Source organism: Phyllobacterium calauticae (genome assembly GCF_019991125.1).
Lineage (GTDB): Bacteria > Pseudomonadota > Alphaproteobacteria > Rhizobiales > Rhizobiaceae > Phyllobacterium > Phyllobacterium calauticae.
In genome coordinates, this window is the sequence record NZ_JAGENB010000002.1 from 1 (window position 1) to 113,166 (window position 113,166).

108 protein-coding genes, 1 tRNA gene and 1 riboswitch are annotated in these 113,166 nt (G+C 60.5%); of the genes, 63 read left to right on the forward strand and 46 right to left on the reverse strand.

All coding sequences use genetic code 11. The annotated features are described in order from the left end of the window. Positions 1-11: 11 nt before the first annotated feature. Positions 12-1,847 carry a M3 family oligoendopeptidase gene (locus J1W56_RS05990; RefSeq protein ID WP_223613437.1) on the reverse strand — a complete coding sequence of 612 codons (1,836 nt, stop codon included), beginning with the start codon at positions 1,845-1,847 and terminating at the stop codon, positions 12-14. A gap of 457 nt (positions 1,848-2,304) precedes the next feature. Between J1W56_RS05990 and J1W56_RS05995 the strand changes: the two genes are divergently transcribed. After that, positions 2,305-4,200, forward strand: coding sequence for a DUF882 domain-containing protein (locus J1W56_RS05995; RefSeq protein WP_450091436.1), 1,896 nt, complete (start codon positions 2,305-2,307; stop codon positions 4,198-4,200). Between the two features lie 74 nt (positions 4,201-4,274). Here the strand turns inward: J1W56_RS05995 and J1W56_RS06000 are convergent, their stop codons facing one another. Then, a complete protein-coding gene (locus J1W56_RS06000) occupies positions 4,275-4,916 on the reverse strand; it encodes a 2-dehydro-3-deoxy-phosphogluconate aldolase (RefSeq protein ID WP_223612432.1) in 642 nt (213 codons plus the stop codon). A gap of 38 nt (positions 4,917-4,954) precedes the next feature. Continuing rightward, a complete protein-coding gene (locus J1W56_RS06005) occupies positions 4,955-5,587 on the reverse strand; it encodes an N-acetylmuramidase family protein (protein ID WP_223612433.1) in 633 nt (210 codons plus the stop codon). Between the two features lie 125 nt (positions 5,588-5,712). Here J1W56_RS06005 and trhO point away from each other — a divergent pair, with 125 nt between their 5' ends. The 5 genes from trhO to modC all read left to right on the forward strand — a co-directional run bounded on the left by trhO (position 5,713) and on the right by modC (position 10,235). After that, complete coding sequence (trhO, locus tag J1W56_RS06010; RefSeq protein WP_223612434.1) at positions 5,713-6,642, forward strand: oxygen-dependent tRNA uridine(34) hydroxylase TrhO; 930 nt, start codon at positions 5,713-5,715, stop codon at positions 6,640-6,642. An 87-nt stretch (positions 6,643-6,729) separates the two neighbouring features. Then, positions 6,730-7,446, forward strand: coding sequence for a tellurite resistance TerB family protein (locus J1W56_RS06015; protein ID WP_223612435.1), 717 nt, complete (start codon positions 6,730-6,732; stop codon positions 7,444-7,446). Between the two features lie 277 nt (positions 7,447-7,723). After that, positions 7,724-8,476, forward strand: a complete 753-nt coding sequence (gene modA / locus J1W56_RS06020) for a molybdate ABC transporter substrate-binding protein (RefSeq protein ID WP_223612436.1) — start codon at positions 7,724-7,726, stop codon at positions 8,474-8,476. Continuing rightward, on the forward strand, positions 8,473-9,162 hold the full coding sequence (gene modB / locus J1W56_RS06025; protein ID WP_404928119.1) for a molybdate ABC transporter permease subunit: 690 nt from the start codon (positions 8,473-8,475) through the stop codon (positions 9,160-9,162). The genes modA and modB overlap by 4 nt, the downstream gene beginning before the upstream one ends. Further along, entirely contained in the window at positions 9,159-10,235 is a 1,077-nt protein-coding gene (gene modC / locus J1W56_RS06030) for a molybdenum ABC transporter ATP-binding protein (RefSeq protein ID WP_223612437.1), read from the forward strand. Before modB ends, modC begins: the two co-directional genes overlap by 4 nt. 4 nt (positions 10,236-10,239) lie before the next feature. Here modC and J1W56_RS06035 read toward each other — a convergent pair whose 3' ends face one another. Further along, on the reverse strand, positions 10,240-11,409 hold the full coding sequence (locus J1W56_RS06035) for a pyridoxal phosphate-dependent aminotransferase (protein ID WP_223612438.1): 1,170 nt from the start codon (positions 11,407-11,409) through the stop codon (positions 10,240-10,242). An 89-nt stretch (positions 11,410-11,498) separates the two neighbouring features. Between J1W56_RS06035 and J1W56_RS06040 the strand changes: the two genes are divergently transcribed. Continuing rightward, a complete protein-coding gene (locus J1W56_RS06040) occupies positions 11,499-12,173 on the forward strand; it encodes a GNAT family N-acetyltransferase (protein ID WP_223612439.1) in 675 nt (224 codons plus the stop codon). Positions 12,174-12,234: 61 nt separating this feature from the next. Next, a complete protein-coding gene (locus J1W56_RS06045) occupies positions 12,235-12,447 on the forward strand; it encodes a hypothetical protein (RefSeq protein WP_223612440.1) in 213 nt (70 codons plus the stop codon). A gap of 10 nt (positions 12,448-12,457) precedes the next feature. On the opposite strand, the gene J1W56_RS06050 is transcribed toward J1W56_RS06045, so the two are convergent. From J1W56_RS06050 to J1W56_RS06065, 4 genes are all read right to left on the reverse strand, one after another. After that, on the reverse strand, positions 12,458-13,579 hold the full coding sequence (locus J1W56_RS06050) for a nickel/cobalt transporter (RefSeq protein ID WP_223612441.1): 1,122 nt from the start codon (positions 13,577-13,579) through the stop codon (positions 12,458-12,460). A gap of 4 nt (positions 13,580-13,583) precedes the next feature. Continuing rightward, a complete protein-coding gene (locus tag J1W56_RS06055) occupies positions 13,584-14,198 on the reverse strand; it encodes a DUF1007 family protein (RefSeq protein ID WP_223613439.1) in 615 nt (204 codons plus the stop codon). 112 nt (positions 14,199-14,310) lie between these two features. Next, complete coding sequence (locus J1W56_RS06060) at positions 14,311-15,210, reverse strand: LysR family transcriptional regulator (protein WP_223612442.1); 900 nt, start codon at positions 15,208-15,210, stop codon at positions 14,311-14,313. A gap of 1 nt (position 15,211) precedes the next feature. Further along, positions 15,212-16,402, reverse strand: coding sequence for an amidase (locus J1W56_RS06065; RefSeq protein ID WP_223612443.1), 1,191 nt, complete (start codon positions 16,400-16,402; stop codon positions 15,212-15,214). A 541-nt stretch (positions 16,403-16,943) separates the two neighbouring features. Here J1W56_RS06065 and odc2 point away from each other — a divergent pair. Continuing rightward, complete coding sequence (odc2, locus tag J1W56_RS06070) at positions 16,944-18,077, forward strand: ornithine/lysine decarboxylase (protein WP_105731891.1); 1,134 nt, start codon at positions 16,944-16,946, stop codon at positions 18,075-18,077. Between the two features lie 84 nt (positions 18,078-18,161). Beyond that, the gene (locus J1W56_RS06075; RefSeq protein ID WP_223613440.1) at positions 18,162-18,791 is read left to right on the forward strand and encodes a GNAT family N-acetyltransferase; all 630 of its coding nucleotides are present in this window, start codon (positions 18,162-18,164) and stop codon (positions 18,789-18,791) included. A 33-nt stretch (positions 18,792-18,824) separates the two neighbouring features. On the opposite strand, the gene J1W56_RS06080 is transcribed toward J1W56_RS06075, so the two are convergent. After that, positions 18,825-19,433, reverse strand: coding sequence for an alpha/beta hydrolase (locus tag J1W56_RS06080; RefSeq protein ID WP_223612444.1), 609 nt, complete (start codon positions 19,431-19,433; stop codon positions 18,825-18,827). Positions 19,434-19,858: 425 nt separating this feature from the next. Here J1W56_RS06080 and J1W56_RS06085 point away from each other — a divergent pair, with 425 nt between their 5' ends. Together J1W56_RS06085 and J1W56_RS06090 are read left to right on the forward strand one after the other, a co-directional pair. Further along, complete coding sequence (locus J1W56_RS06085; RefSeq protein WP_223612445.1) at positions 19,859-20,422, forward strand: isochorismatase family protein; 564 nt, start codon at positions 19,859-19,861, stop codon at positions 20,420-20,422. Beyond that, positions 20,419-21,417 (forward strand): GlxA family transcriptional regulator, encoded by a 999-nt coding sequence (locus J1W56_RS06090; protein WP_223612446.1) that lies wholly within the window; start codon positions 20,419-20,421, stop codon positions 21,415-21,417. Before J1W56_RS06085 ends, J1W56_RS06090 begins: the two co-directional genes overlap by 4 nt. A gap of 69 nt (positions 21,418-21,486) precedes the next feature. Here J1W56_RS06090 and gndA read toward each other — a convergent pair whose 3' ends face one another. Together gndA and J1W56_RS06100 are read right to left on the reverse strand one after the other, a co-directional pair. Continuing rightward, positions 21,487-22,905 carry an NADP-dependent phosphogluconate dehydrogenase gene (gndA, locus tag J1W56_RS06095; protein ID WP_223612447.1) on the reverse strand — a complete coding sequence of 473 codons (1,419 nt, stop codon included), beginning with the start codon at positions 22,903-22,905 and terminating at the stop codon, positions 21,487-21,489. A gap of 90 nt (positions 22,906-22,995) precedes the next feature. Further along, entirely contained in the window at positions 22,996-23,829 is an 834-nt protein-coding gene (locus tag J1W56_RS06100; RefSeq protein WP_223612448.1) for a MurR/RpiR family transcriptional regulator, read from the reverse strand. Between the two features lie 135 nt (positions 23,830-23,964). Here J1W56_RS06100 and J1W56_RS06105 point away from each other — a divergent pair, with 135 nt between their 5' ends. From J1W56_RS06105 to J1W56_RS06125, 5 genes are all read left to right on the forward strand, one after another. Next, a complete protein-coding gene (locus J1W56_RS06105) occupies positions 23,965-24,768 on the forward strand; it encodes an N-formylglutamate amidohydrolase (RefSeq protein WP_223612449.1) in 804 nt (267 codons plus the stop codon). Positions 24,769-24,822: 54 nt separating this feature from the next. Continuing rightward, positions 24,823-26,403: an amino acid permease gene (locus J1W56_RS06110; protein WP_223612450.1), complete on the forward strand. Its 1,581-nt coding sequence runs from the start codon at positions 24,823-24,825 to the stop codon at positions 26,401-26,403. 81 nt (positions 26,404-26,484) lie between these two features. Next, positions 26,485-27,855: a glutamine synthetase family protein gene (locus J1W56_RS06115; protein WP_223612451.1), complete on the forward strand. Its 1,371-nt coding sequence runs from the start codon at positions 26,485-26,487 to the stop codon at positions 27,853-27,855. 82 nt (positions 27,856-27,937) lie between these two features. After that, a complete protein-coding gene (locus tag J1W56_RS06120; protein ID WP_223612452.1) occupies positions 27,938-29,323 on the forward strand; it encodes an aldehyde dehydrogenase family protein in 1,386 nt (461 codons plus the stop codon). A gap of 20 nt (positions 29,324-29,343) precedes the next feature. Then, on the forward strand, positions 29,344-30,510 hold the full coding sequence (locus J1W56_RS06125) for an iron-containing alcohol dehydrogenase (RefSeq protein WP_223612453.1): 1,167 nt from the start codon (positions 29,344-29,346) through the stop codon (positions 30,508-30,510). 65 nt (positions 30,511-30,575) lie between these two features. Here J1W56_RS06125 and J1W56_RS06130 read toward each other — a convergent pair whose 3' ends face one another. From J1W56_RS06130 to J1W56_RS06165, 8 genes are all read right to left on the reverse strand, one after another. Beyond that, entirely contained in the window at positions 30,576-30,965 is a 390-nt protein-coding gene (locus J1W56_RS06130; protein ID WP_223612454.1) for a type II toxin-antitoxin system VapC family toxin, read from the reverse strand. After that, positions 30,962-31,231, reverse strand: a complete 270-nt coding sequence (locus J1W56_RS06135) for a type II toxin-antitoxin system Phd/YefM family antitoxin (protein ID WP_223612455.1) — start codon at positions 31,229-31,231, stop codon at positions 30,962-30,964. The genes J1W56_RS06130 and J1W56_RS06135 overlap by 4 nt, the downstream gene beginning before the upstream one ends. Positions 31,232-31,300: 69 nt before the next feature. Continuing rightward, positions 31,301-32,368 (reverse strand): ABC transporter ATP-binding protein, encoded by a 1,068-nt coding sequence (locus J1W56_RS06140; protein WP_223612456.1) that lies wholly within the window; start codon positions 32,366-32,368, stop codon positions 31,301-31,303. 15 nt (positions 32,369-32,383) lie between these two features. After that, entirely contained in the window at positions 32,384-33,175 is a 792-nt protein-coding gene (locus J1W56_RS06145) for an ABC transporter permease (RefSeq protein WP_226904610.1), read from the reverse strand. Beyond that, positions 33,172-33,987, reverse strand: coding sequence for an ABC transporter permease (locus J1W56_RS06150; RefSeq protein ID WP_404928120.1), 816 nt, complete (start codon positions 33,985-33,987; stop codon positions 33,172-33,174). Before J1W56_RS06150 ends, J1W56_RS06145 begins: the two co-directional genes overlap by 4 nt. A 242-nt stretch (positions 33,988-34,229) precedes the next feature. Beyond that, on the reverse strand, positions 34,230-35,333 hold the full coding sequence (locus J1W56_RS06155; protein ID WP_223612458.1) for an ABC transporter substrate-binding protein: 1,104 nt from the start codon (positions 35,331-35,333) through the stop codon (positions 34,230-34,232). Positions 35,334-35,862: 529 nt separating this feature from the next. Next, positions 35,863-37,455, reverse strand: a complete 1,593-nt coding sequence (locus J1W56_RS06160; RefSeq protein WP_223612459.1) for a DHA2 family efflux MFS transporter permease subunit — start codon at positions 37,453-37,455, stop codon at positions 35,863-35,865. Positions 37,456-37,481: 26 nt separating this feature from the next. Further along, entirely contained in the window at positions 37,482-38,660 is a 1,179-nt protein-coding gene (locus tag J1W56_RS06165; RefSeq protein ID WP_223612460.1) for an HlyD family secretion protein, read from the reverse strand. Positions 38,661-38,841: 181 nt separating this feature from the next. Here J1W56_RS06165 and J1W56_RS06170 point away from each other — a divergent pair, with 181 nt between their 5' ends. Further along, positions 38,842-39,480 carry a TetR/AcrR family transcriptional regulator gene (locus J1W56_RS06170; protein WP_223612461.1) on the forward strand — a complete coding sequence of 213 codons (639 nt, stop codon included), beginning with the start codon at positions 38,842-38,844 and terminating at the stop codon, positions 39,478-39,480. Here J1W56_RS06170 and J1W56_RS06175 read toward each other — a convergent pair whose 3' ends face one another. Further along, a complete protein-coding gene (locus J1W56_RS06175) occupies positions 39,481-39,885 on the reverse strand; it encodes a Fur family transcriptional regulator (RefSeq protein WP_223612462.1) in 405 nt (134 codons plus the stop codon). It lies immediately after the preceding gene. Positions 39,886-40,141: 256 nt separating this feature from the next. Here J1W56_RS06175 and aztA point away from each other — a divergent pair, with 256 nt between their 5' ends. The 5 genes from aztA (at position 40,142) to zigA (ending at position 45,390) form a co-directional block, all read left to right on the forward strand. Continuing rightward, a complete protein-coding gene (gene aztA, locus J1W56_RS06180) occupies positions 40,142-40,969 on the forward strand; it encodes a zinc ABC transporter ATP-binding protein AztA (protein WP_223612463.1) in 828 nt (275 codons plus the stop codon). 5 nt (positions 40,970-40,974) lie between these two features. Continuing rightward, on the forward strand, positions 40,975-41,841 hold the full coding sequence (gene aztB / locus J1W56_RS06185; protein ID WP_223612464.1) for a zinc ABC transporter permease AztB: 867 nt from the start codon (positions 40,975-40,977) through the stop codon (positions 41,839-41,841). Positions 41,842-41,863: 22 nt separating this feature from the next. Next, entirely contained in the window at positions 41,864-42,802 is a 939-nt protein-coding gene (aztC, locus tag J1W56_RS06190) for a zinc ABC transporter substrate-binding protein AztC (RefSeq protein ID WP_223612465.1), read from the forward strand. Between the two features lie 106 nt (positions 42,803-42,908). Continuing rightward, positions 42,909-44,114 (forward strand): zinc metallochaperone AztD, encoded by a 1,206-nt coding sequence (gene aztD / locus J1W56_RS06195; RefSeq protein ID WP_223612466.1) that lies wholly within the window; start codon positions 42,909-42,911, stop codon positions 44,112-44,114. A gap of 70 nt (positions 44,115-44,184) precedes the next feature. Continuing rightward, the gene (zigA, locus tag J1W56_RS06200) at positions 44,185-45,390 is read left to right on the forward strand and encodes a zinc metallochaperone GTPase ZigA (RefSeq protein ID WP_223613442.1); all 1,206 of its coding nucleotides are present in this window, start codon (positions 44,185-44,187) and stop codon (positions 45,388-45,390) included. 156 nt (positions 45,391-45,546) lie between these two features. On the opposite strand, the gene J1W56_RS06205 is transcribed toward zigA, so the two are convergent. The 5 genes from J1W56_RS06205 to J1W56_RS06225 form a co-directional block, all read right to left on the reverse strand. Next, a complete protein-coding gene (locus tag J1W56_RS06205) occupies positions 45,547-47,112 on the reverse strand; it encodes a TerC family protein (protein WP_223612467.1) in 1,566 nt (521 codons plus the stop codon). 343 nt (positions 47,113-47,455) lie between these two features. Continuing rightward, positions 47,456-48,007 carry a DUF924 family protein gene (locus J1W56_RS06210; protein WP_223612468.1) on the reverse strand — a complete coding sequence of 184 codons (552 nt, stop codon included), beginning with the start codon at positions 48,005-48,007 and terminating at the stop codon, positions 47,456-47,458. A 26-nt stretch (positions 48,008-48,033) separates the two neighbouring features. After that, a complete protein-coding gene (locus J1W56_RS06215) occupies positions 48,034-49,878 on the reverse strand; it encodes a monovalent cation:proton antiporter-2 (CPA2) family protein (RefSeq protein ID WP_223612469.1) in 1,845 nt (614 codons plus the stop codon). Between the two features lie 247 nt (positions 49,879-50,125). Further along, complete coding sequence (locus tag J1W56_RS06220) at positions 50,126-50,959, reverse strand: amidohydrolase family protein (protein WP_223612470.1); 834 nt, start codon at positions 50,957-50,959, stop codon at positions 50,126-50,128. A gap of 17 nt (positions 50,960-50,976) precedes the next feature. Beyond that, a complete protein-coding gene (locus J1W56_RS06225; RefSeq protein WP_223613443.1) occupies positions 50,977-51,777 on the reverse strand; it encodes an IclR family transcriptional regulator in 801 nt (266 codons plus the stop codon). 170 nt (positions 51,778-51,947) lie between these two features. On the opposite strand from J1W56_RS06225, the gene J1W56_RS06230 reads away from it, so the two are divergent. The 14 genes from J1W56_RS06230 (at position 51,948) to J1W56_RS06295 (ending at position 65,953) form a co-directional block, all read left to right on the forward strand. Further along, on the forward strand, positions 51,948-53,264 hold the full coding sequence (locus J1W56_RS06230) for an ABC transporter substrate-binding protein (RefSeq protein WP_223612471.1): 1,317 nt from the start codon (positions 51,948-51,950) through the stop codon (positions 53,262-53,264). A 108-nt stretch (positions 53,265-53,372) separates the two neighbouring features. Then, positions 53,373-54,269, forward strand: a complete 897-nt coding sequence (locus J1W56_RS06235) for a carbohydrate ABC transporter permease (RefSeq protein ID WP_223612472.1) — start codon at positions 53,373-53,375, stop codon at positions 54,267-54,269. A 1-nt stretch (position 54,270) separates the two neighbouring features. After that, positions 54,271-55,137: a carbohydrate ABC transporter permease gene (locus tag J1W56_RS06240; RefSeq protein ID WP_223612473.1), complete on the forward strand. Its 867-nt coding sequence runs from the start codon at positions 54,271-54,273 to the stop codon at positions 55,135-55,137. An 11-nt stretch (positions 55,138-55,148) separates the two neighbouring features. Further along, positions 55,149-56,246: an ABC transporter ATP-binding protein gene (locus J1W56_RS06245; RefSeq protein WP_223612474.1), complete on the forward strand. Its 1,098-nt coding sequence runs from the start codon at positions 55,149-55,151 to the stop codon at positions 56,244-56,246. Between the two features lie 2 nt (positions 56,247-56,248). Beyond that, entirely contained in the window at positions 56,249-57,361 is a 1,113-nt protein-coding gene (locus J1W56_RS06250) for a mandelate racemase/muconate lactonizing enzyme family protein (RefSeq protein ID WP_223612475.1), read from the forward strand. Between the two features lie 4 nt (positions 57,362-57,365). After that, positions 57,366-57,695, forward strand: a complete 330-nt coding sequence (locus tag J1W56_RS06255) for an L-rhamnose mutarotase (protein ID WP_223612476.1) — start codon at positions 57,366-57,368, stop codon at positions 57,693-57,695. Between the two features lie 195 nt (positions 57,696-57,890). Further along, positions 57,891-58,979, forward strand: coding sequence for a Gfo/Idh/MocA family protein (locus tag J1W56_RS06260; RefSeq protein ID WP_223612477.1), 1,089 nt, complete (start codon positions 57,891-57,893; stop codon positions 58,977-58,979). Then, positions 58,980-59,429, forward strand: a complete 450-nt coding sequence (locus tag J1W56_RS06265) for a MaoC family dehydratase (protein WP_223612478.1) — start codon at positions 58,980-58,982, stop codon at positions 59,427-59,429. Positions 59,430-59,467: 38 nt separating this feature from the next. Further along, positions 59,468-60,202 carry an SDR family oxidoreductase gene (locus tag J1W56_RS06270; protein WP_105731930.1) on the forward strand — a complete coding sequence of 245 codons (735 nt, stop codon included), beginning with the start codon at positions 59,468-59,470 and terminating at the stop codon, positions 60,200-60,202. Between the two features lie 19 nt (positions 60,203-60,221). Then, the gene (locus tag J1W56_RS06275) at positions 60,222-61,067 is read left to right on the forward strand and encodes a fumarylacetoacetate hydrolase family protein (protein WP_223612479.1); all 846 of its coding nucleotides are present in this window, start codon (positions 60,222-60,224) and stop codon (positions 61,065-61,067) included. A 37-nt stretch (positions 61,068-61,104) separates the two neighbouring features. After that, complete coding sequence (locus tag J1W56_RS06280) at positions 61,105-62,382, forward strand: L-fuconate dehydratase (protein ID WP_223612480.1); 1,278 nt, start codon at positions 61,105-61,107, stop codon at positions 62,380-62,382. A gap of 80 nt (positions 62,383-62,462) precedes the next feature. Further along, positions 62,463-63,173: a DUF1868 domain-containing protein gene (locus tag J1W56_RS06285; RefSeq protein WP_223612481.1), complete on the forward strand. Its 711-nt coding sequence runs from the start codon at positions 62,463-62,465 to the stop codon at positions 63,171-63,173. Positions 63,174-63,284: 111 nt separating this feature from the next. Further along, positions 63,285-63,484, forward strand: a riboswitch (cobalamin riboswitch). A 125-nt stretch (positions 63,485-63,609) separates the two neighbouring features. Further along, on the forward strand, positions 63,610-64,854 hold the full coding sequence (locus J1W56_RS06290; RefSeq protein WP_223612482.1) for an aromatic ring-hydroxylating oxygenase subunit alpha: 1,245 nt from the start codon (positions 63,610-63,612) through the stop codon (positions 64,852-64,854). 7 nt (positions 64,855-64,861) lie between these two features. Beyond that, positions 64,862-65,953 (forward strand): hybrid-cluster NAD(P)-dependent oxidoreductase, encoded by a 1,092-nt coding sequence (locus tag J1W56_RS06295; protein WP_223612483.1) that lies wholly within the window; start codon positions 64,862-64,864, stop codon positions 65,951-65,953. A gap of 224 nt (positions 65,954-66,177) precedes the next feature. Here J1W56_RS06295 and purU read toward each other — a convergent pair whose 3' ends face one another. The 5 genes from purU to J1W56_RS06320 all read right to left on the reverse strand — a co-directional run bounded on the left by purU (position 66,178) and on the right by J1W56_RS06320 (position 70,615). After that, positions 66,178-67,074 (reverse strand): formyltetrahydrofolate deformylase, encoded by an 897-nt coding sequence (gene purU / locus J1W56_RS06300; protein ID WP_223613444.1) that lies wholly within the window; start codon positions 67,072-67,074, stop codon positions 66,178-66,180. Between the two features lie 4 nt (positions 67,075-67,078). Beyond that, positions 67,079-67,876: a 3-methyl-2-oxobutanoate hydroxymethyltransferase gene (locus tag J1W56_RS06305; protein ID WP_223612484.1), complete on the reverse strand. Its 798-nt coding sequence runs from the start codon at positions 67,874-67,876 to the stop codon at positions 67,079-67,081. Between the two features lie 16 nt (positions 67,877-67,892). Beyond that, positions 67,893-69,125 carry an NAD(P)/FAD-dependent oxidoreductase gene (locus J1W56_RS06310; protein WP_223612485.1) on the reverse strand — a complete coding sequence of 411 codons (1,233 nt, stop codon included), beginning with the start codon at positions 69,123-69,125 and terminating at the stop codon, positions 67,893-67,895. Between the two features lie 2 nt (positions 69,126-69,127). Next, positions 69,128-69,445, reverse strand: a complete 318-nt coding sequence (locus tag J1W56_RS06315; RefSeq protein WP_223612486.1) for a MocE family 2Fe-2S type ferredoxin — start codon at positions 69,443-69,445, stop codon at positions 69,128-69,130. Positions 69,446-69,520: 75 nt separating this feature from the next. Continuing rightward, positions 69,521-70,615 (reverse strand): fatty acid desaturase family protein, encoded by a 1,095-nt coding sequence (locus tag J1W56_RS06320; RefSeq protein WP_223612487.1) that lies wholly within the window; start codon positions 70,613-70,615, stop codon positions 69,521-69,523. A 161-nt stretch (positions 70,616-70,776) separates the two neighbouring features. Here J1W56_RS06320 and J1W56_RS06325 point away from each other — a divergent pair, with 161 nt between their 5' ends. Beyond that, a complete protein-coding gene (locus J1W56_RS06325) occupies positions 70,777-71,808 on the forward strand; it encodes a LacI family DNA-binding transcriptional regulator (protein WP_223612488.1) in 1,032 nt (343 codons plus the stop codon). 126 nt (positions 71,809-71,934) lie between these two features. Continuing rightward, complete coding sequence (locus J1W56_RS06330; RefSeq protein WP_223612489.1) at positions 71,935-72,768, forward strand: TIM barrel protein; 834 nt, start codon at positions 71,935-71,937, stop codon at positions 72,766-72,768. A 73-nt stretch (positions 72,769-72,841) separates the two neighbouring features. Here J1W56_RS06330 and J1W56_RS06335 read toward each other — a convergent pair whose 3' ends face one another. Beyond that, positions 72,842-76,021, reverse strand: coding sequence for a GH92 family glycosyl hydrolase (locus J1W56_RS06335; protein ID WP_223612490.1), 3,180 nt, complete (start codon positions 76,019-76,021; stop codon positions 72,842-72,844). A 487-nt stretch (positions 76,022-76,508) separates the two neighbouring features. Between J1W56_RS06335 and J1W56_RS06340 the strand changes: the two genes are divergently transcribed. The 4 genes from J1W56_RS06340 to iolG all read left to right on the forward strand — a co-directional run bounded on the left by J1W56_RS06340 (position 76,509) and on the right by iolG (position 81,153). Further along, complete coding sequence (locus tag J1W56_RS06340) at positions 76,509-77,438, forward strand: sugar ABC transporter substrate-binding protein (protein WP_223612491.1); 930 nt, start codon at positions 76,509-76,511, stop codon at positions 77,436-77,438. Positions 77,439-77,513: 75 nt separating this feature from the next. Beyond that, positions 77,514-79,055 (forward strand): sugar ABC transporter ATP-binding protein, encoded by a 1,542-nt coding sequence (locus J1W56_RS06345; RefSeq protein WP_223612492.1) that lies wholly within the window; start codon positions 77,514-77,516, stop codon positions 79,053-79,055. A 28-nt stretch (positions 79,056-79,083) separates the two neighbouring features. After that, positions 79,084-80,109: an ABC transporter permease gene (locus J1W56_RS06350; protein WP_223612493.1), complete on the forward strand. Its 1,026-nt coding sequence runs from the start codon at positions 79,084-79,086 to the stop codon at positions 80,107-80,109. Between the two features lie 54 nt (positions 80,110-80,163). Then, the gene (gene iolG, locus J1W56_RS06355) at positions 80,164-81,153 is read left to right on the forward strand and encodes an inositol 2-dehydrogenase (protein ID WP_223612494.1); all 990 of its coding nucleotides are present in this window, start codon (positions 80,164-80,166) and stop codon (positions 81,151-81,153) included. A gap of 80 nt (positions 81,154-81,233) precedes the next feature. On the opposite strand, the gene J1W56_RS06360 is transcribed toward iolG, so the two are convergent. Further along, positions 81,234-82,367 (reverse strand): Gfo/Idh/MocA family protein, encoded by a 1,134-nt coding sequence (locus J1W56_RS06360; protein WP_223612495.1) that lies wholly within the window; start codon positions 82,365-82,367, stop codon positions 81,234-81,236. Between the two features lie 160 nt (positions 82,368-82,527). Between J1W56_RS06360 and J1W56_RS06365 the strand changes: the two genes are divergently transcribed. The 6 genes from J1W56_RS06365 to iolB all read left to right on the forward strand — a co-directional run bounded on the left by J1W56_RS06365 (position 82,528) and on the right by iolB (position 89,387). Then, on the forward strand, positions 82,528-83,370 hold the full coding sequence (locus tag J1W56_RS06365; protein WP_223612496.1) for a MurR/RpiR family transcriptional regulator: 843 nt from the start codon (positions 82,528-82,530) through the stop codon (positions 83,368-83,370). A 135-nt stretch (positions 83,371-83,505) separates the two neighbouring features. After that, the gene (locus J1W56_RS06370) at positions 83,506-85,437 is read left to right on the forward strand and encodes a bifunctional 5-dehydro-2-deoxygluconokinase/5-dehydro-2-deoxyphosphogluconate aldolase (RefSeq protein WP_223612497.1); all 1,932 of its coding nucleotides are present in this window, start codon (positions 83,506-83,508) and stop codon (positions 85,435-85,437) included. 23 nt (positions 85,438-85,460) lie between these two features. Then, positions 85,461-87,311 (forward strand): 3D-(3,5/4)-trihydroxycyclohexane-1,2-dione acylhydrolase (decyclizing), encoded by a 1,851-nt coding sequence (iolD, locus tag J1W56_RS06375; protein ID WP_223612498.1) that lies wholly within the window; start codon positions 85,461-85,463, stop codon positions 87,309-87,311. Between the two features lie 174 nt (positions 87,312-87,485). Next, positions 87,486-88,370 carry a myo-inosose-2 dehydratase gene (gene iolE, locus J1W56_RS06380; RefSeq protein WP_223612499.1) on the forward strand — a complete coding sequence of 295 codons (885 nt, stop codon included), beginning with the start codon at positions 87,486-87,488 and terminating at the stop codon, positions 88,368-88,370. Next, a complete protein-coding gene (locus J1W56_RS06385) occupies positions 88,367-88,588 on the forward strand; it encodes a DUF3329 domain-containing protein (protein ID WP_223612500.1) in 222 nt (73 codons plus the stop codon). The genes iolE and J1W56_RS06385 overlap by 4 nt, the downstream gene beginning before the upstream one ends. Positions 88,589-88,592: 4 nt before the next feature. Continuing rightward, on the forward strand, positions 88,593-89,387 hold the full coding sequence (gene iolB / locus J1W56_RS06390; RefSeq protein WP_223612501.1) for a 5-deoxy-glucuronate isomerase: 795 nt from the start codon (positions 88,593-88,595) through the stop codon (positions 89,385-89,387). Positions 89,388-89,402: 15 nt separating this feature from the next. Here the strand turns inward: iolB and J1W56_RS06395 are convergent, their stop codons facing one another. Continuing rightward, a complete protein-coding gene (locus J1W56_RS06395) occupies positions 89,403-90,044 on the reverse strand; it encodes an NrsF family protein (RefSeq protein ID WP_223612502.1) in 642 nt (213 codons plus the stop codon). Beyond that, a complete protein-coding gene (locus tag J1W56_RS06400) occupies positions 90,031-90,588 on the reverse strand; it encodes a sigma-70 family RNA polymerase sigma factor (protein ID WP_223612503.1) in 558 nt (185 codons plus the stop codon). Before J1W56_RS06400 ends, J1W56_RS06395 begins: the two co-directional genes overlap by 14 nt. 208 nt (positions 90,589-90,796) lie before the next feature. On the opposite strand from J1W56_RS06400, the gene J1W56_RS06405 reads away from it, so the two are divergent. From J1W56_RS06405 to J1W56_RS06420, 4 genes are all read left to right on the forward strand, one after another. Further along, complete coding sequence (locus J1W56_RS06405; RefSeq protein ID WP_223612504.1) at positions 90,797-91,510, forward strand: DUF1223 domain-containing protein; 714 nt, start codon at positions 90,797-90,799, stop codon at positions 91,508-91,510. Positions 91,511-91,653: 143 nt separating this feature from the next. After that, positions 91,654-91,941: a pentapeptide MXKDX repeat protein gene (locus J1W56_RS06410; protein WP_223612505.1), complete on the forward strand. Its 288-nt coding sequence runs from the start codon at positions 91,654-91,656 to the stop codon at positions 91,939-91,941. A 69-nt stretch (positions 91,942-92,010) separates the two neighbouring features. Continuing rightward, positions 92,011-92,871 (forward strand): cytochrome b/b6 domain-containing protein, encoded by an 861-nt coding sequence (locus J1W56_RS06415; RefSeq protein ID WP_223612506.1) that lies wholly within the window; start codon positions 92,011-92,013, stop codon positions 92,869-92,871. After that, a complete protein-coding gene (locus tag J1W56_RS06420) occupies positions 92,868-93,641 on the forward strand; it encodes a molybdopterin-binding protein (protein ID WP_223612507.1) in 774 nt (257 codons plus the stop codon). The genes J1W56_RS06415 and J1W56_RS06420 overlap by 4 nt, the downstream gene beginning before the upstream one ends. Before the next feature lie 15 nt (positions 93,642-93,656). On the opposite strand, the gene J1W56_RS06425 is transcribed toward J1W56_RS06420, so the two are convergent. Beyond that, positions 93,657-94,043, reverse strand: coding sequence for a RidA family protein (locus J1W56_RS06425; RefSeq protein WP_223612508.1), 387 nt, complete (start codon positions 94,041-94,043; stop codon positions 93,657-93,659). A gap of 246 nt (positions 94,044-94,289) precedes the next feature. Here J1W56_RS06425 and J1W56_RS06430 point away from each other — a divergent pair, with 246 nt between their 5' ends. After that, a complete protein-coding gene (locus J1W56_RS06430) occupies positions 94,290-95,711 on the forward strand; it encodes a coniferyl aldehyde dehydrogenase (protein ID WP_404928045.1) in 1,422 nt (473 codons plus the stop codon). Positions 95,712-95,759: 48 nt separating this feature from the next. Here J1W56_RS06430 and J1W56_RS06435 read toward each other — a convergent pair whose 3' ends face one another. Next, positions 95,760-97,307 (reverse strand): MFS transporter, encoded by a 1,548-nt coding sequence (locus J1W56_RS06435; RefSeq protein ID WP_223612510.1) that lies wholly within the window; start codon positions 97,305-97,307, stop codon positions 95,760-95,762. Between the two features lie 228 nt (positions 97,308-97,535). Between J1W56_RS06435 and J1W56_RS06440 the strand changes: the two genes are divergently transcribed. Beyond that, entirely contained in the window at positions 97,536-98,414 is an 879-nt protein-coding gene (locus J1W56_RS06440; RefSeq protein ID WP_223612511.1) for a LysR family transcriptional regulator, read from the forward strand. Positions 98,415-98,432: 18 nt separating this feature from the next. Here J1W56_RS06440 and J1W56_RS06445 read toward each other — a convergent pair whose 3' ends face one another. Beyond that, positions 98,433-99,044, reverse strand: coding sequence for a LysE family translocator (locus J1W56_RS06445; RefSeq protein WP_223612512.1), 612 nt, complete (start codon positions 99,042-99,044; stop codon positions 98,433-98,435). A 111-nt stretch (positions 99,045-99,155) separates the two neighbouring features. On the opposite strand from J1W56_RS06445, the gene J1W56_RS06450 reads away from it, so the two are divergent. Further along, positions 99,156-99,617 carry an Lrp/AsnC family transcriptional regulator gene (locus J1W56_RS06450; protein WP_223612513.1) on the forward strand — a complete coding sequence of 154 codons (462 nt, stop codon included), beginning with the start codon at positions 99,156-99,158 and terminating at the stop codon, positions 99,615-99,617. 78 nt (positions 99,618-99,695) lie between these two features. On the opposite strand, the gene J1W56_RS06455 is transcribed toward J1W56_RS06450, so the two are convergent. Further along, positions 99,696-99,772, reverse strand: a tRNA-Met gene (locus tag J1W56_RS06455). A gap of 187 nt (positions 99,773-99,959) precedes the next feature. Here J1W56_RS06455 and J1W56_RS06460 point away from each other — a divergent pair. Together J1W56_RS06460 and J1W56_RS06465 are read left to right on the forward strand one after the other, a co-directional pair. Further along, on the forward strand, positions 99,960-100,922 hold the full coding sequence (locus tag J1W56_RS06460) for a Gfo/Idh/MocA family protein (protein WP_223613445.1): 963 nt from the start codon (positions 99,960-99,962) through the stop codon (positions 100,920-100,922). A 172-nt stretch (positions 100,923-101,094) separates the two neighbouring features. Then, positions 101,095-102,222 carry a DegT/DnrJ/EryC1/StrS family aminotransferase gene (locus J1W56_RS06465; protein WP_223612514.1) on the forward strand — a complete coding sequence of 376 codons (1,128 nt, stop codon included), beginning with the start codon at positions 101,095-101,097 and terminating at the stop codon, positions 102,220-102,222. A 39-nt stretch (positions 102,223-102,261) separates the two neighbouring features. Here the strand turns inward: J1W56_RS06465 and mnmA are convergent, their stop codons facing one another. Then, positions 102,262-103,452, reverse strand: a complete 1,191-nt coding sequence (gene mnmA, locus J1W56_RS06470) for a tRNA 2-thiouridine(34) synthase MnmA (protein WP_223612515.1) — start codon at positions 103,450-103,452, stop codon at positions 102,262-102,264. Between the two features lie 304 nt (positions 103,453-103,756). Between mnmA and sciP the strand changes: the two genes are divergently transcribed. Next, the gene (sciP, locus tag J1W56_RS06475; protein ID WP_091878079.1) at positions 103,757-104,032 is read left to right on the forward strand and encodes a CtrA inhibitor SciP; all 276 of its coding nucleotides are present in this window, start codon (positions 103,757-103,759) and stop codon (positions 104,030-104,032) included. A 166-nt stretch (positions 104,033-104,198) separates the two neighbouring features. Continuing rightward, positions 104,199-104,495, forward strand: a complete 297-nt coding sequence (locus J1W56_RS06480; protein ID WP_223612516.1) for a GNAT family N-acetyltransferase — start codon at positions 104,199-104,201, stop codon at positions 104,493-104,495. 24 nt (positions 104,496-104,519) lie between these two features. On the opposite strand, the gene J1W56_RS06485 is transcribed toward J1W56_RS06480, so the two are convergent. Further along, entirely contained in the window at positions 104,520-104,906 is a 387-nt protein-coding gene (locus J1W56_RS06485; RefSeq protein ID WP_105731965.1) for a flagellar export protein FliJ, read from the reverse strand. A 454-nt stretch (positions 104,907-105,360) separates the two neighbouring features. Between J1W56_RS06485 and ctrA the strand changes: the two genes are divergently transcribed. After that, positions 105,361-106,062 carry a response regulator transcription factor CtrA gene (gene ctrA / locus J1W56_RS06490; RefSeq protein ID WP_223612517.1) on the forward strand — a complete coding sequence of 234 codons (702 nt, stop codon included), beginning with the start codon at positions 105,361-105,363 and terminating at the stop codon, positions 106,060-106,062. 76 nt (positions 106,063-106,138) lie between these two features. Here the strand turns inward: ctrA and J1W56_RS06495 are convergent, their stop codons facing one another. The 3 genes from J1W56_RS06495 to J1W56_RS06505 form a co-directional block, all read right to left on the reverse strand. After that, the gene (locus tag J1W56_RS06495; RefSeq protein ID WP_223612518.1) at positions 106,139-106,717 is read right to left on the reverse strand and encodes a tyrosine phosphatase family protein; all 579 of its coding nucleotides are present in this window, start codon (positions 106,715-106,717) and stop codon (positions 106,139-106,141) included. Between the two features lie 121 nt (positions 106,718-106,838). Next, on the reverse strand, positions 106,839-107,201 hold the full coding sequence (locus J1W56_RS06500) for a VOC family protein (RefSeq protein ID WP_223612519.1): 363 nt from the start codon (positions 107,199-107,201) through the stop codon (positions 106,839-106,841). A gap of 16 nt (positions 107,202-107,217) precedes the next feature. After that, positions 107,218-108,633, reverse strand: a complete 1,416-nt coding sequence (locus J1W56_RS06505; protein WP_223612520.1) for an aminotransferase-like domain-containing protein — start codon at positions 108,631-108,633, stop codon at positions 107,218-107,220. Here J1W56_RS06505 and J1W56_RS06510 point away from each other — a divergent pair. Then, positions 108,614-109,894, forward strand: a complete 1,281-nt coding sequence (locus J1W56_RS06510; protein ID WP_223612521.1) for an MFS transporter — start codon at positions 108,614-108,616, stop codon at positions 109,892-109,894. The two genes, J1W56_RS06505 and J1W56_RS06510, sit on opposite strands and share 20 nt — an antisense overlap. A 25-nt stretch (positions 109,895-109,919) precedes the next feature. On the opposite strand, the gene J1W56_RS06515 is transcribed toward J1W56_RS06510, so the two are convergent. Next, positions 109,920-110,885: a quinone oxidoreductase family protein gene (locus tag J1W56_RS06515; RefSeq protein WP_223612522.1), complete on the reverse strand. Its 966-nt coding sequence runs from the start codon at positions 110,883-110,885 to the stop codon at positions 109,920-109,922. Positions 110,886-110,977: 92 nt separating this feature from the next. On the opposite strand from J1W56_RS06515, the gene J1W56_RS06520 reads away from it, so the two are divergent. Next, a complete protein-coding gene (locus J1W56_RS06520; RefSeq protein ID WP_223612523.1) occupies positions 110,978-111,844 on the forward strand; it encodes a LysR family transcriptional regulator in 867 nt (288 codons plus the stop codon). Between the two features lie 10 nt (positions 111,845-111,854). Here J1W56_RS06520 and J1W56_RS06525 read toward each other — a convergent pair whose 3' ends face one another. Further along, positions 111,855-112,208: a response regulator gene (locus tag J1W56_RS06525; protein WP_226904627.1), complete on the reverse strand. Its 354-nt coding sequence runs from the start codon at positions 112,206-112,208 to the stop codon at positions 111,855-111,857. A 117-nt stretch (positions 112,209-112,325) separates the two neighbouring features. Then, complete coding sequence (chpT, locus tag J1W56_RS06530; RefSeq protein WP_223612525.1) at positions 112,326-112,955, reverse strand: histidine phosphotransferase ChpT; 630 nt, start codon at positions 112,953-112,955, stop codon at positions 112,326-112,328. Positions 112,956-113,166 lie beyond the last annotated feature (211 nt).

Sequence of the window (113,166 nt, forward strand, 5' to 3'; positions counted from 1 at the left end):
GGCAGGCGCACTCATTCGGCGTTGTCCATCGCCTCCAGCTCATCGATGATGCCTTCAATGACGGAAAGCCCCTTCTGCCAGAAGGCCGGGTCCGTGGCGTCGAGGCCGAACGGCGCGAGCAGTTCGGAATGATGTTTCGTGCCACCGGCTTTCAGCATGTCGAAATATTTTTCCTGAAAGCCCGCATCGGCATTCTGGTAGACCGCGTACAGCGAATTCACCAGGCAATCGCCGAAGGCATAGGCGTAGACATAGAACGGTGAATGGATGAAATGCGGAATATAGGTCCAGAAGGTCTCGTAGCCGGAGCCGAAGCGGATTGCCGGTCCAAGGCTTTCCTTCTGCACATCCAGCCAGATCTCGCCGATGCGGTCGGAGGTCAGTTCGCCATTGGCGCGCTCGGTGTGCACCCGGCGCTCGAACAGGTAGAAGGCGATCTGGCGCACGACCGTGTTGATCATGTCCTCGGCCTTCTGCGCCAGCATGGCCTTGCGCTCGCGCTTGTCGCGGGTTTTTTCCAGCAGCGAGCGGAAGGTCAGCATTTCACCGAAGACGGAGGCGGTTTCGGCGAGCGTCAGCGGTGTTGAGGCCATCAGCGCACCCTGATCACCGGCCAGAACCTGATGCACGCCATGCCCGAGTTCGTGGGCAAGGGTCATCACGTCACGCGGCTTGCCCATGTAGTTGAGCAGCACATAGGGATGGACCGAAGGCACGGTCGGATGGGCGAAGGCGCCCGGCGACTTGCCGGGGCGCGTGGGCGCATCGATCCAGTTCTTATCGAAGAAAGCGCGGGCGATATCGGCCATTTCCGGGGCAAAGCCGTTATAGGCCGACAGCACGGTGTCCCTGGCCTCGGTCCACGGGATCACCGCCTGCGGCGTCTCCGGCAAGGGCGCGTTGCGGTCCCAGTTGTTGAGGTAATCGAGGCCGAGCCACTTGGCCTTCAGCGCGTAATAGCGGTGCGACAGGCGCGGATAGGCCGCCTGCACGGCCTCGGCCAGCGCGTCCACCACCTCCCGCTCGACGCGGTTGGCCAGGTGGCGGCTGTCGGCAATATCCTGAAAACCGCGCCAGCGATCGGAGATTTCCTTGTCCTTGGCCAGGGTATTGGTGATCAGCGTGAAGGTGCGCAGATTTTCCTTGAATGTCTTTGCCAGGGCGTCGGATGCCTTCTTGCGCACGGTTCCGTCGGCGTCCTGCAGCATGTTGAGCGTCGGTTCGAGCGCAAGGTCCTCGCCGTCGACATCAAAGCGCAGTGCCGTCATGGTTTCGTCGAACAGGCGGTTCCAGGCGCCGCGCCCGGTGATCGACTTCTCATGGAACAGCTGTTCGATCTTGTCATCGAGCTGGTAGGGCTTGTCCTTGCGCAGGTCGACCAGCCAGGGCCGGTAATGGCCGATGGCGGGATTGCCGTCCATCGCCCTTTCGATCACTGCATCGTCGATGCGGTTGAGTTCGAGGCTGAAGAAGATCAGGTGCGCGCTGGCATTGGTCATCTTTTCCTGGATGTCGCCATACAGCTTGGCGCGCTTCGGATCGGAGGTATCGCCCGCATAGACCAGCCCGGCATAGGAGACGATCTTGCCGATCAGTTCTTCCAGCGCTTCGAATTCGCGGATCGCTTCGGCAAAGGTGCCGCCCATCGGTTTGGCGGCTTCGGCGGCCAGATTGCCCTTCCAGCGATTGGCGAAGAGCATTGCCAGCGCATCGGCCTTTTGCAGGTCCGTCTTGAGTTCGGTGCTGTCCGCCGAGGGATAGAGATCGGCAAGGTTCCACTCGGGCAGGACGCCGAGAGCGGTCTGTTCCGCCTTGGCGGCGGCAGCGCCGGACTTTCCGGAAGGCATGTGGTTCGTGATTTCGAATTTCATTTTGGCACCGTTTTTTGGCAATCAAGCGCTTGTTCAAACGCGAATCATGAGGGATAGTTTCGGCGAGCGAAAGCTTAAAAGTCCATTGGCGATTGTTCCAGTTGCGTATTCCGCGTTTACAAAACGTGCGTGCGTAAGACCTAAGAAGGGTGGATTCTCACGCCAAAAGGTCTTAATGGTGCTGTTAACCACCCGTTGACCATGTCTTGAATCAGCTTTTCGCGTCTGGGTTTTTGCCATGCTCTCAACGTATTTGTTCTTCAATAAGTGACCATTAACCATTAAATCGGATAATCCAGATATTCGGGGACTGGAAAAAACGGTCAAGGTTGGGACGACATTGTCAAACATGATTCATGCACAGAACGGCAAATCGACGGCAGGTTCTTTTGTACGCGCCAGCTGGTTTGTGTTCCTCATGGTCTTCGGCTCGATGCTGTTTGCATCGGCACAGGCTTCCGCTGAGACACGCACGCTCAAGCTCTATTTCATCCATACGAAGGAACGTGCGGAAATCACGTTCAAGAAAAATGGACGCTATCAGCAGGACGGCCTGAACAAGCTCAACCGCTTCCTGCGCGACTGGCGCCGCAACGAACCGACGAACATGGACCCCCGCCTGTTCGATCTGGTCTGGCAGGTCTATCAGGCTGTCGGCGGCTCCGATTATATCCACGTGGTTTCCGCCTACCGCTCTCCGGCCACCAATTCCATGCTGCGCTCGCGCAGCCGCGGCGTCGCCCAGAAAAGCCAGCACATGCTCGGCAAGGCGATGGACTGGTATCTTCCCGGCGTGAAACTCTCGACCCTGCGCGTGACCGCGCTGAAATTCCAGGCTGGCGGCGTCGGCTATTACCCGACATCCGGCTCGCCTTTCGTCCACACGGACGTGGGCAATGTCCGCATGTGGCCGCGCATGAGCCGCCGCGAACTGCTGGCCGTGTTCCCCGATGGCAAGACGATGCACATCCCTGCGGATGGCAAGCCGCTGCCCGGCTATGAACAGGCCGTTGCCGCCTATGAATCGCGCAAGCGCAGCGGCGGTTCCGTTCAGGTTGCCAGCAATTCCTCCAGCTCCGGCCGTCGCGGCAAGACCCTGTTCGGCATGCTCTTTGGCGGCGGCGGTGCCGACGACGAGGAGGATTCCAGCGAAGGCAGCGTTGCCGTGGCCTCTGCGCCGACCCCGTCGCGCAGCGTAGCCCGTGTCGCACGGCCGGCTGCATCGGATGATGACGAGGGCGGCGGTGCAACATCGTTGCCGGGCGTGGCGGTCGGACAATCCGCCCCTGCAGCAGCGCCGGCTGCGGCCGCTGCACCGGCTCTGCCGACCCGCAATGCGCCTGCGCCTTTGACAGCGCCGCGGCCTGAAACACCGGTCGAAGCCTCGCCGGAAGACAATGCCGCGCTCGCCTTTGTCGTTCCCGTGCCGCTGCGCCGTCCGGATTATGCGCCGACGCCTGAAGCGGGCGCTCCGGCCACACTGAACGCGCTCGCCGAGGATCAGTCGACCGTTGTCGCAGCCCTGCCGACGCCGCGTCCGACCGACAGCGCCGGTGCGATCCGTGACATGATCGCCGCCAATGTGAACACCCCGGCCAATGAGCCCGCACCGGCCCAGCCGGAAATGGTCAACGCTCTGGTTCCCGTTCCCTTCGACAAGCCGCAGTCCGGTCCCAAGCGCACCGACATGATGGTGGCCTCGGTCGTGCCGAACCCGCGGCCGGCCATGCCGCCCGCGCAGGCACAGGTCGCCGCTGCGTCGGAACATGATGTCATTCCGGTTCCGAATGAAGATCTGGAGACGATCATCAAGCGGTCCGATGCCGCCCATGCCAAGGCACCGGCCGTTGCCGTGGCCCAGCCGGCCCAGGCCATGCCGACAGCGCCGGCAACCACGGGCGGCCGCGTCGTCCGCAACAAGCCTGCGCCGACACAGAACACGCAGCTGGCATCGGCTGAGCCTCAGCCGTCGCTGCGCCGCACCATGCTGGATGCGGGCGGTTCGGCCGATCCGGTTGCCATGCTCGACAGCGGTGTGATCACCACGGGCAAGACCTCGAAGCCGCGCCGCCAGACGGCCAAGAACCAGGGCGCCAAGGCTATTCAGGTTGCCTCGGAAGTGCCGGACCGGGCGCTGTCCAGCCAGCAGGTCGCCGAGACATCGCCGAACGTCGAACCGGCTGTCCTGCGCAACGAAGCCATGCGCACTGCGCCGACGACGGTGTATACGGCAGGCTTCCAGCAGGCGCTGCCGGTGGCCGACACCAACAAGTTCACGGGCAAGGCTGTGACTTTCCTGTCGATTGCGAAGTTCACCGCAACCAACTGATCGCCCGTTCACGGGTCAAACAAAAGGGCGGCCCTTGCGGAGCCGCCCTTTTTCATATGCCGGTGAACGATGCTTTAGGCTTTCGCCAGTTTGGCGGCCTCGGCGGCGAGCTTGGTGATGTCGTCCCACTTCCCGGCCTGAACCAGATTTTCCGGGGCAACCCAGGAGCCGCCGACGCAGACGACGTTCGGCAGATCGAGATAGGTCTTGGCGTTGCCAGCACCGATGCCGCCGGTCGGGCAGAACTGGATACCGGCAAAGGGTGACGACAGGGATTTGAGGAAGGACGCCCCGCCTGCCTGCTCGGCCGGGAAGAATTTCAGCATGGTGTAGCCTTCTTCGCGCAGGGCCATGATTTCCGCCGGTGTGATCGCACCGGGGAGCAGAGGCACCTTGCCGGCGCTGGCGGCCTTCAGCAGCTGCGGCGTGGCGCCGGGGCTGACGATGAAACGCGATCCCGCGGCGCTGGCCTCTTCATACTGGCGCGCATTGAGAATGGTCCCGGCGCCGACGATGGCCTCGGGCACGTCATTGGCGACGGCGCGGATGGCGTCGAGCGCGGCGGGCGTGCGCAGGGTGATCTCGATCGCCGGAAGGCCACCGGCGGCCAGCGCACGGGCCAGAGGCACCGCATGGGCGACGTCGTGGACGAGAATGACCGGGATAACCGGCTGGCCCTTCAGAACGGGTAATAGCAAATCGGTCTTCTGGGCCATGTCAAACTCTCCGCTGTTGATGGGTTCAATCGATTTAGTCATACCGGGCCGCTTTGTCCACCGGTTGCTGTGGTGCCGCGAGATTCCGCCGCGGCAAAACGGCGCCAGGCGAGGGCCAGTTTGGCATCATAGCGGTTCTGTGTGAACTTTGGACCATTATAGGCACGGGCAAAGCTCTTCCAGTCGTGCCGTACCAGGGCGGGCATGAGGTTGTTGTGCGCGATGAAGCGGATCATCAGACGAAGCTGCCCCTTGAGGGAAGCGCGCGCCTCGGCGGCGAGCGCCTCGACGCTGTCATGGCCAAGGCATTTCCAGTGCGCGCCCATGACCTGGCCGATCCCCCAGGATACGGATTCAAGCGCCGCCTGCCGGTCAATGGCGATGGCTGCCTCCAGCAGCTGCCAGCGCGCCGCCTGGGATGCGGGATTGCGGACCGCACCGGCGGCAGGGTTGGCAAGACCCCTGCTGCGGGCGACCTGCCGCTGCGCGCCAGAGAGACGCTGGTCGAAATAGTGCCCCTCGAAGCGGATGGGCGGTTCGCTGCGCCCATCGATCCGGTAAAGGCAGACGCCGCCGCTTTCCACCTCGGCGACCGCAAGCAGCACCGCCGGTTCGATCCCGGCCTGCTGCGCCTCGTCGCGGATGTCACGTATATCCTGTTGTGAAAACATATTCTCAGTCCCTCGGGAATTGTACCTGTTCACCAGGGATTATCCGGGGCCTTGGGGCGCAATGGATAAGTAAACGCTGCAAATCTCTTGAAATCATCGCTCAGGAGCAGTAGTTGCAGTGGATCATGACCGATCACACAGCAAACTTGCCCTTCAAAGTGGCAGCACTCTACCGTTTTGCCCGGCTGGAACATTACCAGGCGTTGCAGGAGCCGTTGGCGCAACTGTGCTGCGGGTCGGGCATCAAGGGCACGCTGCTGCTGGCGGCCGAAGGCATCAACGGCACCGTGGCCGGCACGCCCGAAGCCATTGACAGGCTGGTCGCGTTCCTTGAGGCGGAGCCGGCCATTGCCGGCATGGAACTGAAATTTTCCCACGCGAGCGAAATGCCGTTCAAGCGCATGAAGGTGCGGCTGAAAAAGGAAATCGTCACCATGGGCGTCGAGGATATCGACCCGCTCCAGAGCGTCGGCACCTATGTCCCGGCGCAGGAGTGGAACGCCCTGATTTCCGATCCGGGTACGATCGTCATCGATACGCGTAACGATTATGAAACGGCGATCGGCACCTTTGCCAATGCGGTCGATCCGCAGACAAAGACGTTCCGCGAGTTCCCGCAATGGGTGGAAAACCACCGGGACGAACTGGAAGGCAAGAAGATCGCCATGTTCTGCACCGGCGGCATCCGCTGCGAGAAGGCGACAGCCTTCGTCAAGGGGCTGGGCTTCGACGATGTGGTCCACCTGAAGGGCGGCATCCTCAAATATCTCGAGGACGTGCCCGCCGCTGAAAGCCGCTGGGAAGGCGAATGTTTTGTTTTCGACGAGCGCGTCTCGGTCGGTCATGGCCTGGTGGAAGGGGCGGCGGAGCTGTGCCACGCCTGCCGCAATCCGATTGCGCCGGAGAACAAATTGTCTCCGCTGTTCGCGGAAGGCATTTCGTGCCCGAAATGCTATCACGAGCGGACGGACGCCGACCGTGCCCGCTTTGCCGAACGGCAAAAACAGGTGAAACTCGCCAAACTGCGCGGCGAAAAGCACCATATCGGCTCCTGATCACAAAAAATCCATCTGTCATTGCAATGACGCCATGCCGACCCTAACTAGGTCGGGACGCATCCGTGCAGCCATGAGGAGATTTGCATGTTCGACCCGAAGAAGATTCTTGATGATTTTCTGGGAAGCAGTATTCCCGGAACTGGAACCTCCGTTCGAGATACGGCCGGCAAGGCAACACAGATGGCCAAGGACAATCCGCTGGCTGCCGGCGCTCTGGCCGCTGTGCTGCTGGGCACAGGCACGGGCCGCGACATCGCCGGCGGTGCGCTGAAGCTGGGCGGCCTCGCTGCCGTGGCCGGGCTCGCCTACAAGGCCTATCAGAATTACCAGTCGGGCAATGCACCGGCCGAAACGGCAAAGGCCGGGGAGCCGGACCTGCTGCCGCCGCCCGACGATTCAAGCTTCCATCCGGCAACGGCGCCACAGGGCGAGCATGAGTTCGCGCTGGTGCTGGTGCGCGCCATGATAGCCGCTGCCCGCGCCGATGGCCATGTGGACGAGGCGGAACGGGCACGCATTGCCGAAAAGCTCTCGCTTTCCGGCATGAACAGCGACACGCAGGAATTCCTGGCCACGGAGCTGAACGCCCCCGTCAATGTCGACGCGCTGGTTGCCGCCGCCGCCACCGATGCGCAGAAGGTCGAACTCTACACGGCATCGCGCCTTGCCATCGAGGCCAAGACCCGCGCGGAACGCGGCTATCTCGATCTCCTGGCCGGACGCCTGAAACTGCCTGACAATCTCATCGATCATATCGAGGCCACTGTGGCCAATGTGAAAACGCCCGCGCCGCAGGCGTAACCGCGATCGAACCGGCATGGAAGACACCCGCCCCGACAGGCGGGTGTTTTGCTCTCGACAAGACAAACGACTCCAGTCTAGTTTGACGCGTTCTGACTCGGGGCCGAGGGTTCGTCAGGACGTCCGGGCAGTGTCGATGGCTGCCATTGCGTCAAGGGTTTTGAGAGCGTCCGGGTCGCGCGCGCTTTGTTCGGACCCACCATCATGTCTCTATGTATGCAACTGGATGCATGGCCGGTGTGAGACCGCCGTGGATTCGTGGACAGGGGTGGACCTCATGAAAAAAATTCTCATTCTGGGCTTTATGGTTCTGGCGGCGATGGCGGGTGCCAACGGTGCCTCTGCCGCCGAAAAGGTAACGGTGTTTGCTGCGGCGAGCATGAAGGAAGTGGTCGAAACGGCGGCTGCGAAGTTCGAAGCAAAGACCGGCACGAAAGTGACCTCCTCCTTTGCCGCATCGTCGGTGCTGGCCAAGCAGATCGAGCAGGGCGCGCCCGCGAACATCTTCATTTCCGCCGATCTCGACTGGATGGACTATCTCGAGCAGCGCAATCTCATCGACAAGCCGTCGCGCAAGATCGTTGCGGGCAATGCATTGGTGATCCTCACCAAGGCGGACAAGGGCGATGCGGCAACCATCCTGAAGGCCGGACGCTTTGCCATGGGCGATCCCAGCAACGTGCCCGCCGGCAAATATGGCAAGAGCGCACTGGAAACATTGAAAGTCTGGGACGATGTCGCCAAGAACGCCGTTTTTACCGAGAACGTGCGCGCGGCGCTGGAATTCGTGCGCCGCGGCGAGGCGAATTCCGCCATTGTCTATGCCTCGGACCATACGGCTGCGCCCGAACTGATCGAAGCCTATCGTTTCGCCGGTTCGACGCACAAGCCCATCCTCTATCCGGCCGCGCTGGTCGGCAAGGTGCCTTCGGCCGAAGGCAAGGCATTCCTCGATTTCCTCGCCAGCGATGAAGGCCAGGACATCATCAAGTCGAAAGGCTTCGTCGGCGCATCTGACAAGGCAGGCTGACAGTGCTGGGTGAGACAGAATGGGCCATCGTTCTTCTGTCGCTGAGGGTCGCGCTGGTCGCGATCCTCGTCGCTCTGCCCTTTGCCTTCGTTTTCGCCTGGATTCTGGCGCGCTTTTCCTTCTGGGGCAAAAGCCTGTTGCAGGCGCTGATCACCATGCCGCTGGTCATTCCGCCCGTGGTCACCGGCTATCTCCTGCTGGTGTGGTTCGGCGCGCGCGGCATGCTGGGCGGCTTTTTAAATGACGTGTTCGGGCTGACCTTTTCCTTCCGCTGGACCGGTGCGGCGCTGGCGGCGGGCGTCATGGCCTTTCCCCTGCTGGTGCGGCCGATGCGCCTTTCCATTGAAAGCCTCGATCGCGGCCTCGAGGAGGCGGCGCGCTCGCTCGGCGCCGGGCGTATCGTGGTGTTCCTGACGGTGACGCTGCCGCTCCTGCTGCCGGGCATTCTCGCTGGGGCGGTGCTGGGCTTTGCCAAGGCGCTGGGTGAATTCGGGGCGACGATCACTTTTGTGTCCAATATTCCGGGTGAAACACAGACCCTGTCGCTTGCCATCTATTCGTTGCTGCAGAGCCCGAATGGCGATGTGGCCGCGCTGCGGCTGATCCTGGTTTCCGTGGTGATTTCAATTGTCGCGGTGGTTGCATCCGAATGGCTGCAGCGGCGGCTCAGCGGAGGGCGGGCATGAGCGAGACGCTGATTGTTTCCGTTGAAGGGCAGGTCGGGACATTCCCCGTCGCTGCCGCGTTTACGGCAGGCGGCGGCGTTACCGCGCTGTTTGGTGAATCCGGTGCCGGCAAGACGACGCTGCTGAAAATGATCGCCGGGGTGACGCGTCCGGCCAAGGGCCGGATCGCCATCCGCGATCATGTACTGTTCGACAGCGCCAGGGGCATCCATCTGCCGCCGGAACAGCGCCGGATCGGCTATGTCTTCCAGGATGCGCGGCTTTTTCCGCATCTTTCGGTCAAGAACAACCTGACCTATGCGCGCTGGGCGGGGCGGCGCAGCGCGGGCCTGTCCTATGACCGGGTGGTGGCGCTTCTCGGCCTTGAACATCTGCAGCCGCGCGCACCGGCACTGCTGTCCGGCGGCGAGCGCCAGCGCGTGGCGATCGGGCGGGCCCTGTTGTCCAATCCGGCGCTGCTGCTGATGGACGAGCCGCTGTCGTCTCTCGATCATTCCCGCCGCCAGGAAATCCTGCCTTTCCTTGAAACCCTGCGCGATGAAACCGGATTGCCGATCCTCTATGTCAGCCACGAGATCGACGAGGTGGCGCGGCTCGCCGACGAGATCGTGCTTCTGCAGGCCGGCCGGGTCACGGCGAGCGGACCGGCCGAGGCGATCTTTTCGCGACTCGGCAGCCATGACGATGCCGGGGCTCTGGTGACGGGCGTGGTCACGGCAAGCGACGAGGCTTTCGGGCTGACATCCCTCGACATCGGCGGCCAGCGGTTCCAGATCGCCAAACTCGGCTTTGCCGCCGGAACAAAGCTGCGGCTGCGGATAAGGGCGCGGGACGTTTCCATTGCCCGTGCACTGCCGCAGGCGATCAGCGTGCGCAACATCCTGCCGGCAAAAATTTCCGCCATCTCCGGCAATGACGGGCCGGACTGCGACCTGACGCTCGACATTGGCGGCCAGACCATCGTTGCGCGGCTGACGCGCAAATCGGCGAGCGAACTTGCACTCAAGCAGGGCGAGGCGGTGTTCGCCCTGGTCAAAGCCGCATCGGTGGATCGCGGCGTGCTGCGCGGCTGATCCGTTACTTCGCGAGGAACCGTTCGATGCGTTCGATGGCGCGCAGGATGTTTTCCTCCGAATTGGCGTAGGAGAGGCGGATATAGCCCTCGCCGAGAATGCCGAAATCGGGGCCACCGATCAGCGCCACACCGGCTTCATCCAGCAAGGCCGCAGCCAACTGCTTGGCCGGCCATCCCGTCTGCTTGATGTTGGGAAAAGCATAGAACGCGCCCTTCGGCGTGGCACAGCTGATGCCGGGCAGGCTGTTGAGACCATCGACGACAATCCTGCGGCGGCTGTCGAAGGCCCGGCACATCTTTTCGACATCGTCCTGCGGCCCGTCAATGGCGGCGATGCCGGCATATTGGCTGGGGGCGTTGACGCAGGACCAGCAATTGACGGCGAGCTTGCGCACCTTGTCATAAAGGCTGTCCGGCCAGATCGACCAGCCCATGCGCCAGCCGGTCATCGCCCAGGTCTTGGACCAGCCGTTGAGCACGATCAGCCGGTCGCGGATCGACGGGAAGGTCAGGAGCGAGAAATGTTCCTCGCCGTCATAGGTCATCACGTCGTAGATCTCATCGGACATGATGGCGACATGCGGATGCGCCTCCAGTCCCTTGACCAGTTTTTCAATTTCGGCCTTCGGGGTGACACCGCCTGTCGGGTTGGCGGGTGAATTGAGGATCAGCAGCCGCGTCTTGGGCGTGATCAGCGCAAGCGTCTCCTCAGCCGAGAAGGCAAATGCATTCTCCTCGCGGATCGGCACGGGAACCGGGGTGGCGCCGGTGAATTCAATCATCGAGCGATAGATCGGGAAGCCGGGATCGGGGTAGAGAATTTCCGCGCCGGGTTCACCGAAAATCAGGATGGCGGCGAACATGGTCACCTTGCCGCCGGGGACAATAATGACATTCTCCGGCGAGACCTCGACGCCTGTTGTGGTCAGCGTGCGGCGCACCACGGCCTCGCGGGCGGCAAGCAGCCCCGTTGCCGGCGTATAGCCATGGTGGCCGTCCCTGAGCGCCTTGATGGCGGCTTCGACGATATGGGCGGGTGTTTTGAAATCCGGCTGGCCGATGCCGAGATTGATGATGTCCTTGCCCTGTGCGGCGAGGGCGGTGGCGCGGGCGAGAACAGCGAAGGCATTTTCTTCACCGATACGGTCGAAACCGGAGATGGTACGCAGCATTATCTTGTCTCACATACAATTTATGTCTTCTGCTTTGTGCGGTTCCGATTGTATGGAGTCAAATACTCATATGCAAAACAGGCTCTAGCATGACTGATCTCAAAGACTGGACACCGCGCCCTCTACCCGCCCGCGAAACCATCGAGGGGCGCTATGTCACCCTTGAGCCGCTGGACGCCGCCAGGCATGGCGACGGGCTCTACGAGGCATCGAGCGTTGCGGATGCGGCCGACCGTTTCCGCTATCTGTTCGAAACGCCGGCGGGCGACCGCCCGGCATTCGACGCGTGGCTGGAAAAGGTTTCGGCCAGCAAGGATCCGCTGTTCTTTGCCGTCATCGACAAGGCATCCGGTGAGGTGGCGGGTCGGCAGACCCTGATGCGGATCGACCCGACGTTCGGCGTCATCGAGATCGGCAACATCTACTGGGGACCGCTGATCTCGCGCAAACCGGCGGCCACCGAGGCGCAGTATCTCTTCGCTTCCTATATCTTCGATACGCTCGGCTATCGCCGCTACGAATGGAAATGCAACAATGCCAATGAGCCGTCCAAGCGGGCGGCGGAGCGTTTCGGCTTCACCTTCGAGGGTGTTTTCCGCCAGCACATGGTGCAGAAGGGTGAGAATCGCGACACCGCGTGGTATTCGATCATCGACAGCGAATGGCCGGCGCTGAAAGCCGCCTATCAGGCATGGCTGTCGCCGGACAATTTCGATGCGGACGGGTTGCAGATCAGGCGGCTTGAGGATTTCCGCGCGGGTTAGAGCTTGCGTTCGGGCGCAACGGGGCTAAAAAGGCTGCGACAGTTGTGCCCCAGGAAAGACAATGACCGTGAGTGATCCCAAAAGCCGCAATGCTGCCATCGCCGCAGCCTGTATCATGCTTGGTTTCGGGTTTGCCGCGTTCTACATGCCCAACATGATGATCGCGCTGGGTGCCCGCTCGCCGGTGCTGGCAGGCATTTTTGCCGCTGTCTTTGTGGTCGGTTTTTTTCTGGTGTTCTGGTTGCGTGGCAGGAGCCAGCGCCGCAAGGACTAGAGCCTTTCCTTTAAAAACGCAGCGCCGCCGTCAGCAGCAGCACGCCGACCAGCACGATGAACAGCGCACCGCCGACTTCGATGGTGTTCTGAACGCGGGTTGAAAGCGCGCCGCCGCCGGAAATCCTCAGGGCAACATTCTTGGCCGTCACCGCCAGCGTCGCCAGCACCGCCACGGTGATGAAGGTGCCGAAGGCCATGGCGAAGACCGAGAGCACGCCGCCGAGCATCAGCCCGTTCAGCAGCGAGAATGTCAGCACGATCAGCGCGCCGGAACAGGGGCGCAGGCCCACCGCAACGATGGCCGACCATGCGGTCTTCCAGTTGAACTCGCCGCCGAGCATCGCCGGATCAGGCGCATGGGAATGCCCGCAGGTGGCGCAGACTTCTCCCGCCGCATGATGGTGATCGTGATGATCATGCATGTGGTGGGTGTGATCATGCGCATGCGCCGCGTGGCTGTGATCGTGGTGGCCATGATCGTGATGGTCATGCCCGCAGCCGCAGTCGTCGTCATGGCTGTGATGATGATCGTGGTGGTGGTCGGTCAGGACCGAACCGTGATCGTGCTTTTCCGGCATGAGATGGGCGACGCGCGGGCCGAACAGGAGCGGCAGCTTGCGCCAGAGCAGCGACAGGCCGAAGGCGATGATCAGGACAAAACTGGCGATCTCCATGTAACGGGCTGCGTCGTTCATCGACACGGTGGTGCCGCGCAGCACGAGCCAGGCCAGGCCGACGATGAACAGCGCGGTGATGGCCTGCAGCATGGACGAGGCGAAGGACAACAGGATGCCGCGCTTCAGCGTGGTCTCGTTGGCGAGCATGTAGGAGGAGATCACCGCCTTGCCGTGTCCGGGGCCGACCGCATGCAGGATGCCGTAGAGGAAGGAGAGGCCAACAAGCACCGAGGCCTGCCAGGGGTCCTCGCGCATGGCTTTGAGCGCATGGGTCATGGCGAGGTAGAAATTGCGCTGCTGGATGTTGATCCAGAGGATGATTTCAGCGAAAGGCCCGGTCGGCTGCATCGCCACCTCGTTCGAACCGATACCGAGCGACGAGGTCTGCGCCCATGCGTGGCCGCCAAACAGCGCTGCGAGAATCAGGGCACAAACGAGGGTTGTTTTCCGCATCATCTTATCCTTTTGCCGGGCAGTCGATTTCCAGCTTGGTCGCAAAGATTTTCGACATGTTGGTCCCGGATGGGTCGTTGAAGAAAGAATCGGTCAGCGTCGCCTGGTTGGCGGCAATCGCCTCGTCCGGATTGGGCCGTACCACTTTGGATTTGCAGTTGGCGGGCAGGCCGGTGACATGAATATCGCTGTCATTGACGTAGTCGATCGCGGTGTAGAACGTCGGATCATAGACGCCGAAACTGGTGACCTTGCCGAGCTTCAGCGGCTGCTTCGGCTTGCTCTCGAAGATGATCAACAGCTGGTTGTTCTGGAAATCCGCGATCAGATGCTCCGGCGGCGCCATGACGACCTTCTTGTTGTCGAGCGTCACGGTCTGGAAATAGTCGAATTCGGAAATCGACGCGTTGATCGTGTTTGCGAGGTCGGTCAGTTCCTTCTCGTCCAGCTTCAGGTCGCCATTCTTATCGAATTCGACGAGGACGGTGCTGGAAAAGAGATCGTCGAAACGCCAGACATGGCCGAGTTTCTGCACGGTTCCGTCGGGATTGATGGTGACATCGAGACGCGCTTCGGCGAAGACATGCGGGTGCACATACGCCGGTGAGGCGATCATCATGCCTGCTGCGAGGGTTGCGATGAAAATCGCGAATCTTTGGTGCATTATTCCGCCTGTAACATGAGCGCAAAGGACATTCCGAACGTGTCGAAATTGGGACGATATAACATATTCACGCCCTGCGGTTGTCCTTGAACCATTTTGCCAGATAGTCAACAAGCACGCGCACTTTCGCCGGGAGATAGCGGCGGTGCGGGTAAACCGCATAAATTCCGCCATCGCGCAGCGAAAATTCCTCGAGCACACTGACCAGCCTGCCGCTTTCGATATCCGGCCTGGCGATGAAATCCGGCATGGAGCCGAACCCCAGCCCGGCAAGCACGGCGCGGCGGGTGGACAGCGGGCTGTTGATTTCCATCTGCCCGGATACCTGAACCGAAATCGTCGGGCCGCTGTCGTTGAGAAACTGCCAATTGTTGCGCGAGCGGTTGTTGGTATCGATGATGCAGGGCAGGGACGCCAGCTGTTCGGGGCGGGTCGGACGCCCGACCCGCTCGATCAGATCGGGAGAGGCGCACAGCAGCGTGCCGAAGGGGGCGATGCGCTTGGCGATGAGCGAGGAATCCTGCAGCCGGGTGATGCGGATGGCAAGATCGAAACCCTCCTCGACCAGGTCGACGAACCGGTCATCGAGGCGCACGTCGAGAATGATATCCGGCTGCGCGATGCAGAAGTCGATCAGGCATTGGCCGATATCCGCATCGGCGAAGGTGCGCGGCGCCGATATCTTGATGCGGCCCTTGATGTCGCTGCTCGATTCACGCACCGTTTCCTGCAGGCTTTCCACCTCGCGCAGGATTTCGCTGGCGCGCTGGTAATAGGTGTGTCCGGCTTCGGTCAGCGAGAATTGCCGGGTGGTGCGGTTGAGCAGCAGCGCGCCGAGCTCGTCCTCCAGCTCCCGCACATATTTGGACAACAGCGCCTTGGAGCGGCCGATCTTCCGGGCTGCGGCCGAAAACCCTTCCGCCTCCACCACATCGATATAGGCCCGCATCCGGGTGAGTGTGTCCATGTCAGTGGTTTCCTTCCGCGGCGGACAGGATGGCGCTGCCAAGCCGGATGAGGGCGCTGTCGCTGCCCTTGGGGCCAAGCAAGGAAATGCCGAAGGGTGCGCCATGCACCGCGCCGAGCGGCAAGGTGATCTGCGGAAAGCCCGAAAGGACGGACAGGCAGAGCAGGTGCAGGGCGCGTTCCCGGTAGGTCTGCAGTTCGTCGAAGGGCGAGCTGACCATGGGCGCGGCACCCGGAACGGTCGGCAGGACCATGACGCCGTCATCCCCAAGCACATCGGCAAGTTCGCGGCGGAAGAGATCGCGCCGCCGGGTCTGTGCTTCATAGGTCTGCGCATCGATGGTCGCGCCATAGTCGAAGCGGTCCTTGACGCCGGGGCCAAGCTGGCGATCCCCTGCCGATATCCAGGCGCCATGGCTTGCCCAGGCCTCGAACCCCTGGATCTGCCGGAAGCACAGATAGAGATCGTCCATGGAGGCTGTGGACTGGCGGGCGGACTTGGCGTGGCCGAGATGGGCGGCGACATGCCGGTACATGGCGCGGAAGGCCGCATCCTCCGCCTCGCCGAGCAGGTAGTGTTCGAGCAGCGGGATGAACAGGGGGCGGTTGAGCTTGAAATTTTCCGCGTCCGGTCCGAGCAGGACCGCGCCGACTTTGCCGTAGAGGTCCCTGTCGCGGGCGAACCAGCCGAACGTGTCGAGCGAGGGAGCAAGCGGCATGGTGCCGGCAAGCGATATGCGGCCGTGGGTCGTGCGCAGGCCGATCAGTCCGCAGAAGCTCGCTGGGGCGCGGATCGAGCCGCCGGTATCCGATCCGGTGGCGATGTCGGCCAGCCCGCCGGCCACGGCCGAGGCGGAACCGGACGACGATCCGCCGGTTACCCGGTCCGGCGCCCTCGGGTTGACCGGAAAGGGGTAGTGGCTGTTCTGCCCCATCAGCGAAAACGCCAGCTCGTCAGTCTGCGTCTTGCCGATGAAACGGGCGCCGGAATCCAGCAGTTTCTGCACCGACGGCGCGGTAATACTTGCGGCTGATTCGTGATTTTTCGCCGGATTGCCGCATTGCGTCGGCAAACCGGCCACATCGAAGATATCCTTGACGGCGAGCGTACAGCCGCTCAGCGGGCCCTCCACGGATGGAAAGGCCTGAAAAGGCAGATTCAGCAGGGCATTCAGGGGCGAAATCGTGCTCATCGTTCAATGATTCTATGTGATTTGGCCCCCTTTGTTCAATGAATAAAAAAAATTCGCAGATGCGAGATTTGTCATTGATTGGACACAAGTTTGGACTTATATCGCCCTTGCCCAAAGTCGCACGTGCCCCATGGGTGTCCGCCGATCTTCATTATGGTGAAGAAACGGTATGGTACCTGGAACTAACCCCTCCAGTCAGTTTGACGGCCTACTGCCAGACTGAGGACATCTTGAAGCAACGACGGTGCGGGCCTTTCTGGTGTCTTTCGGCTGTCCATAAGCCGGAATTACTGAAGAGGCACACCTTCATTGCCGGTAGTGCGGATGGCATCATCCAAACCAAGGCAGACAAAGCGGATCAACGCTGGCTTAGCGTAGATCCATCGCCGCATGAACTTGTCCGTGTTTCCAGCATCTCCAAAGGCTGGCTTCGCGCGAGATGGATTCACGCACTTTGTCCTGGCGGTCATACGGGGGAGAAACCCCTGCGATCGCGACTTGTTGAGGCGGCCGGAAGTGCCGCCACGATTGGAGACCCAAGATGGCTACACAGCGCATTCTCGATTTCATCAATACCCGACGCCCGAATGGCCCTTGCATGGTGCTCGACCTCGAAGTCGTGCGCGAAAATTTCCATAATTTCGAGATGGCCTTGCCGGACTCGAAGATTTTCTATGCCGTGAAAGCCAACCCTGCGCCGGAAATCCTGCGCCTGCTGGCTTCGCTTGGCTCGAACTTCGACACCGCGTCGGTTGCCGAAGTCGAAATGGCGCTCGATGCCGGTGCATCGGCTGACCGCATTTCCTTCGGCAACACCATCAAGAAGGAGCGAGACATTGCCCGCGCCTTCGAACTCGGCATCCGCCTGTTCGCCGTCGACTGCGTCGAAGAAGTCGAAAAGGTCGCCCGTGCCGCTCCCGGCGCCCGGGTGTTCTGCCGTGTCCTGACCGATGGTGCCGGCGCCGAATGGCCGCTGTCGCGCAAGTTCGGCTGCGTGCCGGCCATGGCTGTCGACGTGCTGCGCGCGGCGCAGAAGCTCGGCCTCGAATCCTACGGTGTGTCGTTCCATGTCGGTTCGCAGCAGACGGACTTGGCTGCCTGGGACCGTGCCCTGGGCGATGCCAAGCAGGTTTTCGACGCGCTGGCCAAGGAAGGCATCACGCTGAAGATGGTCAATATGGGCGGCGGTTTCCCGACCCGTTACCTCAAGGATGTGCCGACCGCACAGGCCTATGGCCAGGCGATCTTCCAGTCGCTGAGCAAGCATTTCGGCAACCGCCTGCCCGAGACCATCATTGAACCCGGCCGCGGCATGGTCGGCAATGCCGGTGTCATCAAGGCGGAAGTCGTGCTGGTTTCCAAGAAGGCCGATAACGACAATGTCCGCTGGGTCTATCTCGACATCGGCAAGTTCGGCGGCCTGGCAGAGACCATGGACGAAGCCATTCGCTACCAGATCACCACCCCGCGGGATGGCGATCGCAGCGAACCCTGCGTGCTGGCCGGTCCGACCTGCGATTCCGCCGACGTGATGTACGAAAAGAACCCCTATCCGCTCCCCATTTCGCTGACCATCGGCGATGAGGTGCTGATCGAGGGAACAGGCGCCTACACCACGACCTATTCCGCGGTGGCCTTCAACGGCTTCGAACCACTCCGATCATACGTCATCTAAACCGGCTTCAAGCCCGGTTGAAACGTTCTGCCCGGCAACGCGCCGGGCAGCGGTGACACGCACATGACACGATTGGTCGAGACAATGGACGCAGCAGAAAACATCGAACAGAACCTGGTACCCGACGGCCTGTATTTCGCCGGCGCGGGTGCCTATGCCATCGTCAACGAACTGCCGCAGGACGAGAAGGCCCGCGAAGATTTGCTCGACCGCGCCATGGGCGAGGGCCGCCGCCGCAAGTCGTCGGAAAAGCTGCGCCGCGGCCGCCTGCCGTCGGAAGGCCTTGCCTTTTCCGCACGCGGCGCGGGCGGTGCGCTGCTCGGCACGGTCCGGCTCTGGGACATCCAGGCCGGCCATGACGCGGCGGGCAAGGGCGTGCGCGCGCTGCTGCTCGGACCGCTTGCCGTGGATCCCGCATCGAAGGATCTCGGCATCGGTTCGGCGCTGATGCGCCATGCGATCAAGGAAGCCACCCGGCTCGGCCACGGCGCCATCATCCTGGTCGGCGATCCCGAATATTACGAACGCTTCGGTTTCACCGGCGCGAAGACGGCAGGGCTTGCCATGCCGGGTCCGGTCGAACGCCGCCGCTTCCTCGCGCTTGAATTGAAGCCGGGGCATCTGGATGGCGCCAAGGGCCTGCTGACGCCGAAAGGCCGCCGCTCGTCGCGGGCGATGCGGATCATTCCCGTGTCGCTGCGGTTCTCCGCCTGAATGGAAAAGCCGGCCCTTTGGCCGGCTTTTTGTTTAGCGGGCGAGGAATTCCTGGATCGCGCCAATCTCGCTCTGCTGGATTTCATGTCCGCCGGGATGCCAGGCGATGGTCACGTCGGTTCCCTGTGCGGCGAGATAATCCGCCAGCGCCTGCGTGCGGTCGGGCGGGCAGATCGGGTCACGCTGCCCGGCGGTAACAAGCACGCGCTTTCCCGCCAGTTTCGGCTGCGGCGCCGGTGTCCACGGAATCAGCGGATGCATCAGGACGGCCGCGTCAAACAGCTCTGGTTGCTCCAGCATGACCGAGGCAAGAATGTTGGCGCCGTTCGAATAGCCAAGACCGACAACGTCGGATGGATTGGCAGCGTCCTTATGGGCTTTGACAAAATCCGCCATGGTCCGTGTCCGCACGGCGAGATCGTCCATGTCGTAGACGCCCTCGGCGGTGCGGCGGAAAAAGCGCGCGGCACCATGTTCCGAGACATCGCCGCGCGGCGAGACGATACCGGCTGACGGGATCAGGCGGCGGGCGAAATCGAAGAACTGGTTCTCGTCGCCGCCCGTTCCATGAAAGACGAAGAACAGGGGGCTGTTCGAGGTTTGCGCCGCATGGATGCGGTGCTGATAGGAATGCGTCGACATATCCGTCCCTTCCGCCCGGTGCTTTTGCACTGGGCCATGGATTGCACTGTGTTGCCTCACATATGGAATGCCGGATGCCATCGCGGAAGCTGCCCGCCGCTTGATGGATTGTCTCCGTGGCGGAGACAGTGAGCGCGCATGGTTCTTTAATCTTTGACAACGCTCGCAATGGAGTTGGTGCGTGGTTCGACAAGCTCACCATGAGGGAGGGAGTTGGCTGCAAGGCCAATTCTGCAATGTTGCAGAATACAGTTCCCTGCAATCCTCCACTTCCCTCATGGTGAGCTTGTCGAACCACGCACCATATGGAAGTGCAAGGAATGCGATCGATGTCCTTTTTTGTCCGCTTCTCGTCCGCTGCATGCGTATCTGCCGATTGCATCGCGTTGTACTGTTGGGATATCAACACACAGGAGATGCCAGAAATGTCCGCAGATACCGCTCTTATCGTCATCGACGTGCAGGAATCGTTCCGCCAGCGCGCCTACTGGAACGAAGCCGAAGCACAGGCTTTCATTGCCAATATCCAGCGGCTGATCGATGGCGCCAAGGCTGCCGGCCTTCCGGTCATCCAGATTTTCCATGTCGACGGCGATGGCCCGTTTGCACTGGACTCCGGCTTCATCAAGCCGCTGGCGCCGGTTTCGCTCGAAGCCGATGTCGTGTTCCACAAGGCCCGGCACAGTGCGCTTGTCGGCAGCGGGCTCGATATCTGGCTGACCGAGAACGGTATCCGCAAGCTGCTGGTGTCGGGTATCCGCACCGAACAGTGCTGCGAGACCACCACGCGCCATGCCTCGGATCTCGGCTATACCGTCGATTACGTCTCCGAGGCGACGCTGACCTTCGCCATGACCAATGCCGCCGGGCGCACCTTCAGTGCCGACGAGATCCGTGCCCGCACCGATCTGGTGCTGGCCGGGCGCTTTGCCCGGATCGTGACGGTCGACGAGGCGTTGAACGGGGCGGGGCAGGCGCTGGCTGCATGAAGCCCGAGCAATCCCGTCATATCGATGTTCTGGTGGTGGTGCCCGCAAGGGCGCTGCTGCTGGACATTGCCGGACCGGTGGAGGTGCTGCGCAAGGCCAATCTGGAACAGAGCGCGGTGCATTTCGACGTGCGCTATGTCGGCCCGCTGGCCAATGTCACCACGTCCATCGGCTTGACCATCAGCGGCATCGAGCCGTTGCCCGACCATGTGCCGGATGATGCGATGATCATGCTGGCGGGCGATACCACGACGCTGCTGGACACGGCGGCGAGCAGCGGGGCGGAGGCGCATGGACACCGCGATGGGGACATTGTCGCCTGGCTGAACGCGCATGTGGGGGAAACCCAGACGCTGGTGACGATCTGCTCCGGCGCCTTGCTGGCGGCGCGTGCCGGCCTGTTCGATGACCGCATCTGTACCACGCACTTTGCTTCGGTTGACGAGCTGCGCGCGCTGGTGCCGACGGCGCGGGTGCTGGACAACCGGCTCTATGTCGAGGACGGCAACCGTTACTCGAGTGCGGGGATCACGGCGGGTATCGACCTGATGCTGCATCTGGTCAGCGAGATGGCCGGTCCGGCCTGCGCGGTGGCTGTCGCGCGCTATCTGGTGGTCTATCTCCGGCGCAGCGGCAGCGATCCGCAATGGTCGCCATGGCTGGACGGACGCAACCACATCCACCCGGCGATCCACCGGGTGCAGGACCGGCTCGCCGCCGACCCGGCGCAACACTGGACGCTGGAAAGCCTGGCGGATATCGCCGCAACCAGCCCGCGGCACCTGTCGCGGCTGTTCAACGAACATGCCGGCATGAGCATTCCCGATTATCTCAACCGCCTGCGGGTGGCGCTGGCGCAGGAAATCCTCAGCCATACGCGGCTGGATATGGAGGGGGTGGCGGAGCGCACGGGTTTTGCCTCGGCGCGGCAGTTGCGCCGGGCCTGGGGCCGCATTCACGCCACCCCGCCGAGCGGAGCGCGGGGAACGCCGTGATCAACCCAAAAAAGAAACCGCCCCGTTGGCGGAGGCGGTTTCAGGCAATCATTTTAGCGCTTGATATTGTCAGCCGACATCCGACCACGGGCCGTGGAAATCGCCTTCTTTGTCCACGCGCTTGAAGCCGTGCGCGCCGAAGAAGTCCCGCTGCGCCTGGATGAGATTGGCCGTGCCGCGCGCCTGCCGGTAGCCATCGAAATAGCCGAGAGCGGCAGCAAGCGCCGGGGTCGGCAGACCGGCCACGGCCGCCTTGGCAACCACATCGCGCAACGCCGTCGATGCTGTCTTCATGCGTTCGACGAAGGATGGCGCCAGCAGCAGATTGTCCTGGCCGCCACCGGCGAAAGCCGAGGCGATCTCGTCGAGAAATTGCGAACGGATGATGCAGCCGGCGCGCCAGATTTTCGCCGTGGTGTCGAGCGGGATGTTCCAGCCATGCTCGGCCGAAGCACCTGACATGACGGCAAAGCCTTGCGCATAGGCGGCAATCTTGCCGGCCAGCAGGCCCTGTTCGAGTGCGTCGATGAAGGACTGGTCCGTGCCCGCAAGCTTGGGCGTACCGAGCGAGGCATAGGCCTTGGCCGCCTTGGCGCGTTCGCCGCGCAGCGCGGATATCGAGCGCGCGGCAACCGCCGCTTCAATGCCGGTTGCGGGGATGCCGAGCATCTGCGCCTCGATGGCAGCCCAGCGGCCGGTGCCCTTCTGGCCCGCGCTGTCGACGATGATCTCGACGGCCGGCTTGCCGGTTTCCGTGTCGGTGGCGGCGAGCACCTTGGCGGTGATTTCGATCAGGTAGGAATTCAGCGGGCCCTTGTTCCACTTGTCGAAAATTTTGCCGATTTCAACCGGCGACAGCCCGAGACCATCGCGCAGGATGCCGTAGATTTCGGCGATCATCTGCATGTCGGCATATTCGATGCCGTTGTGAATCGTCTTGACGAAGTGACCGGCGCCATCGGGGCCGAGCAGCGCGGCGCAGGATTCGCCCTCATACTTCGCCGAAATGGCTGTCAGGACCGGTTCGATGCGCGCATAGGATTCGGGCGTGCCGCCGACCATGATCGACGGGCCATGCCGTGCGCCTTCTTCACCACCGGAAACGCCCATGCCGACGAAGGTCGGATCGTTGGCGCCGAGTTCCTTCAGGCGGCGGACCGTATCGTGGAAGTTGGCATTGCCCGCATCGATGATGATGTCTTCCTTGGCAAGGAAGGGCTTCAGCGCCGCAATCTGCTCATCGACGGCGTCGCCTGCCTTCACCATCAGGATGATCGGGCGGGGTGCGCGGATGTTTTTGGCCAGGTCTTCCAGCGTTTCGCAGGGAATGATCTTGTCTTTGAGGGTGCCCGCTTCCTGATGGAAGGCGTGGGTCTTCTCCACCGTCCTGTTGTACACCGCGACGCGATAACCGTTTTCGGCAATATTGAGCGCGAGATTGGCACCCATGACGCCAAGGCCGATCAATCCAATGTCAGCTTGCTGCATGATTATGTCCTTGCTTTATTCGATTCGAACGCAGGCCCAGAGCCCGGGTGAGCATTTGTATATCAATGTGCCTGCCGGGCAATGACAATCTCAGCCATCGCGCAACTGTTCCATGTCGCGGATGCGTTCGGCGCTGCTGTTCTGCAGCTTGTGCGTCACCCCGGCGATCAGGGTTTCCGCCATCAGGAAAAGCGTGGTGGAGGAGTCCCAGGGCGAGGGGACGGCCGTGCGCCCGGCGATGACATGGCGGGCGAAGCGGGCGATGGGGGACAGCCACTGGTCGGTGATCAGCACGATCTCGACACCGCGCGCCTGCGCCTTCTCGGCGAAGCGGATGAGGCTGTCCTGATAACGGCGGATATCGAAGATGACGAGGACATCCTTCCTGCCCATGTCGATCAGCTGGTCGCGCCAGTTGCTTTCCTGGCCGGTGAGATGGGTGACGCCGGAACGGATGATCTTCAGGTGCGCCGCCATGTAGATGGCGATCGGATCGGTGAAGCGGCCGCCGAGCAGATAGACATGGGTGCGGGTGCGGCTGAGCGCCTCCGTCGCATCGTCCAGCTGCTGCGTCGAGAGATGGTGAAACGTTTCACGGATGTTCTCGATGGCCGCTTCCATCAGGGGGTAAGCGGCGCTGCCCTTGGATGACTGAATGATTGTCGCGCGGTTGAGCGGCGACTGGATCTGGGCTGCCAGCTCCTGCTGCAGGGCCTGCTGGAACTCCGGATAGCCCTGAAAGCCGAGACGCGAGACGAAACGCAGGATCGTCGGCGAACTGACCCCCGCCTGCGCCGAAAACTCCGCCACCGTACGCAGGCCGATCAGCGGGTAGTTGGCGATGAGGGTCTGCGCGGCCTTGCGTTCTGACGTCGACATGGCATCGATTTTTTCGCTGATCAGTTCGGAAATGCTTGTTCCCATCAAACTTCTTTCGGTCAAAGTCAAGAAACGCAATTTTCGCATTTGACAATTTTGTGACTTGTGTATCAAATCATACGTGAGTGGAAATAAAAATACAAAATGTAATACAAAGTACAAATTGCCGAAGAGGGCAAAATGGGATTATCGCAGGCCACGCACAGTGTCTGGGAGCCGGTCCGGGTATCCAACCCCGATGGTGGCTCGCCGTTTGTCATTCTCTGCGATCACGCTTCCAACCACATTCCCGCGCCCTATGGCCGTCTCGGCCTCGAGCCGGACGATCTGCAAAAGCATATCGCCTGGGACCCAGGCGCGCTGGGGGTCAGCCAGGGGATGGCAGCGCTGCTGGATGCGCCGCTGGTTGAATCCTGTGTCTCGCGGCTGATCATCGATTGCAACCGGCCGCTCGATGCGCCCGATCTCATCCCGGCCACGAGCGAATTGACCACGGTGCCCGCCAATACGGCGCTCGATGCTGCGGAAAGGCAGCGGCGCATCGCGCTGTCGCATCAGCCCTATCATGCGGCCATCGAAGAACTGGCACGGGACCGCGCGCGCAAGGGCTTTCCGGCACCGGTCTATGTGGCGGTGCATTCGTTCACGCCGGTCTATCGCGGGGTCGAGCGGCCCTGGCACATCGGCATCATCCATGATGATTACGATCAGGTTGCCGCACCGCTGATTGCGGGCCTGCAGGCGCTCGATCAATACTGCGTCGGCATCAATGAGCCCTATTCGCCCGCCGACCGGGTCTATTACACGCTTGAACGCCATGCGTCGGCGCAAGGGCTTGCCGCGGTGATGATCGAGATCCGCAACGATCTCATCACCACACCCAAAGAAGAAAAAGCATGGGCCGGGACCCTCTCGGCCATTTTGAAGGAAATTGCCCAGGGGCCGCTTTCCACAACCAGGAAGGCTGCAAACAGGATCGCATAAGGATTGGTATCTGACGTTAGAAATTTCTCAAAAATAACGGGGAACGTGAGTACGATGACACACCAAGATTATACCGACGTGGATAAATCGGAGGACATCAAAGTTCTCCACGGCATGGGCTATGCCCAGGAACTGGAACGGCGCATGAGCCGTTTCTCCAACTTCGCCATCTCGTTTTCGATCATCTGCATCCTGTCCGGCGGCATCAATTCGCTGGGGCAGGCGACGGCGGGTGCCGGCGGGGCCGCCATCGGCATCGGCTGGCCGCTCGGCTGCCTGGTCTCGGCGGTCTTCGCCATCGCCATGGCGCAGATCAGCTCGGCTTACCCGACCGCAGGCGGCCTCTATCACTGGGGTTCGATCCTCGGCAATCGCGGCACCGGCTGGCTGACAGCCTGGTTCAACCTGCTCGGGCTGATCACCGTGCTCGGCGCGATCAATGTCGGCACCTATTATTTCTTCATCGGCGCCTTCGGCACCTATCTCGGGATCACGGATTCCATCACGGTGCAGATCATCTTCCTGATCGTCCTGACCGGCATCCAGGCCCTGGTCAACCATATGGGCATCGGCCTCACCGCCAAGCTGACCGACTTTTCCGGCTATCTGATTTTCGCCACGGCGATTGCCCTGTCGGTGGTCTGCCTCGCTTCGGCCAAGTCGTTCGAATTCAGCCGCCTGTTCACCTTCGCCAACTATTCCGGCATGCCGACGCCGGCAGCGGATGGATCGATGACCGGCAGCCCCGTCTGGCCCACGAGCTCGAGCCTGTGGGTGTTCCTGCTCGGCCTGCTGCTGCCGATCTACACGATCACCGGTTATGACGCATCCGCCCATACATCCGAAGAAACCGTCAAGGCGGCGCATTCCGTGCCGCGCGGCATGGTTTCGTCGGTGCTCTGGTCGGCCGTCTTCGGCTATATCATGCTGTGCTCGTTCGTGCTGATGCTGCCAAGCATGGATGCGGCGGCGGCACAGGGCTGGAACGTGTTCTTCTGGGCGATGGGCGAACAGGTCAATCCTGTCGTCAAGAACATTCTCTACTTCCTGATCTTCATCAGCCAGTTCCTCTGCGGCCTGGCGACGGTAACCTCGGTCTCGCGCATGATTTTCGCCTTCGCCCGCGACAAGGGCCTGCCGGGATCGAGCCTGTTGTCGAAGGTCAGCCCGCAATACCGCACGCCTGTCGCCGCCATCTGGACCGGCGCCACGCTGGCGGTGCTGTTCGTCTGGGGGTCGAACATGGTGTCCATCGGTGACACGCCGGTCTATTCGGTGGTCGTTTCCTGCACGGTCATCTTCCTGTTCTTCTCCTTCGCCATTCCGATCGCGCTGGGCTTTTTCGCCTGGGGTACGCCGAAATGGAACAAGATGGGACCATGGAACCTGGGTGAAGGCATGTTCAAGCTGTTCGCCATCCTGTCGATCCTTGCCATGGCGCTGATCTTCGTCATCGGTATCCAGCCGCCGAATGAATGGGCTCTCTACATCACCGTCGGCTTCCTGGTGGTAACGGCTGTTGTCTGGTTCGGCTTCGAACGCCGCCGTTTCCAGGGCCCGCCCATCGGCGATGCCGTGGCCAAGCGTGCCGCCGAGATCGCTGCTGCTGAAAAGGCCGTCGGCGAACGCGGCTGATTGCAAAACGGGGGCGGCGGGCTCGGGCCGGCCGCCCTGTCTTTTGACCCAATCCAAATTCTGTTTGAGGATAGACAAGAAATGCCCGGACATTGGAGTTTCGACGAATTAAAGCGCCATGTAACCAATGGCGAAATTGACACGGTGCTGGCCTGCTTCGTCGACATGCAGGGCCGCCTGATCGGCAAGCGCTTTCATGCCAGCTTCTTCGTCGACTCCGCCCATGACGAGACGCACGGCTGCAACTATCTCTTGGCCAACGACATCGACATGGAGCCGGTGCCCGGCTACAAGGCGGCCAGCTGGAAACAGGGCTATGGCGATTTCGTCATCAAGCCCGACCTTTCCACCATCCGCCATATTCCGTGGCTGGAAAAATGCGCGCTGGTCCTGTGCGATATTCTCGACCATCACCATCACGAGGATCTCGCCCATTCGCCGCGCGCCATCCTGAAGCGCCAGCTGGCGCGGCTGAAGGAGCGGGGCTATCTCGCCTACTTCGCCTCGGAGCTGGAATTCTACCTGTTCGACGAGACCTATGAGAGTGCGCGTGCCAAGCACTGGAAGGGCATGACCACCGCATCGCCCTACATCCAGGACTACGTGATCCAGATGACCACCAAGGAAGACGCCGTCATGCGCGCCATCCGCAACGGTCTGTTCGATGCGGGCATTCCCGTCGAAAACTCCAAGGGCGAATGGGGGCCGGGCCAGGAAGAAATCAATGTGCGCTATGCCGAAGCGCTGGAGATGGCCGACCGGCATGTGATCATGAAGAACGGCTGCAAGGAAATCGCCACCCAGATGGGCAAGGCGATCACCTTCATGGCGAAATATGATTATGCGCTGGCGGGCAGTTCCAGCCACGTGCACAACTCGCTGTGGAGCGCCGATGGCAAGACACCGCTGTTCTATGACAAGAACGCCGAACACACCATGTCACCGCTGATGCGGCAGTGGGTGGCCGGGCAGCTGAAATATGCCGACGACTTCACCTTCTTCCTTGCGCCCTACATCAACTCCTACAAGCGCTTCCAGGCGGGCACCTTTGCGCCGACGAAGAACGTCTGGAGCCTCGACAACCGGACGGCGGGCTTCCGCCTGTGCGGCGAAGGCACCAAGGGCATCCGCATCGAATGCCGCATTGGCGGGGCTGATCTCAATCCCTATCTCGCCTTTGCCGGTCTGATCGCGTCGGGCCTGGCAGGCATCGATGAGAAGCTGGAACTCGACAAGCCGTTCCAGGGCGATGCCTATGGCGGGGCGCGGTTGCGGGAAATCCCCAAGACCCTGCGCGAGGCGACCGAAACGCTGGCGAAGTCGAAGATGCTGAAGACGGCGCTCGGCGACGAGGTGGTGGAGCATTATGTGCACACCGCCAAGTGGGAGCAGTTCGAATATGACCGCCGCGTCACCGATTGGGAGTTGCATCGCGGTTTCGAACGGTATTGAAGATCACGGCAAAGGCCTGTCCCGCGGCATGCGTCCGCGGGGCGGGGCCAGCTTTTGGAAAACACAGGCTAGAGGTTTACCCATGACCGAGACGGTCAAACTGATCACCCCCATCGACGGCTCCGTCTACGCGGAGCGTCCCGTTGCAACGGACAAGGCCATCGACGCGGCCGTGGAAGCGGCAAGGCAGGCGCAGGCCGGCTGGTCGCAGACCAGCATTGCCGAACGCGGCCGGCTTTGCCTTGCGGCACTGGATGCCTTGCTTGGCATGAACGACGAGATCGTGCCGGAGATCGCCTGGCAGATGGGCCGCCCGGTGCGCTATGGCGGCGAAAAGGGCGGCGTGGAGGAGCGCACCCGCTACATGGTCGGGATTGCCGAACGGGCGCTTGCGCCGGTCATCGAAAACGACAAGCCCGGCTTCCGCCGCTACATCAAGCACGTGCCGCTGGGTGTCGTCATGGTCATTGCGCCGTGGAATTATCCGTATCTGACCGCCGTCAACACGATCATCCCGGCGCTGATGGCTGGTAATACCGTCATTCTCAAACATGCGGCGCAGACGCTGCTGGTCGGCGAGCGCTTTGCCCAGGCTTTTGCTGCGGCCGGACTGCCGAAGGGCGTTTTCCAGAACATCGTGCTGAACCATGCCCAGACCGAAAAACTGCTGGGGTCGGGCCGGATCGACCATGTCAATTTCACCGGCTCGGTCGGCGGCGGCCGCGCCATCGAAAAGGCGGCAGCGGGCACCTTCATGTCGCTCGGGCTTGAACTCGGCGGCAAGGACCCGGCCTATGTACTGCCGGACGTCAATCTCGACCATGCGGTGGCCAATCTGGTCGACGGCGCCTTCTTCAACTCCGGCCAGTGCTGCTGCGGCATCGAGCGCATCTATGTGCATGCGGATGTCTATGACCGTTTCGTCGACGGCTTTGTCGACCTGACCAAGCAGTATGTGGTCGGCAATCCGCTCGACGCGGCAACGACGATGGGGCCGATGGCGCAGACGCGCTTTGCCGAACTCATCCGTGAACAGAAGGCGGAAGCCCTGCGCAAGGGCGCCAAGGCGCATGTCAATATGCGCGTTGCCAATGACGCGGCCGGGTCGCCGTACCTCGCGCCCGAAGTGCTGACCGGCGTCGACCACCAGATGAGCGTCATGCGCGAGGAAAGCTTTGGCCCCATTGTCGGCATCATGAAGGTGCGCAATGACGAGGAAGCACTGGCGCTGATGAACGACAGCCAGTATGGCCTGACGGCGTCGCTGTGGACCACCGATACGGACCGCGCCGCCGCCATCGGCGAGCGGATCGAAACCGGTACGGTGTTCATGAACCGCTGCGATTATATCGATCCGGCGCTGGTGTGGACCGGCGTCAAGGAAACCGGCAGAGGCGCCGCCATGTCGGCCATCGGCTACGGCAACCTGACCCGCCCCAAATCCTTCCACCTGCGTGAAGCGATCTGATTTTCTGAAAGAGACACATGATGAGCAAGCTGATCTCCAAATGGAATTACCCGACCACCGTTCGCTTCGGTGCGGGCCGTATCAAGGAACTGCCCGAGGTTCTCGAAGCGACCGGCATCAAGAAGCCGTTGTTCGTCACCGATCCCGGCCTGGCCAAGCTGCCGGTGGTGGCGAGCACGCTGAAAATCCTCGACGATGCCAAGGTTCCCTACGGCGTTTTCTCCGAGGTGAAACCCAACCCGGTCGAATCCAACCTCACTGCCGGCATTGCCGTGTTCAAGAAGGGCAAGCATGACGGCGTCATCGCCTTCGGCGGCGGTTCGGCACTCGACCTTGGCAAGCTTATCGCCTTCCAGGCGGGCCAGACCCGGCCGGTCTGGGATTTCGAGGATGTGGGCGACTGGTGGACGCGCGCCAACAGCGATGTCATCGCGCCGATCATTGCCGTGCCGACCACGGCGGGAACGGGTTCGGAAGTGGGCCGCGCCGGTGTCATCACCAATGAAGAGACCCACACCAAGAAGGTGATCTTCCATCCGAAGCTGCTGCCGGCAATCGTCATCGCCGATCCGGAATTGTCGGTCGGGATGCCCGCCTTCATCACCGCCGGTACCGGCATGGACGCGCTGGCGCATTGCCTCGAGGCCTATTGCGCACCGGGCTATCATCCGATGGCCGACGGCATCGCGGTCGAAGGCATCCGCCTCGTGTTCGAAAACCTGCCCAAGGCCTATGCCAACGGCAAGGACCTGACGGCGCGCGCCCATATGATGAGCGCGGCGGCCATGGGCGCCACCGCCTTCCAGAAGGGGCTCGGCGCAATCCACTCGCTGTCGCATCCCATCGGCGCGCTGTATGACACGCATCACGGCATGACCAACGCGGTGTTCATGCCCTACGTGCTGGCGTTCAACCGCGATGCGGTGGAAGAGCGCATTGCGCGGCTGGCCAGCTATATCGGCATCAAGGGCGGGTTCGACGGCTTTGCCAAGGCGATCATCAAACTGCGCAAGGAACTGAAGGTGCCGCATGCGCTGCCCGGTCTGATCAAGGATCTCAACATGAGCAAGAAGCAGAAGGAACTGATCGCCGACATGGCGATTGTCGATCCGACCGCTGGCGGCAATCCGGTCAAACTGACAAAGAAAGCAGCGCTCAAGCTGCTGGACGAAGCGATTGAAGGATAGGCTCCGGGCCTGCTTCAATCGTCAAATTAAAGGCGCTGGAAACAGCGCCTTTTTGCTTGGTCCGATCAAGCAGGAATGACGAGCGTTTGATGATAGCGCCAAAGTTTCTTGTCGGCGGTCAACAATGGCATCGCTTCGTACAGAGCTTGGGCAATCATTATGCGATCAAACGGGTCTGCATGATCCGGGTATTGGGCCAACGAAGTAAGCGCCAGTGTGTGGTCAACGCTGATTGGCAGTTCGGTCATTCCTGTCTGATGAAACGATGACCGGGCCTCAAGCGGGTGAAGAGCCAACTGTCCCTTGCCGTGCTTGATCGCGATTTCCCATATGACCGCGCTGCTGATGAACAAGGAATTTTCGGGATCGTCAGCAATATCCTTGATTTTCTGCGAAGCGTTGGGGTTGCCCGCAGCAATCCAGATCGCGATGTGCGTATCGAGCAAGACTTTCATGGAAAAATGTCTTGCTCGCCACTCGCTGCAAAATCTGCTGCTATCTCGGCATCGCCTGCATTGAACTCTTCCACCGTTTCAGGGAGGTTCAAGCCAGCAAGAATATGGTGTGCTGCGCCGAAGCGTTTCGGAGCACTATAGGCCACAAGTCTGGCGACGGGCTTGCCATTACGTGCCAGAACGATCTCGTTGTCGCGACCAGTTTCCAAACCCTCGACCAGGCTTGAAAGCCTGGTTTTGGCTTCGTGCATATTCACGGTGACCATGGATAGCATCCTATTAGCTAATGTAGCCTAGCTAATAGCATGATTGCCGATTGCAAGCAATATTGGCCTTCAGTGCTCCAGAACCAGCAGGTCCTTGGCGGCGAGGCTGACCTTGACGTCTTCGCCCGGCACCGGCGGCGGCGCGCTCGGATCGTTGAACGTATCGAAGGACACGGTGTTCTGGCCGAGCGAGGCGCGGATGCGGATGACCGAGCCGAGGAAGTGCACGCTGTTGATCTTGCCGTCCAGCGTCGTCTCGCGATTGCCGGTCGCACCGCCGAGGCTCACGGCCTCCGGGCGCACGGCGAGGGAAATCTTGTCGCCGGTCTTGTGGCCGTTGAGACGCTTCAGGCCGATCGACACGTCCTTGCCGTCGACGGTGATGGTGCCGGTGGCCGCATCGCGCACAACCGCATCCAGCGTGTTGAGCGTGCCGACGAAGGATGCGACGAAACGCGATGAGGGCTGGTTGTAAATCTCGAACGGCGCGCCGACCTGCTCGGCCTTGCCCTCATACATCACGACGATACGGTCGGAGATCGACAGGGCCTCTTCCTGGTCGTGGGTGACGAAAATCGTGGTGATGCCAAGCTTGCGCTGGATCGCCCGGATTTCCTCGCGCAGCGACACGCGGATCTTGGCGTCGAGCGCCGACAGCGGTTCGTCGAGCAGGAGAACCTGCGGCTTGGTGGCAAGGGCGCGGGCGAGCGCCACGCGCTGCTGCTGGCCGCCCGAGAGCTGATAGGGGAAACGTTCGGCCAGATGGTCGAGCTTGATCAGCGACAGCATCTCGTGCACCGTCGCATTGATCTCCGCCTGCGGCTTCTTGGCAACCTTCAGGCCGAAGGCGACATTCTGTGCCACGGTCATGTTGGGGAAAAGCGCATAGGCCTGGAACACCATGCCGATATTGCGCTGGTTGGGTTTGAGGTTGACGACGTCCTTGCCGCCGATGCTGATCGTGCCGGATGTCGGGGTTTCGAAACCGGCGACCATGCGCAGCACCGTTGTCTTGCCGCAACCGCTGGGGCCGAGGAAGGAAATGAATTCGCCCTTCTCGATGCTCAGGTTGAAATCATGAACAACCGTCGTGGCTCCAAAACTCTTTTTCAAATGGCTGATGGTGAGAAATGACATTGGCAAGGTTCCCGATTATCGCTTGGTTGCAGCGAGGGATTTGTTGAAGCGGGTGACGACCTGGATAAGCCCCATACAAACCCAGGTTATGGCAAAGGCGATGACGGAGAGCGCCGCCGGTTCATAGGCACGATTGGCGCCGAGCAGCTGCAGGAACGGCCCGAAAGCCGGACGGTTCAAGAGGGCTGCCATGGTGAATTCGCCGATGACGATGGCGAAGGTCAGAAATGCGCCGGAGAGAACCGCGACGAGCACATTGGGCAGGATGATGCGCGACATGATGGTTATCCGGCTTGCCCCAAGGCTTTCGGCGGCTTCCGTCATGGTGCGGATATCGATGGCACCGAGACCGGTATCGACGGCGCGGTACATATAGGGCAGGGCCAGCGTCGTGTAGCCGAAGCACAAAAGGATGTTCGTGCCCACGGCCGAGCCCGTCAGCGGCAGGATCGAGGAGGTGTTGTACAGCCTGATATAGCCGAACACGATGACAATTGCCGGAATGACCAGCGGCAGCAGCGTGATGAACTCGATGAACGGCCGCCAGCCCGGCAGGCGCAGCCGCACCCAATAGGCCGTGGGAACGATGAGCAGCACACCCACACAAATGGTGGCGATGGCCATCACAACGGAATAGGCGAACGTCGCCTGGAAGCCGGGGTCGCTCAGCACGACCCAATAGGCATCGAGCGAATAGACCCCGCGCCGCATGCGCAGCGAAAATTCAAACAGGCCTATCAGCGGCAGGGCAAAATAGAGAATGCCGAAAGCGAGGGCGAGCCAGGACCAGAAACGATTGATCTTCATTTGAGCCACCGTTCACTGCGGGCGCGCATCCAGATGTAGATGCCGTTGGAAATGCCGGTGATGACGATCATGCCGAAGGCCAGGGCATAGCCGAGCTGCGGGTCCTGCAGGACGTCGCCGCGGATCTGCGCGTAGAGGACGATCGGGACGATGCTGAGGGACGAGCCGGTCAGCGCATAGGCCGTGGCGATGGCACCGAAGGAATTGGCGAAAAGCAGGAGAATGGTGCCAAGCAGGGCGGGCCACAGGATCGGGAAGGCGACCATGCGCCAATATTGCGGTCCGGTTGCGCCGAGAATGAGGGCGGCTTCCTTCCATTCACGCTTCAGTCCGTCCAGCGCCGGCGTGATGATCAGCACCATCAGCGGAATCTGGAAATAGAGATAGGTGATGGTCAGGCCCCAGAAACTGAGAAGATTGAAGCCGTGCGCGTAGAGATTGACCCCGAAGACGTTGACCAGGAGATAGGTGACGAGGCCCGTCCGCCCGAGCGTGAACAGAAAGGCATAGGCCAGCGGAACGCCGGCGAAATTCGATGCGACGCCGGAAAACGTCATCATCGGCGCCCGGATCCAGCTCGGCAGGCCGCCCAGGGTAATGGCCGCGGCGATGCTGAAACCGATGAACGCGCCAAGCAGCGCCGATGTCAGCGAGATCTTGATCGAAATCCAGTAGGCATCCATGATGGACGGCTGGAACAGGTTGGCGAGATTGGCGAACGTCAGATTGCCCTGCGCATCCTGGAACGCCCCGGCGACGAGATAGATCGTCGGCAAAACCAGGAACATCACGGCAAACAGGAAGAACGGCATGACACCGAGCCAATCAAGCGACAAGCGCTTGCGCTCCTGGGTGGCGGCAGGTGGGATAGAGGAGGTGCTTGCTTCTGAAATCACACTCATGGATTTTGAAGACCGCTTTCTGAGCTGCATTATAGACGCTACCGCATCAATTGCGAAGCGAACAAACTGACCGACGGTTTAGGCAGGGGGCGTCTTGTCTCTGAAAAAGGGAATCCCCGCGGATGTTTCCACGGGGATCCGATGGTCAGAGATTACTTGACGTTGGCGCCGACAACCTTGTCCCAGCCCTTGGTGATGACTTCCTTGGCGGCAGCCTGCTCATCAAGCGTCGGGAAGAAAGCCTTTTCGTAGGCTGCTGCTGGCGGCAGCTTGTCGAGGACTTCCTTCGGTACCTTGTTGTTCTTTATCAGATCCTTGAAGCGGGTCGGGTGGCAATAGCCTTTGAGGTAACCGATCTGGCCTTCGTCGGAATAAAGATATTCCATCCACAGCTTGGCGGCATTGGGATGCGGTGCATAGGCGCTGATAGCCTGGACATAGACACCGGCCAGAACGCCCGATGCGGGAACAACGACTTCAACCGGCGGATTGCCCTTGAGCGTATCACGACCGGCGAGGGCGTTATAATCCCAGGTGATGATGATCGGGGTAGCACCCTGTGCCAGCGTGCCCGATTTGCCGATGACCGGAACGAAATTGCCTGCCTTGTTGAGGTCGGCAAAATACTTCAGGCCGGCTTCGGCAGCAGCAGCGCCGGGCTTGGCACCGGTCGATGCACCGGCAGCCTGTACGGCGAGAATGGCCTGGTTGGAGGCGCGGGGATCACCGGCAAGCGCAACAGTGTTGGCATATTCCGGCTTGAGCAGATCAGCCCAATCCTTCGGAACGTTCTTGACGATGTCGGTATTCACTTCGAGTGACATGACGCCGTAATAGTCGCCATACCAGTGGCCATCGGCATCCTTCAGTTCGGCCGGGATCGAATCCCAGGTGGAAACCTTGTAAGGCTGTGTCAGGCCGTCTTTCTTGGCATCGGGGCCAAAGGAAAGACCGACGTCGATGACGTCAGGCGCCTGCGGGCCCTTGTTGTCCTTGTTGGCCTTGATCGCTTCGACTTCGTCCTTCGATCCGGCATCCGGATTGAGTTCGTTGACGGTCAGGCCGTACTTTGCCTTGAAACCGGCAATGATATCGCCATAACCACACCAGTCGTGCGGCAATGCGATGGTCGTCAGCGATCCTTCCTTTTTCGCGGCGGCAACCAGATCAGCCGGTGCATCCGCGAACGAAAGCGTGGTGCTTGCGAACAGCAGCGCTGTCGATAGAGAGAGCAAGCGTTTTGAAGAAACAACCATTTTAACACCCCTGTTTAAGCGACAAACGTCATTGGCTCTGTTTTCGACGTTCCTGCCTCCCGATATAGGGCTCTCATGTCAGTTAGATGACAGGCTCGCGAACGTCTTTTGCTGAGCAGTGGAAAGAAGTGAAACATTTTTTTGGTGGCTTAGCAATTCGCACGTGAGAGAATTATGACAGTGTCCGGACAGTCGGCTGAATTGCTCCCATAACGACAAAAAGATTGGCAGGAGCGGCAGTTAGCCGAATAATGAATGTCGCATTTGATTTCCTGCGACATGCTCATCCACAAGGATCGGCCGGGGCAGGAAAAATCCGGTTAGCGGACTAACATTATTTTGCAAAAATCCGGGGAATGACCGCCCCTGGCGGGGTGCTGCCGCGCTGCTTTTTCCGGCTGGATTGCCGTGCCGGATTCGGGTCGTAATTCCACCCAGATCCCGTGGGGAAACCGGGCATTATGACGATGTGGCGGAAAGCTGCGGTGTGGTGCGCTTGTCGAACCAAGCACGACCACCGCGAGGGATGTTAGTGTCCGCCGCCTCCGCCGCCCGAGGCAGCGGGGGCCGGTTTGCGCATGAGCACGGCAAAAAGTGCCAGCGAGGCGAACAGCATCGTCAGGATATAGAAGACGTCCATGAACGACATCAGCGAGGCCTGCTGGTGCACCATGCCGGAAATCCGGCTGAGTGCCGCAGACGAGCCGTCAATGCCGTGCGACTGGAAATTCTTGGCCATGCTGGCCATCAGATTCTCGGCTTCCGGATTGCCCCAACGCACCTTTTCGGACAGCTGGGCGTAATGCTTGACACCGCGATCCGTCAAGATCGTATTGATGACGGCAAGGCCCACGGCACCGCCAAGGTTGCGTGTCAGGTTGAACAGGCCCGAAGCGTTCTTGAGCCGGGACAGCGGCAGGGTGCCGAGCGCCAGATTGTTGATCGGCACCATGCACAGCATCAGCGAGCAGCCGCGCAGGATCTGCGGCAGCAGCAATTCATAGAAATCCCAATCGGCGGTGAGGCCGGTCATGGTCCAGGTGCCCGCGGCAAAACCGATGAAGCCGATCATCATCATCAGGCGCGGATCCATCCGGTTGGACAGGAAGCCGGCGACGGGGGCCGTCATGAACATGGCGAGGCCGCTGACGAACAGGGCTTCGCCGATCATCAGAGCGTCATATCCCCGGATGCGGCCGAGATAGAGCGGATAGAGATAGGTCAGGCCATAGAGGCCGACGCCCATGATGAAGGAGAACACCGAGCCGAAGGCGAAATTGAGGTTCTTGAAGGCGCGCAGGTCGACGATCGGCTCCTCGGCGGTGAAGGCACGATAGAAGAAGAGCAGCGCACCGAGGACGAGAACGATGGCAAAGAAAAAGATCGTGCTGTCCTGCAGCCAGTCATTGCGCGGACCTTCCTCGAGCACGTATTCGAGCGAGCCGAGGAACGCGCCCATGCCGGCCAGACCCCACCAGTCGAACTTGCTGAACAGCGACTTGTCGCCCTTGTCGAAATCGATGAGGTTCCAGGCGGCAAAGGCAACGATGATGCCGGGAATGACGTTGACGAGGAACAGCCAGTGCCAGGAAAAGGCGTGGCTGAGATAGCCGCCGACGGTCGGCCCGATGGTCGGCGCCAGCGTGGCCACGAGGCCGATGATGGGCGAGACGACCGAGCGCTTGGAGGGCGGGAAGATGGTGAAGGCTGCCGCGAACACGCTGGGGATCATGCCGCCGCCGATGAAACCCTGGATGGCGCGGTAGACGATCATCTGGTCGATGTTGGTGGCCGTGGCACACAGGATGCTGGCCGCGGTGAAGCCCGCTGCCGAAATGGTGAAGAGAACGCGCGTCGACAGGAGCCGGCCGAGGAAGCCGGACAGCGGGATCATGATGACTTCGGCGATGAGATAGGAGGTCTGGACCCAGGAAATCTCGTCGGAGCTTGCGCTCAAACCCGCCTGAATTTCGGCAAGCGATGCCGAAACGATCTGGATGTCGAGAATGGCCATGAACATGCCGAAGACCATCGCCACGAAGGCGATGGCTTTCTTCGGATCGATGTGATCGGACGGCACGGCCGGTGCCGTTGGCTTTCCGCTGATGGTCGTGCTCGACATGATCTCGGGTCCGGTGCTGGTTGCGCTTACTTGGCCGGTGCCGTGCGGGTATCGACGTCAACGATGACGCTCAAGCCCGCCTGAAGCCTGCCGGATGCCAGAATGTCGGCGGGCAGGGCGATGCGAACCGGGACACGCTGGACAACCTTGGTGAAATTGCCTGTGGCATTCTCGGCCGGAAGCAGCGAGAACACGGCGCCGGAGGCCGGGGCAATCGAGGCGACGGTGCCTTCAAACGTGTCACCGGAGAGCGCGTCGACCCGTACCCGTACCTTTTCGCCCGGCACGATGTCCCGCAGCTGCGTTTCCTTGTAATTCGCGTCGATATAGAGCGAATTGACGGGAACGAGGGCGGCAAGCCGCTGGCCAGGGGTGACGAGATCGCCCTTCTTGGCCGAGAGATTGCCGACAACGCCATCGAGAGGCGCGCGGATGACGGTGAAGGAGAGGTCGCGGGCGGCCTTGTCCTTGCTGAGCTGCAGCGAGGCAATCGATCCCTCGGCTTCCTTGTACTGGGCTTCCAGCACACCGACATTGGCGACTGCCGCAGCGATCTGGGCATCGGCGGAAACGAGATTGGCCTTGGCCTGATCCAGCGCCGCAGTGGCATCGTCGAGCTGTGACTGGGAGGCAAAACGCGTGGCATGCAACTGGCCGGCGCGGGTCGCAGCGGCTTCCGCATTGGTCAGGACCGCCTGTGCGGCGACCTTGCCGGCTTCGACCTGCTTGACGGATGCCTTGGCGGCTTCCGTCTGGGCCTGAATGCGCAGAAGCGTCAGGCGCTGTGTCGCGATCTGCGCCTCGGCCTGTTCTTCCGCAATGGTATAGTCGCCATTGTCGAGCGTGATCAGCGGATCGCCCGCCTTGACGCGCTGGTTGGCGACGACATTGATCGTATCGATATAGCCGGTGATCTTGGGGGCAATGGCGGTGATGTCGCCCTGGATGTAGGCGTCGTCGGTCGAGACCATGAAACGGCCCGTTGTCCACCATTCGTGGCCATACCAGGCACCGGCGCCGACAGCGGCGACAATGATGACGGGCAATATGAAGCGCTTCACCGAGCGTTTTGGCGGTGCCGGGGTCGCAGTGACCACGTCGTGCTGCGGGGCTTCACTTTTCACCGGTGCTTCGACTTTGGAAGCAGGGGCGGGTGCAGGGAACTGACGAATCTCAGCCTCGTTGGTGGATTTCGGCGCGGACATAGAGAGCTCTTTCTACAGATGTTCAATCTGAAAACTGATTGAACCAATCGGTTCGATCGTTGACATAGCGCAAATGAGAGCGCATATCAAGGGGATCGAACCGCTTGGTTCGAAAAAGAATCGAAAATGAGGAAACTTGACTACTATGTCGTCTACCAAGGCACCCGTTATGGACCCAGGCATGACCGCTTCCGAACGCCCCGGCCGTCTGGCCGCGGGGCAGGATCCCGTCAAACGGCAGCAGATACTGGATGGGGCCAATCGCGTCTTTTCGCAGATGGGTTTTGATGCGGCCAGCATGAATGACATTACCCGTGAAGCGGGCGTGTCGAAGGGCACGATCTATGTCTATTTCAGCAACAAGGAAGAGCTGTTCATCGATCTGTGCCAGCAATACAAAGTAGCGCTCTTCGACGGTATCTATCAGGCGCTGGAGAGCAACAACGGCGACCTGCGCGAAGCCTTGATCCAGTTCGGCATTTCTCTGTCGACGCTCATTACCTCGAATGCCGGCATAAGGGCGCAGCGGGTCGTCATCGGCGTGGCGGAGCGCATGCCGTCCATGAGTTCCAGCTTTTACGAGAAAGGGCCGAAAAAGGGCCTTGCCCTGATACGCGCGCTGCTGGACAAGCACGTCGCGGCAGGATTCCTGGCCATCGAGGACACGGAGATGGCGGCCTATCAGCTCTCAGACCTTTTCCATTCGGGTCTGCTGCGCCGCCGTCTGTTCGGCCAGATGGAACAGGAACCGGAAGCGGAGCAGATCCGCAAGACGGTGACCGCGGGCGTTGATATGTTCCTCAGGGCCTACAAGGCCTGATCAGGCGGTGCCGCAGGCGGCACAGACGCCACGGATTTCGATGGTGGTCTTGGTCTGTTTGAAGCCGTTCTGCGTCGTCCATTCGCGCACCCGCTGGGTGATGATATCGTCGGAAAATTCCGAGACCTGCCCGCATTTCTCGCAGATGGCGAAGGCGATCATGCCGTGATTGTGGCTGTGATTGTGGGGATGCGCGCAGGCGACAAAGGCATTGATGCTTTCGAGGCGGTGGACCATGCCGTAGTCGAGCAGCTTTTCCAGGGCGCGGTAGACCTGCAGCGGCGCACGGAAACCGTCACCGCGCAGCTGGTCGAGGATGGTGTAGGCGCTCAAGGGTCCTTCGGCGCGCGACAACGTATTGAACACCAGGGTCTGGTTCTTCGTCAGCTCATGGGCGGTTGTCATTGCCTTCGGGTCTCCTGAACGTACACGTTTAAGTCGCTAGCGCGTGATATTGCCGTAAACAAGTCCGTTTCCGTAAAAATCTGCTGTCTCTAAGATAAGCAGCGGCGTCATCGGCTGCCAGTGGATAAATTAATTTCGTCTGTTCTCAAATTTGCCATTGTTGACTAATGTAATAACATCACATATCGAGACGTCAAGAAGATGCCGGATGGACGTGACCGACCGAACACCGCCGTCCGGAGCATGCGGATAGACCATGACTGACCAATGCCTGACCTTTCGCGACCTTACCCTTGGGTATCGCAGTCACCCTGCCGTTCATCATCTGAGCGGTGTGGTCGAGCGCGGTTCGCTGACGGCCGTCGTGGGTGCGAACGGTTCGGGCAAATCGACGCTGATGAAGGGTATTGTCGGTGTTCTCAAGCCGATGTCCGGTTCCGTCGTGGTCGAGAAGGGCGTTCGCGTCGCCTATCTGCCGCAGCAATCGGAACTGGACCGCTCGTTTCCGGCGCGTGTCATCGATCTGGTTTCGCTGGGGCTCTGGCCCCGGCGCGGCCTGCTTGGCCGCTTTACCGCCGGTGACCGTGAACAGGTTTCGAGGGCCCTGATGGGCGTCGGGCTGGGCGGCTTTGAAAAACGCCCCATCGACAGCCTGTCGGGTGGGCAATTGCAGCGCGCCCTGTTTGCCCGGGTGTTGGTGCAGGACGCCGATCTGATCCTTCTCGACGAGCCGTTCAATGCCATCGATGCCAAGACGGTCGGTGACCTGATCGCGCTGATCAAGCGCTGGCACGGCGAAAAGCGCACCATCATGGTGGTGGTCCACGATCTCGACTTGGTGCGGGAGCATTTCCCCGAAACGCTGCTTTTGGCGCGCAAGCCCATTGCCTGGGGCGCCTCGCGGGAGACGCTTCGTCCGGAAAACCTGCTGCATGCGCGGCAGTTCCACGAGGCCTGGGCCGAGAGTGCGCCCTGGTGCGAGGATGATGCCCAATTGTCCGCAACCGGCGGTCATGGCCACGATCATGCACATGATCACACGCATCATGTGCATCATGATGGTCACAGCCGGGCGGGGGGCTGATCCGGATGTATGATTTCCTCATCGCCCCTTTCATCGATTACAGCTTCATGCAGCGCGCCTTGCTCGGCTCGCTGGCGCTGTCGCTCAGTTCCTGCCCTGTCGGCGTGTTCCTGATGCTGCGGCGGATGAGCCTGACCGGCGATGCCATGTCGCACGCCATCCTGCCGGGGGCCGCCGCCGGTTTCCTGCTCTACGGCCTGCAGATCGTGCCGATGACCATCGGCGGGCTGATCGCCGGGGTGATCGTGGCGCTCGGCGCCGGGGCGGTGTCGCGCTTCACGATCCAGAAGGAAGATGCCTCGATGGCGGCCTTCTACCTGATATCCCTTGCGTTGGGGGTGATGATCGTTTCGTTGCGCGGCTCGAATGTCGACCTGATGCATGTGCTGTTCGGCACGGTTCTTGCGCTCAACAACGAGGCGCTGAGCCTGATCGGCCTGATCTGCGGCGTCAGCATCGTGACCCTCGCCATTTTCTGGCGCGGCCTGGTGGCCGAGTGCCTTGATCCCCTGTTTCTGCGTTCGGTCAGCCGCATCGGCACGCCCGTGCATTTCATCTTCCTGGCGCTGGTGGTGCTCAATCTCGTCGGCGGCTTCCAGGCGCTCGGGACGCTGCTGTCGGTCGGCCTGATGATGCTGCCTGCCGCCGGCGCGCGCTTCTGGACGACCCGTGTCGGCCCGATGTGCGCCGTTGCCATCCTGATCGGGATGATATCCTGCGTTGCGGGCCTGCTGATTTCCTATCATTTCGCCCTGCCATCCGGCCCGGCGATCATCCTTTCCGCCGGTGCGATGTATATCGCCTCCATTCTCATCGGCTCACGCGGCGTTCTCAGCAGCCGCATGCGTTCCCACCGCCACAGAACCGCCTAAACCTCGATAAAGGAGACTACCAATGCGCAAAGCTCTTAAACTCGCTACAACTCTGAATGTTATACTGTTACTGTCTGCGGCTTCATCCACCGCTTTCGCGGCTGACCTGAAGGTTGTTTCCAGCTTTTCCATCATCGAGGATTTTGCCAAGAACGTCGGCGGCGACAAGATTTCGCTGACCAATCTGGTCGGCCCGAACGGCGACAGCCATGTCTATGAGCCCAAGCCATCGGATGCGGCGGCGCTGGCAAAGGCGGATGTGGTTCTGGTCAATGGTCTGGGATTTGAAGGTTTCCTGCCGCGCCTGGTCGAGGCCAGCGGCACCAAGGCGCCCATCGTCGAACTGACCAAGGGTATCGAGCCCCTCAAGGCGCAGGAAGAGGAAGAAGGCCATGCGGAGGCAGGCGCTGAGCATCACCACGATCACGGTGCCTTCGACCCGCATGCGTTCCAGTCGATTGCCAACGCCAAGATCTATGTGAAGAACATCGTCGATGCCTTCTGCAATGCCGACAAGGCGAATTGCGATACCTACAAGAAGAATGGCGCGGACTATACCAAGAAGCTGGATCAGACCGAGATCGATGTGAAGGCCGGCATCGCCGCCATTCCGGAGGCCAAGCGTCTGATCATCACCTCCCACGATGCATTCGGCTATTTCGAGCACGCCTACGGGCTGAAGTTCCTGGCGCCTGAAGGTCTTTCAACGGATGCGGAACCGTCCGCTGCCGATGTCGTCGCGCTGATCAAGCAGGTCAAGGAAGACAAGGCCTCGGCGATCTTCGTCGAGAACATCACCAATCCGCGCCTGATCGAGCAGATCGCCAGCGAGACCAAGCTGAATGTCGGCGGCACACTGTTTTCCGATGCCCTGTCGGAACCGGGCGAAGGCGCCAGCACCTATATCGACATGATGCACCACAATATCAGCGCCTTTAAAAAGGCCATTATCGGCAGCTGATCGGCTGCGCAGGAAAAAGCGGGGGATGACTCCGCTTTTTTCATTGGCAAGAATGTAATGTTATTACATTATATCTGTGAACTCCCACGACGCATAAGGAATAAGCATGTCACGACATCTGAAGAAAGTTTTGCCCCTCGCCATGGTCTTCGGCTTTGCCGCCTTGCCCGTACTGGCCAATGAGCAGACCGCCTGGCGCGTTTTCGTCTCGGATCATGCGGAGCCGACCATCCGCGTGCTCGACCCGCGAACCGGCGGGATTATCGATACGTTCAACGTGAAGGCACCGGCCGGGCTGTCGCTGTCCGACAGCGGAAAAACAATTTTTGCCGTGCAGCGGGACGGCGGCGAGGTGGCGGTCCTGTCGACCGGGATTGCCGTGGAGGACCATGGTGCCCATGGCGACCTCAAGGTCGAGGCGCCGAAACTGCTCGATCTGAAACTGGAAGGCCAGCGGCCTTCGCACTTCGTCGATCACAACGGCAATATCGCCCAGTTCTTTGACGGCGATGGCGTGGTGAAGGTCGTCAGGGAAAGGGATGTGCTTGCCGGAAAAGCCGATGTGCGCAGCATCAAGCTCGCGTCACCGCATCACGGTGTTGCCGTCTCCTATGGCGGCACGGTGCTGGTGAGCGAGCCGCATCCGGAAAAGCCGGTGGATGAATTGCCCATCGGCATCAAGGTTCTCGGCAGCGACGGCTATCCCGTCGGCGCGCTGCATGCATGTCCCGATCTGCATGGGGAAGCTTCGTCCGGCAATATTCTGGCCATCGCCTGCAAGACCGGGCTGCTTCTGGTCAAATCCGGCGCGGATGCGCCCGAGATCAATCATCTCGCCTATGCGACATCGCTGCCGGATGGAAAGATCACCACGCTTGTCGGCGGCAAGGGCCTGCAGTATTTCCTCGGCAATTACGGTCCGCAGGCGGTGGTGCTGGTCGAGCCGGGCAATGCCGAACCGTTCCGCCGCGTCGAACTGCCGACCCGCCGCGTGCATTTCGCTGTCGATTCAGCGCGCCCGCAGTTCGCCTACATCTTCACCGAGGACGGCCAGCTGCACCGGCTGAATGTGGTGACCGCCAAGATCGAAAAATCGCTGAAGCTGACCGAACCCTACAGCATGGATGGTCACTGGAGCCTGCCGCGGCCGCGCATCGCCGTTGCCGGCGACGAGATCATCGTCAGCGATCCCCTGAAAAGCCGTCTGCACGTGATCAAGGCGGCCGCCTTCGAAAAGGATCGCGAGATCGCGCTCGAAGGCAAGCCTTTCAATGTCGTGGCCGTTGGCGGCTCCGGCGAAGTTCACGACTGACGTTATCCGGCCTGCTGCGGCCCTCGCGGCAGGCCATTCCAAGAGGGCAATAGCCATGCACAACACAGCCATACCCAACCGCCTTCCGGTCACGGTGCTCTCGGGCTTTCTCGGAGCCGGCAAGACCACTTTGCTCAACCATATTCTCAACAATCGCGAGGGGCGGCGCGTTGCCGTCATCGTCAACGATATGAGCGAGGTGAACATCGATGCCGCGCTTGTACGCGACGGCGGCGCCAATCTTTCGCGCACCGATGAACAATTGGTCGAAATGACCAATGGCTGCATCTGCTGCACCTTGCGCGATGACCTGCTGCAGGAGGTGGAAGCCCTGGCAAAACAGGGGCGTTTTGATTATCTCCTCATCGAGTCGACGGGCATTTCCGAGCCCTTGCCCGTGGCGTCGACCTTCGATTTCCGCGACGAAAACGGCCGCAGCCTGTCCGATGTGGCAAAACTCGACACCATGGTGACCGTGGTCGACGCGGCCAATCTGCTGAAGGATTACGCCTCGGCGGATTTTTTGAAGGACCGGGGTGAATCGCTCGGTGATGCCGACAACCGGACGCTGGTCGATCTGCTGGTCGACCAGATCGAGTTTGCCGACGTCATCATCCTCAACAAGATTTCCGATTCGTCTCTCTATGACCGCGATCTGGCGCGCAAGATCATCCGGGCGCTCAACCCGGATGCAAAGCTGATCGAGACGGACTTTGCCGATGTACCGCTGGGTGAAGTGCTCAATACCGGCCTGTTCGACTTCGACAAGGCGCAGGAACATCCGCTCTGGTTCAAGGAACTGAACGGCTTTGCCGACCATGTGCCGGAGACCGAGGAATATGGTGTCCGTTCTTTCGTTTACCGCGAGAGGCGTCCGTTCGATCCGCAGAAGCTCCATGCCTTTCTCGACAGGAACTGGCCGGGTGTCATCCGCTCCAAGGGGTTCTTCTGGCTGGCGACGCGGCCGGATTATGTCGGCGAACTCAGCCAGGCCGGTGCGCTGGTGCGGGCGGAAAAACGCGGCCTGTGGTGGTCGTCAATCCCGCGCAACCGCTGGCCGGAGCATCCGGAATGGCTGAAATCCATGAAGCCCTACATGCACAAGGTCTGGGGCGACCGGCGGCAGGAGATTGTCTTCATCGGCGTTGATCCGATGAATGAAGTGCACCTGCGGGCACAGCTCGACGCCTGTCTGGTGGATGCCGACGAATTCACACCGGGCAAGTGGGAAGACCTGTTCGACCCATTCCCGAGCTGGGTCCGGCAGGCCGCCTGATTTCCGCCGGATTGATAGGGTTATCGCTTGGGCACCGCACGACAGACACGACAATCATACCGCTGGGACCATAGGCCAAATCCAGCGGGTCGTGTTGCCGGACGATGCTCCATTCCCGTCCCGGGGTCAGCCGGGGCGGGAATATTTTTGGTGGAATCAGATATAGGCGGCGGTTTCGGTGGGCGAAATCCGCACCTTGCCGATGTTGCGCCCGTCCATCTCGACGATTTCATACTCGTAATCATCGACCTTCAGCTTTTCGCCCTGGGCGGGGATGTGGCCGAGATTCCACAGGATGTAACCGGCCAGCGTCGTATAGCGGTCGCCGTCATCGACGAGGTCGCGTTCGATCAGGCCGCCGAGGCGGCGGATGTCGATATAGGCGTCCACCACCATGCTGCCGTCTTCCGACCGCTCGAGGATCGGGCTTTCCTCGCCTTCATCCGGGAAGTCGCCGGCAATGGCCTCAAGAATATCCGTCGGCGTGACCACGCCCTCGAATGAGCCGTGTTCGTCGAGAACAATCGCCATCTGCACCGTCGTGCCGCGCAATTGCTCCATGACGCGCAGTACGTTGGCATTCTCGTGCAGGATCAATGGCTGGCGGGTCACCTTGTCCCAATCGATCTTGCCGCCGTCGAGAATGGCGAACAGCAGGTCCTTGGTCAGGGCCACGCCGACGAATTCGTCGACCCGTCCGCGGGCCAGAACCACGCGGCTGTGCGAGAGCGTGCGGATTTCCGCCAGCAGTTCCTCGTTGGTCTCGTTGAGGTCGAGCCATTCGACCTCGTTGCGCGGCGACATGATGGAACGCACCGGCCGCTCGACCAGGTCGAGAACGCCGCGGATCATTTCCTTTTCTTCCGGGTGGAAGACTTCGCCCGCGGCCGTCTGCTCGGCGATCACATCCAGCGCATCCGAGTGATGGCTGGCATCGCCGGAACGGCCGCCGCCCAGAAGGCGCAGCACCGCGCCTGCCGTGCGGTCACGCAGGTCCATCGAGGTGATGCGCTTGTCGCGGTTATGCCGTCCGACCTGATTGGCTGCTTCGATGAGGACGGAGAAGCCGATGGCGGCGTAGAGGTAGCCCTTCGGAATATGGAAGCCGAAGCCTTCGACGATCAGGCTGAAACCGATCATCATGAGGAAGCCAAGGCAGAGGATGACGACAGTCGGATGACGGCTGACGAAGGCCATGAGCGGTCTGGACGCAAGCATCATGACGCCTACCGCCACGACAACGGCGATCATCATGACTTCCAGAGATTTGACCATGCCGACGGCGGTGATCACGCTGTCGAGCGAGAAGACGGCATCGAGCACGACGATCTGGGCGATGACCTGCCAGAAAACCGCATGGGCGACGTTGGATTCCTTGGCGGACATATGTCCTTCAAGGCGCTCGTGCAGTTCCATCGTGCCCTTGAACAGCAGGAACAGGCCGCCGATGATCAGGATGAGGTCGCGCCCCGAGAAGCCGAAACCCGCCACGCTGAACAGCGGTGTCGTCAGTGTCACCACCCAGGAGATGGAGGCAAGCAGCGCCAGGCGCATGATCAGGGCGAGGGACAGGCCGACGATGCGCGCGCGGTTGCGCTGGCTCGGCGGCAGCTTGTCGGCAAGGATGGCGATAAACACGAGGTTGTCGATCCCGAGTACGATCTCGAGCACGATCAGCGTGGCGAGACCAATCCAGGCATTGGGGTCGGCAATCCATTCCATTGGGAAGTCGGTTCCTTCTAAGAGATGCGGGTCAGGGCGCGACATGGCGCGCGGATGCGGCTGGAAAAGCCAGCGCAAATCCGCCCGCGATGCAGGCCAAATCGGATGTTGGGGAGAAAAACGGGAATTGTTGCTGACGCTGCGTGGGCAGAGTCAGCTTGCTTCGCAAGTCCGGACTTGGAGGCTCTTCAGATTGTTCGTCCGGCATCGAGGCGCGGTCAGTCCCTGTTTGACTGGCGTCATGGGTGAAACTTACGGGTGCCAGATGCGCTTATAATGGCAGTCAGTACGGCTGCGTTCAAGAGGATGTGGCGAAAATTCGGCAGCGGGGCCGCAAATCCGCCTATCCGGCAAAGCCGCCCGCATCGAGGAATGCCTGTTCGTCCGGCGTGGATTTCCGCCCGAGAATGGCGTTGCGATGGGGAAAGCGGCCAAACCGGTGGATGATGTTGTAATGATCTTCGGCCCATTCGAGCTGGCTCGGGGCCGATGCGGTGTAAAGCTTCACGCAGCGCAATTGCTCGTTGATGTCTTCCGAATGCATGAAGGGCAGATAGAGAAAGCCGCGCACGGACGGCTCGAGGGCAAGATCGTGGCCTCTTTCCAGCGCCTCTCCGGCGTAATGGCGCGCCAGCGAGTCCGTTGCATACATGTGGCCGGTGCCGCGAAAGCAGTTGCGCGGGAACTGGTCGAGCAGGATCATCAGTGCCAGCGCACCGTCGGCGGTTTCGATCCAGTGGTCATAGTCGCGCCGGGCGGCAGCGAAATGCCTGTTGTGAAAGGTCTGGCGGAACGTTTCGTCAAACGCCGCATCCTTCTTGAACCAGGCGTCGGGTCCGGCCTTGCGCCAGAAGCCGACAATATCGTCGATGATGGCCTGATCGGTTTCAGCCATTGCTTGTCCTTCCATGGTGGTTGCAATCAGTTTGCACTGTCGGCGGTTTGCGCCGCCGGCAGCACGCGGGCAGTTTCTTCGCTCAGAGCCCGGCCGGATTGCCGTGGTTTGACCAAGGGGCCTGGCACCGGTGCATTGCCCCTCATCAGATCGTTGCCGGCGCGGATGCCGCCGGCGAGCTGCAGGTCGAGGCGTTCCGCATCGCGCTGGCGCACGTCGCTGATGATCTCCGCCGCTTCCTCGGGCGCGACGCCAAGGCCGATCAGCGTGTTCTCGCCAAACGACAGGGCCGACTCGAAGGTTTCGCGGATCTGGTACTCGACGCCGGCCTTGATCAGCGCCAGCGTGTTGCCGCGGTCGAAGGAGCGGGCATAGACCTGCACAAGCGGATACTCCGCCTTGATATGCTCGGCGATGGCGAGAATGGTGTCGGGCTTGTCGACGCAGATGAGGACGGCCTGCGCACGGCCAGCGCCTGCCGCATGCAGGATGTCGAGACGCGTGCCATCGCCGTAATAGACCTTGAAGCCGAATTCGGCTGCGGCCTGGATCATCTCAATGTCATTGTCGATGATCGAGACATCGACGCCGCGCATCAGCAGCGGCTGGCTGGCGATCTGCCCGAACCGGCCGAAACCGATGACGAGGACGCTGCCGGACAGGCCTTCCGCGACATCGACGCCATCCAGCGACTGCTTTTCGCGCGGCAGAATATAGCGCAGGCCGATGATGGCGATCGGGGTGAGCACCATGGAGATGATGATGATGGCCGTCAGCATGGCGTTGGCGCGGCCATCGAGAATGCCGACCGATGTGGCGGTGGAATAGAGCACGAAGGCAAATTCGCCGCCCTGCGCCATGACAACGGCACGCTCCAGCGCTTCCGTGTGGGACGAGCGCATCAGGCGGGCGACGATATAGATCGCGATGCCCTTCACCACCATGAAGGCGGCGACATAGAACAGCACGCTGCGCCAGTTGGCGGTGACGACGCTCAGGTCCAGCGACATGCCGACGGCGAGAAAGAACAGGCCGAGCAGGATGCCGCGGAACGGTTCGACATCGGCTTCGAGCTGATGCCGGAAGGTGGATTCGGACAGGAGCACGCCGGCAAGGAAAGCGCCCATCGCCATGGAGAGGCCGCTGACCTGCATGACGAGTGCGGCACCGAGCACGACGAGGAGGGCGGCGGCGGTCATGACCTCGCGCGCCCGGGACTGGGCGAGGAAGCCGAAGAGGGGATTGAGCAGATAACGGCCGGCCACGATGAGGCCGGCGACCGCCGCGACACCGATGCCGATATCCATCCAGCGCAGGCCTGTCGGCGGCGCGTCGGTGGCGGCTATGGGTGCGAGAAAGGCGACAAGGGCGAGAAGCGGTACGATGGCCAGGTCTTCCAGCAGCAGGATCGAGACCATGCGCTGGCCCTTGGTGCTCGCAATCTCGCCGCGCTCCTCCAGCAGCTGCATGACGATGGCCGTCGAGGTCAGGACGAAACCGGCCCCGGCGACGAAGGATATGGCGACGGGAAAGCCGGTGGCGATGCCGACACCGGTCAGCAGCAGCGCACAGACACCCACCTGCAGGGCGCCAAGGCCGAAGATCTCCTTGCGCAGGCCCCAGAGGCGGGAAGGCTGCATTTCAAGGCCGATGATGAACAGGAACATGACGACGCCGAGTTCGGCGACATGCAGGATCGTCTGCGGATCGGAGAAGAATTTGAGGCCGAATGGCCCGATCACCAGTCCGGCGGCGAGATAGCCGAGGACGGAACCAAGCCCGAGCCGCTTGAAGACGGGCACGGCGACGACGCCTGCTCCCAAAAGCACGACGGCACTGAGAAGGTCCGGTCCATGAAGCTCCGCTGCCATTGTATCTCCCGCCGTTGGTTGTGCTGCTGGTTCCCAGAGGTAAAGCGCCGGGGGCTGGCAGGCAAGGGGGTGCGTGGTTCGACAAGCTCACCATGAGGGAAGTGGAGGATTGCAGGGAGCTATATCCTGCAACGTTCGTCGTTGGCGTTGCAACCAAACCACTTCCCTCATGGTGAGCTTGTCGAACCACGCACTAGGATCCTGCAACCATCACTGAATGATAACGGAAACGGGATGGAACTCCGGCCTACAATCTCCACAGCCGCTTGGCGTTGCCGGAAAACAGTTTGGTCTTTTCGCTTTCGCTGCATCCTGAAACCAGCGCATGCGTCGCGGCGATCCATGTGGCAAGGCCGCCGCCCAGCGTGCAGACCGGCCAGTCGCTGCCCCAGACAATCCGGTCCCAGCCGAAACTGCCGATGACATGCTGCACATAGGGTTTGAGCGTATCCGCGCGCCATGCCCCGTCGGCATAGGCGACGATGCCGGAAATCTTGGCGATGACGTTGGCGCGTCCGGCGATTTCGGTGATCTTGCCACGCCAGATGGCGAAATCATTGCCCTTGATGTCAGGCACGCCGCAATGATCGAGGATGAAGGTCAGGTCTGGGGCAAGATCGACCAGGGCGATAGCCCTGTCCATCTGGCGCGGCAGCACGCACAGATCAAAGGTCAGGCCCGAGCCGCCCATACGCCGGATGTTCTCGCGGAACAGGGAACTCTCCGACAGATCGTCCGGCATGGTGTGCAGGATGCGGCGAAAGCCCTTGACGAACGGGTTGGCCTTCTGGCGTTCAAGATGAGCGGCAAAACCGGCCTCTTCCGGGCGGCATGCGGCAATCGCCCCGGCAATCAGGCTGCCCTCCTGCTTCGCGAGGCTGGCGACGTAATCGATTTCGGTCTGGATTTCGGATGGGGTCACATCCACTTCCATGTGCAGCGCCCGGACTATTCCGGCCCGCTGCGCCTGCAGCGCATATTCGCCGTAGAGAAAATCCCGGTTGAGCGCTTCGACACCGGCAAGCCACGGATAATGCAGGGCCGACTGGTCGATGAGATGAAGGTGTGTGTCGATGAACATGCCTGATCTGCTCCCGTTCACGCGTGGCGCACAACACTGGAATGGATGACATCCGCGCCCGCAAGCTCGGAGAGTTTGTGTGCTGTCGTCACCAGCATTTCGCGCGCCTGATCGACGTCCGGGGCATCGGGAATGTTCAGGAGCTTGATATAGGGACAGGTCAGGGCCGCGATGGACCGGCCATCGGGGCCGAGAATCGGCGCGGATATATTGTAGACGCCCGCGGTCTGGGCGCTGGGCATGATTTCATAGCCGCGCGCGCGGATATGATTGAGCCGTTCGCGAAAATCCGCCGGCTGGGCAATGTCATCGGCATGTTTTTCATATTCGGCAATCATCATGGCGCGTTCCTCATCCGAGCGGAACGCCAGCAGCACGTGACCGGAGCCGGTATTGAAGAGGCTGATATGCGAGCCGACGCGGATGGAAATGCCCCAATAGTCCGGCGCCTCCTGCTGGGCGATGACGACTGCGGCACCGCGGTCAAAGACGCTGAGCTGGTTGGCCTGCTTGGTCAGGACCGCAAGATCGCGCATCAGCGGCGTGGCATAGGAAGCGAGCCGGCGAACCGGCGCATGCAGCTGGGCGAGGCCGAACAGTTTCAGCGTCAGGGAGTAGCGGTCGCCTTCGAGCCGGGTGACATAGCCGCGCCGGACCAGCCGGTCGAGCATGCGGTAGAACTCATTGGGGCTGCGGCCGAGATGCTTGGCAATTTCCGCCTGGGTGAGGCCGCCGTCAATGCCCGAAAGCAGTTCGAGAATGTCCAGTCCCTTGTCGAGTGCCGGGGCGCGATACCGGTCGCTGTCGTCTTCTTCCAACATGGTTGTCCCCCTCATTTCACTCAATGCATATACGAAGATTATCTTCATAGGAAAGCGTTTCCGCGCTTGACGGTCAAGCCTGTAAATGTTTGTATATGAATGACACGCCCATATATGGGTGAAGAAAAGTGCCGGGAGGCGGCACTCTGGATGTTGGGAGGAACTGCATGAAAAACCTGCTAGCCAGTGTTTCGGTCGGCGCTATCGCGCTGTTGAGCACAAGTTTTGCCTTTGGCGCCGAACTGCCGGGCAAATTCGAGGGCGTCACCATCGACGCCAAACTGATCGGCGGCCAGCAATATGAGCCGCTGTACGAGCGCATCGGTGAGTGGGAGAAACTGACCGGCGCCAAGGTCAACATCCTGTCCAAGAAGAATCACTTCGAGCTCGACAAGGAGATCAAGTCGGATATCGCCTCGGGCAGTCTGAAATGGTGCGTCGGTTCGAACCATTCATCTTTCGCGCCGCAATACCCGAAGATCTATACGGATCTGACGGCGCTGATACCGGCGGCGGAAGTCGCGGCGTTCGTGCCGGCCAACATCAAGGCCTCGACGCTTGATGGCAAGCTGGTGATGCTGCCGCGCGCGCAGTTCGACGTTTCCGCGCTGTACTACCAGAAGAGCATCTATGCTGACGAAGCCAACAAGAAGGCCTTCAAGGCCAAGTATGGCTATGACCTGACGCCGCCCGATACCTGGCAGCAGGTGACGGACCAGGCGATGTTCTTCACCAAGGCGCCGGATTTCTACGGCACGCAGTTTGCCGGCAAGGAAGAGGCGATCAATGGCCGCTTCTATGAAATGCTGGTCGCCGAGGGCGGCGAGTACATCGGCAAGGATGGCAAGCCCGCCTTCAACTCGGCAGCGGGCATCAAGGCGCTCGACTGGTTCGTCAATCTCTACAAGGCCAAGGCGGTTCCGGCGGGAACGACCAACTATCTGTGGGACGATCTCGGCCAGGGTTTTGCCTCCGGCTCCATCGCCATCAATCTGGATTGGCCGGGCTGGGCAAGCTTCTTCAATGATCCGAAGTCCTCGAAGGTTGCGGGCAATGTCGGTGTCAAGGTTCAGCCGGCGGGATCGTCGGGCAAGCGGACCGGCTGGTCCGGCAGCCATGGTTTCTCGGTCACGGAAGCCTGCGCCAACAAGGAAGCCGCCGCTTCGCTCGTCTGGTGGCTGACCAACGAAGACAGCCAGAAGCTGGAAGCGAAGGCCGGCCCGCTGCCGACGCGTACGGCGGTCTGGGCCTGGGATATCGAGCAGGCCAAGAGCGATCCGTACAAGACGGAGGTTCTGGCGGCTTTCCAGGAAGCGGCGAAGAATGCCTTCCCGGTTCCGCCGCTTGCCGAATGGATCGAAATTTCCAACGCCGTTTATCCGGAGCTGCAGGCTGCCATCCTGGGTGACAAGACATCCAAGGAAGCACTCGACACTGCTGCCCAGAAGGCAACCGATATCCTCAAGGATGCCGGCAAGCTTTGATGCGGTTGGGAGGCGGGGTGATGGATATCACCCCCCTCTATCCTGCCGGACAGGGGGGCAACGCATGCGACCTACCCGAGAGCAGAGATTAAAAGGCCAATATCTCCGATGAAATTTCCCAAACTATCAGCGCCGACGCTCCTGCTGCTGCCTGCCATTATCGTTCTGGCTGCGGTCATCGTCCTGCCCCTGCTGTTTTCGCTCTACTCCAGCTTCACGCCGTTCCGGCTGACGAAACCCGAGACGATCTGGATTCTCATCGGGTTCCGCAATTATATGAGTGCGCTGACGAGCCTGGAATTCTGGACCGCGTTCGGACGAACCGTTCTCCTCCTGACCATCGCGCTCAACGCCGAAATGTTCCTCGGTCTTGGCCTTGCCATGCTGGTCAACAAGGCCACGCGCGGCCAGCGCCTGTTGCGCACGCTGATGATGTTCCCGATGATGTTTTCGCCGGTGCTCGTCGGCTTCCAGTTCAAATTCCTGTTCAATGACAATATCGGCTTCGTCAACAATGTGCTGCAGTCGCTGGGGATAACCACATCGGCCATCCCGTGGCTGATCGACGGCAACCTGGCGCTGTTCTCGATCATTGTCGCGGAAATCTGGTCGTCGACCTCGGTCTTCGCCATCCTGATTCTGGCGGGCCTGCTCGCCATGCCGCAGGAGCCCGTGGAGGCGGCGCGCGTCGATGGTTGCACGCCGTGGCAGACCTTCCGCTATGTCACCTGGCCTTACCTCATGCCCTTCGCCATGATCGCCATGACCATCCGCTCGCTCGACGTGGCGCGCGCCTATGACATCGTCAAGATCATGACCGATGGCGGCCCGGCCAAACGCACGGAACTGTTGTGGACGCTGGTCGGCCGCACGGCCTACAGCGATGCGCGCATGGGCATGGCCAACGCCATGGCCTATATCTCGATCCTGCTCTCCATCCTGTTCACCGTGTATTTCTTCAGAAAGCTCGCCGCGGCGCGCCAGCAGATCGGAGCGGAGTGGTAAGATGGATCAGAACAACGCACATCGTCTCAAGCGTCGCGGCCTGAAAGTCCTGCATCTCGTCGGCCTGTTCCTGGCCATGCTGGTCATCTGCCTGCCGGGGCTGTGGATCGTCCTCAATTCGCTCCGCCCCACGGTGGAGATCATGGCCAAGCCGCCCGTGTGGATTCCGCAGGATATTTCGCTCGATGCCTACCGTTCCATGTTCGGCGGCGCCGGGCAGGGCGGCATTCCAGTCTGGGAGTATTTCCGCAATTCGCTGATCATTTCCATTACCTCCACCGTGATCGCGCTCATCATCGGCATGGCCGGCGGCTACGCCTTTGCCCGCTACAAGTTCAAGGGCAAGTCGGCGGTGTTCCTCGGCTTCATGCTGACGCGTGCGGTTCCCGGCATCGCGCTGTCGCTGCCGCTGTTCATGATTTTTGCCCGGCTCGGCATCATCGATACCCACTTTTCCATGATCCTGATCTATGTGGCGCTGAACGTGCCCTTCACCATCTGGCTGATCGACGGGTTCTTCCGCCAGGTGCCGAAGGATCTGGCCGAGGCCGCACAGATCGACGGCTGCACGCGCTGGCAGGCTTTCTGGCAGGTGGAGTTTCCACTGGCGGGGCCGGGCATCGCCTCGGCAGGTATTTTCGCCTTCCTCACCTCGTGGAACGAATATGCGCTGGCATCGCAGATCACCCGCTCGGTCAATTCGAAGACGCTTCCCGTGGGGCTGCTCGATTACACGTCGGAATTCACCATTGACTGGCGCGGCATGTGCGCGCTCGCCGTGGTCATGATCGTTCCGGCGCTGACCCTCACATTCATCATTCAAAAGCATCTGGTGTCCGGACTGACGTTCGGCGCGGTGAAAGGTTAAAGGCTCTACCCATGGCACCCGTAACCCTGAAAAAGCTGGTCAAGCGCTACGGCAATGTGGATGTCGTCCACGGCATTGATCTTGAGGTGAAGGACCGCGAATTCATCGCGCTGGTCGGACCGTCCGGCTGCGGCAAGTCGACGACGCTGCGCATGATTGCCGGTCTGGAGGACATCAGCGACGGCGTCATCGAAATCGGCGGCAAGCCGGTCAACGACCTGCCGCCGCGCGCCCGCAACATCTCGATGGTGTTTCAGTCCTATGCGCTTTATCCGCACATGACCGTGCGCGAGAACATGGGTTTTTCGCTGAAGATCGGCAAGGTGCAGCAGGCGGAGATCGACCAGCGCGTCAATGAAGCGGCTGCCATTCTCGATCTGGAAAAATACATGGACAGGCGTCCGTCGCAACTGTCAGGCGGCCAGCGCCAGCGCGTGGCCATGGGCCGTGCCATCGTGCGCAAGCCGGAAGTGTTCCTGTTCGATGAACCCCTGTCCAACCTCGATGCCAAGCTGCGCACGCAGGTGCGCACCGAAATCAAGCGTCTGCACGCCAAGGTGCAGGCGACGATGATCTACGTGACCCACGATCAGGTGGAAGCCATGACGCTGTCCGACCGTATCGTCATCATGCGGGACGGCTATATCGAGCAGGTCGGCACGCCGGAGGAAGTGTTCAAGCGTCCGGCCACGCGTTTTGTCGCGGGTTTCATCGGCTCGCCGCCGATGAACCTCAACGAGGCCACGGTCGATGGCGGCAGGCTGGTATTGAAGGGCGGGCAGAGCCTGCCCTTGCCGCTCGAATTCCGCAACAAGGTGGTTGCGGGTGAAAAGGTCATCTTCGGCCTGCGTCCCGACGATATCTATCCGACCGGCCATGGCCTGAGTTCCGGCGAAGCAACCGACGTTCATGAATTGTCGCTGCCGGTCTCGATCACCGAACCGCTCGGCAACGAGACGCTGGTGTTCATCACGCTGGGCGAAAAGGAATGGGTATCGCGCATGCTCAACCCGCGCCCGCTTGCGGCGGGCGAAACGATCAAGCTGAGCTTCGACCTGTCGCAGGCGCATCTCTTCTCGGCTGAAACCGGCAAAACCCTGCGGAGCTGACCATGGCCAGAATCGAACGCGTCGAATTGCGGATGGTCGACCTGCCGCCGAAAGTGCTGCGGACCGATGCCATCCAGAGCTTTGTTTCGCAGGAAACGCCGATTGTCACGATCACCGACAGCGACGGCGCTGTCGGTACGGGATACAGCTATACGATCGGCACTGGCGGCTCCTCGGTGATGCGCCTGCTCTCGGATCATCTGGTGCCGCGCCTGCTCGGCAGGGATGCCGACCAGATCGAGGCCATCTGGCGCGAGCTTGAATTCGCCACCCATGCGACGACCATCGGTGCGATCACCGCGATTGCGCTCGCCGCTATCGACATTGCCCTGTGGGACCTGCGGGCGAAGAAACAGAACCTGCCGCTGTGGAAGCTGGCAGGCGGCGCCAAAGACCGCTGCCCGCTCTACACCACGGAGGGCGGCTGGCTGCATATCGAAAAACAGGCGCTGGTGGATGATGCGCTGCAGGCGAAAGCCAAGGGTTTCAAGGGCGCCAAGGTGAAGATCGGCCGCCCGCACGGGTCGGAAGATCTCGACCGTCTGTCGGCGGTGCGCGCTGCGGTGGGTGCGGGTTTCGAAATCATGACCGATGCCAATCAGGGCTTTACGCTGGATGAGGCCATCAGGCGCTCGCAGGTGCTGCGCGATATTGACCTCGCCTGGCTGGAAGAGCCGCTGCCGGCTGACGACATCGACGGCCATGTGCGCCTGTCCGCGGCGACGCAGACGCCGGTTGCCGTTGGCGAGTCGCTCTATTCGATCCGGCATTTCCGCGAATACATGCAGAAGCGGGCCTGTTCCATCGTACAGGTGGATGTGGGCCGTATCGGCGGGATCACGCCATGGCTGAAAGTGGCGCATACGGCGGAAAGTTTCGACATGCCGGTTTGCCCGCACTTCCTGATGGAGCTGCATGTCAGCCTCACCTGCGCGGTGCAGAACGGCAGGTATGTCGAATATATCCCGCAGCTGGACGACCTGACACGGACGCAGATGCATATCGAAGATGGCTATGCCATCGCGCCATCCGAACCCGGCATCGGCATCGATTGGGACTGGGATGCGGTGAAGGCACGCAGCATCGATGAATTCACCACGGAAATCCGGAGTTAGGCTGATGCAGCGCATGGGCATGATGATCGGACTGAACGGTGACAAGGTGGTGGAATACAAGCGCCTGCACGCGGCTGTCTGGCCGGAAATCCTCGCGCTCATCTCCAGCTGCAATATCCGCAACTACACGATCTTCCTGCGTGAGCCGGAGAATATCCTGTTCGGTAGTTGGGAATATCACGGCACGGATTTTGTCGCGGATATGGCCCGCATGGCTGCCGTTCCGAAAAACAAGGAATGGTGGGACGTCTGCATGCCGTGCCAGGTGCCGCTGGCAACGCGGGCGCCGGGCGAATGGTGGGCGATGATGGATGAAGTCTTCCATGTGGATTGAGGAATACAAATGAACAACCGTCCTTTCACCCCCCTCTGGGCTGCCGCCCATCTCCCCCACAAGGGGGGAGATCACATTGGCATGAATGCTTTCGCACAACAGGAAACGTTTCAAATTTCGCAGAAGCGGCAATGCAGGCTGATCTCCCCCCTTGTGGGGGAGATGTCCGGCAGGACAGAGGGGGGTATCTGAAGCGTGCAAACACTTGCAAAGCCCTTCAATCCATCCACCCTGCAGCAGAGCTGGCCGCTTCCGGCGAAGCCGCGCCCCATCGTGACCTTCGGGGCGGGCAGCATCGTCGGCGATGCACATTATCCGGCCTACCGGAAAGGCGGTTTCCCCATCGCCGGCCTGTTCGATCCCGATCAGGCAAAGGCCGCGAAAATCGCCGCTGAATGGAATGTGACTGCCTATGCATCGGTGGCGGAAGCCGCGGCCGTGGAAAACGCCATCTTCGATCTGGCCACGCCGCCCGCGCGCCATGCGGACGTGCTGAAAGCCCTGCCGGAGGGTTCCTTTGCCCTGATCCAGAAACCGATGGGCAGCGACCTTGTGCAAGCCTCGGAAATTCTGAGGATCTGCCGGGAGCGCAACATCACCGCCGCCGTCAATTTCCAGCTGCGGTTTGCCCCGATGATGCTGGCGCTGAAAGACGCGATCGCGCAGGGCTGGCTGGGCGAGGTCATTGATTTCGATGCCTGGCTGGCGTTGGACACGCCGTGGTCGCTGTGGCCGTTTCTCAACGGCCTGCCGCGCGTCGAGATCGTCATGCATTCGATCCACTACATCGATGTGATCCGCGAGATTCTCGGCAATCCGCTGGGCGTGCACGCGAAGACACTGGGGCATCCCGGCCACGCGGTCGCGCAGACGCGGACGAGCGCGATCCTCGACTATGGCGATCGGGTGCGCTGCTCGCTGTCGATCAATCACGACCACAAATTCGGTCGCACATTCCAGGCCTGCGAGTTCCGCATCAGCGGCACGGAAGGCGCCGCCTATGTGAAGCTCGGGGTCAATCTCGACTATCCGCGCGGTGAACCGGATGCGTTGATGATCTACCCGAAGGGTGGCTCCGATTGGATCAATGTTCCGCTGCAAGGCGCATGGTTCCCCGATGCCTTTGTCGGGCGCATGGCCAATCTGCAGCGCTTTGCCTGCGGCGAGGATAAGGCGCTGGTGAGTTCGGTCGAAGACGCCTGGCATACTATGGCGCTGGTCGAGGCCGCCTATCAATCAAGCGCGGCGCCGGCGACACCGCTGGCGCGAAAGCCGGAGGCGTGAATGTCTGAGCAGGCCATCTATTTCGAGGATTATGCTATCGGCCATGTGCGCACCACGACGGGCCGCACGATCACCGAAACCGATTTCGTCGTGCATGCGGGCCATACCGGGGATTTCTTCCCGCACCACATGGATGCCGAATTTGCCAAGACCACGCCGTTCGGCCAGCGGGTTGCGCATGGCACGATGATCTTCTCTATCGGTGTCGGCCTCACCGCCAGCCTGATCAATCCGGTGGCATTCTCCTATGGTTATGACCGTCTGCGGTTCGTGCGGCCGGTTTTCATCGGCGACACGATCCGCACGCGCGTGACCATCAGCGCCAAGGACGACGATCCGAAACGCCCCGGGAGCGGGCGCGTGGTCGAGCGCTGCGAAGTTCTCAATCAACGTGATGAAGTCGTGCTTGCGGCGGACCATATCCTGATCGCCGAGCGCAGAACAACTTGATATGACGGGCACCTCAATGTGCCAAATGGAGGTTTGAAATGACGGGTAAGCTTGCAGGCAAGCGGGTTTTGATCACAGCGGCAGGGCAGGGCATCGGCCGGGCCTCAGTGCTGGCTTTTGCGCGCGAAGGTGCAATCGTCCATGCCACAGATATCAACCAGCAATTGCTCGACGCGCTGCCGAAAGAGGCGGGGATCAAACCGCGCAAGCTGGATGTATTGAAAACCGAAGAGGTCAATCAGGTTGCAGGCGAGATCGGTCCGATTGATGTCCTTTTCAATTGTGCCGGGTTCGTCCATGGCGGTTCCATCCTCGAAATGCCCGATGCGGACCTGGATTTCGCCCTCGATCTCAATGTCCGGGCGATGATCCGCACGATCCGCGCCGTGCTGCCCGGCATGATCGAGCGCGGCGATGGCGCGATCATCAACATGTCGTCGGTGGCCAGCAGCGTGAAGGGCGTACCGAACCGTTTCGCCTATGGCGTTACCAAGGCGGCGGTGCTCGGCCTGACCAAGTCGGTAGCTGCCGAATACATCACGCAGGGCATCCGCTGCAACGCGATCTGCCCCGGCACGGTGGAAAGCCCGTCGCTGGAACAGCGCATGCGCGCAGGCGGTGACTACGAAGCCGCGCGCGCGGCTTTCATTGCGCGCCAGCCGATGGGCCGTCTTGGCCTGCCGGAAGAAATTGCCGATCTTGCCGTCTACCTCGCCGGTGCGACCTATACGACGGGGCAGGCCTATAACATCGATGGCGGCTGGACGGTTTAAAAGATCAAAGGAACAGACGATGAAATTTCTACGTTATGGCGAACCGGGGCAGGAAAAGCCCGGCGTGCTTGATGCCAAGGGGCAAATCCGCGATCTCTCCGGTAAGGTGAACGATCTTGCCGGGGCCGTGCTCGACCCGGAGGCGCTGGCAAAATTGTCGGCGCTGGATATAGAAAACCTGCCTGTCGTTGAGGGCAATCCGCGCCTTGGCCCCTGCGTTGCCGGAACCGGAAAATTCATCTGCATCGGCCTCAACTATGCCGACCACGCAGCGGAATCCGGCATGGCCGTGCCGCCGGAGCCGGTGATTTTCATGAAGGCGACGTCCGCCATATCAGGCCCGAATGACGATCTGGTCATTCCGCGCGGTTCGGAAAAGACCGACTGGGAAGTCGAGCTTGGCATCGTCATCGGCCGCACGGCAAAATATGTCGGCGAAGCCGAGGCGCTGGATTATGTCGCCGGATACTGCACCGTGCACGATGTCAGCGAGCGCGCCTTCCAGACGGAGCGTGCAGGGCAATGGACCAAGGGCAAATCCTGCGACACATTCGGTCCGACCGGCCCGTGGCTGGTGACCAAGGACGAGGTGGCCGACCCGCAGAACCTCGGCATGTGGCTGAAGGTCAATGGCGAGACGATGCAGAACGGCTCGACCCGGACCATGGTCTACGGCGTTGCCTTCCTCGTCTCCTATCTCAGCCAGTTCATGTCGCTGCATCCCGGCGACGTCATCTCGACCGGGACGCCACCCGGCGTCGGCATGGGCATGAAGCCGCCGCGCTACCTCAAGGCAGGTGACGTGATCGAGCTCGGCATTGACGGTCTTGGCACCCAGAAACAGGTGGCACGCGCCGACGTCTAACGCGTGCTGACCCGCAACATTATTCAAGAGGCATATTGTGACCCGCATTACCGATCTTCGCGTCTTCGACGTCCGCTTTCCCACCTCGCAGAGCCTGGATGGATCGGACGCCATGAACCCGGACCCGGATTATTCCGCCGCCTACGTCGTCCTCGATACTGACAACAAGGCTTTGTCCGGCCATGGGCTGACCTTCACCATCGGTCGCGGCAATGAAATCTGCTGCCTGGCGATTGAAGCGATGAAGCATCTCGTTGTCGGGCTGGAGCTGGACTGGGTGAAGGAAAATCCCGGCCGTTTCTGGCACTTCATCACCGGCGACAGCCAGTTGCGCTGGATCGGGCCCGACAAGGGCGCGATGCATCTGGCGACGGGTGCGGTGGTCAATGCGGTCTGGGACCTCCTGGCCAAGGAGGCGGGCAAGCCGGTCTGGCAGTTGGTCGGCGAGATGACGCCGGAAGAAATCGTCGATATCGTCGACTTCCGCTACCTGACAGACGTGCTGACGCGCGAGGAAGCGCTCGCCATCCTGCGCAAGGCGGAGAACGGCAAGAAGGAGCGGATCGCGACGCTGCAGGCGGAAGGCTATCCCTGCTACACCACATCGGCGGGCTGGCTCGGCTATTCCGATGAAAAGCTGCGCCGCCTCTGCCAGGAGGCGGTCGACGCCGGTTTCAACCACGTCAAGATGAAGGTCGGCCGCGATCTTGAGGACGATATCCGCCGCCTGACCATTGCCCGCGAGGTGATAGGGCCGGACCGTATCCTGATGATCGATGCCAACCAGGTCTGGGAAGTGGGCGAGGCCATCGACTGGGTCAACAAGCTTGCCTTCGTCAAGCCGTTCTTCATCGAGGAGCCGACCAGCCCGGATGACGTGGCGGGCCACCGCAAGATCCGGCAGGCAATCAAGCCGGTGAAGGTCGCGACCGGCGAGATGTGCCAGAACCGCATCATGTTCAAGCAGTTCATCGCCGAAGGCGCCATCGATGTGGTGCAGATCGATTCGTGCCGGATGGGCGGCCTCAATGAAGTGCTGGCCGTGCTGCTGATCGCGGCGAAATACGGATTGCCCGTCTGGCCGCATGCGGGCGGTGTCGGCCTGTGCGAATATGTGCAGCATCTGTCGATGATCGACTATATCGCCGTGTCGGGCACGAAGGAGGGCCGGGTGATCGAATATGTCGACCACCTGCATGAGCATTTTGTCGATCCCTGCCATATCCGGGATGCCGCCTATATGCCGCCGTCGCTGCCGGGTTTCTCGATTGAAATGAAACAGGCGTCGATCGAGGAATATCTCCACCGGCCATAGGAAAAGGGGCGGGGCTTCATCAGTCTGACAAAGAGCTGTCCTATGGCGATTGCATCGTCTTCTTTCGTCACGGGGTTCCCATGCTCGACCTGATCAAGCCTTCGCTTGCCCGCTTTGCCGCCAGCCTGCACCCGGAACCGCCGGTGCATCTCGGCCGGCGCTACAACAGCGCGGGCGTCTTTCAGCCGGAACCCGGCAATACGGTGGTCTGCCATCTGGTGAAGGGGTCCGAGTCGGAAGCCTCGGTCATTGCCGTGCGCGACCGGATGCTGGCGATGCCCGATGCCGGGCAGCTGGCCTTTACCCCCGTCTCCAGCCTGCACATGACGCTGTTTCAGGGCATTATCGAATATCGCCGCCGCCCGTCCTATTGGCCGGATGATGTTCCGCTGGAGACAAGCATCGACGACATGACGCGGCTTTATGTGGATCGCCTGCGGGATTTCGAGGGATGCGGGCCGTTCAACGTCGAGGTGATCGATGTCACGCCCGCAGGCCTGACGGTGGCGGGTGCGAGCGAATATGACGAGCGGATCATGCGTGCCTGGCGCGACGAACTGGCCGTGCCGTTCGGTTACCGGCATCCTGATCACGACACCTATGTCTTCCACATCACGCTGGCCTATCCGATCGCGCGGTTCCCGGATGAAAGGCTCGGGGCCTGGCAGGAACTTCTGGATGATTGCCTAGCATTCATCCGGCGTGAATCGCCGGTCATTGCGTTGAATCCGCCCGCATTGTGCAGTTTCGTCGATATGAATCATTTCGAGGAACTGGTGGTTCTGGATTGAACCAGAGGCCGTTTGATCGCCAATCTGCGACATAGTGTACACGCGCCCGGCGTGTCGTCTTACGTAAATGCGATGTCGTTTCCGCACCTATTCTTTTTGGGTGCCGGATGCTTTTATCGGGGCACTTGAGGTGCCGCTTTTCTAGGGAAGCGGAGAATTGGGAAGCCGGTCGGAAACCCGGCGCTGCCCCCGCAACGGTAGTGGAGTGAAACACGGCATAACAGCCACTGGGTCACAACCCCGGGAAGGCGTCGTGACAGCCGATACGGCAACTCCAGAGCCCGGAAACCAGCCTCGGTACTGAAAACCGACTGATCGCGGTGGGCGATCAAGGAGCATGATTCTGTGCGGGCATCAGCCGGTGGCTGGCCGTACAGGCGTTCTTCCTCCGTCACCACCAGTCAGTTCTTTCGCAACATCGAGGCGAGGACACGACATGGATATACGCAACGAACTGCTCCGGAACCTGAGAAACCGGAAACCCGGCTACGGCCTTGAACAGTCTTTCTATTCCGATCCGGATTATTTCCGGCTGGATATGGAGAACATCTTTTATCGCGACTGGCTGTTTATCGGCCATGATTGCGAAGTCGCCAAGCCCGGCAACTTCTTCACGGTGCAGGTCGGCGACTATCCCGTGGTCATCGTGCGCGACCGCCAGGGCCAGATCCGGGCCTTTCACAATTCCTGCCGCCATCGCGGCTCGCGCGTCTGCTCGGCCGAGCGCGGCACGTCGGCCAAGCTCGTCTGCCCCTATCACCAGTGGACCTACGAGCTTGACGGTCGCCTGCTGTTCGCCCGCCAGATGGGCGATGATTTCGACGCCAGCCAGCACAGCCTGAAGCCGGTGCAGTGCGAAAGCGCCGGCGGTTACATCTTCATCTGCCTGGCGCAGAATCCTGTCGATTTCAGTGCAACGCGCGCACTGATCGAACCCTATCTCGCGCCGCACCACCTCACCGAAACCAAGGTCGCCTATCAGAGCACCATCGTCGAAAAGGGCAACTGGAAGCTGGTTTGGGAAAACAACCGCGAGTGCTATCACTGCGTGGCCAATCATCCCGAGCTGTGCAAGACCTTTCCGGAAGCGCCGAGCGTGAGCGGTGTCCAGGGCGCCGCAGACGATCCGGAAATTGCTGCCCACTGGCAGCGTTGCGAAGCGGCAGGCCTGCCCAGCATTTTCCGCATGTCCGATGACGGCCAGTACCGCGCCACCCGTGTGCCGCTGCTGCGCGATGCGGAAAGCTATACGATGAGCGGGCGCCGCGCCGTCGGCAAGCAGCTCAGCGACAGTGTCAACGAGAAGCAGATCGGCTCGCTGCTGCTGTTCCATTACCCGACCACCTGGAACCATATCCTCGGCGACCATGCGATTTCCTTCCGCGTGCTGCCGCTCGGCCCGGATGAAACGCAGGTCACCACCAAATGGCTGGTGCACAAGGATGCGGTTGAGGGCGTGGATTACACCATCGAAGAACTGACGCATGTCTGGCTCGAGACCAATGACCAGGACCGCCGGATCGTCGAGGAAAACGCCTTCGGCATCCGCTCGCCCGCCTACGAGCCCGGCCCCTATTCGCCCGAGCATGAAGGCGGCGTGCTGCAATTCCTCGAATGGTATTGCAGGTTCATGGAAGAGCGTCTCTCCGGCGGCGATACGCGGCTCAGCAAGGTAGCATAGGTACACAATGAACATGGGCGTTCCTCAGTCTTACCCGCACCTCGACCAGATGCAGCCATGGAATGACCGGTTGCATCTGCTGGAGTGTCTGTCGATCATCGAGGAAGCGCCGAATGTGAAGACCTTCACATTCCGTTCCGACAACCAGAACTGGTTCCGCTATGAGCCGGGCCAGTTCATGACCTTCGAGCTGCCGGTGCAGCCCGAAGCCGTCCTGCGCACCTATACGCTCTCCTCCAGCCCGTCACGGCCCTTCACCATCGCCGTGACGGTCAAGGCGCAGGAGAACAGCATCGGCACCCGCTGGATGCTGGATCACCTGACCCCCGGCATGCGGCTGAAGGCCTTCGGTCCGCTCGGCGATTTCTCCATGCGCAGGCATCCGGGGGAAAAGTACCTGTTCATCTCGGCCGGGTCCGGCATCACGCCGATGATGTCGATGACCCGCTGGATGCATGATTGCGCCCCGCAGAGCGATATCAGCTTCGTCACCTGCGCCCGCCGGCCCAGCGACATCATTTTCCGCCGGGAACTGGAATATCTGACAAACTGCATGCCCAACCTGAAACTGTCGTTCCTGATCAAGGAACACGAGATGGGGCAGGTGTGGACCGGTATCCGCGGGCGGCTGGAAGCGCCCAAGCTGCCGCTGCTGTCGCCCGATTTCAAGGACAGGACGATCTTCTGCTGCGGTCCGGAAGGTTTCATGCGCGATGTGCGCGGTATGCTCGAAGCCAGCGGTTTCGACATGGCGCACTATCATCAGGAAAGCTTTGGCCCGGCCGCCGAGCCCGTTCTGCCCGCCTTCGATGTGATGTCCACCGACGCCGTGGAAGCGTCGGCGACGATCACATTTTCCATGTCGGGCATGGATGTGCCCTGCATGCCGGGCGATACGATCCTCAAGGCGGCGCGCGGCGCCGGTATCCGCATTGCGGCGGCCTGCGAATCCGGCCTGTGCGGCACGTGCAAGGTGATGAAACTCTCGGGCAAGTCCGAGATGGATCACAATGGCGGTATCCTCGACGAGGAAATCGACGAGGGATTTGTCCTTGCCTGCTGCACCAAGCCACTCGGCAATGTGGAGATCGAAGCCTGAGTGCCGCCTTTTGAGCTATTCTCCGTTCTGATACGCAAGCAAAATCCGGCGGGGAAGGCTGGCATTGCCACTGTGCGTGGTTCGACAAGCTCACCATGAGGGAGAGGGTTGGGCTGCAATGCTTAGTCACAAGGATTGCAGCATATGACTCCCTGAAGTCCTCACTCTCCCTCATGGTGAGCTTGTCGAACCACGCACCACGCACCCTTAAAAAATACCTGTGCTTAGAACACCACGGTCTTGTGCCCATTGAGCATGACGCGGGATTCGAGGTGCTTCTTGACGGCGCGGGCGAGCACCCGGCTCTCGATATCGCGGCCGGTGGCGACAAAGTCCTCGGCGCTCATGGCATGGCTGACCCGCTCGGTCTCCTGCTCGATGATCGGGCCCTCGTCGAGGTCGGGCGTGACATAATGCGCCGTCGCGCCGATCAGCTTCACCCCGCGCTCGAACGCCTGGTGATAGGGCTTTGCCCCCTTGAAGCTCGGCAGGAACGAATGGTGGATGTTGATCACCTTGCCGAACAGCCGCTTCGACAGAGTGTCCGACAGCACCTGCATGTAGCGGGCGAGGATGACGAGATCGGCGCCGGTGTCCTTGACGATCTTCAGCAGCGCCTCCTCCTGCGCCGTCTTGTTGTCTTTCGACACGGGCAGCACATGATAGGGGATGCCCTCATGCTCGGCAAAGCGGCGGCTGTCCTCGTGGTTGGAGACGATGGCGGCCACTTCCGCATCGAGCCAGCCGACCTTGATCTGGTAGAACAGGTGCAAGAGCGCATGGTCGAACTTCGACACCATGATGACGATCTTCGGCTTCTTGGCCTGGTCGATCAGCGTGGTCTTCATGCCGAAGCGCTCGATGGCGGGTTTCAGCGCCCGCTCGACATCGTCCTTGGAGGTGCTTTCTGAGGCGGCAAAGGCGATGCGCATGAAGAAGCGGTTGGTCTGGCGGTCCCAGAACTGGTTGCTCTCGGCGATATTGGCATCCAGCGCCGCCAGCTCCGTCGTCACCGATGCCACGATCCCTGGCTTGTCTTCGCACGACAGGGTGAGGACGAAACCGTGCGCATAATCAGAGGGCTGACGGGTTACGGGCGAGGTGGGGGACTGATGATCCATCGGTTCAAACTCCAGGAAGCTCTTTGAGAAAACGGTCCAGTTCGTCATGCGGAATTCCAACCACATGTTCGGCTGCCGGATAGTTTTTTGCGTGCACGTCTGCGACAAACTCGGAAAAGGCTGCGACCCTTTCCTGCTGCAGGCGGTCATATTCGGCGGAAAAGTTGCGGTAGGTCTTGGCATGGCGCGGATAATGGCCGCGGTTCGATCCAAGAATATCCTCGGCGAAGAGATATTGCGCATCGCAGCCGGCGCCTGCGCCCATGGAAATCATGAACAGCGAGGTGCGCTCGGAAATGGCGGTTGCAACCGCCACCGGCACCACCTCGATCTCGGCGGCAAACGCCCCGGCCTCTTCCAGCGCCTTGGTCTGGCGCCAGATGTCGAGCGCGCTTTGCGCCGTCTTGCCGACAGCTTTGAAGCCGCCGGTCCAGGTCGCCTTTGACGGGATCAGGCCAACATGGCCGCAGACAGGAATGCCTTCATCGCGCATGCGCCGGATCGTCGACAGGCTGGCCGCGCAATAGACCGCATCGCCGCCCGCATGCAAGGCGGAAAAGGCGGCACGCACATAATCCTCCGCCGTGACGAAATCGCCGTATTCAAGGCCGGGTATGGTGAAACAGGATGGCGCCGCATCGCGGAAAGCGGGAGAGAGCAGCGCCGGCCGCACGGAAAGAATATCGACCCGCGCGCGCTCGGCGGCCTCCGCTTCCTCAAGCGTTTCGACCCGCAGCATGGTCAGCTGGCGACGACCTTTCATTGCAAGAATATCTGCCACCGTGGGGCGTTTGCTGGTCATGGTGTCTCCGTCCGTTTCAGGCTGCGAGCAGCGATTTGAGTTTGATGTCCGGGGCGGCGAGATGAGCCTGATCGGGACAGGCGGAGCGGGCAATCAGCATTTCCGCCAGCCGGATATCCCGGGCGACGCTGCTGCCGGGACCAATGCCGCTGGCAGCGACAAGGCGTCCATCCGCCGCGAGATGGAACAGGATGAACGCGCCATCGCCGAGATCCCGGCGGATTGTCCGGGCACCTTCGTCGGCAAGCCCGGCCACCTGCAGCCCCAACTCATACTGATCGGACCAGAACCACGGAACGGCGAGATGCGGCTCGCAAAGCCCAAGCATGTTGCGGGCGGCCAGCGTGCCCTGTTCCTGCGCATTGCGCCATGCTTCCAGCCGCACCTGGCGACCGTCATAGAGAGCAAGCGGAAACGCACAGCAATCGCCGGCAGCAAAAATATCGGGGTCGCTCGTCTGCAGATGCGCATTGACGAGGATGCCATTGGCGGTTTCAAGACCGGCCGCCTCGGCGAGCGCCGTTACCGGCAGGGCGCCGATGCCGATGACGGCGAGGTCTGCTTCAAGCTTTTCACCATCGGCTAGCGTGATGGTGACGCCAATGTCTTTGTCGGTGATTGCTGCAATGGCAACGCCGCAGCGGATGAGAACGCCTTCCTGCCGGTGACGTGCCGCGATGACTGCGGCGATTTCCTCCGGTACGCCGCGCATCAGAATGCGCGCCTGGGTTTCGAGCACCGTCACCACGGCGCCGCGCTGGCGCGCACTGGCCGCAAGTTCAAGGCCGATGAAGCCGCCGCCGACAATGACAATGCGCGCGCCCGGCTGAAGCTGCGCCCGGATGGCCAGCGCGTCGTCATAGCTGCGCAGACAGGCGCAATGCCTGCTTGCCGCCGCCAGCGGCAGCGGGCGGGGGACGGCACCCGTCGCGAGCAGCAGCCGGTCATAGGCGAGACGATTGTCACCGGCAAGGATGACGTTCTTCGCTTCCCGGTCTATTCCAATCGCAGTCGTGCCGGCAACGAAGCGGATATCCTGTTCGGCGAACCGGTCCTCTCCCGCGATGGTTCTGGCGAGGGGATGCTCCGGTGAAATCATGGTGTCCTTGGACAAAGGCGGCCGTTCATAGGGAAGGTGCTTTTCCGCGCCGATCAGCGTGACCGACCCGGCATATCCGTTCTCCCGCAGCGCAAAGGCGGCGCGGGCGCCGCATTCGCCGCCGCCGATGATGACCATACCGGCGGTCATCGTCAGGACGCCAGCTGGATGAGGACCTTGCCGGCCTCGACTTTCACCGGATAAGTCTTCAGGTTGACGCAGACCGGCGCGCCCTTGGCCTGGCCGGTCTTGTAGCTGAACCGGCCATTGTGCTTGGGGCACTCGATGATATCGTCCATGACAAGCCCGTCGGCCAGATGGACATGCTCATGGGTGCAAAGCCCGTCGGTGGCGAAGAATTCGTCATCGGGGCTGCGATAGATCGCAAAGGTCCGGCCCGCGTGGTCGAAACGCATGACATCTTCCTCATCGATATCATCCGCCGTGCAGGCCTCAATCCAGTCGCTCATGCTCTTTCCTCCCTTTGGCAGGAGCCGCACAGGCCCTGCTCATTGGTCTTCTTTGTAAGCAGTTTCTTACCAATTCTATTCCGCTGCAGCGCGGGCATCCTCGCCGTGGAATTCCTCGCGGTAGGGTTTTGCCGTCAGCGGCAATTCACGCCTGAGGTAATAGTCTTCATTGCGCAACTGGCGCAGGAAGGCGGGGATCATCTCGCGGTAGCCGTCGAGGATGGACGGATTGGGGGCGGGCAGATCGTGCCTGATCATGGCATGCAGGCGTGGCAGCGCATGATAGGGCACCATGGGAAACATGTGATGCTCGACGTGATAATTCATGTTCCAGTAGATGAAGCGGCTGACGGGGTTCATCAGCACCGTACGGCTGTTGAGGCGGTGATCGATGACATTGTCGGCAAGCCCGCCATGCTGGAGCAGGCCGGTCAGGACATGGTGCCACGCGCCATACAGGCGGGGCAGGCCGACCAGCATCAGCGGCAGGATCGAGCCTGTGTAGACAGCCAGCGCAATGGTGACGGCATAGATCGCCAGCCAGATGCGGGCGAAGCGCACGACCTTGTGCTGCTCCTGCGCGGGAATGAAGCTCTTTTCCTCGGCGCTGACAATGCCGGCGGCATTGCGCAGCATATCCGCAACCGCATGCCATGCATCGAGAAGGCCGAAGAAATTCAGGAGGAGGCGGACGAGATCGGGCGGGCGCATGACGGCAATCTCCGGGTCGCGGCCGACGATGACCGTGTCGGTGTGGTGACGCGCATGGCTCCAGCGCCAGGTCACCGGATTGCGCATGATCATGAAGCAGGCGATCTGATAGACCGCATCGTTCATCCAGCGGGTCTTGAAGGCGGTGCCGTGGCCGCATTCGTGCCAGCGCGAATCCGAGGCGGAACCGTAGAGCACGCCATAGGCGAGAAAGACGGGAACACACCAGATCGTGCCCCAGAGAACAATACCGAGACCTGCAAGGACAACCATGCTGCCGAGCCAGATCGCCGTGTCGCGCATGGCCGGTCCATCCTCGCGCCTCATCAGATCTTTTATGTCCTTGCGGGGAACGTCCGTGTAATACCACTCGGCGGCTGCCAGCCCGGTCTCGACAGCGCGCTGTGAATCGCGGCCGACAAGGCTGTAATCGCGTGATGCCGGTAATGCTGCGTCCATGGCAGGACCTCCCAATCCTTCGGCACGCACTTCAAACACTGCGGCCCGATGGGAGAAGTGTAGCGATGGCAGCGGGCATGCTCAATTCGCGATGATAAAATCCTATCAATCTCCATCATTGGATGATACGGTTTATGATAGAATCTATCATTCGAGGCGATATGGCCAACAGACCGACAATTGCCGATCTTGCCCGGGTTTCCGGGGTCAGCGTGGCGACGGTGGACCGCGTGCTCAACAACCGCCTGCCCGTGCGCGAGGAAACGGCGCGGCGCGTCTATGACGCTGCCAACAGCATCGGCTATCACGCGGCGGGGCTGATCCGCCAGCGCATGCGGCAGGAACTGCCGGAATACAGGCTGGGTTTTCTCCTGCAGAAGTCCGGCCAGCATTTTTATCAGGATTTTGCCCGCGAAATCGATCAGGCGGTCAATGCCGCGCCGCATTTCCGCGGGGTGCCGGTCGTCGACTTCTGCCCGTCGCTGGCGCCGGAGGATATCATCGTCAAGCTGCGGTCTCTGGCCGGGCGCACGCAGTCGGTCGCGCTCGTTGCGCCGGACCATCCATCGATCACGGCCGTGATCGAAGAACTGAAGGCGAAGGGCATTGCCGTTTTCTCCCTGCTGTCCGACTTTGCCGCTGGCGTGCGCGAGGGCTATGTCGGCCTGAACAACCGCAAGGCGGGACGCACGGCGGCGTGGATGATCGCCAAAACGGCGCGCCGTCCGGGCAAGGTGGCGATCTTTGTCGGCAGTCATCGGTTTCAGGGGCATGAGCTGCGGGAAATCGGCTTCCGCTCGTTCTTTCGCGAAGAAGCGCCTGAGTTTACCGTGCTCGATACGCTGATCAATCTGGAGACACGGCAGATCACGCACGAAGCGATGCTCAATCTGCTGGAACACCATCCGGATCTGGCGGGATGTTATGTCGCCGGCGGCGGCATGGAAGGGGCGATCGCAGCCCTACGCGAGAGCATTCTGCCGGAACCGCCGGTGATGATCTGCAATGAAATCACGCCGGAATCACGCGCGGCGCTGGCCGATAATGTCGTCACGATGGCCATTGCCACCCCACTGCCGCGTCTCTGCCGCGAGCTGGTGGAACTGATGGGGCATGCCATCGAAACCGGGGCGGCCAACACGCCGGGACAAACCTTTCTGCCCTTCGATATTTATCTACCTGAAAACATCTGAAACAACCGAATCTATCAGAGATGATAGTTTCTGCGGCGTCAGGGCGATTGACTGACCGCTGAATGGAACAGATGTTTCGCGCGGCGCCGGCATTGTGCTGGCATTTCATTCCTGGGAGGGTTTCCGATGAGCGCGACGCGTTCCGCACCGGTTTTTGCAATCAATCACATGGTCACGCCGGCGTTGCGGCCGCAGGCTTTCTTCCAGCTGGCGCGCGCCATCGGTGTGCAGGACGTGGAAATCCGCAACGATCTCACCGGCAATGCCATCATCGACGGAACGCCGGCGGCGGATATTCGGGCGCAGGCGGCGGAGGTCGGGGTGAAGATCGCGACGATCAATGCGTTGCAGCGCTTCAATGAATGGACGCCCGGGCGCGAAAAGGAAGCCATTGAACTCGCCGATTATGCCAGGGATGCAGGCGCGGCGGCTCTCGTTCTGGTACCGGTCAATGACGGGACCGGTCAGGAGGATGGCGCGCGGCAGGCCAATCTGCGTGCGGCGCTGACAGCGCTCAAGCCGATCCTGGAGGCGCGGGGGCTTCTCGGGTTCGTCGAACCGCTCGGCTTTGAAATCTGTTCGCTGCGCTCAAAACGCGAGGCCGTCGAGGCCATCGAGGACATTGGCGGGCAGGACACGTTCCGGATCGTCCACGACACCTTCCACCACCATCTCGCCGGGGAACCGGCGCTCTTTCCGCAATGGACCGGCCTTGTCCATATTTCCGGCGTCACCGATGCCGCCATTGCCATAAGCGACATGCGCGATTCCCACCGCGTTCTCGTCGATGTGCAGGACCGTCTCGGCAATATCGCCCAGATCCGGGCGCTTCTGGCCGGTGGCTATACGGGGTTGTTCTCGTTCGAGCCGTTCGCCGAGGAGGTGCAGCGGTTGGACGATCCTGCGGAGGCGATCACGGTAAGCATGACTGCGGTAAGGAATGGTCTTGCTCAATCCTGATCGTTGACGACTGCCAAAAAATAGGCGCCGGGTTGAGCCGGCGCCGGTTTTCAAGGTTAGAAATTTCATCACTCTACGGGATGATTTGCGCACCCGCAGGCGGTTTGGCTGTGGGCTTGCTGTAGTCGGCGTTTGGTCCCGAGGGTGGGACAAGACTGTCATCTTCACCCCACGCTGTTGGTATCGCTGACAGCTTGAAGTTCAATTTGCCGCCGTCTCTGATCCTGTCGAGCGGCAGCCACAGGCCCTGATAGGGCGTGTCATTGAGCTTCATTTCACCGATGTACCGGATATTGTCGAGCATTGCGTCCTTGTCAGTTTTGATCAGCAGCTTTTTGCCATTGCCGAGCCAGACGGTGATACCTTGGAATTGCGGTGTGGACACTGCCAGTCCAGGCGCCGAGGGAATGACCGGGTAGAGCCCGAGCGCCGCCCAGACATACCATGCCGATGTCGCTCCCATGTCATCATTGCCGGGCAATCCGCCGGGGGCAGTAGAGAAGTTCTTGTTCATGATCACCGGGATGATGTACTGCGCATATTTCGGTGCAGCCGCCCAATTATAGGCCCATGGTGTCTGAAATGCCGGTTCATTCCCGATATAATAACCTGCTGATTCTTGGCCTCCGTTCAGGTTTCTTTGGGAAGGTTCACGGCTTACATCGTTGAACGAGGTGAGTGCTGGGATGGAAAACAGTTTGTTCAGCCGTGCGATAGCCGCGGCCTTGCCGCCGAGCTTGTCAATGAGCGCGGTCCAGTCGTGAGCAAATGCCCAGATGTAATTTCCCTCGGTCGATTCATGGAAACTGCCGTTTTGCCATTGGCCGGTCTTATCCTTGGCGCTCAGTGTCTTTTCGCTTGTATCAAAAATGTTCAGCCAGTTTGAGGCGCGTTTGAACAGAGCCTGAATGGTGTCCGGCTTGACACCTGCCGACGCGGGCAGACTGGCAAGGAAAGCAGCGGCGGATCGATCGCTGGTTGTCATTTCAATAGTGGCCGAAGATGCATTCCACGCCGCGGCTGCATCGGTAGCGATGTAGCCAAGTTTGAGATAGTCCGGCAAGGCGGGCAGATTGGCATTGCGCCCGACGCTGAGCTTGTCATTGCAGGCGCTTTGGGAATCGAACGTGGATTGCTCCATGTATTTGCGCGCTTTGGCCAGGTCGAAATTCCGCGCCCCGAACAGGTAGGTGCCGGCGATGACGTTGAGGGCGTGATCGCCCTGCATGGGGATGGTGTCCTCGCTGCCATTTACCCAATGCGGAAATGCGCCGCATTGCTGCGCATCTGCAACGAGCGACTGCATCATCTCGCTGGCCTCATCCGGAGCGATAAGAGCTACCAGTTGCGTGGCAGAACGGTAGGTGTCCCACATGGAGAAACCGGAGTAGTGCGTCTTGTAGCCGCTTTCCTTCCCGTCCAGCGTGAATTTGTAATTGGCCACGTTCTCTGTTGTGCGGTCAGGCAGAGTATCGATTGCCGGAAAAGGTGCCGTCTGTTTCATGCTGCGGTAGTCGCCGTTGACATCGCTGAAAACGGTGGGGCCACTGTAAACGCGATAGAACGCCGTATAGAATTTCGTCAGATTGGTCTTGATAGCCGGCTGTTTGTCCGATGGAAGCTTTGCTTGTTCCTCCGCTTTGGCCAGACTGATCTGGATGGTATTCAGGCGCTTGTTCCAGATAGCGTCTGATTGCTGCCTGACAGTATCGAATAACCAGCCATTGTTTTCGGCCTCAAGATTCTTCCTGGCATTGTCAGCACTGACTGATGAAATGCCGATTTTGACCTGGACGGTTTTATCAGTATCGGTCAGATCGAATTGCAGAGTGGCCAAACCGTCTTTGACCGAAGATGTGTTTTTCAAGGGTTTGTCGAAGACGGCATGGAAATAGACGGGCTGATCCCATGTTCCGTCACAGAAACTCCCGGCGAAAGCCTTGCCGGAGATGAATTTTTTATCCTCACCCAAGGTGACCGTGGCAAGATTGGCAAGCTTGTTCTTGGCTCTCTCTTTTGCTCTGCCGTTGAGCGCAGCATCGATGACGAGGAAAGCCTTATCCTTGTTGGCGTAGGAGAAACGCGCCATGCCGGTTCTCGTCGTCGCGGTCAGTTCGCTGAGGATGTTGTTGAACTTGACCCGGTAGTAGCCGGGTTGCGCCGATTCATCGGTATGGCTGTATCTTGCGCCGGCGGTTGATATCGGGCTGGCTGTTTCCTGCGGCAGCATGGCGACCGCGCTCTGACTGCGACAACCGGGGCCGTTCAGATGCGTCATGCTGAAATATTGGATCGCCACATCGTCGTAATAATACCCGCCTGATCCCTCGCCAAACTCGCCGCCGCTGCCCTTCGTGTCCGGTCCGAAGCTGACCATGCCGAAGGGTGTCTGCGCGCCGGGGTTGACGTTGCCGGAATGACCGCCGCCGCTGTCGGTTTTGGTCGTGCCAATGAAGAGATTGACAAACGGGGTCAGCGCCATATCCGATCGTGGTTGCAGGGCATCAAGCGAGTCTTCCAATGTAGCCAGGCGTGAATTGAAATCCCTGATTTCACCGTTGCTGCTTCTCTTCAGCGTTTCAATCGCGATTGAGAGACTGACGATCTGGTCTGTCAGCGCTGTAATCGATGCAGCATCGGCTTTGATTTTCACCGTTTCCAGCAGTTGCCGGATTGTATCATTTGTCGATGCGAGAACGGCGCGGTCTCCCTCGAATTTGGTACTGGCGGCAACCAGATCAACTTTGAGTTTTTTAAAGTCGCCAGTCACGCCCTCAAGCCGAGTGCGGTCGGCCGCCGCAAGTTGGGGATTAGCCTCCAAAGCGCTGATACGCTGTTGCAGATTGTCTGCAGCTGTTATCAGCGGGTTAAATCTGGACGAGCTGATATCCCCCAGTTTCAGTGCAAGCGCGGCTGCATCGTCTTCCGCCTGCGGGAGATTGAATCGCCGCAATTTGGTAAGGTCGTTTTCTGTCTTCGCTGCGGCTATGCCGGTTTCCAAAGTCTTCAGAGTTTGCTGGACCTCGCCAAGCGTTACGCGCAAAGCCGCAATGTCGGCATCGCCCCGAGCTTGTTTGACCTGTACTGCTTGGCTGATTGTGTCCGACGGTTGAGATACCTGCGTGTTCAGGTCCTTGGTTGCTCCGTCGAACGTTCCCTGGGATGCCGCAGTGTCCTTGTTACCCGAGCCGGTACAACCCACCAATGCGACGCAGCTGAACAAGCCCGCAATAAGCGGTGCCTTTAGTCTCATAATGTCCTCCCAAAAATTTTTTGTCGTTGAAAATGGAATGCAGCTACAAATGTCGCCGCCGCAGGCAAGCCTCACCCAAATCGGCCCCTCCAAAGTCGATTTAAAACGATTGAAAGTGATAATTTTATCAATTCAGGATGCGGGTCAATTATCAATAAGTCTGAAGAATACCTGATGTGAGGGTAAAAACCGGCGTCGAAGACAGGCAATCCGGTTGCGCAGCTGTGCAAAATTTACCCCTCAATTATTGCCCGGTTTTCACGAACCCCGCTTGACGCCTTCTTGAGAAAATGGAATAAATATTTCAGAAACTGGATGCGACGGTTTTTATATTCCGTATGACAAGTCCAGAAAAGTTTGCGCGACGTTTCGCGCACTCTAGGGGCAGAGGCATCGCTGGCAGCAGGGGTTGCGTGGCTACGATGCCGACGTTCGCGGAGCTTCCGGATCAGGACGGTGTGGCCGGGCACCATGTGGAGGAGACGAAATGAAAAAACTGATATTGAGCGTGGCTGTTGCAGCCTTGATGAGCACGTCGGCATTGGCCGCCAATATTGGCGTGTCGATGGCGCAGTTCGACGACAACTTCCTGACGGTCCTGCGCAATGGCATGCAGGACTATGCCAAGACGCTGGATGGCGTGAAGCTGCAGGTGGAAGACGCGCAGAACGATGTTGCCAAGCAGCAGAGCCAGATCCAGAACTTTATCGCCTCAAAGGTCGATGCCATCATCGTCAACGCGGTGGATACGGACGCGACGGCCGCCATGTCGAAGCTGGCGACCGCAGCGGGCATTCCGCTGGTCTACGTCAACCGCGAGCCGGTCAACGTCAACGAACTGCCGGCAAAACAGGCCTTTGTTGCATCCAACGAAGTCGAGTCCGGCACGCTGGAAACCAAGGAAGTCTGCAAGCTCCTGAAGGGCAAGGGCAAAGTCGTTGTCATGATGGGCGAGCTGTCCAACCAGGCGGCGCGCCAGCGCACGAAGGACATTCACGACGTGATCGCCACCGACGAATGCAAGGGCCTTACCATCGTCGAGGAGCAGACCGCCAACTGGTCGCGCACCCAGGGTGCCGACCTCATGACCAACTGGCTCTCCGCCGGTCTGGAATTCGATGCCGTCATTTCCAACAATGACGAAATGGCCATCGGCGCGATCCAGGCCCTCAAGGCCGCCGGACGCAAGATGGACACGGTTGTCGTGGCCGGTGTCGATGCGACGCAGGATGCGCTCGCTGCCATGGCTGCCGGTGATCTCCGCGTGACCGTGTTCCAGAATGCCGCCGGTCAGGGCAAGGGTGCGGTCGACGCCGCATTGAAGCTGTCGAAGGGCGAAAAGGTTGAGACCAAGGTCTATATTCCTTTCGAACTGGTGACGCCGGACAATCTGTCGAAGTACCAGTCCAAGAACTAAGGCATAGCGCCTTGCACAGGGACGCGCCTCCGGGCGCGTTCCAGCCTTTGCTCAATGTCTCGGGAGGAGACGATTATGGCAGTCAGCCCAACAACGATGGCTGCGGTTCGCGCCAGTGGTGCGGTGCCGAACGCCGAATATCTGTTGAATGTTGAAAATATCCGCAAGGAATTTCCCGGTGTGCTGGCGCTGGACGATGTGTCGTTCCGCCTGAAGCGCGGGACAGTGCACGCGCTGATGGGCGAGAACGGCGCCGGCAAATCCACGCTGATGAAGATCCTGGCTGGAATATATGTTCCAGATCAGGGCGAGGTGTTTCTCAAGGGGCTGCCGATCCGGCTGAAATCGCCGCTCGATGCGCTGGAGAACGGCATTGCCATGATCCATCAGGAACTGAACCTGATGCCTTTCATGACGGTGGCCGAAAATATCTGGATCCGGCGCGAGCCGAAGAACATGTTCGGCTTTGTCGATCACGGCAAGATGTTCACGATGACCGCCGAGCTGTTCAAGCGGCTGAACATCGCGCTTGATCCGGAAGCGCAGGTGCGGGACCTGAGCGTCGCCAACCGGCAGATGGTCGAGATCGCCAAGGCGGTGTCCTACGAATCCGACGTGCTGATCATGGATGAGCCGACCTCGGCGCTGACCGAGCGCGAGGTGGCGCATTTGTTCGAGATCATCCGCAGCCTGCGCAGCCAGGGCATCGGCATTGTCTACATCACCCACAAGATGAACGAGCTGTTCGAAATCGCCGACGAATTCTCGGTGTTCCGCGATGGCCGTTATATCGGCACGCATGCATCCACCGACGTGACGCGCGACGACATCATCAAGATGATGGTCGGGCGCGAGATCACCCAGATGTTCCCCAAGGAGACCGTGCCGATCGGCGATGTCGTCCTCTCGGTGAAAGACCTTGCGCTGAAGAATGTGTTCAGCGGCGTTTCCTTCGATGTGCGGGCCGGCGAAATTCTCGGCATTGCCGGGCTGGTCGGGTCGGGCCGCTCCAATGTCGCCGAAACCATATTCGGCGTGACGCCCGCCACGACGGGCTCAATGACCATCAACGGCAAGCCGGTTGCCATCGCCTCGCCGAACCAGGCGATCCAGCATGGCATGGCCTTCATCACCGAAGACCGCAAGGAAACCGGCTGCCTGCTCATTCTCGACGTGCTGGAGAACATGCAGATCGCCGTGCTGCAGGACCGGTTCGTCAAATTCGGTTTTGTTTCGGAAAAGGGCATTGCCGCGGCCTGCAAGGTGATGAGCGACAAGCTGCGGGTCAAGACGCCCAATCTGCAGGAGCGTGTCGAAAATCTTTCCGGCGGCAACCAGCAGAAGGTGCTGATCGGCCGCTGGCTGCTGACCAATCCGAAAATTCTCATTCTCGATGAACCGACGCGCGGCATCGATGTCGGCGCCAAGGCGGAAATTCACCGCCTCGTTTCCGAACTCGCCAAGCAGGGTGTCGCCGTCATCATGATCTCGTCGGAAATGCCCGAGGTTCTCGGCATGAGCGACCGCATCATGGTGATGCACGAGGGCCGCGTCACCGGTTTTCTGGATCGGGAAGAGGCAACCCAGGTAAAAGTCATGGAGCTGGCTTCCAAGTGAAGCCGCTGCCGGACGGGGAGGAACAACAATGACAAGCGAACAAGCAACCGCAAAGGCAGCCGCACCGGCGGTCTCGAAGCAGGGGCGCCGGCTGCCGCCGGAGGTCAGCATCCTCCTGGTCCTGATAGGCATTGCCCTGATCTATGAAGTGCTCGGCTGGATTTTCGTCGGGCAGAGCTTTCTGATGAACCAGCAGCGCCTGACCATCATCATCCTGCAGGTGTCCGTCATCGGCATTATTGCGGTTGGCGTCACGCAGGTCATCATCACCGGCGGCATCGATCTGTCATCGGGCTCCGTTGTCGGCATGACAGCGATGATCGCCGCGAGTTTCGCGCAGGCCTCGACCTGGGCAAGACCCGTCTATCCCAGCCTGACGGATCTGCCGTTCATCGTCCCTCTGATCGTCGGCCTCGGCATTGGTCTGCTTGCTGGTATCGTCAATGGAGCGCTCATCGCACAGACCAAGATTCCGCCATTCATCGCGACGTTGGGCATGATGGTATCGGCGCGCGGTGTTGCCAAATGGTACACCAAGGGATCGCCGGTTTCGGGCCTGACCGACCAGTTCAATTTCATCGGCACGGGTATCTGGCCGGTGGTGGTGTTCCTCGTCGTTGCTTTCATTTTCCACATCGCGCTGCGCTATACGCGCTATGGCAAATTCACCTATGCAATTGGCGCCAATGTCCAGGCGGCGCGCGTCTCCGGCATCAATGTCGAGCGGCATCTGATCAAGGTCTATGCCATCGCCGGCGTGCTGGCCGGTCTTGCCGGTATCGTCACCGCGGCCCGCGCCCAGACGGCGCAGTCGGGCATGGGTGTAACCTATGAGCTGGATGCGATTGCGGCTGCCGTCATCGGCGGGACGTCGCTGACCGGCGGCGTCGGGCGCATCACCGGCACGGTTATCGGCGCCATCATTCTCGGCGTGATGATTTCCGGATTCACCTTCCTGCGGGTCGATGCCTATTACCAGGAAATCATCAAGGGCGTGATTATCGTTGCGGCTGTCGTCGTGGACGTCTATCGCCAGAAGAAGAGAAAAGTCTGAAACCAATCTGTAATGCCCGGAACCCATCCGGGCAACTTTCCAAGAGGTAATGAAATGACTGTACGCTTTGGCCTGCTCGGTGCGGGCCGTATCGGCAAGGTTCACGCAAAGGCCGTGATGTCCAACCCGCAGGCGAAACTCGTTGCGGTGGCGGATGCGTTCGAACAGGCGGCGAAGGATCTCTCCAGCGCCTATGAATGTGAAATCCGCAGCATCGATGAGATCGAAAAGGCCGGGGATATCGATGCGGTCATCATCTGCACGCCAACCGATACGCATGCCGATCTGATCGAGCGCTTTGCCCGTGCCGGCAAGGCGATCTTCTGCGAAAAGCCGATTGATCTCAATGTGAAGCGCGTCGAGGAATGTCTTGCTGTCGTCGATGAAACCAAGGCGACCCTGATGGTCGGTTTCAACCGGCGCTTCGATCCGCATTTTGCCGCCGTGCGCAAAGCGATCGACGATGGTGCCATCGGTGCGGTGGAAATGGTGACGATCACCTCGCGTGATCCGGGTGCACCGCCCGCCGAATACATCACCCGTTCCGGCGGCATTTTCCGCGACATGACGATCCACGATTTCGACATGGCGCGTTTCCTGCTGGGCGAAGATCCGGTGGCCGTGACCGCCCATGCTTCGGTTCTGGTGGACAAGAAGATCGGTGAACTCGGCGATTATGACAGCGTCAGCGTCATTCTCTCCACCGCCTCCGGCAAGCAGTGCGTCATCTCCAATTCGCGCCGCGCCACCTATGGCTATGACCAGCGCATTGAAGTGCATGGCTCCAAGGGCATGGTTGCCGCGGAGAACCAGCGTCCGGTGTCGATCGAAGTCGCCAATGGCAACGGTTATACCCGTCCGCCGCTGCATGATTTCTTCATGACCCGCTACACGGAAGCCTATGCCAACGAGATCGCCGCTTTCATCGATGCGATTGCAACGGGCGCCAAGGCCGCTCCGAGCGGCAAGGATGGCTTGATCGCGCTGGCGCTGGCCGATGCCGCCCTGCGCTCGGTCAAGGAAGGCAAGACGATCAGCCTCTGAGTTTCAATGAAAAACGCCCTGCCGGTGCGGTCACCGGCAGGGCGGTTATATTATGCAGGGTGAAGAGGGGGGATTCCCTCCTACCTTACATCCACCCAGCGCTGTTCACTGAATGACCGGGCCATGGCATGCACGGTGCGCTCGATCTCCAATCCGTCCTCAAATCCGATCAGATGCGCCTCCTGGCCATCGATGCGCTTGATCAGTTCATGGCACTCGATGATCTTGAGGTCGTTGAAGCCGAGACCGTGGCCGGGAGCCGGGATGAAGCGGCCATAGGGATCGTGATGCGGCGCGGTCAGGATCGTGCGGTAGCCCTGTTCCGTCGGCCGGTCTGCGGTGACGTAGAGCTGGAATTCATTGGCGCGTTCCTGATCGAATAGGATCGAGCCTTTCGAGCCGAAAATCTGCAGGGCAATACGTCCCTTGCGGCCCCAGGCGGAACGGTTGACCTGCAGCGTGCCGGCGACGCCGTTTTCCATATGCAGGAGCACGCTGGCGCTGTCATAGGTTTCAACCGCCTTCATGCCGCCGTCCTGCGTCCGGCGCTCGGCATAGGGTTTTGACATGTCGCACATGACCCGGCTGACCCGGCCAAACAGCGCCCAGAGCAGCGACAGGGGATGCACGGCAAAGTCGTCGAGCGCGCCATAGCCTGACGTTGCAGCATGCTTCCAATAGAACAGCGCGTCGGGATCGGCCATGAAATCCTCGTCCATCTCGATGCGCAGATGATTGACGTCGCCGATGATCTTTTCCGCCAGCAGCTGGCGGATATGGCGGATGGCCGGACCCTGGATGTAATTATAGCCGAGCGCCGCAACCTTGCCGGACTGTTTTGCCGCCGCTGTCATCGCCTTGGCGTCATCGAATGCCGGGGCCATGGGCTTTTCGCACCAGACGTGTTTGCCGGCCTGAAGCGCGGCCAGCGCCATTTCCGGATGAAACTGGTTGGGCGTGGTGATGGAAACGATATCGACATCGGGGTCGTTGATCACGGCGCGCCAGTCGCCCGACGCCTTGGCAAAGCCGAACTCGGCGGCGCGCTGGCTGGCAAGCTCGGCATTGGCTTCGCCGAGATGCACGAGACGGACCGGAGGGACATCACCGAAAACCGCACGGACGGAATTCCAGGCCAGGGCATGGCATTTGCCCATGAACCCGGTTCCGATCAGCCCTACACCCAGTGCGCGCGCATTCCCATGACCCGACATGTCTTCACTCCCACGACATTTGAGGATGTCTGCATCTCTTGCAGATGTTGATTGAAGTAATCTATAACGGATAAAAATGGAATAACTGATCCGTTTTGCGGAATGGATTATTTTGGTAGTCTCGCCATCCGTATCGCATAACCAAGGGGAACGATTCGCAATGGGCAGCACGGCCACAGAAGCAACTCTGCCGCAGGATTTCGATGCCTTGCGCACGCTGATCCTGGATCGCCGGCAGCTCCTGCCCAAGCGGCTGGCACAGATCGCGGCCTATGCCCTCGGCAATCCCGATGAAATCGCCTTCGGCACGGCGGCAAGCATTGCCCAGTCGGCCGGCGTGCAGCCCTCCACGCTTATTCGCTTTGCCCAGCATCTGGGTTTTGACGGGTTTACCAGCCTGCAATCGGTGTTCCGCGAACGCCTGCGGGAACGGCAGGGCTCGTATGAAGAACGGCTGTCGGGCCTGCGCGGCGATACGCCGGGCCTTTCCAAGAACCGCGTCATTCTCAATGGGTTCCTGTCGGCGGCCAGCCAATCCATCCAGACCATTTCCCGCAGTGCCGAGGAGGATGTGCTGGAGCGCGCCGTGGAAATTCTGGCGCATGCGGACACGATCTATCTCATCGCCCGCCGCCGGTCCTATCCGATCTCCGCCTATATGGCCTATGCCTTCGGCAAACTGAAAATCCGCAATCAGCTGATTGAATCGACGGCCGGTATCGACCCGGAAATCCTGTCCTTTGCCCGGCCGCAGGATGCGGCGATTGCCATCAGCTTTTCGCCCTACGCCTCGGCAACGGTCGAGCATGCGGCAGCGCTGGCAGCGCGGGGCGTGCCTGTCGTTGCCATCACCGACAGCGCGTTTTCCCCGCTGGCACAATCCGCCAGCGTGTGGTTCGAGGCGGCGGAAGGGGACTTTTCCGGATTCCGGTCTCTCTCCGGGACAATGGCGCTCGCCATGGCGTTGACTGTGAGCGTGGCGGAACGGCGCCGCAGCCTGTAACAGCGCCAAATGAAATGCGGGAAATCTAAAAAGAATATACATTCCATATTGACGATTTGATAGAATTATTATTTCATATGCAAAAATTCCCGGCCTGTTTTCAGCGGGATGGATCAGCATATCGGGAGGATCGTCATGGGCAGCGCTGCAACAGGCAAAAAGCTTGATGTCATCACAATTGGCCGCTCGTCGGTGGATCTCTACGGCCAGCAGATCGGCTCCCGCCTCGAGGATATCGCGTCCTTCGCCAAATCCGTCGGCGGCTGCCCGGCCAATATTGCCATCGGCACCGCCCGTCTCGGATTGCGCTCGGCACTTCTGAGCCGCGTCGGCGACGAGCAGATGGGCCGTTTCATCCGCGAGCAGATGCTGCGCGAAGGCGTGGCCGTCGATGGTGTCATCACCGATGCGGAACGGCTGTCGGCGCTGGTCATCCTGTCGGTCGAGAACGACAAGAGCTTTCCGCTGATCTTCTATCGCGAGAACTGCGCCGACATGGCGCTGAACGAGGACGACGTCGATCCGGAGTTCATCCGCTCCGCCCGCGCCGTGGTGGTGACGGGCACGCATTTTTCCAAGCCCAACACCGATGCCGCCCAGCGCAAGGCGATCCGCCTGATCAAGGAAGCCGGGGGCAAGGTGGTGTTCGACATTGATTACCGGCCGAACCTCTGGGGGCTTGCCGGTCATGGGGCAGGCGACAGCCGCTATATCGCCTCCGATGCCGTATCGAGCCATTTGAAGACGGTGCTGGCCGACTGCGACCTGATCGTCGGTACGGAAGAGGAAGTGCTGATCGCCTCCGGCGAGGCTGATCTGCTCGCCGCATTGAAGACCATCCGCGCGCTTTCCGCCCATGCCACCATCGTGCTCAAGCGCGGCCCGATGGGCTGCATCGTCTATGAGGGCGCCATTTCGGATGATCTTGAGGACGGCATTGTCGGCAAGGGATTTCCCATCGAGGTGTTCAACGTGCTGGGCGCGGGCGATGCCTTCATGTCCGGTTTCCTGCGCGGCTGGCTCGGCGGCGAAAGCCTCGCCACGGCGGCGACCTGGGCCAATGCCTGCGGCGCCTTTGCGGTGTCGCGTCTCCTGTGCTCGCCGGAAATCCCGACATTCGAAGAGCTGCAGTTCTTCCTTGAACACGGCAGCTCGCAGCACGCGCTGCGCAAGGACGAGGCGATCAATCATGTGCACTGGGCAACCACGCGCCGCCATGACATCCCTTCGATGCTGGCCTTTGCCATTGACCATCGCGTGCAGCTTGAGGACCTTTCCCAGAGGCTTGGCGCGGATATCGGCCGGGTGCAGGCATTCAAGGAACTGGCCGTCAAGGCTGCTGCACGGGTTGCGGATGGCCGCAGCGGTTATGGCATGCTGCTCGATGAAAAGTTCGGGCGCGAGGCGATGTTCGAATTTGCCCGGCACAATTTCGACTGGCTTGGCCGCCCGGTCGAACTGCCGGGCTCGCGCCCGCTGCGCTTTGAATTCTCGCAGGATATCGGGTCGCAGCTGGCGGAATGGCCGGTGGATCATTGCATCAAGTGCCTATGCTTCTATCATCCGGACGATCCGGCCGCGCTGAAGGCGGAGCAGCAGGCTAAGCTGCGCGCCCTGTTCGAGGCGGCGCGCAAGGTCGGACGCGAACTGCTGATCGAGATCATTGCCGGAAAACACGGCGTGCTCGACGACATGACCATTCCGCGGGCGCTGGAAGAGCTCTACGCGCTTGGCATCAAGCCGGACTGGTGGAAGCTGGAGCCGCAGGCTTCGGCCGCCGCATGGAAGAAGATCGAGGCGGTGATCGAAAAGAACGATCCGTGGTGCCGTGGTGTCGTCCTCCTCGGGCTGGAAGCGCCGCAGGATGAGCTGGAAGCAGCCTTCGCCGCCACCGCCAATGCACCCGTCGTCAAAGGTTTTGCCGTCGGGCGGACGATTTTCATGGATGCCGCCGAACAGTGGCTGGCGGGAAAGATATCCGATGAGGCGGCGATTGCCGACATGGCCGATCGTTTCGAAAAATTGACCAGGGCATGGCTTGCCAGCCGCAAGCAACAAGCGGCATAGCATCAGGCCGGGAGGAGATTGACATGACCAAGACGATACGCCTGACGATGGCGCAGGCATTGACGCGTTTCCTTGCCAGCCAGATGACCGTGATCGATGGCCGGAAGGTGCCGGTGTTTGCCGGTGTCTGGGCGATTTTCGGCCACGGCAACGTGGCGGGTCTCGGCGAGGCGCTGTATCAGGTGCGCGACGAGCTGCCGACCTACCGCGCCCACAATGAGCAGGCGATGGCGCATGCCGCCATCGCCTTCGCCAAGGCCAGTTTCCGCCGCCGCATGATGGCGGTGACGAGTTCCGTCGGACCGGGCGCGACCAATATGGTGACGGCGGCGGCGCTTGCCCATGTTAACCGCCTGCCGTTGCTGCTTTTGCCGGGCGACGTGTTTGCCAACCGTATCCCCGATCCGGTTCTGCAGCAGGTGGAAAGTTTTGGCGACGGCACGGTTTCGGCCAATGACTGCTTCCGTCCCGTCTCGCGCTATTTCGACCGGATCACCCGGCCCGAACAGATCATTCCGGCACTCGCCCGCACCATGGCGGTGCTGACCGATCCGGCCGAATGCGGCCCGGTGACGCTGGCGCTATGTCAGGATGTGCAGGCGGAAGCCTATGACTATCCGGAAAGTTTTTTCGACGAGCGCGTGTGGACGACGCGCCGCCCGCGCCCGGACCGTAGGGAATTGGCTGCCGCCGTCGAACTGCTCAAATCTGCGAAAAAGCCGCTGATCATTGCCGGCGGCGGCGTCATCTATTCGCAGGCATCGAACGAGCTGAAAGCCTTCGTGGAAGCGGCGGGTATTCCCGTCTGTGAAACACAGGGCGGCAAGTCCTCCCTGCCTGACAATCATCCCTTGAACATGGCGGCTATCGGTGTGACCGGTACATCGGCTGCCAATCATCTCGCGGAAGAGGCGGATGTCATTCTGGCCGTCGGCACACGGTTGCAGGATTTCACCACCGGATCCTGGGCGCTGTTCCGCAATGGAGACAAGAAATTCATCGGCCTCAACGTGCAGGCTTTCGATGCGGGCAAGCACCGCGCGGCGGCTCTCGTTGCCGATGCGCGCGAAGGACTGCTGGAACTGGCTGCCGCGACCGCCGGTTACAAGGCGCCCGTGAGCTGGACCGAAAATGCCACACAGGGCAAGGCCGAGTGGCAGAAGGCCGCCGCCGAGGTCACCGGACCGACCAACGCGGTCCTGCCGTCGGATGCGCAGGTGATCGGTGCCGTGCAGCGGACCATGGGCAGCGCGGCGACCGTCCTGCATGCGGCGGGCGGATTGCCGGGTGAAATGCACAAGCTGTGGCAGGCGGGCGCGCCGGGCTCCTATCACGCCGAATACGGCTTCTCCTGCATGGGCTACGAGATTGCGGGCGGTCTCGGGGCGAAGATGGCCAAGCCGGATGACGAGGTGGTCGTGATGATCGGTGACGGTTCCTATCTGATGCTGAATTCGGAGATCGCCACCTCGGTGATGCTGGGCCACAAGATCACTATTGTGCTGCTCGACAATCGCGGGTTCGGCTGCATCAACCGGCTGCAGATGGGCACGGGCGGGGCGAACTTCAACAACCTTCTGAAAGACTCGCGCCACGAGGTTTTGCCTGACGTCGATTTTGTCGGCCATGCAAAAAGCCTTGGTGCCATTTCTGAGAAGGTTGCGTCGATTGCGGAACTGGAATCTGCACTTGCACGCGCCAAACAGAACGACCGGACCACGGTTGTCGTCATCGACACGGACCCGCTTGTTTCCACCGATGCCGGCGGCACGTGGTGGGATGTGGCGGTGCCGGAGGTGAGCCAGCGCCCGCAGGTCAATGCCGCGCGCAAGGCCTATGAAGAGAAGCTGAAACTGCAACACATCGGCGATTAACCTGATTTGTAGATAAACAGTGCGTGGTTCGACAAGCTCACCATGAGGGACGTAGATGATGACAGGAAGTCATATTCTGCAATCTTTGCGATTGGTGTTGCAGTCAACCCACCTTCCTCATGGTGAGCTTGTCGAACCACGCACCCCGCACACAACAACTGAAGGAAGACAAGAATGATCCGTATCGGGGCGAACCCAATCGGCTGGTCCAATGACGACATGCTCGAAATCGGCGGCAATATTCCTCTGGAAACCTGTCTGGAACAGGCGAAGGCGGCCGGGTTCACCGGCATGGAGCTCGGCAACAAGTTTCCGCGCACGGCGGACAAGCTGCGTCCGATCCTGGATGCGTTCGGACATAGTCTTGTCAGCGGCTGGTACTCGACCGAGCTGCTCGTGCGCGATGTCGACGCTGAACTCAAGGCTGTTGTCGGCCATGCCACGCTGCTGAAGGACATGGGCTGCACGGTTCTGATTGCTGCCGAGACGTCGAACGCCATTCACTCCAACAAGGATCTGCCACTGTCGGCCCGTCCGGTTCTGGAAAAGTCGGCGTGGGCTGAATTCGGCAAGCGTTACACGGCCTTTGCCGAAGCGGTGAAGCAGACCTACGGCCTGCAGGTGGTTTATCATCACCACATGGGCACCGTGGTGCAGACCGAATCCGAGATCGACCGGTTCATGGAAGTGACGGGCGATGCGGTGCATCTCCTGCTCGATACCGGCCACGCCACATGGGGCGGCGGTGATCCGGCACGTCTCGCCCGCCACTACAAGGCGCGCATCAGCCATGTACATTGCAAGGATATCCGCGAGGCCGTGATGTGGCAGTCCAACCGCGAAGACTGGTCGTTCCTGGATTCGGTTCTCGCTGGTGTTTACACGGTTCCCGGCGACGGCATGATCGACTATGTTCGCGTCCTCAAGGAACTCCGTGGCTATAGCGGCTGGGTGGTTGTCGAGGCAGAGCAGGATCCTGAGAAGGCTGATCCAGCCGTCTATTCCAAGCTTGGCCATGCCAATCTCAGCCGCTTCATCAAAGAGGCAGGATTGGTTTGACCAGCGATTCCAAGCATCCGTTTTTTCGTCCCCTGTGGCGGCGGATCGCTGTCGTGGCCTTCTGCGTGGCATGGGCCATTTTCGAGTTCGTCACGGGCACGCCGTTCTGGGGGACGATAGCGCTTGGTTTCGCCGGTTATGGCGTCTGGCAGTTTTTCATCGCTTTTGACGCATCCGAACCGGTCAAGCCGACGGATGCGGACGGGAAAGAGGAATAGAACCATGTCGAAATTGTTGCTCAAGGCGCAAACCGGCACCGGCCGCGTGGCGCATGTCACGCCGGAAACCGCCGGCTGGACCTATGTCGGGTTCGACCTCAATCGCGCTGCGCCGGGCCAGACCATTGCCGGCCGCAGCGGCGACACGGAAGTCTGTCTCGTCTTCGTGACGGGCAAGGGATTTGCCCAGGTGAACGGCCACGATCTCGGTTTGCTGGGCGCGCGCATGTCACCCTTCGAGGGCAAGCCGTGGTCGGTCTACATGCCCGCCAATTGCGACTGGTCGGTGGTGGCCGATACGGCTGTCGAACTTGCCGTCTGCTCGGCGCCAAGCCTTGGCGGCGATCTGCCGGTGCGCGTGATCGCGCCTGACGACCTTGGCCAGGAAACACGCGGCAAGGGCACCAATACACGGTACGTCACCAACATCCTGCCGGAAAGCGAACCGGCGGATTCATTGCTCGTGGTCGAGGTGATCACGCCGGGCGGTCACACATCGAGCTATCCGCCGCACAAGCACGATCAGGACAACCTGCCGGCGGAGTCCTATCTGGAGGAAACCTATTACCACAGGCTCAATCCGCCGCAGGGTTTTGCCTTCCAGCGGGTCTATACGGATGACCGGTCACTGGACGAGGCGATGGCGATCGAGGATGGCGATGTGGTCATGGTGCCCAAGGGCTATCATCCCTGCGCTGCCTGTCATGGCTATGACCTCTATTATCTCAATGTCATGGCTGGTCCCAAGCGCACGTGGAAATTCCACAACGCGCCCGAGCATGAATGGCTGATGAAGTAGGCTCCAGGCTACAATCTACCACCGCAGAATGAAGCGGCCGGCAATCGCGCCGATCAGGCCGGAGGAAATCACCCCGAGCGTGTACCAGATGGCGATGAACGGCATGGCGCTTTCATCGCAGTGGAAAGAGTAGATAAGGGCTGCAATCGACCCCGCTGCAAGGCCCGCCGCGATCCCGGCAACCGTGGGCCGCGTCGGCGCCAGGCCGCGCAGCACCCAGAAGGCGCCGAACAGCAGCGGCAGCGACAGCACCACGATGTTGAAGGTGCAGACCGTAATCGTGTGCCCCTTCATCATGTTGGCGTAGTGATCGCGCGGCGACATGGCGAGCTGAGCGAAGGCAAGCATGCAGATGAGGGCAATGGCGACCGCCATCACGGCAAGGCTGATGCGGATGCTGCCAAGCGGGTAGGCAATGCGCTTGACCGCCCAGGCGCCGCCGACGGCAAGCGCGAGCGTATAGGTGAACTTGACCCAGAAGGCCATGGTCCCCGCCGCGGTCATCAGGTCCGGGCGCATGCCCAGCCACGACCACATGAGAATGGCGGAGGCGACCGAACTGATGCCAAGGCCGATGCCGATCCGCCGCAGCACGGCTTTGCGCGATACCGGCTTCAATTCGCTGGCGAGACGCTCGATCAGATCATTTGTCGTCATCGGCTGCCTGTCCTCTCAACTTCGCGGCTATGGCCTTCAATCCCCTGTGAATGCTGACCTTCACGAGCGATTCGGAAAGGCCGGTGCTTCGGGCCGCTTCCGCGATCGACTGCCCTTCTATCTTGGTCCGGTAAATCAGATCCCGTGATTTTTCCGGTATGGTCTGCAACAGCCTGTCCACATCCATGCGGTCTGCGGCGGCGTCTGAATTGTCCTGCAGAAACAGGTCTTCCACATCGTCCAGCGGCACGGTTGCCCGGATGCGGTTGCGCCGGAAATGATCGATCAGCTTGTAGCGCGCAATCGCATGCAGCCACGCGGTGAAGGGCCGATCCGGCTCATAGGTCTGCCGCCGCGTGTGCAGGGCGAGCAGTGTTTCCTGCACCAGATCGTCCGCATCGCCCCGGTGGGCATCGGCCAGACGGCGCAGAAAATACCGGCGCAAAAGCTTTGCCACCTCGTCGAGCAGCACACGATAGCTCTGCGCGTCGCCCGCAAGGCTTGCGAGCATCAGTTCCTTCAAACGCGCTTCGACCGAATGCACCCTGGTTCATTCCTTTATTCGCAGCAACGGCGAAAAGGTTACAGATGCGCCGATCATATCGACAGCGGTTACCGCATGCCAGTGGCCGCTGGCCGAACTTTTCGATCACCAATCCGTGATCGGTGTAACCAAATTCCAGCTTCCGGCGAATTGCCTGATGTGACCGGCCGACAGGTCCGGATCACGCCACGGAAATCAGGAGGCCGTTATGGGGTCGCGCAAAAATATCGGATATGTGTCTGCAGTGTCTGTGATTGCAGGATTGCTGAGCCTTGGCGCCAGCACCGCCCTTGCCGGCAATGGCAAGCCGTTGACTGTCGTTGAACTCTTCACCAGTCAGGGCTGCTCGTCCTGCCCGCCTGCCAATGCCAATCTGATCGAGATCAGCAAGCGGCCGGATGTTCTGGCCCTCAGCTTCGGCGTAACCTATTGGGACCGGCTCGGCTGGAAGGATATCTTCGCCGCGCCTGAATATACGGACCGGCAGGTCACCTATGAAACCCCGCTCGGCCGCGACGGGCCGTTTACCCCGCAGATGGTCGTCAATGGCCGCGCGGATGTCGTCGGCAACCGCATCGGCGAGATCGACCACCTGATCGCCACGGCGCCAAAGCCCGATCCCTTGTCCGTGACGATCACCGGCAATTCCCTCGCCATCGCTGCGGGGAAGGCACCGGCGAGCGGTGCCGATATCTGGCTGGTGACCTATGATGACAAGACCGTCAACGTTCCCGTCAGCCGTGGCGAAAATACCGGCCACACGCTGCCGCACAAGAACGTGGTTCACAGCCTTTCCAATCTTGGAAGCTGGGACGGCAAGGCGGTCAGCCTACGCATTTCTCCGGCCAAGCCCGGCCTGCGCACGGCCGTCCTGATCCAGGCGCCGCATGGCGGGCCGATCCTGGCCGCCGCCACCAACTGAATTCCGCGGCTGCGGACAAAGAATTCCTGGCATGAACAGCTGTGAGACACGCAGCGCGATGCCCAGGAAGTGTGGATGACCGCATGGCATCCGAAACTCAACGGCACGCAGATACGTGTCTTATTCAAATCGAGGAGACTACCATGAACATTCTTGCACGCCGCATCGCCCTGACGGCTTTCGTTCTCGCTTCCGGACTGGCCGGCATCAACAGCGCTCTTGCGGAAGATGCCATGAAGGCAGACCCTATGAAGACGGAAAGCATGAAGGCTGACTGCATGAAAAAGGCCGGCATGGAGAAAGACTCCATGAAGAAGGATGCCATGACCAAGGAATGCGACAAGCAGGCCATGGCCAAGGATGCGATGAAGCCCGATGCCATGAAGAAAGACGCGATGAAGGCGGACGCCATGGCGCCGAAAAAGAACTAAAATCCCTCCGGTGCCGTCTCCCTGACGGGACGGCACCGGATCCATTGCCCGACAGCCAAGGATAGCATCATGACGAGCGTAACTGATCATGAAACGGCACAGCCCAGGAAAATCCTGTTCTACCGGCATTCGATTGCCGTGCGGCTGACCCACTGGCTCAATGTCCTGTGCCTCAGCTTCCTCCTGATGAGCGGTCTGCAAATCTTCAATGCCCATCCCGATCTCTATTGGGGACAGTACGGTGCCGATGCCGATCATTCCTTCATCTCGATCGGTGCCGTCAGCGATGGCGACACGATCAAGGGCATCACCCGCGTCGGTTCGATTTCCATCCCGACGACAGGCGTTCTCGGCGCATCGACGGTCGAGGGCGAGCTGACGCCGCGCGCCTTTCCAAGCTGGATCACCATTCCGGGTTATCAGGATCTTGCATCCGGGCGGCGCTGGCATTTCTTTTTTGCCTGGTTCTTTGTCATCAACGGCTTCGTCTACCTGCTGTACGGCCTGATCGCCGGACATTTCCGCAGGGATATCGTGCCGACGAAGGACCAGTTGACGCCGCAGCATCTGGCGCATGAGATTGGCGAACATGCCCGCCTGCGCTTTCCCAAGGGCGAAGAGGCGCGGCGCTACAACAGCCTGCAGAAACTGACCTACATGGCGGTCATTTTCATCCTTCTGCCGCTGATGGTGCTGACCGGCCTTACCATGTCGCCGGGCTTCGATTCCATCTTCCCGTGGCTGCTCAATGTTTTCGGCGGACGCCAGTCGGCGCGCACCATTCACTTCATCACCGCATCGCTGCTCGTCGCCTTTGTCATCGTGCATCTGGTGATGGTGCTGGTATCCGGCGTCTGGAACAATCTGCGCTCGATGATCACCGGCTATTACGGCCTGACGGTCGAGACCGACAAGGAAACAGTGAAATGAAGTTCGAACTCTCACGCCGCCGTTTCCTCATCGGCTCCAGCGTTGCCGCGACCGGGCTTTTGACCGGGTGCGACGCTCTGGTGGAAAATGCCAGCGTCAACGATATCCTGCAGAAGGCCGAAGCCTTGACCATGGGCTCCCAGCGTCTCCTGCAGGCACACGAACCGCTGGCGCGCGAATTCACCGAGGCCGACCTGTCACCCATATTCAAGGCCAATGGCACGCAGATGCCGGACAGCGAAGAATATGCGAGGCTGATGGAGGGCAATTTCGCCGACTGGCGGCTGGTGGTCAACGGCATGGTGCGCACGCCACTCAGCCTGTCGCTGGCCGATCTGAAGGCGATGCCGTCACGCACGCAGATCACCCGGCATGATTGCGTTGAAGGCTGGAGCGCCATCGGTAAATGGACCGGCGTTCCCCTCGGCCTTGTCCTGCAGAAGGCGGGCCTTGCCCCCGGCGCGCGCTATGCGGTGTTCTATTGTGCCGACGAGTACGAGAAATCACTGGATGGCAGCGGCCAGTATTACGAGAGCGTCGATCTCATCGATGCCTTCCATCCGCAGACCATCCTGTCCTACAGCATGAACGGCAAAGACCTTGAGGTGGCGCACGGTGCGCCCCTGCGGCTGCGGGTTGAACGGCAACTGGGTTACAAGCATGCCAAATATCTCATGCGCATTGAACTGGTCGACAATTTCAGGGGCCTGTGGGGCGGGAAGGGCGGTTTCTGGGAAGATCGCGGCTATGAATGGTATGCGGGTATCTGAGTGGTTTGACCGAGTTCAGGCCGCGGCGATGACCTCGATTTCGACCAGCCAGGCTTCGGACAATGTCTGGGCGGCAATGGTTGTCGTGGGGATCGTGCGGCCTCCCAGCGCCGCCACCCGCGCATTCTGGTTGGCTTCGGCAAAGGCGGGATCGCGCAGGTAACTCGTCGTCCTGACGATATTGTCGACTGTCATCCCGGCGCTCGCAAGGATGGCCCGGATGTTGTTCCAGACAAGATCGAGCTGTTCTGCCAGGGTCGTGCCGGCTACGCCGTTCTGATCGAGGCCCATGGTGCCGCTGATGTAGAGGAAGCGTTCCGGCTGCTGCACTTCCAATGCATGGAGATAGTCCGGTGTTGCCGGATAAACGCCGTTCCGGGGATTGCGCGGGATCAGTTTCATGATCTCAGTTCCTTTCGTGGCACGTTGCGGGATGTCTTGGGCCGATGGGCCTCGGATTGCTGGTCGCTGTCGCTGGGGATGCGCAGCACGCCGGGAGGCGAGGCGGGGTCCTCGCCTCTTTGACGGACCGCGGAAAAACTATCATGGCCGCACTCCTTCGGAAATGGCCTGTTCCATTGAAAGTGCTGACGGGTACCCTCACATCCGTGGTAGAACACAAGGTGGAGAAGACCGGAGGAAAACACCATGGACATGAACGCCACATCTGCCGATGCCCTGGTGCCGACCCTCCATCGTCTGCGAACCGCGTGGCTGGCGCACCGGCCCGATTATGCCCAGCGCCAGGACGATCTGAAACGCTTGCGTGCGGGGCTGAAGGACCGGCTCGAACCGATGGTCAAGGCGATCAGTGCGGATTTCGGCCATCGCTCACGCCATGAAAGCATGCTGGGCGAAGGCATGACCGTCTTTGGCGAGATCGACCACATGCTTGCGCATCTGAAATCCTGGATGAATCCGCAGCGCCGTTCGGCCGGCTGGCACATGTGGCCGGCCCGGGCGGAAGTGCGTTATGTGCCGCTTGGGGTTGTGGGTGTCATCGCCCCGTGGAACTATCCGGTCAACCTGGCGCTGACGCCGCTTGCCACCGCCATCGCTGCCGGCAACCATGTTTACCTCAAACCGTCCGAACACACGCCGCGCACCAGCGAGTTCCTGCGGGAACTGCTCGCCGATGTCTTTCCGCCGGACCGCGTTGCCGTGGCGCTTGGCGGCGCCGATGTGGGCGGGGCGTTTGCCGGTCTGCCCTTCGATCACCTGCTGTTCACCGGCTCCACCGCCGTCGGCCGCAAGGTCATGGCATCGGCCGCCCCGAACCTGACGCCCGTCACCCTGGAACTCGGCGGAAAATCACCCGTATTCATTGGCGAGGACGCGCCCTTGGCCAAGGCGGTGACGCGCATTGTCACGGGCAAGCTCTACAATGCCGGCCAGACCTGCATCGCGCCGGACTATGCGCTGGTGCCGCTGGCGCGGCGCGATGAATTTGTCGAGGCTGTGCGGGCTGAGGTCAAGTCCCGCTATGCACAGCTCGATGCCAATCCCGACTACACCCATATCGTCAATGAGGGGCAGTATCGCCGCCTGCGCGGCCTGCTTGACGATGCGCGGGCACGCGGGCTTGACGTGATGACGCTGGTGGAGCCGAAAGATGCGGCACGGGCGGAAACCGAGCGCCTGCTGCCGCCGACGCTGGTGCTCGATCCGGGCGATGACAGCAAGATCATGCAGGAGGAAATCTTCGGGCCGATCCTGCCGGTCAAGACCTATCGCAGCGCCGATGAGGCCATTGGTTATATCAACGGGCATGACCGGCCGCTGGCGTTCTACTGTTTCAGCAATGACAAGGCGGAAACGGAAAAAATGCTGGCGAACATTGTGGCCGGCGGCGTCTGCGTGAACGAAACGCTGTTCCACAATGTCTGCAACGATCTGCCGTTCGGCGGCGTCGGGGCCAGCGGCATGGGCCATTATCACGGCCGCGAAGGCTTTCTGACCTTCAGCAAGATCATGCCGGTCCTGCATCAGGCCAGGATGCCGCTGACCGACCGGATCAAGCCGCCCTACAGGGGATTGGCAAACATGGTGGTCAGGCTTTTCGCGCGCTGAAATTCACGGGAACGGCAGTGTCGATGACTTTCAGTACCGATGCTGGCTTCAAAGGTTCGTGGCGGTCGCTTCGCTCAGGCGTTTCCTCGGCCCGAAGATCAGGAAACTGATCACTGCCAGAACCCAGACGCCGGCACCGCCATAGAGCATGATCAGGCCAAAACCGTGGATCAGGGCATCATGGACGAGCGTTCCGGCCGGGTCCAGAGCCGTGAGTTCCGGAAAGGTCTGCGGGAGGCTTGCAAAGTTTCCGGCGGCGATTTTTTCCGCCAGCAGGCGCAACCGGGATGGGTCGAACGACCCGGCAAGGGCGCTTCTCAGATAAGACAGCGTGCCCTCCAGCAGGATAAAGCCCATCAGCGCGATATTGATCGCGAGGGTAATCAGCCGGGCGCTCATGTCGATGCCTGAGGCCATGCCGGCGCGGGTGCTCGATACCGAGCCGGTGGTCGTGTTGGTAACGGGTGTATTGGTCAAACCCAGCCCGATACCCGCCAGCAGGCAGCCGGGCAGCATGGTCAGCCAGCTTGCGTGGTCAACGCTGCTGCCAAAGCGCATCAGCATGAAGCCGAGGCCGATGGTGAACAGGCCGAGCGGAATGACGATGCCGGGCCGGTAGCGCAGCGAAAGGCGCTCCGCCAATGGCGGGGTGACCAAAGTAGGCAGCGTATAGGCCAGCAGCGACAGTCCAGCCGCGACAATATCGTAGCCGAGGCCGCTCTGAAAATAGATCGGCAGGTAGATCATCAGCGGCCAGAAGCTGAAATTCATACCGATGGAGCCGAGGATAGCCCCGGAAAAGTTGCGGATGCGGAAGACGGAAAAGTCGAACATGGGATGGGGGCTGCGGTTTTCCGCGACGATGAAGGCGATGAAGCTCGCCGCCGATGCGCCGATGATGGCCAAAGCGGTGATGCTGGTAAAGCCGAGGTCGGGGCCCTGCGTGATGAAATAGGTCAGGCCGAAAACCGCCAGCGACAGGGTGGTGATGCCGAGGACATCCAGTTTTTTCGCTTCGGGATCACTGGATTCCTCGATGCTGCCGAAGACGAGAATCAATGTGAGGATGGTGAGGGGGACGTGGACCAGGAACACCCATTCCCAGCTGGTGAGGGCAACGATGATGCCGCCGATGATCGGCCCGAAACCAAGGCCGATGCCGAAGACAATCCCCCATATGCCGAAGGCCTTGCTGCGCTCGCGCCCTGCCTGAAACTGATGCGACAGAATGGCAATCTGGCAGATCAGCATCGCGCCGGCGGCAATGCCCTGGAGAAAGCGGCTGACGATCAGAATGGCGGCATCCTGCGCCAGCCCGCACACGAAGGATGTGATGGCAAACAGCACGAGGCTGATGACGAAGATGCGCTTGCGGCCATAGCGGTCAGCCAGGGTGCCGACCGCCATCAGCACGGTGGTGCAGGCAATGGTATAGGCGTTCATGATCCACTGCATGTCCTTCAGGGTGCCATGCAGGACCTTTTCCAGGGTTGGCAGAATCACCGGCACGCTCGAAATTTCGAGGCCGAACATGAGGGACGACAAACATATGGCAGCCAGCGCCACCATATTCTTGCGGGACGAGGAGAGCGACATGGATGGTTCTTTCCAAGGTTGCATCTGGCAATGGAACACACCTTCGCCGGCACGCATGCGGTGTCGGTGAGTTCCGGGCCAAGTCGGGACGAAAAAGCACCGGACCGGCGGGATGACCGGTCCGGTGTTCGCCGAAGCGAGTCATGCATCACCTTAGGTCAGTTCGTATCATGACAAAAATGATTTAATTTACTGGAATAAATTAGCAGCTGTCATTAATCTGCTGGCATGGATTTCGACCCCACACTGTTACGCGCCTTCGTGGCTGTCAAAGAGGCGGGAAGCTTTACCCGGGCGGCCCGACGGCTGAACCTGACGCAATCGGCTGTCAGCCATCAGATCCGGCGGCTGGAGGAACAGGTTGGCCGGTCGCTGCTCTACCGCACGACGCGCAGTGTCAGGCTGACGGAAGATGGCGACGATTTCCTGCGCTATGCCTGCCAGATCCTGCATTCGCTCGATGCCTTGACCCGCCGCTTTCAGGCATCGCCGGTGTCGGGCATCGTCCGCTTCGGCGTTCCGGAGAATTTCATCGGGGACCGGCTGCCGACATTGCTGTGCCAGTTTGCCCGCACCAATCCGGAGGTCCAGCTGGACGTGAATGTCAGCATGAGTCTCGATCTTCATGCGATGGTCAGGGCCAGCGAACTCGATCTGGCGGTCGTGCTGACATTGCCGGAGGCGGCCACCGGCAAAGTTCTCAAGCAGACGCAGTTCGTCTGGGTGGCGGCCGAAACGTTCAAAGTGCCGCCGGGCACGTCATTGCCTTTCGCCTTCATCCCGGCTCCATGCCTCAACCGCAAGGTCGGCGTCGAAGCGCTGGACCGGACTTCGATCGATTGGCACGTCGTCTTCACGTCGGCGAGCATGCAGGGTATCCGCGCGGCCGTGCTGTCGGGGCTGGCAATGACCGTGATGACCCGGGATGACCTTGAACCGGGAATGAAGATCCTTGACGGCCAGTACGGCTTGCCGCCGCTGCCGACGGCGGTGTTCAGCCTGATCTGGAGCGAAGAGGGGCAGACGCCCGCCACCCGGGAATTCGGTCAGCTCGTCGTCGATATGCCGGAACAGGCGGCCGCGGCAAAACTGGTCAGGATCGGCTAAGGCCATCCACGTGTGCGTTCATTTTGCCGCCATCAGACCGGCGGCAACGATGAGCAGCCCGCCCGCGCCGCCTTCGACGATTCTCCGACGCCGGTCGCTGAAACCGCCGCGTCCGGCCAATCGCCCGATGACCAGGCTGAGAATCACATAGACAACGCCGCACCAGAGGACGAAGACAGCCGACAGGGCCGCCGCCTGCAGCGCAATGCCGCCGCCGGGCTGGATGAATTGCGGCAGGATCGCAAAATAGATCATCATGCCCTTGGGATTGAGAAAGGCCGTGAGGAAACCGCGCTGGAGCTGCCGCCTCGCCGGTCTGGCGACGACGGTCACCCGTCCGGCCTGCAATGCCGACGCGATGAGCTTGCGGGCGAGATACAGGAGATAGGTGATGCCGATCCAGCGCAGCGCTTCAAACAGCAGCGGCGACGCCGCCACGATGGCAGCGAGGCCGAGGGCAACGAGGGTGGAGTGGACGAGATAGCCAAGGCAGACGCCGACTGTCGCACGCAGGCCATCGGCGCGTCCACCGGCAATCGCTTGCGATGCAACGAACAGCATGTCCGGTCCCGGCGTACAGATCAGCGGCAGTACGGTCGCCGTAAACAGCAATAGCGTGTGTATTTCCATGATTGGAACAGTACCGCACACGGCGCGCAATCGGATTGCAAAGATATCAGGATATGGTGTTTTACTGGCATAATTACTGTATTCTATCGGAAATATTGGCAGGAAATTTCAATGATGCTGGATGAGATCGACAAGCGTATCCTTCGCGCGCTTCAGAAGGACGGGCGCATGCAGAATGTGGAACTTGCCAGGGAGGCCGGCCTGTCGCCATCGCCCTGCCTGCGCCGCGTGCGGCTGCTGGAGGAGGCTGGTGTCATCGACCGCTATGTCGCCGTGCTCAATCCGGCCAAGGTCAATTTATCGCTTTCGCTGTTCGCGCGGGTGTGGCTGACGGCGCAGGATGCCGAAACGATCGATCATTTCATGGATGCGATGAAGAGACTGCCCCAGGTGGTGGAATGCTACATCATGCTGGGGGAGAGCGACGCGCTGCTGCGGGTTGTGGTCGCCGATCTTGACGACTACCGGCACTTTCAGGCCTCTCATCTGACGCGGATCAACGGCATCCAGAATGTCAAAACCGATGTGCCGAGCCAGATTGTGAAGCAGACCTATGCTCTGCCGCTCGATTGACCGGTAAAAAGCCGAAAACATGCGGCAAACCGCAATTCGCGCTGCCCGATCTGAAAACCGCCTTCTTTGGAAAGACAATGGTAGCGAAGGAGGGATTCGAACCCCCGACACAAGGATTATGATTCCTCTGCTCTAACCTACTGAGCTACTTCGCCCCATATGTCATGCGACCCGTGAACGGCTAGCCTGCAAGTGAGGACCGGGGGACGCGCTGTCAATTGACAGGGACGGGGCGGATATATGTGGGGAGCAACGGCCTGTCAAGCAATCTTCTCCGTATCGAAGACTTGTGTTCGTTTCTTCCTGCGGATAATGGATGCCGATATGAAAAAGGCTGAAAAGATGGCTCCACGGATTGCAGTGCTGGGTTGCGGCTATTGGGGCAGCAATCATATCCGGACATTGAAGAGTCTCGGGGCGCTGTTTGCAGTCTCCGACCAGAACACCGATCGCGCCGCCGGCTTCGCCGCGGAGCAGAATGTTCTGCACATTGAAGTCGACGATCTTTTCACCCATCCGGAGGTCGATGCCATCGTCATGGCCCTGCCGCCGCAATTTCATGCGGCTGCGGCGATTCGCGCCGTCACCAATGGCAAGGACGTCCTCGTCGAAAAGCCGATTGCCCTGACCGTTCCCGATGCGGAAGCCGCCGTGAAGGCCGCGCGCGACAACGGGCGCATCTTCATGGTCGGACACGTCCTGCGTTTTCATCCGGCATTCGAACGGCTTCTGGAGCTGATCAAGGCGGGCGATCTCGGCGATGTGCGCTACATCCATTCCCATCGTCTCGGCCTTGGAAAATTCCATACGGAAAACGATGCCCTCTGGGATCTGGCACCGCATGACCTGTCGATGATCCTGGCCATTACCGGCACCGAACCTTTGGAAGTGCGCGGCGAGGGCGCGGCGGTGCTCGATCACCTCAGCGATTTCGCCCACCTGCACATGCGCTTTCCCAACAATATTCGCGGGCACCTTTTTGCCTCGCGCCTTAATCCCTATCGCGAGCGCCGTCTTACGGTCGTCGGCACCAAGGCCATGGCCGTCTTCGATGACATGGAGCAGTGGGACAAGAAGCTTGCCGTCTACAAGCATTCGATCTGGCAGGATAACGGCCAGTGGGCGTCGACGACGGAAGAGCCGACCTATGTCAAGATTGCGCAGGGCATGCCGCTGACCCGGGAATGCCAGAATTTCATCGACAGCATCAACACGCGCAGCGAGCCGGTCACCGACGGCGAGGAAGCGATTCGCGTCCTGCGGATTCTGACCGCCGGCACGGTTGCGCACGACAAGGCAAGCTGATCCGTCCGGCAGCCCCAAAAGTGCTGCAAGATTGCGCTCGGTGTAAAGCGTTGTTACAAGACCGGACAAACTTTGAACGACAACGTCTGGCAGACCTCCCACGGCCCTTCTAAAGAGTTGTCTTGACCGTTTTCCGCGACGGATTCGCGGAACAATTGATATTGGAGCAATGATGCAGTTCATCGATCTCGGCGCACAGCGTGAACGGATTAGCAGCAAGCTTGATGCGGCAATCGCCAAAGTGGTGCGTGAAGGCAAATATATTCTCGGACCGGAAGTTGCCGAGTTCGAAAAGCGTCTTGGCGCATATCTCGGTGTCGAGCATGTGGTTGCCTGTGCCAACGGCACGGATGCCCTGCAGATTCCGCTGATGGCACGCGGCATCGGCCCGGGTGATGCGGTGTTCTGCCCGAGCTTTACCTTCGCCGCCACCGCCGAAGTCGTGGCGCTTGTCGGAGCGGAGCCGGTTTTCATCGATGTCGACGCCGATACCTACAACATCAATGTCGAGCAGCTGGAAGCGGCAATCAAGGCCGTCCTGGCGGAAGGCCGGTTGCAGCCAAAGGCCATCATCCCGGTCGATCTGTTCGGCCTCGCCGCCAACTACACCTCGGTATCGGCAATTGCCGACAAATACGACCTGTTCGTCATCGAAGATGCGGCGCAGTCGATCGGCGGCAAGCGTGACAATGCGATGTGCGGTGCGTTCGGCCATGTCGGCGCGACCAGTTTCTATCCGGCAAAACCTCTGGGCTGCTATGGCGACGGCGGTGCCATGTTTACCAATGACGCGGCGCTGGCCGACCTGTTGCGCTCCATCCTGTTCCACGGCAAGGGCGAGACGCAGTATGACAATGTGCGCGTCGGTATGAATTCGCGCCTCGATACGATCCAGGCGGCGGTCCTCATTGAGAAGCTCGCCATTCTCGAAGACGAGATGGAAGCGCGGCAGATCGTGGCCAAGCGCTATGCCAACGGCCTCAAGGACGTGGTCAAGGTCGCCCTTATGCCGGAAGGCTCACGCTCGGCCTGGGCGCAATATGCCATCGAGACCGAGAACCGCGACGCGCTCAAGGCGCATCTGCAGGCCAACGGCATTCCTTCGGTGATCTATTATGTCAAGCCGCTGCATCTGCAGGAAGCCTATGCGCACTATATGCGCGCGCCGGGCGGCCTCGCCGTGTCGGAAACGCTGCCGAAGAACATCCTGTGTCTGCCGATGCATGCCTATTTGAGTGAGGCTGATCAGGACCGCATCATCGGAACCATTCGCGAGTTCAAGACCAAAAGCGCTGCCTAAGCGCTTTTGGGGCTGCATCGCTGACAGAGGTTTGTGCGATCAGGCGACGGCCTGGCCCTGTTGTGCCAGGCGCTTGAGCATGGCTTCCGCCTGCGGAGCCCGTTCGGAGCGGCCGATGAAGCCACCGCCGTAGACGCGGGCGGTGTTGCTGTCATCGGAATAGAGGACACAGGCCTGGCCGGGAGCGATGCCGCTTTCACCATCGACCAGCTCGACCCAGGTCTCGCCGTCGCGGTGGTGCAGGACAGCCGGGCGCGGCGGACGGGTCGAACGGACCTTGGCATAAACTTCAACGCCGCCTTCCGGAGTGCTCTCGAGCGCATCATCCCCGAGCCAGTTGACGTTGCGCAGGAAAACCTTGCGGGTTTCCAGCGCTTCGCGCGGGCCGACGACCACACGTGCATTGGCTGCGTCGAGATGGACAACGTAGAGCGGGTCACCCGTCGCCACGCCGATGCCGCGGCGCTGGCCGATGGTGTAGTGCACGATGCCCTCATGGCGGCCAAGCACGCGTCCGTCGATGTGGACGATGTCGCCGGGATTGGCAGCCTCGGGCTTCAGCTTGGAAATAATGTCGGAATACTTGCCCTGCGGAACAAAGCAGATGTCCTGGCTGTCCTGCTTGTTGGCAACGGACAGGCCGAGTTCTTCGGCAATGGCGCGGGTTTCCGGCTTGGTCAGTGATCCCAGCGGGAAGCGCAGGTAGTCGATCTGCTCCTGCGTTGTTGCAAACAGGAAATAGCTCTGGTCCTTGTCCGTATCGACCGGGCGGTAGAGTGCGCGGTGCGCGCCATTGGCATGGCTGCGGATATAATGTCCGGTGGCGAGCGCATCGGCGCCGAGATCCCTGGCCGTCTGCAGGAGATCGGCAAACTTCACCGTCTGGTTGCAGGATACGCAAGGGATAGGTGTTTCGCCGCTGACATAGCTGTTGGCAAAGGGATCGATCACGGCCTCGCGGAAGCGCGCTTCGTAGTCCAGCACATAATGCGGAATGCCAAGGCGCTCGGAGACGCGGCGCGCATCTTCGATATCCTGGCCGGCGCAGCAGGAGCCCGCGCGGTGGGTCGATGCGCCGTGATCATAGAGCTGCAAGGTAACGCCGACGACATCATAACCCTGACGTTTGAGAATGCCCGCCACAACAGAAGAATCCACGCCGCCAGACATGGCGACGACGATACGTGTGTCTTCCGGCTTGCCCGGCAGATCGAGATTATTCAGTGTCATAAGCGGATCCGGTTCTTGCAGCGACATAACGGCGCAGGGATATTCAAGGCCCCTATATAGGTCAATTGACTCGATCTTGCCAACAGGAAGTGGCAGGCGGTGCATTTTTCTCACGCAAAGGTGAGCGATGTGTCGCTGTGGCAACGGCCGGTGATACCGGTCAAAGCCGGCAAAATGGTCATTTTCAACAATCTCCTGGAATTTGCAGAAGTTACCAGAGAATGACTCGCTGTTTAGGCAATTATTAAAGCCCTGCCTGTAATGTCGGCTGCGATAGGTCTTGAAGTTTAGTGTAGAGAGTACAATGACCGATCTTGTTCGACCGAGAGTAAAATATGTAATCGGCCCGGATGGCAGCCCGCTGACCATCGCCGATCTTCCGCCCGCCAATACGCGGCGTTGGGTTATTCGCCGCAAGGCTGAGGTGGTTGCCGCTGTGCGCGGTGGTCTTCTTAGTCTTGAGGAGGCTTGCCATCGCTATACATTGACGGTGGAAGAGTTCCTATCCTGGCAGTCCTCGATCTCCGATCATGGCCTGGCTGGACTAAGAACAACCCGGATACAGCAATATCGTCATTAGATGATGTCGCCTTTGAGTTTGGCTGAGGCTGGTCGTTGAGACCAGCCTTTTCCTTTTCATGGGAAGCATAAACGCGTTGCTGCCAAGATGTTCCGCTGAGCGACAAAACCTGATTTAACTGATCACGGATGACGGCAAGGCACTTCTTGCGTCAAGGAGACGTTCAATGGCAGGCGATATCAAAATTACCAAGGAAGAAACCGCTAAGGGCGGACGCTATGTAACCGTCGTCTCGGGGCACGAGGCGGAGATGACGTTTTCCCGGGTGAATCCCGAATTGATCATCGTCGATCACACGGGTGTGCCGGATGCGCTGCGCGGCCAGGGCGTGGGGCAGGCGCTGGCGCTGCATGCGGTGGAAGATGCGAGGGCAGGGGGATGGAAGATCATTCCCCTATGCCCGTTCATGCGCGCCCAATCCCTGCGACACAAGGATTGGGCCGATGTGGTGCGGCAGAGCTGAAACAGACCCGGCTGCCGTTCCCGGTCAGCCGATCATGGCGCGTTTGTCGGCGACCGGCATGTCGTCGATATCGCGGACCTTGCCGTCGCGCTGTTCCAGCGCCTCGGCTTTCGCCAGTTCGGCTTCTGATTCGGCCAGTGCCGCCTCGGCATCGTCCTTCTGAGCCTTCAGATCACGGATCGAATCAAACAGATTGTCGCGACGCTGGCGCGCAGCCTTGGCGAATGTCGGGTAGGCAAAATGCGACGTGTCGGTAATGCCCGCCTTCTTTTCCTCGGACATAATCTGCGCGTCCAACTCAGCAGCCATGCGTTCGAATTCACCCATCATGAGATCAAGCTGGCCGAGCTGGCGGCGCTTTTCCTTGACCTGAAACAGTTTCAATCGAACCAAACCTTCATGCGACTTCATACTCACTACCCCCACAAAGCCGGTACGCAGACCCTTCAACAGGAGTCATCCGGCTGGCGTTTCACCCGAATCACTTCGGGAAAATGAAACAAAAACTTAAAGGTTGCCGCGTCTGGTAACCTTTCCTTTACGTTCAGCATTAATCATACGCCTTAAGACTTAAAGCTCGGTAAATCGAAGTCGGCCGTGTCCGGCTAAAAATTTATTGAGTCGAATGAATCGCTTAGGCGCAGAACCTGAAGCTTTGGCTCATGGTTTTTGGCCGGGTGACTCACCTTATGAATCAATGCGGTGCCTGTGATTTTTAACTTATGAGTCAAAGACACTTGCAAAGCGGAATTAGATTTTGTTAACCATTCGGTGGCAATCTTAACGTTATGGAAACGGCTTGTTTCGCGACCTGACTTCGGGATTGCACGGCAACCCATTTCAGCGGCGGGAAAAGGGGAATGATATGCGGGTTCTTTTAATCGAAGACGATAGTGCGACGGCCCAGAGCATCGAGTTGATGCTCAAGTCGGAAAGCTTCAATGTTTATACGACGGATCTGGGCGAAGAGGGTGTCGATCTCGGCAAACTCTACGACTACGATATCATCCTCCTCGACCTCAACCTGCCGGATATGTCCGGTTATGAAGTCCTGAGGACCCTGCGTCTGTCCAAGGTCAAGACGCCCATCCTCATCCTCTCCGGCATGGCTGGCATCGAGGACAAGGTGCGCGGCCTCGGTTTCGGCGCCGACGACTACATGACCAAGCCTTTCCACAAGGACGAACTGGTTGCCCGCATCCACGCGATCGTTCGCCGCTCGAAGGGCCATGCCCAGTCGGTCATCACCACGGGCGACCTGATCGTGAACCTCGATGCCAAGACGGTTGAAGTCACCGGCCAGCGCGTTCACCTCACCGGCAAGGAATACCAGATGCTGGAGCTGCTTTCGCTCCGCAAGGGGACGACGCTCACCAAGGAAATGTTCCTCAACCACCTCTATGGCGGTATGGATGAGCCTGAATTGAAGATCATCGACGTTTTCATCTGCAAGCTGCGCAAGAAGCTCGACAGTGCTTCCGGTGGTATCAACTACATCGAGACCGTCTGGGGCCGCGGCTACGTGCTGCGTGAGCCGGATGCGTCGGACATGCGCGAAATCGCCTGAGCCTTCGTCTCGGGTCATTCAAGCAAAAGGCTCCGTCACTGACGGAGCCTTTTGCGTTTTGCATGTTTGATGCGGGTCAAACGGCCATATCCAGCTCGCGGCTGCGGCCGATACGGGCCATCCATTCGAGATAATTCGGCTCGCGCTTGATCTGCCAGCCATAGTGGCGGCGCAGTTCATCGACCAGCTTGCCGTTCCGGCCCAGGAGATCATCCGCATACTGGATCATCAGGGAATTCGGCCAGGCTTGCGGGCGTATCTGGCGCAGGCGCTCGAACAGCCGGACCTCGGATTCATCGGGATAGGTCTGGGCGAGGAGGGAGAGCATGGCTGCCGTCGAGCGGGATATGCCCATGTGGCAATGGATCAGCAGGTGGCCCTCGGCGCCTTCCGCCTTTGATTCAGCCAGCGCCTTGCCAAAGTTCAGGATTTCCAAAACGTGTTGCGGCTGCGGCAGGATCTTGCCTTCATCGGCGTCGATGATGTCGTGAAAGTTCAGTGTCGTGCGGTGATGGGTGCCATAGGCCTGGAATGCCTCGAGCTCCGGCCAGTTCGGGTCGAGAATGGACAGGACATGGGTGACGGTGCGTCCGCTCTGGGCGGGCAGTTCGTCAATGCCGCAGATGGTCAGCGTGGAGATGGACAAAGGTTTCATGGGGAATCGGTAATCCTGATGCTTGTGTGGCGCCAATCGTATTGTGGAAGCGTTCCGCGGCGATGGCAAAGATTATCCGAGGTTTTCCGGCATATTTACGACGCGGACTGACAGGGTCAATTCATCTGGGCTGCATCAGTTCGATGCGGTTGCCGAATGGGTCGTGGACGAAGCGCCGGTCGTATTTCTCCAGCGGCTGATCTTCGGTGATGGCATAGCCCGCCGCCTCCAGTGCATGGACCAGCGCAGCAAGATTGTCGGTCAACAGAGCGGGATGCGCTTTTTTTGCGGGAGAAAAATTCTGCTCGACGCCAAGATGAAGGCGGACGCTGCCGGTTTCAAACCAGCATCCGCCGCGCCCTGCCAATGCTGCAGGCTTTGCAACTTCAGCTATGCCGAGAAGCCCATCATAGAATTCGCGTGCCGCCTGTTCTTCGCCCGCGGGCATGGCCAGCTGTATGTGATCAATTCCGGTTATCGCCATTCGCTTCTCCTGCTGCTCATTCGGTTTGCCGGTCGCCCCTTTGTCTTATCGCGGTCCCGATGATCCTCGCTCCTTCGCGCAGTATGGAGGGCGCCACTGCGAATGTTAGCCTGAGATAGGACCCTGGCGGGTCGGCAGGAAACCATGCCCGTCCAGGGCTGACCAGTACACCCTGACGTGCGAGGTCAGAAGCAAGTGCGGTATCAGATACGTGATCCGGCAGTTGCATCCAGAGATGCATGCCGCCCTGCGGTACATTGATGCCTATGTCACTGCCGATTTCAGCGCGAAGCGCGGTGACAAGCGCATCGCGTCTTTCCGCCAGCGCATTTCTGGCAGTGCTGAGATGCCGTTTCCAGCCGGGGGATGTGACAATGTTCAATGCTGCGGCCTGTAGTGGCCCGGAAACGAAGAAATCTTCACCGCCGCGCGCGGCCCGCAACCGCGCCAAGGCTGCGCCGCGTGCCATGATCGCTGCTATGCGCAGGCCGGGCGCGGCGGATTTTGCCAAGGATCGGATGTATATGACGTGGCCATTCGGATCTTGGGCAGCAAGAGGCGGAGGAGGTGGAGACCCAAGATGAAGATCGCGTGCCCAGTCGTCCTCGATCAGAAATGCCCGCGCGTCGGCAACAACCTTCAGCACCTGCTTGCGGCGCAATTCTGAAAGCAGCGCGCCGGACGGATTGGCAAATGTCGGCTGGCAATAGAACACGCGTGCACCGGTTTCATGCAACGCTGCTTCCAGCAAATCCGGCCTTACGCCGTCCGCATCCCCAGGGACGGGTACGAGGGTGATGCCTGCGGCCCGGGCTGCCGAGATAACGCCGATATAGGTGGGGGCTTCGACGAGCAGCGTGCTGCCTGGCGCCAGCAGCGCGCGCAAGGTGCTGGCGATGGCTGCCTGGCCTCCGGGGCAGATGATCGCTTCGTGCGGGGAAAATACATTCCCGTGCCCTATCTCGCGCGCGAACCAGGCCCTTAGCAGGTCCATGCCTTCAAATGGCAGGCGGTCCCAAAGTGCGGGATTTCTCGCAATCTGTTTCAAGGCGGCGGAAAGCAGTTCTGTCGCCTGCAGATCTTGGGGCAGGTAGCCCATGCTCAGCGGAATGCTGCCGGGTGGCGGCAATGCGAGCAGATCCTGCATCGATCCACCGGCGTGACGCCCGGCGCCAAGGGCCACAGCCTGCCAGGAAAGATCGGACGCGGCGCCGGTTATCGGGCGTTGGCGCACGAATGTTCCCTGGCCGGGGCGTGGATCTATCAGGCCCTCGCCAGCCAATCGGGCAAAAGCACTCTGCACCGTGGCAGGACTGACCCGGAATTTCTCTATCAGGTCGCGTACCGAGGGCAATTGCGCGCCCGGTGCAGAAGACGCAATCAGATCGCGCAAGGCTTGAGTAACGATGTGAATGCTGTTATCACTTTTCATGAAAGTATATGATAACGATATTCATCGAAATACGGAAACGCTTTTTGTGCCCGAGACGAAGGTGCACCAGCGGTCCAGCGTTCCTACGCTTGCGGACAGAATGCCAGCCGCCGCGTTCGTTCCATTCCTGATCGGGGCAGTCATACTGGCTATTGCCTATGGCTCAAGCTTCCTGCTGGCAGATGTGTTGCGAGCGTCTGGCCGTGAAGCTGCTGAAGCCGGAAATATCATCAGTATCGGGACAATCGCCACTCTGGCAGGTTGCGCAGGCGCGGGGCGTCTGGCTGAGCGAACAGGGATTCTGCCTTTGATCATCTGTTCCGCGGTCATGATGGCTTCTGCCATGGCCTGTTTTGCGAGTTTCGGATTTTTCGGGATCGGCTTTGCCTATGCGGGCGGTTTGCTGCTCGGCCTTGGGTGGTCCGTGTTCTACATTCTGGCGCCCATACAGCTTATCCATTGTCTGAAACCTGCCGCACGGCTTGAAGCACTGACATTGCTGTCAGGGTCGCAAATGCTGGGTATTGGCCTTTCCGCGCCGCTGGGACATTTCCTTGTTCAGGGCCGTGACCAAACCGCATTGATTTATGTGTGTTACGGACTGTTCTGCATTGTTGCTGCCGGTTTGATGATCTGGGCGCAGCGGGCATTGAAGACGATAGAGCAATTGCCAATGACCGCTGTTGCCCTGACAATTCCGCTTGCAGCAGGCATTGTGCGTGCAGAAACAGTTTTTCCCGTGATCATGATCGGACTTTCCGCTTGCGTGTTTTCCGGGCTTTCGACGTTTCAGACGCTCTATGCCGAATCGCGTGGCTTGAGCTCTGGAACGTTCTTCCTGACATTCACGGTGACGACCGTGGCCCTTCGCTTTTCGGTGGCATCGCAAATCGGCAAGCTGCCGCTGGGGAAGCTGGTCTTGACGCTGTTCGCGCTCACGCTGGCGGGCCTCGCCTTACTGGCTGTGAACGAAAAAAGCATCGTACTCTACATCGCTGCGACGGTGCTTTTTGCCATCGGCTATGGTCTGACCTATTCAACACTGAACGCGATGATCGTGAATCTGGCGGATGAACGGGGGCTTTCGGTGCCTGTCGCATCGCAGGTATTCACGATCGGCTATTTCATCGGAGCCTTTGGATTTCCCTACATTGCCGGCGGCGTACTTCGTGGGCATGGCATCGACAGGACACTGCTTCTTATGATGGGCATCGTGGTTGTGAACATGATCGTGGCAATGACAGTCTTGCGCCGCCGGTAACAGGATCTGTCCTGCCGCACATGAATCAGGTGGTGAGAATCACACTGCCCGTTGTTTTGCCCGCTTCCAGATCCGCCTGCGCCGTGGCTGCATCACGCAGCGCATATTCCGCGCCAATCGGGCTGCTCAAGCCGTCCTGCAAAGCGGCAATGAGGGCCTTTGAACCACGCTGGTAGAATTCGGGATTGTTAGCGGCCGCGATGACGCTTGGGCGCATCACGGCAATATTGCCCAGATCTTCGATCCGGATAGGCGGAACGGGACCTGCGGGTTGTCCGATGGAACCAAGGATTCCGAAAGGGCGCATTGTCTTCAATGTTTCCGTGAAGACTGACCCGCCGATACCGTCAACTGCGAGGTGGACACCTTTGTTGTCGGAGATACGGCGGACGTCATTGACCCAGTCGCTTGACTTGTAAAGCAGCACCTCATCGGCGCCCGCCGCCTTTGCGGCTGCGATTTTGCCTTCCGAGCCGACTGTGCCGATGACATTGGCTCCCAAACGCTTCGCCCAGCGCGAGACCAGCTGGCCGACGCCGCCTGCCGCCGCGTGAACCAGCACCCATTCGCCCGGCCTGACAGAGCGGACCTCGTGCAGAAGCATGTAGGCCGTCAGGCCGCGCAACAATGTGCTTGCGGCGACGCGATCCGAAACCGCATCCGGCAGCTTGATCAGGCGTGATTGCGGGATCAGCCGCACCTCCGCATAGCCGCCCAGCGGCATGCCGGCATAGGCAATGCGGTCGCCGGGTTGGAGATGGGTGACGTTTTCCCCGATGGCGTCGACAAAGCCCGCCCCCTCGAGACCAAGCACGGCGGGCAGGCTTGGCGGCGAATAGAGACCGCTGCGGAAATAGATATCGACAAAATTGACACCGATAACCGTTTGTCGGATGCGCACCTCATCCGGCCCCGGATCGCCAACGACGACGTCTCTTGCCCGCAATACTTCAGGGCCGCCTGGGCCGGTCATTTCGATAGTCAGTGCCATGATGTTCTCCTTTGGAATAAGGGCATTCGAACACATCATGCGGTGTGAGAAAATTCTGTGTTTTGTCTCCATAGATGTGCAATAATTCACCAATGATCGATTGGCAGGATTTGCACTACTTTTCCGTTCTGACCCGGACAGGATCGCTGTCCGCCGCCGCCCGCGCGCTTGGCGTCGACCATGCGACGATCGGGCGGCGCGTCGCATCGCTCGAACGGGCGCTTGCGCTGCGTCTCGTCGACCGCTTGCCGCGCCGTTCGCCTTTGACGGCGGAGGGAAAGGCGATTGCCGAACTTGTCGAAGACATGGCGCGGCTGACACAATCCATTGAACGGCGTGCCCGAGGCTTGTCACTCTCGCCGGTCACAACGGTGCGCATCAGCGCACCGCCGGCGGTTGCGGCGAGGCTGATTGCACCGCGCGTGGTCGAGTTTAACCGCGAACACCCGGACATAACCCTGGCGCTTGCAGGGGCGACGCAGAACGCCGCGCTTGATCGCAGCGAGGCCGATCTCGCCGTCCGCATGGCGCGGCCTGTGGAGAAGGATCTGCTCATCCGGCGGATCGGGGCCATGCGCTTCGGGCTCTATGCCACGCGCGAGCAGGCGGCCCAGCCGCCGGAAGCACTGGCGTTCATCGCCTATGATGCAACACTGGATCACGTGGCCCAGCAGGTCTGGCTGCGCTCGATCCTCGCCGGGCGCCCGATCATCTTTCAGGCCAGCGACCTCTTCGGCCAGCAGGAAGCGGCGCGCGCCGGTCTGGGGGCGGCTGTCCTTCCCTGCTTCATGGGGGACAATGATGCGATGCTGGTCAAACTGCCGGTCAAGGAGCTGCCGCCAGTCCGCGATCTCTGGCTGACGGCCTATCCGGATATCGGCCGCTCGCCCGTCATGCGGACGGTGATGACCTTCCTTGCCGATATCATCGGCAGGGAGTGTCCGGTCAGAATACCATGACCACTGGATTTTACCCGACGGACGTCGACGGCAGGATTTCCGAGATGGACTCCCGGTTGAAGGGTTTCAGGAGATAACCATATGCCCCGGCCCGTTTGGCCCGCATGATCTTGGTCACGTCGATTTCGGCAAGGCAGAGGTAAATCCGGCTTTCCTTGCCGCCGGGCAGGGCGCGAATCTGGCTGATGATGTCGACGGACGGCATATCCGGCAGTGCGCAGTCCAGAATGATGATGTCAGGCATTTCCACGCTGCAGGCCGAAACCGTTTGAAAGCCCGTGTCGGCTGTGGTCACGACAACGCTGTCGCTTGCGAGCAGACGCGTCGCAACTTTCCTGACCACCGGCGCTCCATCAACGACCATACAACGTAACACGTGCCAACTCCCCCCGGAATCACTGCGACATTGCAGCTGCTTCAAGGGAGAGTATCAGGCCGATTGTGAAGAAATGGCCAAGGCGGATGGTAAATTTTTACCGCCTCAGACCGCCGAGAACACGATCTCTTCCGGTGTGGCATGGATGGAGATCGTCATTCCGGCCTCCTGCGCCAGCAGCAGCGTGTAGTAAGGCTGCACCGCATGGGCGTCGATCGGCTCTTCCGGCGTCTTGCCGCTGTGCAGTTCAAGGAATTTCGGCGGAACCCGCAGCATCGGGCCGCGCGATGTCAGGACGAAGCGCGGTTCGGTTTCCGGCGTCTCCAAGGCAACGTTCAGCGTGCCGCCGCGCGGCAGGGCTGCATTGGCGATCAGCACGAGATTGAGCAGCAGCTTGACCTTGTTCTTGGGCAGCAGGACGCGATTGCCAGTCCAGGTGAACTCGGCTTTCTCGCCCTTCATATATTCGTTGGCCACGTTCTGGGCATCGCCCGTATCGATCTGGACGCCGGCCGACCCGGCGGCCCCGAAGGCAATGCGCGCAAACTGCAGGCGGGCGGAGGCGCTGCGCGCGCTTGATTTGATGAGGTTCATCGCATCTTCGTCGGCGCCGCCTTCTTCCAGAAGTTCCAGCCCGTTGTTGATCGCGCCCACCGGCGAAATGATGTCATGGCAGATGCGGCTGCTCAGGAGGGCTCCGAGGTCCGTTGCCGAGAGAATTACGGGCAATGTCATGAGAGAAACTCCTAAGGATTTGGCTGACGGTTGGAATCTGCGTATTGGGGTTATGCCGAATCAGATGTTCATGCCGAATCACTCTGATGGCTGCTGCATTTGGATACATAGCTCGGTCCGGATCGGCAAGAACGACGTCAACGATACCGGTAGATGCTGAATTCCTTACCTTTTTCCCGTCCCCGGCAAGCCATTGAAATGCCAAGATCGA

Bases quoted from the DNA above. Each gene is read 5' to 3' on its own strand.
- J1W56_RS06130 (WP_223612454.1), bottom strand. From the start codon at position 30,965: ATGAAAGTCTTGCTCGATACGCACATCGCGATCTGGATTGCTGCGGGC.
- J1W56_RS06420 (WP_223612507.1), top strand. From the start codon at position 92,868: ATGAAGTTCGAACTCTCACGCCGCCGTTTCCTCATCGGCTCCAGCGTT.
- J1W56_RS06285 (WP_223612481.1), top strand. From the start codon at position 62,463: ATGCTCGACCTGATCAAGCCTTCGCTTGCCCGCTTTGCCGCCAGCCTG.
- J1W56_RS06485 (WP_105731965.1), bottom strand. From the start codon at position 104,906: ATGAAGTCGCATGAAGGTTTGGTTCGATTGAAACTGTTTCAGGTCAAG.
- J1W56_RS06315 (WP_223612486.1), bottom strand. From the start codon at position 69,445: ATGAGCGACTGGATTGAGGCCTGCACGGCGGATGATATCGATGAGGAA.
- J1W56_RS06055 (WP_223613439.1), bottom strand. From the start codon at position 14,198: ATGATGATCGCCTCACCGGCGTATGTGCACCCGCATGTCTTCGCCGAA.
- J1W56_RS06460 (WP_223613445.1), top strand. From the start codon at position 99,960: ATGGCTCCACGGATTGCAGTGCTGGGTTGCGGCTATTGGGGCAGCAAT.
- J1W56_RS06220 (WP_223612470.1), bottom strand. From the start codon at position 50,959: ATGTTCATCGACACACACCTTCATCTCATCGACCAGTCGGCCCTGCAT.
- J1W56_RS06250 (WP_223612475.1), top strand. From the start codon at position 56,249: ATGGCCAGAATCGAACGCGTCGAATTGCGGATGGTCGACCTGCCGCCG.
- J1W56_RS06120 (WP_223612452.1), top strand. From the start codon at position 27,938: ATGACCGAGACGGTCAAACTGATCACCCCCATCGACGGCTCCGTCTAC.
- iolB (WP_223612501.1), top strand. From the start codon at position 88,593: ATGTCGAAATTGTTGCTCAAGGCGCAAACCGGCACCGGCCGCGTGGCG.
- J1W56_RS06085 (WP_223612445.1), top strand. From the start codon at position 19,859: ATGTCCGCAGATACCGCTCTTATCGTCATCGACGTGCAGGAATCGTTC.
- J1W56_RS06090 (WP_223612446.1), top strand. From the start codon at position 20,419: ATGAAGCCCGAGCAATCCCGTCATATCGATGTTCTGGTGGTGGTGCCC.
- J1W56_RS06245 (WP_223612474.1), top strand. From the start codon at position 55,149: ATGGCACCCGTAACCCTGAAAAAGCTGGTCAAGCGCTACGGCAATGTG.
- J1W56_RS06140 (WP_223612456.1), bottom strand. From the start codon at position 32,368: ATGTCATTTCTCACCATCAGCCATTTGAAAAAGAGTTTTGGAGCCACG.
- J1W56_RS06060 (WP_223612442.1), bottom strand. From the start codon at position 15,210: ATGGACACACTCACCCGGATGCGGGCCTATATCGATGTGGTGGAGGCG.
- J1W56_RS06345 (WP_223612492.1), top strand. From the start codon at position 77,514: ATGGCAGTCAGCCCAACAACGATGGCTGCGGTTCGCGCCAGTGGTGCG.
- J1W56_RS06405 (WP_223612504.1), top strand. From the start codon at position 90,797: ATGGGGTCGCGCAAAAATATCGGATATGTGTCTGCAGTGTCTGTGATT.
- J1W56_RS06510 (WP_223612521.1), top strand. From the start codon at position 108,614: ATGCTGTTATCACTTTTCATGAAAGTATATGATAACGATATTCATCGA.
- aztD (WP_223612466.1), top strand. From the start codon at position 42,909: ATGTCACGACATCTGAAGAAAGTTTTGCCCCTCGCCATGGTCTTCGGC.
- modC (WP_223612437.1), top strand. From the start codon at position 9,159: ATGAGCGAGACGCTGATTGTTTCCGTTGAAGGGCAGGTCGGGACATTC.
- J1W56_RS06040 (WP_223612439.1), top strand. From the start codon at position 11,499: ATGACTGATCTCAAAGACTGGACACCGCGCCCTCTACCCGCCCGCGAA.
- gndA (WP_223612447.1), bottom strand. From the start codon at position 22,905: ATGCAGCAAGCTGACATTGGATTGATCGGCCTTGGCGTCATGGGTGCC.
- J1W56_RS06255 (WP_223612476.1), top strand. From the start codon at position 57,366: ATGCAGCGCATGGGCATGATGATCGGACTGAACGGTGACAAGGTGGTG.
- J1W56_RS06295 (WP_223612483.1), top strand. From the start codon at position 64,862: ATGAACATGGGCGTTCCTCAGTCTTACCCGCACCTCGACCAGATGCAG.
- J1W56_RS06480 (WP_223612516.1), top strand. From the start codon at position 104,199: ATGGCAGGCGATATCAAAATTACCAAGGAAGAAACCGCTAAGGGCGGA.
- J1W56_RS06415 (WP_223612506.1), top strand. From the start codon at position 92,011: ATGACGAGCGTAACTGATCATGAAACGGCACAGCCCAGGAAAATCCTG.
- J1W56_RS06310 (WP_223612485.1), bottom strand. From the start codon at position 69,125: ATGACCGCCGGTATGGTCATCATCGGCGGCGGCGAATGCGGCGCCCGC.
- J1W56_RS06170 (WP_223612461.1), top strand. From the start codon at position 38,842: ATGACCGCTTCCGAACGCCCCGGCCGTCTGGCCGCGGGGCAGGATCCC.
- J1W56_RS06110 (WP_223612450.1), top strand. From the start codon at position 24,823: ATGACACACCAAGATTATACCGACGTGGATAAATCGGAGGACATCAAA.
- J1W56_RS06365 (WP_223612496.1), top strand. From the start codon at position 82,528: ATGGGCAGCACGGCCACAGAAGCAACTCTGCCGCAGGATTTCGATGCC.
- J1W56_RS06320 (WP_223612487.1), bottom strand. From the start codon at position 70,615: ATGGACGCAGCATTACCGGCATCACGCGATTACAGCCTTGTCGGCCGC.
- J1W56_RS06270 (WP_105731930.1), top strand. From the start codon at position 59,468: ATGACGGGTAAGCTTGCAGGCAAGCGGGTTTTGATCACAGCGGCAGGG.
- J1W56_RS06080 (WP_223612444.1), bottom strand. From the start codon at position 19,433: ATGTCGACGCATTCCTATCAGCACCGCATCCATGCGGCGCAAACCTCG.
- aztA (WP_223612463.1), top strand. From the start codon at position 40,142: ATGACTGACCAATGCCTGACCTTTCGCGACCTTACCCTTGGGTATCGC.
- iolE (WP_223612499.1), top strand. From the start codon at position 87,486: ATGATCCGTATCGGGGCGAACCCAATCGGCTGGTCCAATGACGACATG.
- purU (WP_223613444.1), bottom strand. From the start codon at position 67,074: ATGGATCATCAGTCCCCCACCTCGCCCGTAACCCGTCAGCCCTCTGAT.
- J1W56_RS06105 (WP_223612449.1), top strand. From the start codon at position 23,965: ATGGGATTATCGCAGGCCACGCACAGTGTCTGGGAGCCGGTCCGGGTA.
- mnmA (WP_223612515.1), bottom strand. From the start codon at position 103,452: ATGACACTGAATAATCTCGATCTGCCGGGCAAGCCGGAAGACACACGT.
- J1W56_RS06155 (WP_223612458.1), bottom strand. From the start codon at position 35,333: ATGGTTGTTTCTTCAAAACGCTTGCTCTCTCTATCGACAGCGCTGCTG.
- J1W56_RS06335 (WP_223612490.1), bottom strand. From the start codon at position 76,021: ATGAGACTAAAGGCACCGCTTATTGCGGGCTTGTTCAGCTGCGTCGCA.
- iolG (WP_223612494.1), top strand. From the start codon at position 80,164: ATGACTGTACGCTTTGGCCTGCTCGGTGCGGGCCGTATCGGCAAGGTT.
- J1W56_RS06005 (WP_223612433.1), bottom strand. From the start codon at position 5,587: ATGTTTTCACAACAGGATATACGTGACATCCGCGACGAGGCGCAGCAG.
- iolD (WP_223612498.1), top strand. From the start codon at position 85,461: ATGACCAAGACGATACGCCTGACGATGGCGCAGGCATTGACGCGTTTC.
- J1W56_RS06205 (WP_223612467.1), bottom strand. From the start codon at position 47,112: ATGGAATGGATTGCCGACCCCAATGCCTGGATTGGTCTCGCCACGCTG.
- J1W56_RS06235 (WP_223612472.1), top strand. From the start codon at position 53,373: ATGAAATTTCCCAAACTATCAGCGCCGACGCTCCTGCTGCTGCCTGCC.
- J1W56_RS06505 (WP_223612520.1), bottom strand. From the start codon at position 108,633: ATGAAAAGTGATAACAGCATTCACATCGTTACTCAAGCCTTGCGCGAT.
- J1W56_RS06240 (WP_223612473.1), top strand. From the start codon at position 54,271: ATGGATCAGAACAACGCACATCGTCTCAAGCGTCGCGGCCTGAAAGTC.
- sciP (WP_091878079.1), top strand. From the start codon at position 103,757: ATGACCGATCTTGTTCGACCGAGAGTAAAATATGTAATCGGCCCGGAT.
- J1W56_RS06265 (WP_223612478.1), top strand. From the start codon at position 58,980: ATGTCTGAGCAGGCCATCTATTTCGAGGATTATGCTATCGGCCATGTG.
- J1W56_RS06340 (WP_223612491.1), top strand. From the start codon at position 76,509: ATGAAAAAACTGATATTGAGCGTGGCTGTTGCAGCCTTGATGAGCACG.
- J1W56_RS06045 (WP_223612440.1), top strand. From the start codon at position 12,235: ATGACCGTGAGTGATCCCAAAAGCCGCAATGCTGCCATCGCCGCAGCC.
- J1W56_RS06015 (WP_223612435.1), top strand. From the start codon at position 6,730: ATGTTCGACCCGAAGAAGATTCTTGATGATTTTCTGGGAAGCAGTATT.
- J1W56_RS06330 (WP_223612489.1), top strand. From the start codon at position 71,935: ATGAGCGCGACGCGTTCCGCACCGGTTTTTGCAATCAATCACATGGTC.
- J1W56_RS06520 (WP_223612523.1), top strand. From the start codon at position 110,978: ATGATCGATTGGCAGGATTTGCACTACTTTTCCGTTCTGACCCGGACA.
- J1W56_RS06515 (WP_223612522.1), bottom strand. From the start codon at position 110,885: ATGGCACTGACTATCGAAATGACCGGCCCAGGCGGCCCTGAAGTATTG.
- J1W56_RS06440 (WP_223612511.1), top strand. From the start codon at position 97,536: ATGGATTTCGACCCCACACTGTTACGCGCCTTCGTGGCTGTCAAAGAG.
- J1W56_RS06065 (WP_223612443.1), bottom strand. From the start codon at position 16,402: ATGAGCACGATTTCGCCCCTGAATGCCCTGCTGAATCTGCCTTTTCAG.
- J1W56_RS06370 (WP_223612497.1), top strand. From the start codon at position 83,506: ATGGGCAGCGCTGCAACAGGCAAAAAGCTTGATGTCATCACAATTGGC.
- J1W56_RS06215 (WP_223612469.1), bottom strand. From the start codon at position 49,878: ATGGCAGCGGAGCTTCATGGACCGGACCTTCTCAGTGCCGTCGTGCTT.
- odc2 (WP_105731891.1), top strand. From the start codon at position 16,944: ATGGCTACACAGCGCATTCTCGATTTCATCAATACCCGACGCCCGAAT.
- J1W56_RS06525 (WP_226904627.1), bottom strand. From the start codon at position 112,208: ATGGTCGTTGATGGAGCGCCGGTGGTCAGGAAAGTTGCGACGCGTCTG.
- J1W56_RS06160 (WP_223612459.1), bottom strand. From the start codon at position 37,455: ATGTCGAGCACGACCATCAGCGGAAAGCCAACGGCACCGGCCGTGCCG.
- J1W56_RS06305 (WP_223612484.1), bottom strand. From the start codon at position 67,876: ATGACCAGCAAACGCCCCACGGTGGCAGATATTCTTGCAATGAAAGGT.
- J1W56_RS06430 (WP_404928045.1), top strand. From the start codon at position 94,290: ATGGACATGAACGCCACATCTGCCGATGCCCTGGTGCCGACCCTCCAT.
- J1W56_RS06210 (WP_223612468.1), bottom strand. From the start codon at position 48,007: ATGGCTGAAACCGATCAGGCCATCATCGACGATATTGTCGGCTTCTGG.
- J1W56_RS06450 (WP_223612513.1), top strand. From the start codon at position 99,156: ATGATGCTGGATGAGATCGACAAGCGTATCCTTCGCGCGCTTCAGAAG.
- J1W56_RS06435 (WP_223612510.1), bottom strand. From the start codon at position 97,307: ATGTCGCTCTCCTCGTCCCGCAAGAATATGGTGGCGCTGGCTGCCATA.
- J1W56_RS06115 (WP_223612451.1), top strand. From the start codon at position 26,485: ATGCCCGGACATTGGAGTTTCGACGAATTAAAGCGCCATGTAACCAAT.
- J1W56_RS06050 (WP_223612441.1), bottom strand. From the start codon at position 13,579: ATGCGGAAAACAACCCTCGTTTGTGCCCTGATTCTCGCAGCGCTGTTT.
- J1W56_RS06465 (WP_223612514.1), top strand. From the start codon at position 101,095: ATGCAGTTCATCGATCTCGGCGCACAGCGTGAACGGATTAGCAGCAAG.
- trhO (WP_223612434.1), top strand. From the start codon at position 5,713: ATGACCGATCACACAGCAAACTTGCCCTTCAAAGTGGCAGCACTCTAC.
- J1W56_RS06035 (WP_223612438.1), bottom strand. From the start codon at position 11,409: ATGCTGCGTACCATCTCCGGTTTCGACCGTATCGGTGAAGAAAATGCC.
- J1W56_RS06165 (WP_223612460.1), bottom strand. From the start codon at position 38,660: ATGTCCGCGCCGAAATCCACCAACGAGGCTGAGATTCGTCAGTTCCCT.
- aztC (WP_223612465.1), top strand. From the start codon at position 41,864: ATGCGCAAAGCTCTTAAACTCGCTACAACTCTGAATGTTATACTGTTA.
- J1W56_RS06395 (WP_223612502.1), bottom strand. From the start codon at position 90,044: ATGACGACAAATGATCTGATCGAGCGTCTCGCCAGCGAATTGAAGCCG.
- J1W56_RS06290 (WP_223612482.1), top strand. From the start codon at position 63,610: ATGGATATACGCAACGAACTGCTCCGGAACCTGAGAAACCGGAAACCC.
- aztB (WP_223612464.1), top strand. From the start codon at position 40,975: ATGTATGATTTCCTCATCGCCCCTTTCATCGATTACAGCTTCATGCAG.
- J1W56_RS06360 (WP_223612495.1), bottom strand. From the start codon at position 82,367: ATGTCGGGTCATGGGAATGCGCGCGCACTGGGTGTAGGGCTGATCGGA.
- modA (WP_223612436.1), top strand. From the start codon at position 7,724: ATGAAAAAAATTCTCATTCTGGGCTTTATGGTTCTGGCGGCGATGGCG.
- J1W56_RS06500 (WP_223612519.1), bottom strand. From the start codon at position 107,201: ATGGCGATAACCGGAATTGATCACATACAGCTGGCCATGCCCGCGGGC.
- J1W56_RS06000 (WP_223612432.1), bottom strand. From the start codon at position 4,916: ATGGCCCAGAAGACCGATTTGCTATTACCCGTTCTGAAGGGCCAGCCG.
- J1W56_RS06145 (WP_226904610.1), bottom strand. From the start codon at position 33,175: ATGAAGATCAATCGTTTCTGGTCCTGGCTCGCCCTCGCTTTCGGCATT.
- J1W56_RS06175 (WP_223612462.1), bottom strand. From the start codon at position 39,885: ATGACAACCGCCCATGAGCTGACGAAGAACCAGACCCTGGTGTTCAAT.
- J1W56_RS06135 (WP_223612455.1), bottom strand. From the start codon at position 31,231: ATGGTCACCGTGAATATGCACGAAGCCAAAACCAGGCTTTCAAGCCTG.
- J1W56_RS06425 (WP_223612508.1), bottom strand. From the start codon at position 94,043: ATGAAACTGATCCCGCGCAATCCCCGGAACGGCGTTTATCCGGCAACA.
- J1W56_RS06075 (WP_223613440.1), top strand. From the start codon at position 18,162: ATGGACGCAGCAGAAAACATCGAACAGAACCTGGTACCCGACGGCCTG.
- J1W56_RS06350 (WP_223612493.1), top strand. From the start codon at position 79,084: ATGACAAGCGAACAAGCAACCGCAAAGGCAGCCGCACCGGCGGTCTCG.
- J1W56_RS06410 (WP_223612505.1), top strand. From the start codon at position 91,654: ATGAACATTCTTGCACGCCGCATCGCCCTGACGGCTTTCGTTCTCGCT.
- J1W56_RS06495 (WP_223612518.1), bottom strand. From the start codon at position 106,717: ATGAAACCTTTGTCCATCTCCACGCTGACCATCTGCGGCATTGACGAA.
- J1W56_RS06125 (WP_223612453.1), top strand. From the start codon at position 29,344: ATGAGCAAGCTGATCTCCAAATGGAATTACCCGACCACCGTTCGCTTC.
- J1W56_RS06445 (WP_223612512.1), bottom strand. From the start codon at position 99,044: ATGGAAATACACACGCTATTGCTGTTTACGGCGACCGTACTGCCGCTG.
- J1W56_RS05995 (WP_450091436.1), top strand. From the start codon at position 2,305: ATGCTGTTTGCATCGGCACAGGCTTCCGCTGAGACACGCACGCTCAAG.
- ctrA (WP_223612517.1), top strand. From the start codon at position 105,361: ATGCGGGTTCTTTTAATCGAAGACGATAGTGCGACGGCCCAGAGCATC.
- chpT (WP_223612525.1), bottom strand. From the start codon at position 112,955: ATGACATTGCCCGTAATTCTCTCGGCAACGGACCTCGGAGCCCTCCTG.
- J1W56_RS06230 (WP_223612471.1), top strand. From the start codon at position 51,948: ATGAAAAACCTGCTAGCCAGTGTTTCGGTCGGCGCTATCGCGCTGTTG.
- J1W56_RS06325 (WP_223612488.1), top strand. From the start codon at position 70,777: ATGGCCAACAGACCGACAATTGCCGATCTTGCCCGGGTTTCCGGGGTC.
- J1W56_RS06100 (WP_223612448.1), bottom strand. From the start codon at position 23,829: ATGGGAACAAGCATTTCCGAACTGATCAGCGAAAAAATCGATGCCATG.
- J1W56_RS05990 (WP_223613437.1), bottom strand. From the start codon at position 1,847: ATGCCTTCCGGAAAGTCCGGCGCTGCCGCCGCCAAGGCGGAACAGACC.
- J1W56_RS06275 (WP_223612479.1), top strand. From the start codon at position 60,222: ATGAAATTTCTACGTTATGGCGAACCGGGGCAGGAAAAGCCCGGCGTG.
- J1W56_RS06150 (WP_404928120.1), bottom strand. From the start codon at position 33,987: ATGCCGTTCTTCCTGTTTGCCGTGATGTTCCTGGTTTTGCCGACGATC.